This window comes from Marinobacter orientalis (genome assembly GCF_004792665.1).
Classification (GTDB): domain Bacteria; phylum Pseudomonadota; class Gammaproteobacteria; order Pseudomonadales; family Oleiphilaceae; genus Marinobacter; species Marinobacter orientalis.
In genome coordinates this window covers 173,015-287,930 of record NZ_SRZX01000004.1, presented here as the reverse complement: position 1 = coordinate 287,930, position 114,916 = coordinate 173,015, and the positions used below count along the sequence as shown (strand labels likewise).

Sequence of the window (114,916 nt, the reverse complement as noted above, 5' to 3'; positions counted from 1 at the left end):
GTCAGCTGGTGGAAAGTGGTTCTCGCTTTTGTGGTCGCGGTCTTCGTGGGCTCGGTGCTTGGTAGCCTTGTCCAGACCCAGTTCAACCTTCAGGCGCTGGAAGCGCTGGGGGTCAGGATCAGCATGGGAACCCGGCTGGAAACCAGTATTCATGACCTGGTCAATTTTGCCCCGCTTTACGCCATCCTGTTCGGGGTTGGCTTCCTGTTTTCCGTAGGTATTGCTTCGCTGGTGGTCAGGCTGGCAGGTAACTCCGGCCGCGTGTGGTTGTACCCGCTTGCTGCGGCGGCGGGGCTGTGGGCGACGCTGCGGATTGTCGATGCACTCGCGCCCATGCCCACGCTTATTGCGGCCACGCGGGATAGCGGAGGTTTGATGGCGATGCTTGCGACTGCAGCCATTTCCGGCTGGCTGTTTGCGATGCTGGTCAGCGGCCAAACCGGCCGCGTTAGTGGCCGTTCCGTGCCGCTCGTGGCGCTTATGCTGGCTGGTGGCCTGGCGCTGCCGGCGCCGGATGCTGCTGCCGAGGAAGGGTCTGGCTATGAAATAGAGACAGTCGCTCAGGGCCTGGAACACCCCTGGTCGCTGGCCTTTCTGTCTGATGGGCGCATGCTTGTTACCGAACGGCCTGGCAGGTTACGAATGCTGACGGCCGAAGGCGAACTGCTACCGGACCCACTGGAAGGTGTGCCAGAGGTATTTGCCTCTGCCCAGGCCGGATTGTTTGATGTGCTTCCTGCCAGGGACTTCGAGCAGAGCAGGATGATCTATCTCAGCTACGCCTGTGGCACGCCTGAGGCCAATCATACCTGCCTGGCCAGGGCGGAGCTCGGCGACCACCGCCTGGAAAATGTCACCGAGATATTCCGGGCGCAGCCGGCCAAGGAGGGTAATGCCCATTACGGCGGCCGCCTGGCGTGGTTGCCCGACAGCACGCTGGTGCTGACCCTGGGTGATGGTTTTGATTACCGGGAACAGGCCCAGCGAAGGGAGAATCACATTGGCAGCATTGTCCGCCTGAATCCGGACGGCAGCGTGCCAGCGGACAACCCGTTTGCCGGCAGTGACCGGTATCAGGGTGAAATCTACAGTTACGGCCATCGCAACGTGCAGGGCCTGGTCTACGATAATGAACAGGACCGGCTGATTGCCCATGAACACGGGCCCAGGGGTGGCGACGAAATCAATGTGATCCGCCCGGGTGCCAATTATGGCTGGCCTGTTACGACCCATGGGCTGGACTATACCGGTGCCCGGGTGACACCGTTCAAGGAGCGGGAAGGCATTGAGCCGCCCCTGATGCATTGGACACCCTCCATTGCGCCATCCGGCATGACCCTGTACAGCGGCGATCTGTTCCCCCAGTGGCGCGGGGATTTGCTGATAGGGGGGTTGGCGAGCAGGCAGGTTCATCGTGTCCGTCTGGACAATGGCCAGGCGCAAGAGGTTGGCGTGCACTTCGGAGAGCTGGATGAGCGTATCCGGGATGTACGGAGCGGTCCCGATGGTGCGGTCTATCTGCTAACCGACAGTGCTGATGGCCGTGTTCTGAGAGTAACACCGGAGTAGAGAAAAGGAAGCCCATGTCTGATCTGAAAGACCCGAGAGTTCTGTTTGCCGCCGAACGCACGCTGCTGGCCTGGAACCGCACCAGCCTGTCTTTTATTGCCTTCGGGTTTCTGATCGAGAGAGCGGGCCTGCTCCTGCATGTTCTGGCACCGGAAAGAGCTGCGGGAATGAATGTCAGGCTGGGATTCTGGATTGGCGTCCTCTTCATCCTGCTGGGAGCCTTCGCTGCGGTGTGGTCTTCGCGCCAGTTCCGCGCCCTGTTGCGCACTCTCAGCCCGGCAGAGTTTCCCGCCGGGTACGGATTCCGCTGGGGGCTGGCGGTCAACATGTTTGTGGCGTTTCTGGGGCTTTTACTGGTAGGTGCGCTGTTTATTGGCCGCGGGTAACAGGTTACCCGCGGCCGTGTTCTCCTGTGCTGTTGCGCTATCGCGGCCTGCGGTCACCTTCCATGATCTTTGCCACAAACACCGATTTGCCGTACTCCTCGAATGACCACTTCATGGTATCCGAGAGCACCTTCATCACCTCATCATACTCACCGAACATTTCTGTGCTCATGCGGCCGGGGTGGATTTCCAGGCCACTCTTCTCCAGCCGCTCAACAACCGCGCGGATGGCTGGTTTGTAGTCATCGGCGAAGGGGTAACAACTTAATTGTACGGATAAAAACATAAAAACCTCCCGGGGCTTTGTGTCCCTTTAGTATCCCATGGCTGACGACGTACTGCGGCGGGGATCCGCCCCGCCATACAGAGTTCCGTCGCTGTCGATCAGTATGCTCTGGATCGCGCCCATAGCGCTACCGGTTACCACTTTGTGGCCCTTGTTCTCCAGTAGTCGCACGGTATCCGGGCTGATGCCCTGTTCAATGCGGATTTCATCCGGCAGCCACTGATGGTGAATCCTCGGCGCACTGACCGCAGACTGCATGTTCATATTATGATCAACCACATTGAGCACCACCTGCAAGGTGGTAGTGATAATCCGTGAGCCGCCGGGGCTACCGGTAACCAGATAGTTGCGGCCATCGCGTCTGACAATGGTCGGCGACATGGAGCTAAGCATGCGCTTGCCGGGTTCCACCTTATTGGCTTCTCCGCCGATCAGTCCATAGGCGTTGGGTTCACCCGGTTTGGCGCTGAAATCGTCCATTTCGTTGTTCAGCAGGAAGCCGGCCCCGGCAACGGTAATACCGGAGCCGTAGCTGAAGTTGATGGTGTAGGTATTGGAAACGGCATTCCCCCAGCGGTCGACAATGGAGAAGTGCGTGGTTTCCGGGCTTTCATGGGCACCCGGATTACCAGCCTGGATGTCGGATGACGGGTGGGCCCTGTCCGGATCAATGGTCTTGCGCAAAGCCTCGCCGTAAGCCTTGCTGGTCAGGCCCTCCACAGGCACATCCACAAAGTCGGTATCTCCCAGATACCTCGCCCGGTCTGCATAGGCCAGTTTCATGGCTTCGGCCATGTGGTGAATGCTGGCAGCGGAATTGTGGCCAAAACCGGCAAGGGGATAACCCTCGAGAATATTGAGAATCTGCACAATATGGGTGCCGCCGGAGGAGGGCGGCGACATGGAATAGATGTCGTGGCCCCGATAGGTGCCATGAACCGGCTGGCGGATTTTCGGCTGGTAGTTTTTCAGGTCATCCAGAGTGATAAGGCCGTCGTGGCGCTCCATCTCCTCTACGATAAGCGCCGCGGTTTCACCTTCATAAAAGCCTTTAGCGCCCTGGTCGGCAATACGCTGGAGCGTGTCTGCCAGTTCCGGTTGGCGGAAGCGTTCACCGGGCTGCCACGGGGAACCGTCTTCTTTATAGAAGGTATCGAGAGTGGCCGGCCAGCGCTGGAGCCGGTCCCGGGCCTGCTCCAGGCCTTCGGTGAATCGGTCGGGTACTGTGAAGCCATCTCGTGCCAGTTTGATTGCGGGCGCCAGCGCCCGTTCCAGGGAAAGGGTGCCGTGCCGTTCCAGCGCCATGGCAAGGCCGGCCACGGTGCCCGGTACCCCGGCTGCCTTGTGGGTGAAGCGACTGCGATTCGGCACCACGTTGCCGTCCTGGTCCTGAAACATCGTTTCCGTGGCAGCGGCCGGCGCTTTTTCGCGGTAGTCGATGGCTTCGACGGCCTCGCCGTTGCCGGGCGCATAGAGCATGAATCCGCCCCCGCCGATATTGCCGGAACGCGGCTGGGTGACAGCCAGGGCAAAACCGGCCGTTACCGCCGCATCCATCGCATTACCACCGTTTTCAAGAACCTCCAACGCCACTTCGGTTGCCAGCGTATGGCTGGTCGCCACCATCCCGTTCACCCCTTTGACCGGATGGTGCCGTTGCCCCTCAAGAATGGCATCGGCCACAGCCGGCTGCAGGGGTAGAAGCAATGTAAGGGTAATGATCAGTTTCGCAGCCAGTGAGCGGCCCGATACGGCTTTTCCGATGTCTACCTGTAGGGGGTGTCTGTCCATGTCAGTGCGCCTCGTTTCTGATGCTCAGATAGGCTATCATAGCCGGTCATTTTTAGGGGTGTGAACCCGCGCGCCCGCTTTCCCGGATCAGATTAAGGAAAGGCTTCCATGGAGCATACCTATCGTCTTGTGATTTCCTGCCCGGACCGGGTGGGGATCGTGGCAAAGGTCAGTAACTTTCTGTCGACCTATAATGGCTGGATTACCGAGGCCAGCCACCACTCGGATTCCCAGGCAGGCTGGTTTTTCATGCGGCACGAAATCAAGGCCGAGTCGATTCCATTCGGGCTTGAGCAGTTCCGGATTGCCTTTGAGCCCATTGCCCGCGAGTTCGACATGAACTGGCACATCGCTGATTCCGCACAGCCCAAGAAAGTGATCCTCATGTGCAGCAAGGAATCCCATTGCGTGGCCGATCTTCTGCACCGCTGGCACAGCAAGGAAATCAATGCCGAGATTGTCGCCGTCATTTCCAACCATGAGGATCTGAGGCGCATGGTGGAATGGCACGAGATACCCTACCACTATATTCCTGTGGACAGGAGCAGCCGGGATGAAGCCTTCGGTGAAGTGGACGGCCTGATCGAAGGGTACGAGGCCGATGTGGTTGTTCTGGCCCGGTACATGCAGGTATTGCCTGCCAGCCTGTGTGAAAAATATTCAGGCAAGGTGATCAATATCCATCACAGTTTCCTGCCGTCCTTCGCCGGCGCCCGCCCATACCATCAGGCGTACAGCCGGGGTGTGAAGCTTATTGGTGCCACCTGCCACTACGTGACGCAGGATCTGGATGAAGGCCCCATTATCGAGCAGGATGTGCTTCGTATCAGCCACAGCGACTCCATTGAAGATATGGTGCGCCTCGGCAAGGACGTGGAAAAAAATGCCCTTTCCCGGGGATTGCGGGCGCACATCGAAGACCGCGTGATCACCTACGAAAACAAGACCGTGGTTTTTGACTGACGGCAGCTGCCCATGCTCCGCCAAGGGGTTGAATGTGGTAGTATTGCCCGCTTGTTAAAGAATAACTATGGGGCGCTCTGAAGGGCCCTGAAACGACTTCCAGAAAATGCAAAGGAACCTTTCTCGATGGGTGAGTTAGCCAAAGAGATCCTGCCGGTAAATATTGAAGACGAGCTCAAGCAGTCCTACCTCGATTACGCCATGAGCGTTATCATCGGGCGGGCGCTTCCGGACGTGCGGGACGGCCTCAAGCCGGTGCATCGCCGTGTATTGTTCGCCATGTCCGAGCTGAACAATGACTGGAACAAAGCCTACAAGAAATCCGCCCGTGTGGTGGGTGACGTTATCGGTAAATACCACCCTCATGGTGATTCGGCTGTTTACGACACCATCGTGCGTATGGCCCAGCCTTTTTCCCTGCGGTATCCGCTGGTGGACGGCCAGGGCAACTTCGGTTCTATCGACGGTGACAACGCAGCAGCCATGCGTTACACCGAGATCCGCATGGAGAAGATTGCCCATTCCCTGCTGGCCGATCTGGAAAAGGAAACGGTGGACTTCGTCCCCAACTACGACGGCACCGAGCAGATCCCGGAAGTGCTGCCCACGCGGGTTCCAAATCTGCTGGTCAATGGCTCCTCCGGTATCGCCGTGGGCATGGCAACCAACATTCCCCCCCATAACCTCACGGAAATCGTGAATGGCTGTCTGGCGCTGATCGACAATCCGGACATGACCGTTGATGATCTCATGGAGCATATTCCGGGGCCGGACTTCCCTACCCAGGGCATTATCAATGGCCGCGCCGGTATTGTTGAGGCTTATCGCACCGGTCGTGGGCGTATCTACATCCGTGCCCGCCATGAAATCGAGCATGACAACAAGACCAACCGCGACGCCGTCATTATTACCGAGCTGCCTTACCAGCTGAACAAGGCGCGGCTGATCGAGAAGATTGCAGAGCTGGTTAAAGAGAAGCGGCTGGAAGGTATTACCGAGCTGCGGGACGAATCCAACAAGGAAGGCATCCGCGTAGTGATTGAGCTGCGTCGCGGTGAAAACCCGGATGTGATCGTCAACAACCTGTTTACCCATACCCAGCTGCAGACGGTATTCGGTATCAACATGGTCGCCCTTATTAATGGCGAGCCGAAGATTCTCAACCTGAAGCAGATGCTGGATGCGTTTGTTCGCCACCGTCGGGAAGTGGTTACCCGCCGGACAATTTTTGAACTGCGCAAGGCCCGTGAACGCGGCCACATCCTCGAAGGTCTGACAGTAGCGCTGGCGAATATTGATGAAATCATCGCGCTGATCAAGGCATCGCCGGGCGCGGCGGAGGCGAAGGAAAAACTGATGGCCCAGGGCTGGGCTCCGGGCGATGTTCTGGGCATGCTGGAACGGGCGGGTGAAGATGCCTGTCGTCCGGACGACCTGCCGGAAATATTTGGCCTTCGCAATGGCCTGTATCATCTGTCGCCGGAGCAGGCCCAGGCAATCCTGGATCTGCGTCTGCACCGCCTGACCGGTCTCGAGACCGAGAAGCTGCAGAACGAGTACAAGGACATCCTCGAAAAGATCGCCGGTCTGCTGGAGATTCTGGGCGATCCGGACCGTCTGATGCAGGTAATCCGGGAAGAGCTGGAGGCTATCGTCAACGAGTTTGGTGACAAGCGTCTTACCGAGATTACCAGCTCCAAGCGTGACCTGACCATTGCTGACTTGATCGACGAGGAAGATCTGGTGGTGACCATTTCTCACGGTGGTTACGCCAAGACCCAGGCAGTTGAAGACTATCAGGCCCAGCGCCGTGGTGGCCGTGGCAAGGCTGCAACTTCCATGAAAGACGAGGATTTTGTCGAGAAGCTGCTGGTTGCCAACTCCCACGACACCATCCTGTGCTTCTCCAACCGGGGCAAGGTGTACTGGTTGCGGGTGTTCGAAATTCCACGTGCCAGCCGCGCATCCCGCGGTCGTCCGATGGTGAATATCCTGCCGCTGGATGAAGGTGAGCGTATAACCACCTTCCTGCCGGTCCGTGACTACCCCGAAGACCAGTATGTGCTGATGGCAACATCGGCCGGTGTGGTCAAGAAAACACCACTGCCGAACTTCTCGCGCCCACGCAGCAGTGGTCTGATCGCTTTGTCGCTGGACGAAGGTGACACTCTGATTGGTGCGGCCATAACCAAGGGTGATGCGGAAGTCATGCTGTTCTCCACCGCTGGCAAGGCGGTTCGGTTTAATGAGGAAGCGGTACGTCCGATGAGCCGGACGGCTCGCGGCGTTCGTGGCATCAAGATGCCGGGCGGACATCATGTGGTGTCGCTGATCATTCCCGAGGAAGGTGCGGTGCTGTTGACAGCCAGTGAAAACGGCTACGGCAAGCGCACAACCTTTGACGAGTTCCCGACGTACAGTCGGGGCAGTCAGGGCGTTATTGCCATGCAGTGTTCCGAGCGTAACGGTAACCTGGTTACGGCATTGCAGCTGTTCGAAGGTGACGAAATCATGCTGATCTCGGACAAGGGTACGCTGGTACGTACCCGCACTGACGAGGTATCGATTCTGAGCCGCAATACCCAGGGTGTCCGCCTGATCAAGCTGAGCCAGGAAGATGAGCGTCTTGTGGGCGTTGAGCGTATAGCTGAAACCGATGCGGAAGAGGTCGACGGTGAGGACGATGAGCAGGGCGTATAATTTTTGTGCAGGCCCGGCGACCCTGCCGGAGCCGGTGCTGCAACAGGCACGGGAAGAGATGCTGGACTGGCGCGGCACCGGCATGTCGGTGATGGAAATGAGCCATCGCGGTGACGAGTTCGTGGAAATCGCTGAAACTGCCGAGAAAGACCTTCGGAAATTGGCAGGTATATCAGATGATTACGCTGTACTCTTCATGCAGGGTGGTGCTTCCAGCCAGTTTGCGACGATACCGCTGAACCTGCTGGGCGACAAGACCTCTGCGGACTACGTCAACACCGGCATCTGGTCGAAGAAGGCCATAGCCGAGGCTGGCCGTTATGCACAGGTTAACGTGGTGGCAAGCAGCGAAGCGGAGGGCTTCACCAGCATTCCCGACCAGGAGAGCTGGGACGCCAGTGCCGATGCGGCTTACCTTCACTATACGCCCAACGAAACCATAGGTGGTCTGGAATTCGATTTCGTACCCGAAACCGGTTCCGTGCCCCTGGTTGCGGATATGTCGTCCACCCTGCTGTCACGTCCGCTGGATGTGTCGAGGTTCGGCCTGATCTACGCCGGGGCACAGAAAAACATTGGCCCGTCCGGCCTGGTGGTGGTCATCATTCACAGGGATCTGCTGGGCAAGGCCCGCAAGATCACGCCAACGATGATGAATTACCAGGTATTTGCTGATAACGACTCCATGTTCAACACCCCGGCTACCTATTCCTGGTACCTCGCCGGCCTGGTGTTCAAGTGGCTGAAAGGGCAGGGCGGCGTTGAGGTTATGGGCGAAATCAATCGTCGCAAGGCCAGCAAGTTATACGGCTTTATTGACCAGAATGATTTCTACGCCAATCCTATCTCCCCACGCTTCCGCTCCTGGATGAATGTGCCCTTCACCCTGGCAGACGATGCCCTCAACAATGCTTTCCTTGAAGGGGCGAACGAGCGTGGCCTGTTGAATCTTAAAGGTCACCGGTCCGTGGGTGGCATGCGCGCCAGCATCTACAACGCGATGCCAGAGGCCGGCGTCGACGCGCTGATCGATTACATGACCGTGTTTGCGAAGGAGCGGGGCTGATCATGAGCGATGAGCAGGCCCGCCTCGGGCAATTGAGGGACGAGATTGACCGGCTGGACCGGGAGATTATGGACCTGATCAGCCGGCGGGCCGAATGTGCCCAGGAAGTGGCCCGGGTCAAGATGGAAGCCCATCCGGGTGAGGATGTGTTCTTTTATCGCCCGGAGCGCGAAGCCCGGGTGCTGAGGCGGATCAAGGAAAGCAATCCCGGCCCTTTGTCCGGTGAAGAGATGGCGCGGTTGTTCCGTGAAATCATGTCCGCCTGTCTTGCGCTGGAAAAACCCATGCACATTGCTTTCCTGGGGCCCATTGGCACCTTTACCCAGGCCGCGGCGCTAAAGCACTTTGGGCATTCGGTGATCAGCGTGCCACTGCCGGCCATCGATGCGGTTTTCCGTGAGGTGGAATCCGGCGCGGCCCACTACGGTGTGGTTCCGGTTGAGAACTCCACCGAGGGTATGATCAACCACACCCTGGACATGTTCATGTCCTCGCCGCTGAAAATCTGTGGTGAGGTACAGTTGCGTATCCATCATCACCTGATGGTGTCGCCAGAGCACAAGGGCGAGGAAATCGTTCGCATATACTCCCATCAACAGTCGTTTGCCCAGTGTCGGCAATGGCTGGATGCCCACCGCTATGGCATTGAGCGGGTCACCGTCAGCAGTAACGCGGAAGCGGCAAGGCGCGCAGCGGAGGAGCCGGGTACGGCCGCCATTGCCGGCGATATGGCAGCGGAGCTCTACGGGCTGGAAGTGCTGGCTACCAGCATTGAAGACCGGCCGGACAATACCACCCGCTTCCTGATCATCGGCCGCGAGGAAGTGCCGGCCAGTGGCAATGACAAGTCTTCTATCCTCGTCTCCATGCGCAACAAACCAGGGGCGCTTTACCAGTTGCTGGAGCCGTTCCACAAGCATGGCCTGAGCCTGACCCGTATCGAAACCCGGCCGTCGCCAAGCGGTACCTGGGCCTATGTATTCTACATTGATTTCGAGGGTCACGTGGATGACGAGCAGGTCAGTAAAGTGCTGTCCGAGATTGATGAGGAAGCGGTGGAACTGAAGCGCCTCGGTTCCTACCCGATCGGGGTTCTGTAACCAAACACGAATAGCTGAGGAAGGGTTGAATGTCGATTGATTACCAAAGTCTGGCGGTCAAGGGTGTGCAGGCGTTATCTCCCTACCAGCCCGGCAAACCGATTGACGAGCTGGCGCGGGAACTGGGTCTCAACCCTGACAACATCATCAAGCTCGCCAGCAATGAGAACCCGCTGGGGCCCAGCCCGAAAGCACTGGCAGCGGTCCGGGCAGGGCTGGATGAACTTTGTCGCTATCCCGACGGTAACGGGTTTGAGCTCAAGCAGGCGTTAGCCGCCCGATTCGGCGTGGAAGCCTCTCAGATTACCCTTGGTAACGGCTCCAACGATGTCCTGGAAGTCATTACCCGGTGTTTTGCGGACCAGGAGTCCGAGGTGGTGTTTTCCCAGTACGCCTTTGCGGTTTATCCACTGGTAACCCAGGCGATTGCTGCTACCGGTGTGTCGGTTCCTGCCAGAGGCTATGGCCATGATCTGGATGCAATGGCGGCAGCGATAACAGATCGTACAAAACTGGTGTTCGTCGCCAACCCGAACAACCCTACCGGAACGGTCCATGGTGCCGAAGCTGTCGAGGCGTTTCTTGAGCGGATTCCGGCGCGGGTGCTGGTGGTTCTGGATGAAGCCTACTGTGAATACCTGCAGGGTGATGGCTACGTGGATGGTGTGGCGCTGCTTGAGCATTATCCCAATCTGATTGTCACCCGGACCTTTTCCAAGGCCTGGGGGCTGGCGTCCCTTCGCGTTGGCTACAGTATAAGTTCCGCCGAAATTGCTAATGTACTCAACCGTGTACGGCAGCCTTTTAATGTGAATAATCTGGCACTGACAGCGGCGGCCGCGGTGCTTGACGATGAAGCGTATCTGCAGCGTTCCCGTGATGTGAATGCCGAGGGTATGAAGCAGCTGGAAACCGCCTTTGACGAAATGGGGCTGTCCTACATTCCATCTGCCGGAAATTTTATTGCGGTGGACGTTGGTGAGCAGGCCCTCGACATCAACCAGTCCCTGCTGGAGCAGGGGGTAATCGTGCGACCCATTGCCGGCTATGGCATGCCCCGGCATCTGCGGGTTTCCATAGGTCTGCCGGAAGAGAATGACCGTTTTATCGAGTCCCTGGCTCGTGCCCTGGATAAACGTCAGTCCTCCGAATCCGGTCAAGGAGCTTAAAGTGTCTGTGGGCCAGCCACTATTCCAGCGTATTGCAGTTATTGGCCTTGGCCTGATAGGCGGTTCGCTGGCGAGGGCGATCCGTGAAAATGCTCTGGCGGTGACAGTCGTTGGAGCAGACAAGCGGGCGGATGAGCTGGCGCTTGGCAAAGAACTGGGCATTATTGATGAGGCTGCGGGTTCGGTCGCCGAGGCGGTGGCCGGCAGTGATCTGGTGGTTTTGGCGGTGCCTGTGAAGGCGACGAGGGCCGTGCTCGAGGAAATCCGGCCACATCTCGGAAATAACGCCGTGTTGACGGATGTTGGCAGTACCAAAACCAGTTTTGTCAGTGACGTGGTTCAGGTGTTTGGCGAACTGCCGGCAAAGGTGATACCGGGCCACCCCATTGCCGGTTCCGAGAAAAGCGGTATCCGGGCTGCCAACCCCGAGCTGTTCGCCGGGCACAAGGTCATCCTGACACCTGCGGATAACGTCAGCCAACCGGATCTGGAGAAGCTCAAAGCGCTCTGGGAAAGTTGCGGCGCCAAAGTGCTTACGATGTCGGTGGCCTACCACGACGAAGTGCTCGCGGCTACAAGCCACCTGCCGCACCTGATTGCCTTCTCGCTGGTAGACACCCTCGCCGGCGAGGACGAGAATCTGGACATATTCCGGTATGCAGCGGGCGGTTTCCGTGACTTTACCCGGATCGCGGCCAGCGACCCGGTGATGTGGCACGATATATTTCTCTCCAACCGCGATGCGGTGCTGCGGGTGATTGACCATTTCACTCACGATCTGGACCAGCTCCGCACCGCGATTGCCGATCAGGACAGTGCAACCCTGCTGCGGGTTTTCAGTCGCGCCAAAGCGGCGCGGGAACATTTTTCGAAAATGCTTTCAGGACAGGCTTACGTGACAAAAAACAGTCAGAAACAGGTAATGTTCCGTCTTCAGCCCGGTGGCCGGATTTCCGGAGAAATCCGCGTGCCGGGCGACAAGTCCATCTCCCATCGCTCCATCATGCTGGGCGCTCTTGCCGATGGCATAACCGAGGTTAAAGGTTTCCTCGAAGGGGAAGACAGCCTTGCCACACTGCAGGCTTTCCGCGATATGGGTGTGACCATTGAGGGTCCGGACGAGGGATTTGTCCGCATTCACGGGGTCGGTATCGATGGCCTGCAGGCACCGCGTGGTCCGCTTTATCTGGGCAATTCCGGAACTGCCATGCGCCTGTTTTCGGGGCTGCTTGCAGCCCAGTCCTTCGACTCCGAGCTGACCGGCGACGAGAGTCTGTCAAAACGCCCCATGGGCCGTGTGGCAGACCCGTTGCGGGCCATGGGTGCGGTAATCGATACGGCTGAGGGTGGCCGACCACCACTGAAGATCCGCGGCGGCCATACGCTGACTGGCATCCACTATGACATGCCGGTGGCCAGCGCCCAGGTGAAGTCGTGCCTGTTGCTTGCGGGGATCTATGCTGAAGGTGTTACCTCTGTGACCGAGCCGGCGCCAACCCGCGATCATACTGAACGGATGCTGGAAGGCTTCGGCTATCATGTCCACCGGGATATGGCGACAGCCAGCGTCACCGGCGGCGGGCGCCTGACCGCAACTGCGATTGATGTACCTGCGGATATTTCTTCGGCAGCGTTTTTCCTGGTTGCGGCCAGTATTGCGCCGGATTCGGAGTTGACCATCCGCCATGTAGGGATGAACCCGACTCGTGTTGGGGTCATCAATATTCTGCGCATGATGGGGGCCAATATTGAGGTCCTTGAAGAGCGGGTGATCGGTGGTGAGCCGGTTGCAGATCTCTGTGTCCGTTCTGCTGACCTCAAGGGGATCGACATTCCGGAGGACCAGGTGCCCCTGGCGATTGACGAATTCCCGGTGCTGTTCATCGCTGCCGTCTGCGCGGAGGGCAGAACCGTGTTGCGCGGAGCGGAGGAGCTTCGCGTCAAGGAAAGCGACCGAATCCAGGTGATGGCCGACGGCCTGACTGCTCTGGGCGTGGAAACCACCGTCACACCCGACGGCATTATCATTGACGGCGGGCAGACCCTGGGCGGTGGCACCGTTAACAGTCACGGCGACCACCGGATTGCGATGGCGTTTTCAGTAGCTTCGCTGCGGGCCAGCGGCAACATTGAAGTGAAAGACTGTGCCAACGTCGCCACCTCGTTCCCGGATTTTGTGGAGCTGGCAAAGCGCACCGGGATCAGGGTTTCGACCGAGGGAGCTGAATAATGGTTGAAAGCAGGGCTCCCGTTATCACGGTGGATGGCCCGGGTGGGTCGGGTAAGGGCACCATCACGCAGATGCTGGCCAGCAGGCTTGGCTGGCATCTGCTTGATAGCGGTGCGCTATATCGTGTCACCGCTCTGGCTGCCGAGTGGCAGGGTGTGTCACTGGACGATGAGCCTGCACTGGTGGAACTTGCAGCAAACCTGGATGTGGCATTCGAACCGACCCCGCCGGGCGAACCTGCAAAGGTGTTAATGGGTGGCACCGATGTGACCGCAGATATACGTACCGAAATCTGTGGCGATAATGCCTCGAAAGTAGCCGTAATGCAGCCTGTCCGCGATGCACTGCTGCAGCGCCAGCGTGACTTCCGCAAGCCTCCGGGGCTGGTGGCAGACGGCCGTGACATGGGTACAGTAGTGTTTCCGGAGGCACCGGTGAAGATCTTTTTGACCGCCAGTGCCGAAGAGCGTGCGCAAAGACGTCACAGCCAGTTGAAGGAGGCGGGGGTCGATGTTAATATTGATTCCCTTTTAGAGGAAATACGGGTGCGCGATGAGCGGGACATGAACCGCGCCGCCGCCCCGCTCAAGCCTGCGGATGATGCGCAAGTCATTGATTCGACAGGTTTGAGTATAGAAGAGGTGCTAGTCAGGGTTATGGCCGCAGCAGGTCAGGCCTGACTACACCTTTTTGTCGTTGAAATTCCGGATTCGGCGTTATCGGCCAGCCACTGGCTGGATCCGGACTGAAACTAACAGACCGTGTTGCTGGTAGCACGGAGTAAACTTGCGTTGATCACATAGGACACATAATGAGCGAGAGCTTTGCGGATCTTTTTGAAGAAAGCCTAAAAGACATTGACATGCAACCGGGTTCCATCGTCCAGGGGACCGTAGTTGACGTCGATAATGACTGGGTCACCGTTAACGCCGGGCTGAAGTCCGAAGGCGTTATCCCCGCCTCCCAGTTCCTTAACGAAAAAGGCGAGTTGGAAGTTGCTATTGGCGACGTTGTTGACGTAGCTCTCGACGCTGTTGAAGACGGCTTCGGCGAAACCCGTCTGTCGCGCGAGAAAGCCAAGCGTGCAGAAGCCTGGAAGGTACTCGAGAAGTCCTTCGAAGCGGAAGAAGTGGTTAAAGGTGTTATCAACGGCAAGGTCAAGGGCGGTTTCACCGTCGATCTGGCTGGCATCCGCGCCTTCCTGCCTGGCTCTCTGGTAGATGTTCGTCCGGTTCGCGATACCGCGCACCTGGAGAACAAGGAACTCGAATTCAAGGTTATCAAGCTGGACCAGAAGCGTAACAACGTGGTTGTTTCCCGCCGCGCCGTTCTGGAAGCTGAAAACAGTGCGGAGCGTGAAGCTCTGCTGGAAACCCTGACCGAGGGTATGGAAATCAAGGGTATCGTCAAGAACCTGACCGACTACGGCGCGTTCGTGGATCTGGGTGGTGTTGACGGCCTGTTGCACATTACCGATATGGCCTGGAAGCGCATCAAGCATCCGAGCGAAATCGTCAATGTGGGCGATGAGATCACTGTCAAGGTACTGAAGTTCGACCGTGAGCGTAACCGTGTATCTCTGGGTCTGAAGCAGCTGGGTGAAGATCCCTGGGTCGATATCAAGGGCCGTTATCCGGAAGGCACCAAGGTTACTGCACGCGTAACCAATCTGACAGACTACGGCTGTTTTGCCGAGCTGGAGGAAGGTGTTGAAGGTCTGGTTCACGTGTCTGAAATGGACTGGACCAACAAGAACATCCATCCATCGAAAGTCGTTCAGGTGGGCGACGAAGTGGAAGTGATGATTCTGGATATCGACGAAGAGCGCCGTCGTATTTCCCTGGGTATCAAGCAGTGTGTGTCCAATCCCTGGGAAGACTTCTCCAGCAGGTTCAACAAGGGCGACCGTATTTCCGGCAAGATCAAGTCGATCACCGACTTTGGCATCTTCATCGGTCTGGACGGTGGCATTGATGGCCTGGTTCACCTGTCAGACATCAGCTGGAACGAGACCGGCGAAGAAGCCGTCCGTGAATACAAGAAGGGCGATGAAGTTGAAACCGTCATCCTGTCTGTTGATCCCGAGCGTGAGCGTATCTCTCTGGGCATCAAGCAGCTCGAAAGCGATCCGTTCGCCGAGTTTGTACAGCTGAATGACAAGGGCTCCATTGTCAAGGGCACGGTGTCCGCTGTTGATGCCAAAGCAGCTACCGTTACCCTGAACGACGAAGTTGAAGCTGTTCTGAAAGCCTCTGAAATAAGCCGCGACCGTGTTGAAGACGCACGCAATGCGTTGAACGAAGGCGATGAAGTAGAAGCGAAGATCATCAGCATTGACCGCAAAAACCGCGTCATCAACCTGTCCGTGAAGTCCAAGGACGTTGAAGACGACAAGCAGGCGCTGGAAGGCGTCCGCGCGAAGACAGCTGAATCTTCCTCTGGTGCGACCACCATCGGTGACCTCATCAAGGAACAGATGCAGCAGCAAAACGCCAACAAGGAATAGTTTTCCGGTTGGTATGAAAAAAACGGGCTCTAAGAGCCCGTTTTTTTTGTGTTTTTTTCTGGTTTGGCTAAACTGGTGACGAGGAGCTGGTAATCGGCTATCCAATAATAATGTGAAGAGGGATGAGCCCAATGACGAAATCTGAACTGGTAGAGCTGATTGCGTCCAAGCAGACGCAGCTTTCAGTGAAGGATGTGGAACTGGCTGTGAAAACCATCATAGAGCATATGTCCCAATCACTGGCGGATGGCCAGCGAATCGAAATCCGTGGTTTTGGCAGTTTTTCACTGCACCATCGGGCAGCCAGAACCGGGCGGAATCCCAAAACCGGTGAAGCTGTGCAGTTACCCGCTAAGTTTGTTCCGCACTTCAAGCCAGGGAAGGAATTGCGGGAACAGGTTAACGATAGCCTGAAAAAGGGTTTTTGATTACCCTTACAGGGAAAGATTTTAACCAGGTCCTGACTGAAACAGTCAGGACCACCAGGAGTGTTGCGACTATGGCCGGATTACAGAAGATCCTTATCATTCTGCTGGTGTTGTTTCTGGTTCTGGTGGCACTCGTTTTCTCCCTTAATAATCAAATGGCCGTGTCCCTCAATTTCCTGCTTTTCGAGACTCAGCCCCACGGTGTTGCCGTATGGATTATTATGTCCTTTGTGATCGGCGCTCTGATCGGCGTTCTGATTACCATGCTTGCCACCGTTCGCACATCAGTTTCCCGCCGTAACCTCGAGAAACGACTTGCTCGAACAGAGCAGGCATTGGAGAAATGCAGGGCCCAGAACGACCGGACGCTTTAATGGATATAGTGCTTCAGTGGCTGTTGTTGACAGTTGCGGTAGCTGCAGGCTGGTTTGTCGGGCGGATGAGCAACAAGGGAGAGGGGTCCAAAACACCCATCTCGGATGAAGAATCGGTCAAAGACCGCATGCAATTCCTGTTCACCAACTATTCCGACCAGGCGGTAGAGAACTTTGTGCAATCCCTGGCCGTCAACAAGGAAACGGTTGGTTTGCATCTGTCTATTGGTGCCCATTTCCGCCACAAGGGTGAGACCGATCGCGCCATCCTGATTCACCAGAACCTGCTGGCTCGTCCGGAACTGCCACCTCGTTACTCCCAGCAGGTGACCTACGAACTCGCCATCGATTATATGTATGCGGGCCTGCTGGACCGGGCCGAAGCCTTGTTCCAGCAACTGATGGGCGACAGGGAATACGGCCGTAAGGCGTCACTGCAGCTGATTGAGCTGTACCAGCAGGAAAAGGAGTGGGGCAAGGCCGCCCAGGTAGCCCAGACTTTGACGGCCGGCGATCACGACCCGGCCATGTTCAAGATGCTGGCCTACATCACCTGTGAGCTGGCTGAGGATGCCCTTAAGCAGGACGATCGCTGGACGGCTCAGAAGCTGGCCAGGGAAGCGCTCGAGTACGACAGTTCCTGTGTCAGGGCGACATTTATCATGATGAAGCTTCTTGTCCGTCAGGGGAGTTACAAGGATGCGGCCAATCAGAGCCTGAAAGTCTTTGATCAGAATCCCGAGTTTGGCTCTGAGGCGGTGGACCGATTAATGAAGCTTGAGCGGGAACACGGTGATGTCGGGCGCCTCGCCAAAAAGCTCGGGAAATTCTACGAAACCTGGCCCAGCACCAGCCTTCTGCTGGCGCTGGTGGAGTCTGTTGAACGCACTTCGGGCAGAATGGCCGCCATCGAGCTGCTGCGTCGCGAGCTGGAGGTCCGTCCCAGTGTGCGGGGCTTGCTGCGGCTGGTGGAACTGGCAGGCTACGAAAAAGGCATGACCACCGATGAAGGCCGCCTGGTCAGCCGCATTGGCCATCTGATACTGGCGAATCGGCCCGTTTACCGCTGCGTGAACTGTGGCTTCTCCGGGCAGCAGCTGCACTGGTTGTGCCCCAGTTGCAAGCAGTGGGAAACCGTTCGCCCGATACAGGGTGTGGAAGCTGAATAATCCGATGACACGACATTCTGCAGGAAACTGACTGTGCAAAGCCCCGATAACCCCCAAATCATTGTTGCCCTCGATTTTCCGTCAGACCAGCCTGCGCTGGCACTGGTCGACCAGCTTGATCCGGCTAAATGCCGCCTGAAAGTGGGCAAGGAACTCTTCACCCTCTCTGGTCCCGGACTGGTCAGGGAACTTCACGGCCGCGGTTTCGAGGTGTTTCTGGATCTGAAGTTCCATGACATTCCCAATACCACATCTGCTGCGGTTGCCGCGGCTGCTGACCTGGGGGTATGGATGGTCAATGTGCATGCTTCCGGTGGCGAAAAAATGATGACCGCCTGTCGCGATCGCCTGGAGAGTTTCGGCAAGGACCGGCCGTTGCTGATTGCGGTCACAGTGCTGACCAGTATGGACTCAAAAGAGCTCGCCGGTATCGGCATCACGGACTCCCCCGAAGCCCAGGTCTCCCGCCTGGCAACCCTGACCCGTAGCTGCGGCCTGGACGGTGTTGTCTGCTCGGCGCAGGAGGCTCCAACGTTAAAAATGGAGCAGGGTGGTGATTTCAGGCTGGTCACCCCTGGTATCCGCCCCTTGTCTGCCGACAAAGACGACCAGCAGCGCATCATGACCCCCACCGATGCCATCAAAGCCGGTTCAGACTATCTGGTTATCGGCCGCCCCATTACCCAGGCTGCTGATCCTCTGGCGGCGTTGGAGGCTATTCATGATGAGGTGTTATCCATCAGGTAACACCAAATGTAGGTCGGATTAGCGCAGCGTAATCCGACAGCATACCTGAAGCTCCGCCGCCAGCCTTCCAATGTGCTGCTACGGCGCGGCGCCCCTTCCCTCCCAAAAAACGCTACAAGCACATCCATGTGCGCTTGAGCTCCGCCATCCATGGCTCCGCACATTTTTGGGAGGGAAGGTGCGCCGCGCCTGTTTGGTCAGCGTTGATATCGCAACAATTGTCGGATTACGCTGCGCTAATCCGACCTACTGGTGTTGCAGGCGGATGAAGAGGTTGAGCTGAAACGAAAAAAGCCGCCAATCCAGAGGACTAGCGGCTTTTCGGAATAGTGGCTCCCCGAGCTGGGCTCGAACCAGCGACAAACGGATTAACAGTCCGTTGCTCTACCAACTGAGCTATCGGGGAACGTCGTCATGTGACGAGGCGCGTATATTAAGGTTACCCCAACGCCTCGTCAACCCCTTACCGGAAATTTTAGCCGAGGGCCTTCTTGAGGCGCTCAATGGCCTGCTTCAGGGTATCCAGACCGGTGGCAAAACTCAGGCGCATATGTCCCGGTGCGCCGAAGGCGGAACCTGGAACCAGGGCAACGCCGGCCTCCTTCAACAGCTTTTCGGCAAACTCCACATCGTTGCTGACATCAGCGTCTGTATCGATGGCACCCTGGAAGCTCGGGAACACGTAGAAAGTGCCGTCGCCCCGCAGGCACTCGACGCCGGGCAGAGCATTCAGGGCCTCCACCAGGTAGTCGTGGCGTTCCTTGAAGGCGGTAACCATCTCCTGCACGCAATCCTGGGGGCCGTCCAGGGCTGCCGCTGCGGCCGCCTGGGAAATGGATGCCGGATTGGAGGTGCTCTGGGACTGTATCTTCTTCATGGCACCGATGATTTCTGCCGGGCCCGCGGCATAGCCGATGCGCCAGCCAGTCATGGAGTAGGCTTTGGAAACGCCGTTCAATACGAAAGTGCGGTCATACAGCTCCGGTGTGGCGTTCAGGATGTTGCAGAACGGCTGACCAGTCCACAGGATAGGCTCGTACATGTCGTCGGTGGCGATCATGATCTGCGGATACTTTTTCAGCACTTCGCCGATCGCCTTCAGTTCGTCCAGGCTGTAGGCCATGCCGCTGGGGTTGGACGGACTGTTGATCACAAACAGGCGTGTGCGCTCGGTGATGGCGTTTTCCAGTTGTTCCGGAGTGATCTTGAAACGGGTTTCGGCGGTAGTTTCGATGATTACCGGTTTACCTTCAGCCACCAGAACCATATCGGGGTAGGAGACCCAGTAGGGAGCCGGGATAATGGCTTCGTCGCCTTTGTTCAGGGTAGCCAGGGCAAGGTTGAAAAAGCTCTGTTTGCCACCACTTGATACCAGGATCTGGTTGGCTTCGTAATCCAGCCCGTTGTCCCGTTTGAACTTCGCTATGATCGCCTTCTTGAGGGCGGGCGTACCATCAACGGAGGTGTATTTGGTCTGGCCATTATTGATGGCTTCAATAGCCGCCTGCTTGATGTGATCCGGCGTGTCGAAGTCCGGCTCGCCGGCACCAAGGCCAATGATATCCTGGCCGGCAGCGCGTAATTCTGCTGCCTTGTTGGTAACTGCGAGGGTGGGAGAGGGCTTGATTGCCTGTACTCGGCTGGAAAGTTGAAGGTCCAAACTTGCGCTCCTTAAAGCTGCATCTGATAGGGCTACGGCGCCTGAGAGGTAGTGGATTACACCATGTTCAGGCCGCGTTGAATGGTACAGATGGTACCATGAAGCCTGCGTAACGATAAGTTTCTCTGCAGTTTGCAGGTTCTGACATTTACTGAGCAGCCCGCTTTGTAACCCAAATCTGATTGAACGGAGGATGTCTCCCGACCATGGCCACTTCAGTAACCGGCGCGCTGATGAAAGACGGTGCTTTCAAGGTGGATTCCCCATTTCAGCCAGCGGGTGATCAGCCCAAAGCCATTGCAGGACTTGTGGATGGTATCCACTCAGGTCTGGCGCACCAGACACTTCTTGGTGTGACCGGCTCGGGCAAGACATTCACTATTGCCAACGTGATCCAGCAGGTGCAGCGGCCAACCATTATCATGGCTCATAACAAGACCCTGGCAGCCCAGTTGTACGGGGAGTTCCGGGAATTCTTTCCGGACAATGCTGTTGAGTACTTCGTTTCCTATTACGATTATTACCAGCCGGAAGCCTATGTGCCGTCGTCCGACACGTTCATCGAAAAAGACGCGTCCATCAACGAACACATAGAGCAGATGCGCCTGTCCGCCACGAAAGCTCTGCTGGAACGGCCGGACGCCATTATCGTGGCAACGGTATCGTCTATTTATGGCCTGGGTGATCCCCAGTCCTACCTCAAGATGATGCTGCACCTGGACCGTGGTGACCAGATCGACCAGCGCTACATCCTGCGGCGGCTGGCTGAACTGCAATACACGCGCAATGACATCGAATTCCACCGTGCCAACTACCGGGTGCGTGGTGATGTGATCGACGTGTTCCCGGCGGAATCTGAAAAAGAAGCCATCCGTATCGAACTGTTCGATGACGAAGTGGAGAACCTCAGTTACTTTGACCCCCTGACCGGCGAGGTTCTGCGTCGGGTACCACGGGTAACCATCTATCCCAAGTCCCACTATGTTACGCCGAGACAGACGGTGCTGGATGCGGTGGAACATATCAAGGTGGAGCTGGACGTGCGTCTGCAACAACTGCGTGACAACAATCGTCTGGTGGAAGCCCAGCGGCTGGAAGAACGTACCCGCTACGACATCGAGATGATGCTGGAGCTGGGTTACTGCAATGGCATCGAAAATTACTCGCGCTACCTCTCAGGTCGCCGGCCGGGTGAGGCGCCGCCAACGCTGTTTGATTACCTGCCACCCAACGCACTGCTGGTGGTGGATGAATCCCATGCCACCATTCCCCAGATCGGTGCCATGTACAAGGGCGACCGCTCCCGCAAGGAAACCCTGGTGGAGTACGGCTTCCGGCTGCCCTCGGCACTGGATAACCGGCCCATGCGGTTTGATGAGTGGGAGCGGATTGCGCCGCAGATGCTGTTCGTATCCGCCACGCCCGGCAACTATGAAGCCGAGCATTCGGGGCAGGTGGTTGAACAGGTGGTCCGCCCGACCGGTCTGCTGGATCCGGAAATCGAGGTCCGCCCCGCGTCTACCCAGGTGGACGACCTGCTCTCGGAAATCCGCCTGCGCTCCAATGTCAACGAACGGGTGCTGGTGACCACGCTCACCAAGCGCATGGCCGAGGATCTCACCGACTTCCTGATGGAACACGACATCCGCGTGCGTTATTTGCACTCGGACATCGACACCGTGGAGCGCGTGGAAATCATCCGCGACCTGCGCCGGGGCGAGTTCGACGTGCTGGTGGGTATCAACCTGCTGCGCGAAGGCCTGGATATGCCGGAAGTGTCACTGGTTACTATCCTCGATGCCGACAAGGAAGGTTTCCTGCGTTCCGAGCGCTCCCTGATCCAGACCATAGGCCGCGCCGCCCGTAACCTTCACGGCAAGGCGATTCTCTATGGCGACCGGATCACCGGTTCCATGCAGCGGGCCATCGATGAAACCGAACGCCGCCGCGCGAAGCAGGCAGCCCACAATGAGGCCCATGGCATTACACCCCAGGGCCTGAACAAGAAGATTGCGGACATCATGGAAGGTGCCGGTGGCGGCAGTGGGCGCGGTCGGCACAAGGCTGAACGTCCCGGTGAGAAGGCTGCCGAGGAGGCGGAAAGATACCGGGCGAAGACTGGTAACCGCTCTCCGGAGGAGATCCTCAAGGAGATCACCCGCCTGGAAGACGACATGTACAAGGCCGCTGCCGATCTGGATTTCGAGACGGCTGCGCGCTTGCGGGATGATATTTCCGAGCTGAAAGAGGCGGCTTTGCGGACTGGCTAGTGATTTGTCGGATTAGCGCAGCGTAATCCGACAACCAGTGCTCAGCCCCCACGCTTCGGCCCAATAATAACAGCAGCCTGCAAAGGCTGGTTCTTGCCATAGCGGGACATGCGGTCGAACACGCGACGGTCTACCGGCAGGTACTGTTTGTCGGAGACGGTTTCGCCGATGTCCGTGTCGATCTCGGGATCATGCAGGTACACAAACTGGTCATCAATGGCACATACGGTTACCCAGTGGGGAACGCGGCTGCGGTTCAGCTGCCAGGTGCTGATCAGGATCACCGGAATCCGGCCGTCGTGGAGGGCGGCCTGCATGCCGTCCAGGGTGAGTGGATCATGGTGAAGCTCGATGCCGGTCTGGCCGATGTCGTGGATGAACCCTTCATGCACCAGTTCCAGCACCCGCTTTTTGTCGTCGTTGCGGACCGTATCCTTGAACAGTGCCCCTTCCTTGCTGATATAGGCACTGGCATGAAACCCCCGATGCCAGGCAGCCAATGCCAGGCCGTGGGGGCCGCAGCCGCCGTGGCCGGCGAGCATGAAGATGGTGGTGGCTTCCCGCCACAGCTTCAGCTCTTCCAGGGTAGTCATCGGCTGCTGTTCGTCGAGTGCCGCCATAGCCATGATCAGCGCTGCCGGACCGCAGGAGAACTCCGTGGTCTGGGGATAATAGGGCACTGCCGGAAATTCCTGCGAAGGCGCGTAGAACAGGATGCGGCGTTCGAAGCGCAGCGCGGTGCCGTGGTCTTCGTAGTAGTCGCGATAGGTACCGAACTGACGATAGCCCAGGCGACGGTAGAGGCGGATAGCGGGCGTGTTGTCTTCCCGTACTTCCAGTCTCATCACGATCCGGCCGGCTTCCACCGCAGCGGCTTCGGCTTCGCGAACCAGTTGCTCACCGATGTTGCGGCCACGTTCATCGGGCGACACCGCAATGGAATAGATTCGCGCCAGCCTGGTGGCGGCACTCATCAGCACCAGGCAGTAGCCCACCAGCATCTCGCCGTCCACGGCGACAATCAACCGGTCTCTGGGCACGTCCAGAAAACGGCGAAAGCTACGACGGGAAATCCGGTCATCGCTGAAGCAACGGTTTTCCAGTTTTACCAGAGCGTCCAGGTCATCGCCGGTGGCGTGACGAAATTGCAGTGAGGTCATAGTGTCAGGGCTCTGGATAACGCAAAAGTAAGGGCCGGGTCGGCTCCGGCTTCGGCGGCTATTATGAGTGAGAGCCGACATTGCCGGTAGCGCGCAATTATGCGTAAAAGCACGCATTTCCCGCCAATTGTAGGCCAACACTTTCCGGCGTATTGTTGCGCCATTGTACAGGCCCCGGCTGATACGTGGTTGCCCTGTGTACCTTCCGCTATCCGGCACTGCCCTCATGGAGGAATGCCTCTGATGTCACGTTTGTTGATTGTCGTCGATCGGGCCAGGGACTGGGCGCCGTATTATCCCAGTGAAGACGTGCTCACCTTCGACCAGTATTTGCAGTTCACGACGCCTGGGTCCAGCCGGGTGCGGGTGATTAACCTGTGCCAGAGTGCCCGCTATCTCAGCCGCGGCTATTACTGCTCGCTACTGGCGGAAGCCCGTGGCCACCATGTGGTGCCGTCGGTGATGACCCTGAACGATCTCAGCCGCAAGGGGCTGTTCTCCCTGCAGCTGGATGAGCTGGATGCCAGTGTTATTAACTGGCTCGAGGCGTCAGGGTCTGAAATTGATCCGGTGGCTGACGAAAAGCACGCGACCCATGAAGTGCGCATCCGCACCTATTTTGGCCAGGCTGAACATGCGGACCTCAAACCGGTCGCACGTGCGCTGTTCGACCGCTTTCCATGCCCGATCCTGGAAGTGATTTTCCGCCGCGGAAAAACCTGGCAGATTGCATCCATGAAGCCGGGTTGTCCGGCTGACCTCAGAGGCAAGGAGCAGGACGACTTCGCGGCAGCGCTTGATCGCTTCAGCAGTATGGTCTGGCGCAAACCCCGTACACGCCGCCGGTACCGGTTTGATCTGGCGATGCTGGTCAACCCCGAAGAGGAAATGCCGCCCAGTGACAGGGAGGCACTGAATAAATTCGAGAAGGCCGGCCGCAAACTGGGTATCAACGTCGAACAGATCAGCCGCCGGGACTACATGCGGCTGCCGGAATACGATGGTCTGTTTATTCGCGAGACCACGGCCATCGATCACCATACCTACCGCTTCGCCCGAAAGGCCGAAGCCGAGGGTATGGTGGTAATTGATGATCCGGTGTCTATTCTTCGCTGCACCAACAAGGTCTATCTGGCGGATCTGTTGAAAAACAACAGGATTCCGACGCCGAAAACGCTGATCCTGTCGAAGGACCAGAAAGACAGCGCAGAGCAGGTCATGGGTGAACTGGGCTTTCCTGCGGTTATCAAGATTCCGGACGGCGCTTTCTCCAGAGGCGTCACCAAACCAGAGGATGAAAAGTCCCTGCGGTCCGGGCTGAAGGAGCTTTTCAGGCAGTCTGCCCTGGTGTTGGCCCAGGAATATCTGTATACCGATTACGACTGGCGCATCGGCGTTCTCGGCGGCAGGGCTATCTATGCCTGCAAATACTTTATGGTGCAGGGCCACTGGCAGATCTATCAGCATGGCGGTACAGAGGTGGACAGCGGCGGTTTCGAAACCATGCCCACCTACGAGGTACCAAGGAACGTCATCCAGGCTGCACTGAACGCAACCCGGCTGATCGGTAACGGGCTTTACGGCGTGGACATAAAACAGTCCGGCAACCGGGTGGCAGTCATCGAGGTGAATGACAACCCCAGCATCGACGCCGGGGTGGAAGACCGTTTCCTGGGGGGCGAGCTGTACACACTGATCATGCAGGAATTCCTGTCCCGCATGGAGGATAATCGCCGCCGTTAGACCGCTGGCTCGTTATCCGTGTGGGCGTGCCAGATTCGCAGGCTGCCAAACCAGGGATAATGTGCCAGCTCGCGGCTGATTTTCTGGGCATCCGGAAGCGGTTCGGATTCGGGAATCTCCATGAACAGTTCCATGTGAACCCTGTTGCGCAGGTAATGGAGCCTGAGCCTGCTGTTTGGCGGCAGTCTGTCAATATGCCCGTTTAACTTCTCACGGATTTCCTCGCGGCTGGGAAGTTGTTCCGAGGTCTGGGGCTGGTCTTCATCGTTCTCGGCATCAATATGGAAATTGATATCGATGATATTGTCCAGTTGCTCACGCATTGCAGAAACTACCTGCATGCCGAGCTGATGCCCCTCGGAAACGCTGATCTCAGGCCGCACCACCAGGTGTATATCCAGCATTATGTCGTGACCCATGCGGCGGCTACGGAGCTCGTGAACGTTACGCACACCGTCGATGTCCATGGCCACCTGCTTCAGCAGATCGGTGTCCTCCGGAGACAGCCCCGTATCCACCAGTTCCTTGACACTGTCCCAGGTAAATCTCCAGCCAATGTGAATAATGATGACGGAAATGACGACAGCCGCCAGGATGTCCAGCCAGACGTAGCCGAGCATGGCGCCGACAGTGGAGAACAGCACGATCACTGAAGAAAATGCGTCGGTACGGCTGTGCCAGGCATTGGCAATGATCAGGTCGGAGCGAATCCGGATGCCTACATGGCGGGTGTAGCGGTAAATCCATTCCTTACTGCCAACAGATATGGCGGCGGCAACAAGAACCGGCCACTCCGGCAGGTCAACGGCGCCTTCTCCCAGAAGTCTGAGGGTGTTGTCCCACGCCAGGACGGCGCCGACCGCAATCAGGAAGCTGCCCAGCACCATGGTGCCCATGGTTTCAATACGCTGATGGCCATAGGGATGGTCGGCATCAGGACCCTGGCGGGATACACGCATGACCCCCAGAACTACCACGTCCGATGCGACATCAGTGAATGAGTGAATGCCATCCACCAACAGGGCCTGAGAATGGAACAGCGTACCACCAATCACCTTGATAACGCCCAGGAAGGCATCCAGCAGCATGCCGATTACTGTGACTCTGGAAGCCGCCCTGCGCTCTTCAGGCAGGTTTTGCCGAGGCTGTACGGACGGTTTCTGGTGGTCTTTCATTATTTTGCTCCGGAGGCTGGGAAAGCCAGTATAACGGTTTTTCGGGCGAGCTCAGGAAAATGCCATCCGGGCCGCAACCTGGATGATTTATGCACATGGACGAGGAATAGCTTCAAGCCTACATCTCCTGTCTTCTGTGCTTTCTTCCAAGATAAAAATCAGTTTAAGTAATTGATATGTAAGCATAAATAAACTGATCAAAAATTGATCAATCTGTAGACTGGCGCGGATTACAAGGGTTCAACGGCGTTGCCCCGCGATTTTCAACAGGGTTATCCACAGATTCCGTGGAAAAGGTCACAACACCTTAACGCTACAGACATTTAACTGTCATGTGGGTGGTGTAAGCGATGCTGTGGAAAAGTTGCGGTATACTCCGCGTCATTCTCGACCTGGGAGATTCTTTATGTACGGCATTATGCGCAAATTGCTGTTCCGGCTGCCCCCGGAGACTGCCCATGATCTGGCTCTGACCGGTCTCGATATGGCTGGAAAACTCGGATTGCTGAAGGCTTTTGTCACCGAGCCGGACCCGTTACCCGTGCGGGTAATGGGCCTTGATTTTCCCAATCCGGTTGGCCTTGCCGCTGGCCTCGACAAGAATGCTGATCATCTGGATGCCCTGGGTGCGCTGGGTTTCGGGTTTATCGAAGTGGGTACGGTGACGCCACTTGCACAACCAGGCAACCCCAGGCCGCGCATGTTCCGGTTATCCGGGCATCAAGCCATTATCAACCGGATGGGCTTCAATAACCACGGCCTTGAACATTTGCTGGACCGTGTTGACCGGCGACGTTATCCCGGTGTGCTGGGCATCAATGTTGGCAAGAACAAGGTAACACCCAACGAGGAATCCGAATCGGATTATCGCAAGGGCATTGCAGCTGTCTACTCCCGCGCCGATTACATCACCGTGAATGTGTCGTCGCCAAACACGCCGGGGTTGCGCGATCTTCAGTTCGGTGACTCGCTAAAAGGCCTGATGCAGGCCATCAAGGATGAGCAGGCCCGCGGTGAAAAAGAGCACGGTCGCTATGTGCCACTGGCGGTCAAAATTGCCCCGGATATGGACGAGGCCGGTATCCGGTTTGTTGCGACAGCATTAAAAGAGTCGGGACTTGACGGAGTGATTGCAACGAACACGACCATCAGCCGTGACGCTGTTGCAGGTCATCGGCATGCCGGCGAAGCAGGCGGTCTAAGCGGTCGACCCGTGCGGGAGCCATCCACACGGGTGATTCAGGCGCTTTATGCGGAGCTGGGCGATACGTTGCCCATTATCGGGGTAGGTGGCATAACCGACGGTGACAGTGCGGCTGAAAAGATTCGGGCCGGGGCAAAGCTGGTCCAGATTTACACAGGATTTATCTATCGCGGGCCGGCGCTGATACGGGAGTCCGTTGAGGCGATTCGTCAACTGGGGTGAGGGCTTTGGAACACGGCGGTGTCAGAAATAAAATGGGCCCGCTTAGCGGGCCCGTGCGGGGAACGAACCCCGTGGCGCTTCATCGCATGGTCCGGGTCGGGAGGACCCGTTTGGGTTGCTCTGAGTACTGCGTCAAATTGTGTATTGTTGAAAGATCAGATTAAAGATTCGGAGCTTTGGCAAATGGCGTCATGCTGTTGTTACGTTTGCCAGTTTGTGGATGCCGGATACGCCGGTCATGCCCTCCCATTGATCTGTGCGGCCCTCTCGCCACCCGTTGAGCCATTCCTGGCGCACTTCCGGTTGTTCCAGCGGGCAGCTGTCTTTTGCTTTACCGGACACGCCGGCCAAGTAGCCCCGTTTGAATGCACGAGCGTACATATCTCTTTTCTGTCTTTTCATGCCGTTCCTCACTAATGGATTAACAGAACAAGCGTGTACACATCTGCAGTGGCCGTGACCAGGGCAACCCTTCCGAGGTAACCCACTATTGTCAGGTATGGCCAGAGCAGTCAGGATCCTGTTAACAGAGAACCTTTATCAGGCTCCCCGGAACGACGCGTCACTTACAAGGTAGGACTAAACCAGCGCTCTTGTACACTATTTATTTAATCTATATGAAGCTTTTTTTATAGTTTTGTGACATAAAAATCCGGGAAGCTGTGGGAATGCGCTATTCCTGCGACCTGACCTAGCTCACAGAAACGACTCAGGAGTCGAACGTGTCAGATCTTAACTATTTCGTAACCTGCCCGAAGGGCCTGGAATATCTGCTGGAGGACGAACTGCGTACCTTTGGCATGGATCCGGTCCGTAATGCGCCGGCAGGTGTGTGGGCCAATGGCAGCCTTGAGAGCGGCTATCGCGCCTGTCTGTGGTCGAGGCTGGCAAACCGGGTCATTCTTCACCTGGCAGATGTGGATGCCACCTCCGACGACCAGATGCTTGGCGGGGTAACAGATCTGGCGTGGCAGGACCATATTCCCGTCGACGGCAGTTTCCGGGTCAATTTTGTAGGCCAGAACGAGGCCATTCGCAATACTCAATATGGTGCCCAGCGTGTAAAGGACGGCATCGTGGACCGCTTGCGCAGCGCCAGCGGCCAACGGCCTTCCGTGGATGCAAAGAGTCCCGACGTGACCGTTTCTGCCCGTCTGAATCGCGGCAAATTGTCGGTAGGCATTGAGCTCAGCGGCGATAGCCTGCACAAGCGGGGTTATCGCACCGAGAAGGGCGCGGCGCCTCTGAAAGAAAACCTGGCAGCTGCCTTGCTGGTCCGATGCGGCTGGCCGGAGATCGCCAAAGCCGGAGGCGACTTTATCGATCCCATGTGCGGCTCTGGCACGCTGGTGATCGAGGCCGCGATGATGGCTCTGGATCTGGCTCCGGGCCGCAAGCGTGAGCGATTCGGGTTTGAACGCTGGCTGGGGCATCAGCCAGACCTCTGGCTGGCGCTCCGCCAGGAGGCGGAGAAGCGTGCTTATGAAGGCAAGCAGGGTATCGCGGGACGTATGCCGTTGTTCGTGGGTTTTGATCAGGACCGGGGTGTGATCCAGACCGCCAGAAATAACCTGCAGCGCGCGGGACTTGAGAGCATTGTAAAGGTTGAGCAGCGGGCCATTGATGACTTCGCCCGGGATGAAGACTGGGCCGGGACTGGCCTGGTACTGGTGAATCCTCCCTACGGCGAGCGGCTGAGCGAACGCAAGAAACTGGGCAAGCTGTATCGCAGTCTTGGTGAGGCTGTTAAAACGGCGTTACCTGGCTGGCGGCTTGGCGTGTTCACCGGTGCACCGGAATACGGGAAATCCATCGGCCTGCGCAGCTACAAACAGTATCGCCTGTTTAACGGCAAGTTGCCGGCACAGTTGCTGCTGTTCAATGTGGATGATGTCAGCTCAATGACCCCGAGGGAGCCGGATGTGCCCGGCGAGGTGTCGCCGCGCATTGCCAATGAAGAGCGCGCGGCGATGCTGCGCAACCGCCTGAAGAAGAACCTGAAGACCGTGGGCCAGTGGGCCCGCAAGCAGGGTATTGATTGCTACCGACTGTACGACGCCGATATGCCGGAGTTTGCGCTGGCTATTGATATCTATGACGGCCGGGTTCACGTGCAGGAGTATGCGGCGCCCAAGACGGTGGATGAGCGTTCCGCCCGCGAGCGTCTGGCAGAAGCCCTGGCGGTCATTCCCGAGGCGATCGGTGTCGATCGGGAAGATATGGTCTGTAAGCAACGCCAGCGACAGACTGGCACCAGCCAATATGAGAAGCAGGCGGCCAGCGGAGAGTTTTTCAATGTTCACGAGCATGGTTGCGTGCTGAAGGTGAACCTCAGGGATTACCTGGATACCGGTTTGTTCCTGGACCACCGCCCTGTGCGGCACTGGATTCAGCAGCATGCGGCAGGCAAGCGGTTCCTCAACCTGTTCTGCTATACCGGCGCCGCTACGGTTCATGCGGCTGTGGGCGGCGCGACCCGTTCACTGAGTCTGGACATGTCGAAAACGTACGTGAACTGGGCTGAGGAGAATCTGGCGCTCAATGGCGCCGACGCATCGTATCATCGGGTAGAGCAGGCAGATTGCCTGGCATGGTTGGCTGCCAGGCCGTCCACTGACCAGCGGTTTGATCTGATCTTCATGGATCCGCCGACGTTCTCGAACTCAGCCCGTATGGCCGGGGTGCTGGATATCCAGAAGGATCATGGACGGCTGATACAGCAGGCGATGCAGCGTCTGACGTCTGAGGGATTATTGATCTTCTCGACCAATTTCCGGCGCTTCAGGCTGGACGAGAGCCTGGAGGCGGAGTTTGCCGTTGAGGAAGTGACTCGCGACACACTTGACCGGGATTTTGAGCGTAACGCGCGGATTCACCGGTGCTGGCATATTCGCCACAACCTCTGAGGTCACGTCAGAACGCAGACCCGCCTGTTCAGGTTATTCAAACAGGCCTTCTTCCCGGGCAATCAGCAGCAGCGCATAAACCCCGTTTTCCGGTAGCCGGGGTTCAAGGCCTTCATCTGACAGCAACTGGCGGCGGCGGTCGTCCAGCTCTTCGCGGGGCATGGTGGTAATGAGTTCTTCAATACCGGCGATTTCGAAAGGCGCATCCATACTGACCGCCGTAAAAATAAGGTCCACAAGGACTTCATCCGGATCCATGCCGTCCACGTAAACGGTCTGGTCCGGCAGGTCCTGATGGAGTTCCTGGGCCAGCTCGATCAGCGGTACGCCCTGTTCTTCCAGATAAAGCAGGTCAATGTCGCCCAGGTCGGCGTCTTCCGGTATCCATTCGTCTGCCGGGGCAATGACGACGGTTTTCATCTGTCCGTCTTCCAGCGACCAGGCCATGGCGACGGGAAACAGAACATCGTCGGTCTGGCAGTATTCGATATCGAGAAAACGTGGTGCGGGCAAGGTACACTCTCCGGGTAGCCGGGCTGCACTCGGGCAGCTGTATTGTACGGATATGACGTCGGGCGCCATCATGCCATACTGGCGCCGCAATTATCAGTTTATCAGGAACATCATGGAACACGCTGAATTTAACAACGATCTGCTCGAATTTCTCAACGTTTCACCCACACCCTGGCACGCAGTTGCCGCCATGAAACAGCGGCTGGATGAAGCAGGTTTCCTCGCCCTGGACGAAAAAGAGGACTGGGACCTGGACGCCGGCCAGGGGTATTACGTGATCCGTAATGGCTCCTCCATTATAGCGTTCCGCACTGGCCGCCGCGACGTGGCGGAAGCTGGCATCCGTATGGTGGGTGCGCACACCGACAGCCCGTGCCTGAAGGTGAAACCGAACCCGGAACTGCGCCGCAAGGGCTTTTTCCAGCTGGGTGTGGAAGTGTACGGCGGCGTGTTGCTGAACCCCTGGTTTGACCGCGACCTGTCCCTGGCTGGGAGGGTCACTTATGCGGATGAATCCGGCCGTGTGAAAGACGCCCTGGTGGACTTCCGTAAACCTGTCGCCTACATTCCCAGCCTGGCCATTCATCTGGACCGGGAGGCCAACAGCAATCGCACGGTGAACCCGCAAACAGATCTGCCGCCTGTGCTGATGCAGGTGCCGGAAGAAGACACCACGCGCTTTGCCGATCTGCTGACCCAACAGCTTGTCCAGCAGCAGCCCGATCTCCGTGTGGGCAAGATTCTGGGTTATGAGCTGGGCTTCTACGATGCCCAGCCAGCATCGTTGGTGGGGCTGCGCGAGGATTTTATTGCCTCTGCCCGGCTGGACAACCTGTTGAGTTGCTTCATCGGCCTGCAGGCGCTGATCGCGTCTTCAGGAGACGAACCGGCACTGCTTGTCTGCAATGATCATGAGGAAGTGGGAAGCATGTCCGCAGAGGGCGCCCAGGGGCCATTCCTGTCAGCGGTTCTGGACCGGTGGTGCGGTAAGGGCAGAGCACGAGCAATCGCGCGCTCCATGATGATATCGGCGGACAATGCCCACGGCATCCATCCCAACTTCCTCGACCGGCACGATGAGAACCATGGCCCGTTACTGAATCAGGGGCCGGTGATCAAGGTGAATCACAATCAGCGCTATGCCACCAATAGCCGATCAGCTGCACTGTATCGTCACATCAGTGATGAACTGGACCTGCCTTATCAGACCTTTGTGGTGCGCAGTGATATGGGATGTGGTAGCACGATTGGGCCGCTGACAGCCGGTAATCTGGGTGTGACAACACTGGATATCGGCGTACCGCAATTTGGCATGCATTCGATCAGGGAAATGGCTGGCACGAGGGACGGCGTAACGCTTTTCCGCGTCCTGCGGGAATTCATGCAGCGGGGGGAAGTGCTGTAAGTGGCTCCCCGAGCTGGGCTCGAACCAGCGACAAACGGATTAACAGTCCGTTGCTCTACCAACTGAGCTATCGGGGAACAAAGTCGGAATGGCGAGCATGTTAGGGGCTTTCCCCGGTGGCGTCAACCCCATGAATCGAAAGGCTAAATTTTGTACTACCAAGTTCCTGACTACAAACCGCCGCTCTGGTTGCGCAACGGCCATGTCCAGTCGATCTGGCCGACGCTGTTCCGCAAGGTAAATCTTGAGGGTCCGGAGCGGGAAGTGTTGCCCACCGATGACAACGACCAACTGCACCTGGACTGGTACCGTCAGGGCAGTGACCGGCTGGCGGTGTTGTCTCATGGCCTTGAGGGGAATAGCCAGCGCCCTTATATGCAGGGACTGGCGCGCGCGTTACTGAGCGACGGCTGGGATGTGCTGGCCTGGAATTTCCGCTCCTGTGGCGGAGTGATGAACAATCAGCCCCGCTTCTACCACAGTGGTGCGACCGGCGACCTGGACCGGGTGGTGCAGCATGGGCTTGGACAGGGGTATAAAGCGGTGTTTCTCTCGGGCTTCAGTATGGGCGGCAATCTCACCCTGCTGTATCTTGGGCAGCAGTCCGAGCAAGTGGACAGTCGCATCTGCGGCGCTATTACCTACTCCGTACCCTGTGATCTGGCCGGCAGCGCCGATACCCTGGCCCTGCCCAGTCGGCGTATCTACATGCAGCGTTTCCTGCGGGACCTGCAGGTGAAGATGGAGGAGAAATCAAAGCGGTTTCCCGATCTCATTAATACCGAAGGCTTTGGGAATATTCGCAGTTTCCATGAATTTGATGACCGCTATACTGCTCCGTTGCACGGCTTCCGGGATGCACAGGATTATTGGGCGAGTTGTTCGGCACTGTGGAAGCTGAAAGATATCCGTGTGCCGTCGCTGATCGTCAATGCGGCCGATGATCCGTTTCTGTCGCGGCGATGCTTTCCCGAATCCCGCGAGGAACTGGGGACACATGTGCGGCTGGAGTCGCCTCGCTGGGGTGGGCATGTGGGCTTTGTCGAACACGCCCGGGATGGCTATTACTGGTCGGAGCGTCGTGCCGTGGCGCATGCCCGGTCGCTATTGGCATGAATCAGGGCGGTCACTGGCGCAGCATGGGCTCCAGCACCGGCCAGACATTATCCAGTAACTGGTGCTGGGCCTCGGCAGTAGGGTGGACGTCGTCATCCTGCATCATGTCTTCCTGGTCATAGATGCCATCCAGAAAGAAAGGTACCAGTTCCGTGTCCTGTTGCTCGGCCAGTTCCGGGTAGATTTCTGCGAACGCACGGGTATAACGTTCGCCGTAATTGGGAGGAATCTGCATGCCCACGAGCAAGGCCCGGGCGCCGGCTTCATTGACCTGCTCAATCATGCCGGACAGATTGCTGCGGATGACATCGGGGGGGAAACCCCGCAGGCCGTCATTGCCCCCCAGTTCGATAATGACAATGTCCGGCTCGTTTTCATCCAGCAGCCTGGGCAGGCGCCGCAGACCGCCGTCGGTGGTTTCACCGCTGATGCTGGCATTGACTACCTGCCAGTGATCGAGGCCTTCTTCATCGAGGCGCTCTTTCAACAGGGCGACCCAGGCTTCTTCGGTCTGCACGCCATAGGCCGCACTGAGACTGTCACCAAAAATCATCAGTGTGTTCTGGCCGGCCTGTGCTTGCGTACCGACACAAATTAAAGCCAGGAAAACTATTGATCTCAGGCGTAAAAATACCGTATGCATAGAGACTTGTTTCCAATAAAACCGTTTTCAATAAAATCGTTGTGGAGAACCTGTGAGCGACCCGAGTGAGCACAAACCGGAAAGTCAGCGTCCCATGCTGAAAGTCAGCAACCTGACCCACAAGGTTAGCCTGGAGACTGATACGTTAACGATCTTGCAGGGGGTCAGTCTGGAAATCAACCGCGGTGAGTCGGTGGCGATTGTCGGGCGCTCAGGTTCTGGCAAGACTACCCTGCTGGGACTGTTGGCCGGGCTGGATACCCCTTCGGAGGGTTCGGTTGAACTTGATGGTTCGGTGATCAGCCAGCTCAGCGAGGACGATCGCGCAAAGCTCCGCTCCCGTCGGGTCGGTTTCGTGTTCCAGTCGTTTCAGCTGTTGCCGGCACTGACGGCGCTGGAGAACGTCATGTTGCCACTGGAGCTCGGCGGGTTTGACAGCCCTCAGGCCAAGGCGCGGGAATTGCTGGAGCGGGTCGGGCTTGGTGAGCGACTCTACCATACGCCCCGGCAGCTTTCAGGCGGGGAGCAACAGCGTGTTGCCATTGCCCGGGCCTTTGCCTCGGAGCCCTCCATCCTGTTTGCGGATGAGCCCACTGGCAACCTGGATAACCGTACCGGCGCAGACGTGTCAGATCTGTTAATGACGCTGAACCGGGAGCAGGGCACCACGCTGGTTATGGTCACTCACGACGAGCAGCTTGCCGCTCGCTGTAGCCGCCATTTCAATATTGAAGCCGGCATCCTTACCGAACCCTCAACGTCAGAACAGTCGGAAGCGGTGAACTGATGGCGGCGTCGAAGAAGCTGATGTCAGTCAAACGCGACTGGCGCGAGAGAGACGTACGCGTTGTTCTGTCAGCGCTGGTCATTGCTGTTGCTACCGTGGCGACCATTGCCCTGTTTGCGAGCCAGTTACAGCGCACACTGGTTTCCTCGGCCAGTTCCTTCCTTGCCGCCGACCGCCAACTGGAAGCGGAAAACGGGCGGCCAGTTCCGCAAGCCTGGATGCAGGAAGCCGAACAGCGCGGCCTTGAAACTGCCCGCATGGTTGAGTTTTCCACCATGGTTTACGGCGCTGACAATTTCCAGCTGGTGTCGGTCAAAGCGGTCAATAACGAATACCCGCTGCGCGGCCAGGTGGAGTATCAGGTAGGTGCGGATGCCGCCAGGCAGACAGTCTCCCACGGGCCCCCGCCGGGAGAAGTGTGGATAAATCCGCGCCTGTTGCGATTACTGGAACTTGGGATCGGGGACAGCCTGGAAGTCGGTAATCACGAGCTGACTATCTCCGGTCTGCTGGTTCGCGAGCCGGATGGTGGCTTCAACATGTCATCACTGGCACCCCGGGTAATGATGCACGTGGACGATGTGGAACCCACCGGGGTGATCAAGGAAGGCAGCCGGGTAGAGTACGTTTACCTGTTTGCCGGCGAAGAGTCTGCCCTCAACGACTATTACAGCTGGCTGCAGCCGCAGCTGGAGCCCAGTCATGAATGGGAAGGCGTACGCGATGGTGAAACTTTCTCCCGGTCACTGGAGCGGGCCGAGCGTTTTCTCCTGCTGGGGGGCAGTCTGGCGGTAATGCTGGCGGCCGTTGCCGTGGCGGTAGCCAGCCGACAGTATGCGCTGTCCCAGAGAGATACTGTAGCCTTGCTGAAAACTCTGGGGGTGAGCAGTAAAGGGATTGGCCGGTTGTACATTCGCCGGCTGGCCCTCTGGGGCATTGTCGGTGCCATCGGCGGGCTTCTGGTGGCTCTGCCCCTGTATTGGCTTATGTCCAGTGTGCTGGGGGACGTGCTGGAGCAGCAGATTGATTATCAGCTGGATCCCAATGCCTTGGCGCCGGCACTTCTGACGGCCCTGGTATCCCTGTTTGCCTTTGCCTATCCACCGATTCGAAGATTGCGCAACGTGCCGGCCATGCGGGTGTTGCGCAGCCAGCCTGGTGAGTCCGGCCGTGAAGCTGTTCCCGATCTGATTATTGCGGCAGTGGCAATATTTGGACTGGTATGGATGTATGCCCGCGAGATTTCACTGGTTCTGTCTTTGCTGGGCGGCCTCGCATTTTTGCTGGGGACGCTGGGGTTGCTGGGATGGTTACTGGTGAGCACCCTGCGCAAGATCAGCGGTGGTGGCAATGCCTGGAGGCTTGCACTGGTCGGGCTGTACCGCCATCGTCGCGCCAGTCTGTCGCAGATTGCCGTGTTTGCAATGACACTGATGCTGGCGGCGACACTGATTCTGGTCAGAACGTCTTTGCTCGATGACTGGCAGGCGCAGTTGCCGGAAGATGCACCCAACCACTTCCTGATCAATATCTCACCGCAGGCAGTGGATGAGGTGGACGAGTTCTGGTCAGAGCGCGGGCATCCGCTTGAACAATTGTATCCCATGGTCCGTGGCCGGCTTACAGAACTGAACGGGCAGCCCGTCAAGGAGGCTGTGACCAAGGAGGAGCGGGTCGGGGCCCTGAATCGCGAGCTGAACCTGACCTGGATGGAAGAGTTGCCAGAAGATAACGAGGTCGTGGCAGGAGAGTGGTTCGAAGAGGGGCAGACCGATGGCGTGTCGATCGAGGCGGAGCTGGCCGGTAAACTCGGGGTCAGTGTAGGTGATGAGCTCGGCTTCACCATTGGTTCCGATAAGGTCACCGAAACGGTTACCAGCATCCGGACTGTCCAGTGGGACAGCATGAAACCCAACTTCTACATGGCGTTCCCACCCGGTGGCGGGCTTGAGGATATGCCTGCAACATGGATTACTGCCTTTTTCCTGCCGGCGGATATGAAGGGGGAGCTTAATGACTTTTCGCGACGGTTCCCGACAGTGTCCGTGCTGGAAATAGACCATGTGATTGAACGCATCCAGGCAATCGTGCGTCAGGTAACCCAGGCCATCGAGGCGATACTGGCGTTGATTCTGGCGGCGGCGCTGGTGGTGATGGCTGCCGTGGTCAGTGCCACCATGCAGGACCGGCAACGGGAAGGGGCCTTGCTACGAACCCTGGGAGGGCGCCAGTCGCTGCTGGTGAGAAGCACCATGCTGGAGTTTGCCCTGCTGGGATTCTTTGCCGGCATCCTTGGGGTGGTTGCTGCGGAGGGCGCTGTCTGGGCTCTGCAATTCAGGATGTTTGAAGGGGAGTTTCGCTGGCACTGGCAGGCCGTTCTACCGATTCCGCTGCTCAGCGCCCTGGTATTGGCTCTGTTTGGTCGCTGGCAACTGAAGCCTGTATTGAGCGTCTCACCCATGCTACTGCTCAGGCGTCTGGAATAGGGCAGCCAGGCTGTGTGGGCAAGGGGGGCTAACGGTAGCCGGCGAGAATGTCGTCCAGCTCGCCGTTCTCCCGCATGGCTGCAAGTTCGCGGTTGAAGGCTTCGGCAAAATCAGCCCAGTCCTTGCGGAGCATTAATCGGAAACCATACTCACTCAGTGTTCTTGATGAGGTGCGGAACTCGTTCTGCATGCCTTCGTTTCGCAAAATCCACCTGCCGACCAGCCGGTCCGCAATCGCAGCATCCATGTCCTCCCCGTGGAGTACGTAGGTGAACATGTCCTTGTCACGGGAAACGTCAAAACGTTTGATCCTGCCAGACTGGAAATGGGGCTCAAGGACAGGGTGGCGGTAGCCCAGGTGGGTTACCAGTGTGAGCGAGAACAGGTCTTTTGGTGCTTCAAATTCCAGGTCCGAATCTTTGGGTATAAACAGCACTTCCTCGATACTTACCACCGGTTTGGTGAAGGCAAACTGCTCAGGGTTGTCCGTCCACTCTTTTGCCCGGGTCGTGCCGTCGATGTAGCCCTCGGATAGCAACTGGTCAACACGTTTGCGGGGTATCGCTTCGGGAATAACCCGGTAGCCCAGGCGACCTGAAATTACTTTGACCACGTCCCACATGATGCCGGAGTGTTTTCCGTTTTCGTTGATCAGATAGGGAGGGTAGCCATTGGGAGAGACGTTAAACCGGAAAACCCGTTCATCCTCCTGCTGGATGGACTGCCCGGCGGCGAGTGCAAAAGGCCCTGACAGTAATGAGAATGCCAGTGCCAGTGAGACAGTGACTGTCGGCAGGCGCCGGCTGGATGCTGGGTTTCGCATAGGTCAGATGCTCTTATCCGTCAGGCCCAGGCCCGCCTGAGAACTGCTCGGGCGTCTTCCAGCGTCACTTCTTTCGGGTTGAACATCACGGAGCCGTCATCCATGGCCATTTCGGCGATGGTGTCCAGTTGATGTTCCTCTACGCTGCCGGTTTCTTTCAGCGTGCGCGGCAACCTGCAACGCTTGAAAAGCTCATCCCGCAGCTTGCGAATGGCAGAAATACTGGCCTCTGCGCGGCGGCTGGCAGGTGTGGCGGCATAGACTTCCGGGCCTTCAAGATAGAGCAGGAGTTCGCCCAATGGAGCCCGGATCGTCTCCAGGTTGTATTCCAGCACGTAAGGCAGATACAGGCTCATACACATGCCATGGGGCAGATGGCAGATGGCACCGGTAGCATGACCGAGGGCATGAACCAGGCCTACCATGGAATTGGAGAAGGCGATGCCGGCCATGGTCGAGGCTTGCGCCAGTTCCAGCCGGTTGTCGCTGTCTTTCGGATTATCCATGACCTCCAGCAGGGAAGTACTGATTTTCTTGATGGCCGCGGTTGCATAGGCATCGCTGAGCGGATTTTTCGCCATACAGGTGAATGCTTCCGTGGCATGGGTCATGGCGTCCATGGCGGTGGCTGCTGTGATGTGCGGTGGCAGTGTCAGGGTCATCCTCGGGTCGATTACCGCTGCGTTGGGAAGCAGGAACGAGGACGAGAATGGCAGTTTGACTGACTTGGCGGTGTCGGTTATTACCGCAACGGAGGTGACCTCAGAGCCGGTGCCTGCCGTAGTCGGAACCACCAGGAACGGTTTCAGCGGGTGTTTGATGGTCCCCGCGCCACTGTATTCGGCGATGTTGTCACCGCCCTCGGACACCAGGACATTCACGGCCTTGGCCGTATCAATCGCAGACCCGCCGCCGACTGCGATGAGAGAATCGCACTTTTCACGGCGGTAGATGCCGGCAATGTCCTTTACCACGCCGGTCGAAGAGTCCGGCGGGACGTCATCGTAGATACTGATGATTTCCAGGCCGCTCTCTTCACAGGCGGCAATCACGGGGTCAAGCAGGCCGGCGGCGCGAACGCCCTTATCGGTCACAATCATCGGACGTCCGGCACCGAGGCCGGTCAGCTCGTAGGGAATGTGTTCCAGGGCCGCTTTACCGGCAATTACCTTAACCGGGCAGAAAAACTCATAGTATTGATTGGTCATTATGCTCTTACCGTCTCGATAAAATTGGAGGCTACCTTGAGGTATATACGGGCCGCACTGAGGAGCTTCTCGGGCAGGCGCAGATTTGAGGGGTACTCCTTGACCGCACGCTCTGCCACCACCCTGGGCAGGATAAAGGATTCAAGGCGATTCAGGATTCGGGTCATGCGAACGGCGTAGCCGATATCCCCATCCACCAGCATGCGATCGTTAGCAAAAGCGACCGAGGTTTTTTCCTGGAAAGACATTACCAGAAAGGCATGGGCAATATGCTTGAACCGGATGGACAGATCCACTGGCCGGGGCGCGGAATTGCCGTGATAGTGAAAGCGGCCGTCGCCGACGTGCTCCACAATGAGGCGCGAGCCATCCGGCATCACCATCATTTCAAAAAGGAAGCCTTCGGGCAGGCCGCGGGCTTCCCTCCGGGCAGAAGCATCAACTTCGCTGATGGCCTGAAGGGCACGCCCCATGACCTGGAACATCAGTTCCACATAAAGCCGACGAGCCTGAAAGGCCATCGGCTGGATACGTTTCGCGAGCATGGCAATCGTCCGGTTATGGTCTCGATACACTGATTTTTAGAGTTATTGCTCTAAAAGTCAATGCGGACGACGACTTTAGTTCCCCGTCAACTGGACCAGCTTCTGTTGTGCTTCCTGTGCAATCTCTCCTTCAGCCTCGGCAGCGGTACTGTAATACCGGATCGCGTCGTCCCGGCGATTCTGTTTGACTGCAATGTCACCCAGGCGCAGAAAGGCAATGGAGGTGGGAACGGTTTCGTTGGCCTTGTTCAGCCGTTCTTTTGCCTTGTCCAGTTTGTTCAGCTCCAGCGCGTTCAGACCACTGTGCAACTGATAGGCAAACATTTCGGGGTACAGGGACGTGGCTTTATCGAAGTCTGCCTCTGCTTTTTCCGGATTGTCCTTCGCCCTGTAAATGCGACCGCGCAGAGAATAGAAGGCGGCTTCTTCCGGTTCTATGCTGATTGCCTCGTTCACTCTGGCAAGTGCCTGGTCAAGCTTGTCGTTGCTTGCCAGCTTCATGGCTTCCTCGTGAGCCTCATAAGCGGGCTGTCGATCCCGCAAGAACGACAGTTTTTCCTGGTACACGTCCCTGCCGCGGTAACCACCCGCACCTATCTTGTCGACCAGTTCCTGGTTTTCCCGCACGCGCTTCTGTGAAGGGGGGTGGGTGGCGAACATGCCCTCTATAAAGCTGGTTTCGCGGCCTTCGGAAAGGCGGACGAAGAGTTCCTGCAATTCCACCGCCGCCTGCGGGTCATAGCCGGCTTCTTTCATGTAGCGGATACCGTAATGGTCGGACTCGAGCTCGTCCGCCTGGCTGTACTGGGCCAGTGCCAACTGGGCGCCCATGGCTGCGCCCCCCATGATCAGTCCGGCCCACTCGTTATCCGACAGGGCAAAGCCCAGGCCTGCCACGCCCAAACTGATAAGTGTGCCCTGCTGCATGCGCTGGACACTGTGTCGGGCCGCAGCATGAACAATCTCATGGCCCAGAATCGAGGCAAGCTGGGCTTCGTCTTTCAGTTCCGTCAGTAATCCACGATTAATGGCAATCTTGCCGCCCGGTAGTGCCCAGGCGTTAGGAACACTGCTGTTCAGTACCACGAATTCGTAGGGCAGGTCGGGGCGGTCACTGACTTTTGCCAGTTTCTGGCCTACTTCGCTGACGTAACGGTTCAGTTCCGGGTCAAGGTAAAACTGACCGCCCTGGGTCTGCTGGGTGGGTTTGTATTGTTCGCTACCAATGGAAAGCTCCTGGCTTTCGGAGATCAGCGAGAGCTGTTTTTCACCGGTGACCGGGTTAACAGAGCACCCGGATACAAAAGCCAGCACAACAATAACGGTGAGATATCGTAATCCAGCGTGGATGTTCACGGATAAGACTCCTTGGTTGATGTCCCTGGGCAAGTCTGCCGGTTGACGACGTCGCCTTTTATACAGTTTTGCCACGTTTATACCATATCCGCGCTGTCAGCTGTGTGCCTGCAGCTAAAGACCTGTTGTCTGGAGGCTTTCCCGGGGTTGCGTTATCATTGCGAATTACTCCTTCTCACTTGTAATGGTCCTTATGAACGACGCCACTAGAATGGACCGGGTTCGCCGTTTTATAGCAACCCTCAACCAGGGCCGCGAACTGGGTCTGACCGTAACATCGGCAAAAGAGGGCCAGTTGATCCTGTGCCTGCCATACAGCGATCGTATTATCGGCAATCCCGATACCGGCGTGATACACGGCGGTGCCATTACCACTCTGATGGATACGGCCTCCGGCTCGGTGATCATGTGCGCCCTGGAAGAGTTCGAATTATGCCCGACGCTGGATCTGCGAGTGGATTACATGCGTCCGGCTGAACCCCACAAGCCGGTTTACGCCCGGGCCGAAACCTACAGGGTTACCCGCAATATCATCTTTACCCGCTGCGAAGCCTTCCAGGACCCTGGTGATACCGTTGCCAACTGTGTCGCCACGTTCATGAGGATAGGCAAAGAGGCAATGCCCAAGTCTTTCCGTAAACTGATCGACGGAGGCAAAGCATGACCAGCCCGGAAATCCTTCGCTACACCCAGGAAACCGGTGATTTTTCCCGCATGCTGGAAAGCATTCCCTACGCCCGCTTCATCGGCCTGGCATGCGACCGCTTCGGCGACGACCTGATTTTCCGCCTCCCCAGAAAAAAGGAGAACCTGGGCAATCCGATACTGCCGGCCATTCACGGCGGTGTCATCGGTGGTTTCATGGAGTTGTCTGCGGTCATCTACCTGATGATGTCCCAGGAAACCCTGCGCATGCCCCGGATTGTCGATTTCTCCCTCGATTATCTGCGCGCAGGCCTCAACCGCGAAACCTTCGCAGAGTGCCAGCTCACCCGCCAGGGCAACCGCGTGGCCAACGTGATGATCACCGCCTGGCAGAAATCCCGCTCCCAGCCCATTGCCACAGCCCGGGCGCACTTCCTGCTGGATGATTGACTTCATCTTATCGGGGTTGAAATACCCCGGATGAACCCCATTTCCAAGTTCAGCATATTAGGGATTGATGCAGGCGAGCAGTTGAGGACGGGTTTACGAAACACGCCTCGAGACGTCCATGTGCGGCTCGGGCTCCGCCATCCATGGCTCCGCACCCGCGCCGATCCTCCAAACCCAAACAGCAGGAGAAAAAACAAGCCATGACGGTTGAATCGCAAAAAGAGACCCTTGGTTTTCAGACTGAGGTCAAGCAGCTACTTAACCTGATGATTCATTCCCTGTATTCCAACAAGGAAATCTTCCTGCGTGAGCTGATTTCCAATGCCTCGGATGCAGAAGACAAGCTGCGCTTTGCTGCGCTGAAAGATGACAGCCTTTTCGAGAACGATCCTGAGCTGAAAATTCGTCTGGATTATGATGCGGAGAAGAACACCGTCACTCTCTCTGATAACGGCATCGGAATGACCCGTGATGACGTCGTCCAGAACCTCGGCACAATCGCCCGGTCCGGTACCGCAGAATTCCTGCAGCAGCTTTCCGGTGACGAGAAGAAAGACAGCAAGCTGATCGGTCAGTTTGGTGTCGGTTTCTATTCCTCCTTTATCGTTGCGGACGCGGTGGAAGTCTATACCCGTCGCGCCGGTGCACCTGTTGAGGAAGGCGTCCACTGGGAGTCCAAAGGCGATGGTGAGTTCACCATCGAGAATGTGGATCTTGACGAGCGTGGCACCACAATCGTTCTGCACCTTAAAGACGACGCCAGGGAATTTGCCGACGGTTCCCGCCTGCGCAACCTGGTGAAAAAGTATTCCGACCACATCTCGTTCCCGGTGATGATGAAATCTGAATCCGGGGAAGAGGGCGAGAAGGGCGAGTATGAAACCGTCAACGATGCCACTGCTCTGTGGACGCTGTCCCGCAGCGAGATCAAGGACGAAGAGTACAAGGAATTCTACAAGCACATCTCCCATGACTTTGAAGATCCGCTGACCTGGTCCCACAACAAGGTCGAAGGCAAGCTGGATTACACCAGCCTGCTGTACATTCCAGGACGTGCGCCGTTTGATCTCTATAACCGCGAAGCGCCCCGTGGCCTGAAACTCTATGTGCAGCGCGTGTTCATCATGGACGACGCCGAACAGTTCCTGCCGCTTTACCTGCGCTTTACCAAGGGCGTGATTGACTCCAACGATCTGTCACTGAACGTTTCCCGGGAGATCCTTCAGAACGACAGCACCGTGGACAGCATCCGTACCGCCGTCACCAAGCGGGTTCTCGACATGCTCTCCAAGCTGGCAAAGAAGGAACCGGAGAAATACCAGCAGTTCTGGAACGAGTTTGGCACGGTGATGAAGGAAGGGCCCGCGGAAGACTTCAGCAATCGCGAGAAGATCGGCGGCCTGTTGCGGTTTGCATCCACCCATACCGGCGACGAGGCACAAACAGTGTCGCTGGATGACTACATCGGTCGGATGAAAGAAGGTCAGAGCAAGATCTACTACATCACCGCTGACAATTTCATGGCCGCCAAGAGTAGCCCGCACCTGGAAGTATTCCGCAAGAAGGGCGTCGAGGTGCTGATCCTCTCTGACCGGATTGACGAGTGGATGATGGGCTACCTCAACGAATACGACGGCAAGCAGTTCCAGGACGTTGCCCGCGGCGAGCTTGATCTGGGCGACGTGGAAACCGAGGAAGACAAGAAACACCAGGAAGAAGCCACCAAGGAACACAAGGATCTGCTGGAGCGCATCAAGAACGCTCTGTCCGATCGCGTTCAGGACGTGCGTGTTACCAATCGCCTGACCGACTCACCGGCCTGCCTGGTCGTTGGCGACTTCGACATGGGCGCCCAGATGAAGAAGATCATGGAAGCCGCTGGCCAGAAAGTGCCGGACAGCAAGCCGATTTTCGAAATCAACGTGGACCATCCGCTGGTTCAGCGCCTGGAAAGTGAACAAGGTGAAGAGCGCTTCAAGGAACTGTCCGCAGTACTGCTGGACCAGGCTACGCTGGCCAGCGGCGAGCAGTTGGAAGATCCGGGAGCCTACGTCAGCCGCCTGAACCGCCTGTTGCTGGAACTGGCAAACTAAAGCCTGAAACCGCAGGTCGGATTAGGCGCAGCCGTAATCCGACAGCGGACCGGGCATACAGACCGTAGGTCGGATTAGGCGCAGCCGTAATCCGACAACAGGCCCGACTATGCCAAACAGATATGTGGGATTAAGGCTTTGCCTAATCCGACCTACCATTCCAGGATGCCATGCAGCAGATCATTGTGGACGTCGAAATCAGCCCTGATGAGTGGATAAAGCTCTATCAGGGCATCGCCACCGATGTCCGCACCACGGCCCGGGACGGGCGCTCTGTCCGCTTCCCGGCCCGCATCCTTTCCCGCTTTTACCTCAGCGATGGCGTTCGTGGGAGCTTCCGGATTCTTTTTGACGATGCCGGGAAGTTTATGTCCATTGAAAGGCTCTGATCTCCGACTGCCGCCCATCATTGTCAAAAACTTTCACAAGCTTGTTTTTAATTAATTGTATTAAATGCTTGTGTCGCGTTAAGTTGGATGTTCTCGCCAGAGGGGTAACGCCTTGGCAGACTGCGGGAAAATCTGATAGGCATTCGCTATCCCGTACATAATTAATACTCAGAGCAGAGCACTTTTTTTGTCCTATAGTTAGAGTTGCTTACGTAAAAGCAGTGTCGTTTTGCCAAACCGAATCAGGAGAGAGAAATGACAGAGAACAACAGCTCAGGCGGAAAATGCCCGGTAATGCACGGGTCTAACACGCAGGAGAACGCCGATGTGGTGGCCTGGTGGCCGGAAAACCTGAACCTGGACATCCTGCATCAGCACGATTACAAGACCAATCCGATGGGTGAGGATTTCGACTATCGGGAAGAAGTCAAAAAGCTCGATTACGAAGCACTTGAAAAAGACATGCACGAGCTGATGACCAGCAGCCAGGAATGGTGGCCTGCGGACTGGGGCCATTATGGTGGCCTGATGATTCGCCTGGCATGGCACGCTGCCGGTACTTATCGCCTGGCGGATGGCCGTGGTGGCGCCGGAACCGGTAACCAGCGCTTCGCGCCGATCAACTCCTGGCCGGATAACGGCAACCTGGACAAGGCCCGTCGTTTGCTGTGGCCGCTCAAGAAAAAATACGGCAACAAAGTGAGCTGGGCCGACCTCTTCATCCTGGCCGGCAATGTTGCTTACGAATCCTTTGGCTTCAAAACCTTCGGCTTTTCCTATGGCCGTGAGGACATCTGGCATCCGGAGAAAGATATTTACTGGGGTGCAGAGAAAGAGTGGCTGGCCCCCTCTGATAGCCGGTATGAAAACGTAGAAAACCCTGACACCATGGAAAACCCCCTCGCCGCTGTTCAGATGGGTCTGATTTATGTGAACCCTGAAGGTGTAAACGGCGTGTCGGATCCTCAGAAGAGTGCCGAGCAGGTCCGCGTTACCTTCGCACGTATGGCGATGAACGACGAAGAGACCGCTGCACTGACTGCGGGCGGCCACACCGTTGGCAAAACCCACGGTAATGGCGATGCGGAAGCGCTTGGGCCCGAGCCTGAAGGCGCTGATGTTCACGAACAGGGTCTCGGCTGGCACAACCCGAACCTGAAAGGCAAGGCGACCAATGCCATTACTTCGGGCCTTGAAGGTGCCTGGACCACCAATCCTACCCAGTTCGATATGGGTTACTTCGACCTGCTGTTCGGCTATGAATGGGAACTGACCAAGAGCCCGGCTGGCGCGAACCAGTGGGAGCCCATCGATATCAGGGAAGAGGACAAGCCGGTGGATTCTACCGACCCGTCCGTTCGCCGCAATCCGATGATGACCGATGCGGATATGGCGATGAAAGTGGATCCGAAGTACCGCGCGATCTGTGAGAAATTCATGGCCGACCCGGAGTACTTCAAGGATTGCTTCGCCCGTGCCTGGTTCAAGCTGACTCACCGGGATATGGGGCCAAAAGCCCGGTATATCGGCCCGGACGTACCAACGGAAGATCTGATCTGGCAGGATCCCTGCCCGCAGGGTGAGACCAACTACATCGAAGAAGTGGTCAAAGAGAGGATCGCCGAAGCCAACCTGAGCCTCAATGAACTGATTTCCACCGCCTGGGATAGTGCCCGCACCTTCCGTGGTTCCGATATGCGCGGTGGTGCCAATGGTGCTCGCATTCGTCTGGCCCCCCAGAAAGACTGGGAAGGCAACGAACCGGATCGCCTGGCCAAGGTGCTGAAGGTCTACGAGAAGATCTCTGCGGACACTGGCGCCAGCATTGCAGACGTGATCGTTCTGGGTGGCAACCTGGGCATCGAGATGGCAGCGAAGGCGGCGGGACACGACGTTCATGTGCCGTTCCTCAAGGGCCGTGGTGACGCAACGGACGAGATGACCGACGCTGAATCTTTCGAGCCGCTGGAGCCGCTGGCCGATGGCTTCCGCAACTGGCAGAAGAAGGATTACGTGGTCAAGCCGGAAGAAATGCTTCTGGACCGCGCCCAGCTGATGGGCCTGACTGCGCCGGAAATGACCGTTCTGATGGGGGGTATGCGCGTTCTGGGCACCAACCATGGAGGTACCAGTCACGGCGTGTTCACTGATCGGGTTGGCCAGCTGACCAATGACTTTTTCGTGAACCTGACGGACATGTCCAACACCTGGGAGCCCACTGGCAAGAACTCGTACAACATCGTGGATCGTAAGAACGGCAACACCAAGTTCACCGCGACCCGTGTTGATCTCGTGTTCGGTTCCAACTCCATCCTGCGTGCCTATGCCGAGGTTTATGCCCAGGATGACAGCGAAGAGAAGTTCGTGAACGACTTCGTCGCTGCCTGGACCAAGGTCATGAACGCCGATCGTTTCGACGTCAAATAAAATCTGCCGATGAATGGGCACTCCGGTAAGGGGTGCCCATTAACGAGCCCATCAAAGGGCCTGTCAAAGTGTCCACCTACCAACTTCCCGCCAGATTCCTTACAATCCTTGCCGCCTGATTCCTGATCAGTCTCAATCTGACCACACCTGTTTTTCTGCTGGAGCACACATGCGAATCATCCTCGCCCCGATGGAAGGGCTGGTCGATGCACCCATCCGTGAAACACTGACCAGGGTCGGTGGGATTGACCGGTGTGTGACGGAATTCATTCGCGTAACCCGTGGCATGCTGCCGGCAAGAGTGTTCTACAAATACGCTCCGGAACTGCACAACCAGTCACTGACTGAAGCGGGTACACCGGTGGCGGTTCAGCTACTCGGCTCAGACCCGTACCAGATGGCCTGTCATGGCGCAAAAGCCGCCGAACTGGGGGCAACCCAGGTGGATATCAATTTCGGTTGTCCGGCCAAAACCGTCAACAAGCATAAGGGTGGCTGCGTGCTGATGCGCGAGCCGGAACTGATGCACCAGATTGTGGCTGCCGTGCGCCAGGCTGTGCCCGCTAATGTGCCGGTAACCGCAAAAATGCGACTGGGTTATGACGACCGCTCCATGGGCGTCGCTTGTGCGCAGGCACTGGAAGCTGCCGGCGCTGAAGAGATTGTCATCCACGCCCGTAGCAAAGTAGACGGCTACCGTCCGCCTGCGTACTGGGAGGAAATTGCCCGGGCAAGGGAAGCGGTAAATACCCACATCATCGCGAATGGGGAAATCTGGACTGTGGCGGACTACTGGCGATGCCGGGAAGTGTCCGGCTGTGACGATGTAATGATCGGCCGAGGCCTGATTGCGCGGCCGGATCTGGCCCGGCAGATCAGGGCAAGCCAGCAGGGTGTGGCGGTAACGGATATGACCTGGGCTGAAGCCGTGGGCCTGGTTCGCGAATACGCCACCGTTCTTCAGGGCTGGCTGGAGGATCGCTACGTGACCGGCCGCATCAAACAATGGCTCAATTTCCTGCGACAGGGCTTTGCCGAGGCTGAAGCAATCTGGCCCGAGGCCCGTAAAATCCGTCAGGTGGCCCCCATGATGGCCTGTCTGGATTCAGGGATTGCATACTCGGGGACTGCTTTGGCAGGCTGAACCACAATTCCGGATCGTGGCGCTCGGGAATTTGATCTGCGCTAAGGCAAAAATGGATGCCATGATTTAGTCTGTAAAAGACAACAACAAGCAAAGGGAATGTCTGAATATGAAAACCGTTGTCAGTATCAGCCATGGATCCAGCGAATACGACTACGACCTTGAAACCGGGTTCCTGGGCCAGCCCTTCCGTATTATCCGTATTGGTACCGACGGTGACCTTGACAGGGCAGAAGCGGCTCTTGAATCAGTCCATTCCCAGGCAGATGCCATCGGCCTGAGCATGATTGATGACCATTACGAAGTAGGCCGGGAACGGCTTGAGCATCCCGACACCGCACGGCTGGAGGCCTGCGTTCCGGACAAGCCGGTCACCACCGGCGCAGGTCTGCGTGCCATCCTTCAGGAATGGGCGGTGCGCCATACGCAAACGGAACTGGGACATTTCTTCGACAACGCCCGGGTTCTGTTCATGAATGGCAAGGCAGGCTATCGCATTGCAAAGGCGCTTTCCGAACATACCGATAACCTGTTTTTTGCCGACCCATACACCGATTTTGGTGTGCCCAGGCTGCTGACATCCCTGAAACAGCTGGAAACCTTCACAGCACTCACAGCGCCTGTCATGTTCCGGCCCGCAGCGGTGAAAACTGTCGAGACCCTGCTGCGGACTCCGCTGTACCGGCTTGGCGAGGGTCTGGTAAAAGGGGCTCTGCACCATGCCGTTTCCGAGTCTCACGTTATTGTCGGGGCCATTGCAGATCTGGAGAATTTCACCCATAAGGAGTTGGACGGCAAAACGGTAATCACTTCCCGCGTAACCGATTCCGCCCTCGACTGGATGCGCTCCCGGCACGTTGCCATGGTGGTGGACTACAGTCCCTGGCTGGAAGGCCGGCCAGTCGGTGTTAATGTGATGGAAGCGATGATCAGCGCAGCGCTGTCCCGGACGCCGGGGCAACTGGGGCCGGACGACTATCTGGATGTCATCCAGAGCCTTGGCATCGAACCCCGGATTCTTTATCCGAACGGCTATCGTCGGGTGAACCGGTTTGCATTCGTGATTCATCCGCTTTCGCAGCAATATCTCACCAAAACGCCACCCCTGGACTGGATTGCCAATGTGTCACCGCCGATGGTGATGAACCTGGTTGAAAAGGCCGTGGCGTATACGCCGCCTTTTATCTATTCAAAGGTTTCCGGCATCGAGTCACCCACGGGCGATGAGGTCGAGGGTTGGCTGATAACCGTTGGAGGCACTCCGCGGGAAATCATGGCACACGATCCGGAGTTCACATACGCCAGACTGTTACAGGCTGCGGAACTGGCGAAAAAGCTGGGGGCCCAGATTATGGGGCTTGGCGCCTTCACCAAAGTGGTTGGCGATGCCGGCGTCACGGTGGCAAAGCGGGCGCCACTGCCTATCACCACCGGCAACAGCTACAGTGCCTCTGGTGCTCTCTGGGCTGCTCACGACGCGATGAAAAAAATAGGGCGGGTCGACATTGGCCCTAGCGGAAAAGCCGCCGGCAAGGCCATGGTGGTTGGAGCCACCGGTGCCATTGGTTCAGTTTGCGCGCGCCTGCTTGCCAAGGCGGTGGATGAAATCTATCTGGCCGCGCCTGAACCCGCAAAACTTCTGGCTCTCAAGGAAAGCATCGAACAGGAAACGCCCGGAGCCATTGTGCACGTTGCCGGCTCCGCAGACCGGGATCTGGCCGAGATGGATATGATCGTTACCGCCACTTCGGGCGCCGGCAAGCGCATCCTGGACATCATGAAAGTGAAGCCTGGCTGCGTGATCACGGATGTTGCCAGACCACTGGACATTCCCGCAACAGACGTGGCCAAACGCCCGGATGTTCTGGTAATCGAATCCGGCGAGATCCAGTTGCCCGGCGAGGTACATATGAAAGATATCGGCCTGCCGAAAGGGATTGTTTATGCCTGCCTGGCGGAAACCATTGTGCTTGGCCTGGAAGGGCGGTTCGAGAACTTTACGCTTGGCCGCAATATCGAGTGGGAAAAAGTACGGGAAATTTACAAGCTGGGTCTGAAACATGGCATGAAGCTGGCCGCCATCTCCGGTGTGAACGGGGCATTCACTGAGGAGGATTTCGAGCGTGTTCGAGTACTGGCGGCCAGAGAAGATGATCAGGCCGAGGGATCGACCATGCCAGCGTAACGTACCCCACTGAGCAGCGCCATTTCCCGGTGCCAGGTCGCCAGGTCCTCTTTGCTGAATTTACTGAGGCTGTCGTGGCCGCAGGCTCTGGCCATTACCTGCATCAGCGATACCGAGGCCTCGAGGAAATTCTTCAGTTGCCTGGACGACGTCTCGACATTGAGCCTTTGTCGCAAGTCTTTTCTCTGGGTCGCAACGCCCGAGGGGCAGTTGTTGGTATTGCAGATTCTCGCGGCAACGCACCCAATGGCCTGGATGGCGCTATTGGCAACCGCAATGCCGTCAGCGCCCAGTGCCATTGCCTTGACGAAGTCAATAGGCAACCGCAAACCGCCCGTCACAATCAGCGTAACCCGGCCACTCGCTCCCTGGTCATCCAGGTAGCGACGGGCGCGGGCGAGGGCGGGGATAGTGGGGACACTGATGTGGTCTCTGAAAATCTCGGGCGCGGCACCGGTGCCGCCACCGCGGCCATCCAGGATGATGTAGTCGGCGCCGGCATCCAGAGCGAACTGCACATCACGTTCAATGTGGTTGGCGCTGAGCTTGAAACCTACCGGAATACCACCGGAGACCTCACGCACCCGGCTGGCAAATTGCTGGAAGTCCTCCACTGACCGCAGATCCTCGAAGGTAGGGGGCGATGTAAACGGCTCTCCCTCCCTGATGCCACGCACCTCGGAAATCCTGCCGGTGTTCTTGTTGCCGGGAAGATGGCCGCCGGTGCCCGTCTTTGCGCCCTGTCCGCCCTTGAAGTGAAACGCCTGAACCTGCTTCAGAAGCTTTTCGTCATAGCCAAACTTCGCGCTGGCCAGCTCATAGAAATATCTGGTGTTCTCCTGCTGCTCTTCCGGCAACATGCCACCTTCGCCTGAGCAGATACCGGTGCCGGCCATCTCCGCACCCCGCGCCAGCGCGATCTTGGCTTCTTCGGATAGTGCCCCGAAGCTCATGTCGGACACAAACAGCGGCATGCTCAGAGTCAGGGGCTTTTTTGCTTCGGGACCTATGACCAGCTCAGTGGCGACTTCCGCGTCTTCCATCAACGGTTTGCTGGCCAGTTGCGCCACCATGAGCTGCAGGTCATCCCAGTGGGGCAGGGTATGGCGGGGAACGCCCATCGCAGTGGTGGGACCGTGTTGCCCCATATTGCTCAGGCCTTCGCGGGCTAGCTGGTGGATGAACTCCACGGTTGGCTCGTCCTTTGTGGCCTTTGCTTCCGGAGCCTCGTCGGAATCTCCGTTTTCCCCGCCAGGCCCCTCCTTGCCCACCTGATCCTTGCTGAACCGGGCATGAGTGCCATCGCAGAAGGGCGCATCGCCGGTGTGTTTACACTGGCAAAGCACGGCTTGCCCGTCCTTCTCGGCAACAAAGCTTTTGGGGGTGAAATCGGTATCGGCGTGAGAGCCATCGCAAAAGGGTTGGTCATCGGAGCGGCCGCACGTGCAGAACAGGTACTCCTCGCCTTTTTTCAACGTGACTTTTCTGGGTTTGTTGTCCGCGATTACAGGATTGGTCATAGGTCCGGCTCCTTGATCATTTAGAGGAGTTACGGTGGTGCCTTAAATGCGGATTGGCCAATAAAGGCCTCACCTCATTGTCCAAACACCTTAAAGCCCCTGGGCGCCTCGGCGCAGCCAGTCATGTACAAAAGCAAGTTTGTGGCGTGCGAAATCTGACAATACAAACGGATACAGATCCGACAGGCCCATGGACCTGTTGACGTGGTTTACGCCCACTGCGATCGACGCCGCAATCTGGATCAGCCGTTGGGGATCCGGCTCGGAATATGGGTCCCAATTGGGGCCAGGCACGTCTGGCGAGGTGAGGCCACCGGCCACAAAGCTGTCGGTCAGGTCCGTCAGGTGAAGCAGATGGGCAGCGGTCTCGGCCCAGTCTTCGTGGGGATGGGCTGACGCATAGCTGGTCAGGTAGTACTGTTTCCAGTCTGCTGGTGGACCATTCTCATAGTGGTGCTGCAGTGCCCCGGGATAGCTGATGCGTTCATCGCCAAACATCGCACGGAAGGCATCGAGGAAGTCTTCACGCAGGCTCAGGCGCCACCAGAGCATGTGGGAAATCTCATGGCGCATGTGTCCAATCATGGTGCGATAGGGCTCTTCCAGCGCCTCACGGCGAGTCATGCGCAACACCGGCTCGGCCTCGGCCACGCTGATGGTAACCACGCCCTGGGCGTGGCCCATGGGCACCGGGGTGGGGCCTTCGGCGAGCATATGGAAGACGGGCCGTGCGCCGGGATCTTCCGGCCGGAACCAGTGCCAGCGGCCGAGATTGTCCAGTGCCCAGCGCTTGGCTGCCTCGGTTTGCGCCCAGTTGGGCATGGCATTGGGAATGGAGGGGTCCGGTGCCAGCGCTGTCATGGCACATGAACGGCAGAAAGCACCCTGCTCGGGCGCAATCCAGTTGCAGCCGATTACATTCCGATTGGCACAGAAGGGGGGCATGGGCAGGAAAGCTCGCGCCTGAGGGTCGTAGGCGACGGGCGTTCCGTCCGCTGTAGCGAGATTATCAAACCAGAGAGAGCCGGAACCGACCGGGTTGGCGAAAACGCGCATAAATAAGGTCTTTCAGCTGAATGAACCTGGAGTATAGGAACCTTCAGCACCCAGTGTCCAATTCTCACCCGACCGATTTTCGCGATCGCCAGAAGCGGGCAATCGCGGGCTTTACGCTCACGCCGTGGACGAGGATCGACAGGGTGACCACCACAAGCGTCAGGTGAATCAGTTCCAGTGCAATATCTTCCGGTAGCCCGTGCTGTATCGCGTACATCAGGTAGTAAAGTGAGCCGATGCCGCGTACACCGAACCAGCCTGCAAGGTTGCGCAGGCGCATGGGAGCATTGGTCCCGAGTAATCCAAGATGGACGCTGATGGGGCGTGCGACAAAGAACAGGAATGCGGCAAACCCGATTGCGCGCCAGCTCCAGGAGTCCCAGAAAAGCGATCCGCCAATCATTAGCACCAATACGATTTCGGCCAGCCTTTCCAGATGTTCGTTGAATACCAGTGAGCTCTGGTGCACATGGGCGATAGACTGTGGTGCGTCGCCTGGCTGTGTTTCTCCGGATGTCGGGTCCGAGTACTGTTGCCTGAGGCCGGTCAGTTTCAACTCCGTATGACGTAATGCCACCGCCGCACTGAAAACCGCCAGAAAGCCCCAGGCATTTACCAACAGGCTGATGCCATAGGCTGATGCAATCAGTCCCAGGCCCAGAAAGCTCTCAAGAAACCCGGAGCCGGTAAACGTGGTCCGCAGTCTCTGTACCAGCCAGCCAACGGCATAGCCGGCCACGATGCCAATGGCAATCCCCGCAGCGGTTGCCCAGACCACATCAACCACCAGCCAGCGAAAACCGTCATCGCCAAGATCATGCAGGCCCAGCAGGCCCAACCCCAGCATGACAAAGGGAAAGGCGCTGCCGTCGTTTATTCCGGCTTCGCAGGTCAGGGCAAACCTCAGGCGGTCAGGGTCGTCGGCATGGCGGACCTGTACCTCAGTGGCAAGTACCGGGTCTGTGGGTGCAACCACCGCGCCGAGCAGAACAGCGGCGCCGAGAGGCAGAGCAAGCCAGTAGTATCCAAAGAGCGCTACCAGGCCAACGGTCAGCGTCATTGAAATGACAGCCAGTTGCAGAGGATTACGCCAGCGTTTGAAGGTCACCGGTGCGGGCATCTTCACTCCGGCACAATACAGGGAGATCAATACCGCGATTTCGGTCAGCAACTCCAACAGTGCCGACTCTTTCAGTGGATTGAAGTGGAACAGGTCAAAGCCCATGGGGCCGAGGACCAGTCCGATAAAGAGGTAGACCATGGCGGACGTGGCAGGCACGGTCTTGATGTAGGAAGCGGTAAAGCCCACTACCAGCAATAGTGAGCCAAGTAATATAAACCAGGTTGCAGTGGTCATGGCCAGCTCATCGCAGAGAATTGGTGTGCCGGTAGCCTTGCAGGACCATTCCCGGCACTATATCGCAGCACACCGTGCACTCTTCAATGAGCTATTGCGACCCTGGCCGTATTAAACATCGGTTAAGTAACGCTCGTTGGCGGGTGCCGCCTCCATCAGTCGTTCCGACCAGAGCGCAGCGGATTCCGCATCGCCAGCCGCATCGGCTGCCCGGGCTGCACCTTCCAGTGTGTTCAGGCGCTGTGGCCAGATTCGATTGGAATTTTCGTAAGCTACCAGTGCTTCTGCCGGGCGATCAAGCGCAAGTAGCAGGTCGCCGAGCGACTCATAGGGTGGTAGCAGGGCCCCAGGCGTAACCGGGTGTTTCTCGACAGTGGCTTCAAGTTCACCAGCGGAGCGCATCAGTTCAGTGGCCTGGTCTGGATCACCTTCCGCTTGAGCTATCCAGCCGGCCAGAATGCGGCGATCCACTTCAATGTACGTGGTGAAGCGCCCGTCAGCGGCAGTCCTGGCAGATTCCACCAGTGCTGCCATCCGTTGCTCTGCCTCGCGGGCAGTGTCCAGATCCCTGGTATGTACTGCGCCCAGGCCGCGTGCAAACCAGCTCAGGCTATCGGGCCAGGCAAATTTATCCCAGCTGATATAGTCAGGGGTGCGGGGCGAAATGGACGCTGCCGCCTCCCAGTCCCGTGCTTCAACAGCCAGCCTTGCGGGGATCGAAGCCAGGTGATAGGCGCCGGGAAAGTTGCCCTGGTGCGGACCGTTGGCCTGAGCCGTTTCCCAGACACTCCGTGCAGCACTGTTTTCACCGCGCTGGAGATGGCCGTAAACCAGGTAGTCGACGGCATGTATGTAGTGGAATGACGTGGCACCCTCCACCTTGTGATCCACTGCAACTTCGGCGGACTGCTGGTTCCAGTCGATCATGCTGGGCCAGTCGCCAAGCCGTACATAGATGTGGGAAGGCATGTGCAAGGCATGAGGAACGTTGGGCGCGATCTGTGTATAGGAATCCACGATCTCCGTGGCATTGCTTCCGCGCCCATCGGCATCGGTGGCGTGAATGGTGTAGTGGACCGCCCCGGGGTGGGTGGGTTCGGTTTTCCAGGCAGCACGCAGAACCCGTTCCGCCTCGTCATGTAGCGCTTTCCGGTCTTCCGCGGACCGGGCTTTTGCGAGAAGCGACAACGCATATAATGTGGCGATATCGACATCGTCCGGGAATGCCCGATAAGCGGAGTCCATACCATCAATCCACCCGGCAAGACGCTCCTCAACCTGATCTGTTTCGGTATCGAAGAATGCGGCGGTAGCATCGATGAGAAGCTGTTCCCTTGTATTTCCTGCGGCGTTGCGCGCTTCCCGGATCGCCTGACGGCCGCGGGTGATATCGGCAGCACTCGGAGTTGTACTCCACAGCGGTTGAAACAGGGAAGTTGCGACGCCCCAGTGCGCCATGGCACAGCCTGGCTCGGCCTCGGTAATGGCTTCGAATTCTGCCTGCGCTTGTGTGTACATCATGTGATGCATCATGCCCAGCGCATGATCAACATCGGCACGCATATGTTCTGAACAGTCGGCGCGGAAGTTTATGGTGCCAACGGCATCGTCGGCACTGGTCGGAGAGCCGTTGTTTGCTGGTTCCTCATGGCCCGCTGCCGGGAGGGAAATGCTCAGGGTAGCGGTAAGTATGGCAGTACGTAATGTGGCGTTCATGACAAGACTCCGTGTAACCATGTTGGTGTGGAGCCGGCATGTCATACACCGGTCAGGGACTGAATATATACTGCCAGTACTTGGCCCTGCATGCACAGCTGACCACTTTGACGTTACTCCTATTCTGTCTGTCTCGCCAGCAATACCCACGGCATGCTATTTCTCTGTAAAGCTGCCGTGGGAGCGCTTGCGCCGCAAACGCCATCTTGTGTGTCTGGCTGGTCGGGCGTGCATGGCCTTACCGCCATCATTCTACAGTGATAGTGATCTTTTCCGACATGATCGGAGGCTCGTGCGGCACATGCATGTGGTCACCCAGCAGCAGTTGCAGGGTATGTTCACCGGGTTCAAGTTCCACTTCGGTACTGGTCTGGCCCCCGCCAAAGTGAATTATTTGCTCGGTGGAGGGCAGCGGCGCGTCCATGGGCGGCAGCGTATCCACATCAACCAGCAGGTGATGGTGTCCGGTGCCCTCGCGGTCGGTACCCGCTTCGGCAACTTCCATGCCTTCCAGCGCGAATTCCACAGCCACCGGACTGGTTACGGTGGTCCCATCCTCCGGGCTCACGATGGTAACTTCGGCATCTACCGGCGCGCTCGTGCGGTCGCTGGAAGTGGTTTCAGTTGCGCCTTCTCTTTCCTCCATGTCCGCCTCGTTCTGCGCCACGGGTTCTTCTTCCTCAGTGCCATCGGAACATCCCTGCAGCAAAATGCCGGCAGTAAACAGAACGCTTATCAGCGAAACCTTTAAGGGAGTATGCATGGCGAAATCCTCCTTGTGCCATTGATGGGGCTGGAAAAGCCAGCCACGCGCTTTACTGCGATTGGTTGTGGTTCAGTCTCACCCTTTAAAGTAACAAAAAGCTAGAGCTGTAAAACTGTCTATAACGACGTCATGTTCGCCTCGTCGGTGTCGCAATCCACTGTCCCCGGGGAGCGCCTGCACATCGCATTCTTCGACGGGTTATCGCAGTGGCAGCAACAGTAACGAGCCCAGGCGCTGGTCCCGGACCTCTGAAAATTCCTCGAGGCCAAAGGATGCGGGCGCCGGGCAACTCCCGGGGCAGGTATAGGTACCAAACATCCGGTCCCAGACCGTCAACACCTCTCCGAAGTTGGAATCGGTCTGGGGTTGATGTCTGGAGTGATGAAACTGATGAGTGCCCGGCGTGACAAAGAGAAGGTTAATCAAAGCCTCGGCGCGGGCATTCAGGCGGATATTCGAGTGCGCCAGAAGCTGAGCTGCCCTGACCGCAACCATATACGGGATAACCTGGGCTGGTGTCAGTGCCAGAGTTGCCATCACAAGATAAATAACCAGCAAACTGATGATGACTTCACCCGGGTGGTGGCGAAACGTGGTTGAAAAATCCAGCTCGAGCTCACAGTGGTGCACGCGATGCAGGCGCCAGGTCGCACGGAAATGGTGGTATGCGCGATGGAGCCAGTACCCGGCCAGATCCAGAACCAGAAAAGCGACCAAAGCGGCCAGTAACGGGTGCAGGGTGGAAGAGTGTGATTCTGGTAGCAGCAACAGGGGAATCATTACCGGGGAAGCCAAAAGAACGGCTTCGTTAATAAAGCCCAGGCTCAGATTGCTAAACCAGCGGTCGTAGCGATCCTGGAACAGCTTATTCCTGGCGAAACGGTACTCGGCTGCAATAATCAGCGGAATGCCGATCAGATAAAGTATCTGGTAGGTAGCCATAGCACTCTATTCAGGTGGTTCTGGAACTGCAGCGTCCATGCTTCCTGATCCCTGCTCTTTTCCATGGAACGGTATTATTTACGGAATTTTTTGGCAATAAAGAGTGCTGCCACACTAGCTGCAAACAAACCCAGCATTCCGGGTTCGGGAACCGATACAGTTGGAGGCGCAGTAGCGCCCGCCATTGCAGCGGTTGAAAGCATTGAGATTGTCAGTCCGGTGATTAGGTACTTCATAGCGACTCTTCCTTATTATGGATTCAGTATAACAAGTGCATTTTTCAGGCCAGGGATTCTCGGGCGCCTGGAATCAAGGACATAGATTTCCGCAAAAACCAGAGGTGTAAAAGAATCCGGCACCTGAGTGGTCTGATCGGGTGGTGGCTCACCAGTCTGACAGCGCCTGTTCAACTGCCTGTGCTGCGTGAATCCCGGTTGTATCGTAAAGCGGAGTACCAGTATCAGCCTGCCGGATCAGAAGGCCAATTTCGGTACACCCCAGGATAACGGCCTGCGCGCCTTGCTCCGCAAGGGAGGTAACAACATTGAGCAGTCCCGGCGCAACCTCGGGTGCTTTAGCGCCGAGTCGAGCCGGCGCGGCTAGGGAAGGCCGCTATGATCCGTTGGTTTTTCGGCGGCGGGCCGATTGCTCGGCCGCCTGCGCATCGATCGGGCGTTGCTGGTCCTGAATGTATTGCGCGACCAACTCCAGCGGCGCACCGCCACAACTGACCACGCAGTATGACGGTGACCAGAACTGGTTGCCCCACAACTTATTCTGAATCTCGGGCCAGAATTCATTGCGTAGCACGTACGCGCTTTTGCCCTTCAGTTTCCCGATAAAATTCGACAGCGCCGTTTTCGGCGGGCAACTGGCCAACAGGTGAACGTGGTCACCCTCGCCGTTGAACTCAAATAATTCCCCATCCATCTGTTCGCAGGTTTCCCGGAGCACGGCTTCCAGTCGTGTCAGCATGGCGTCGGTAAAGACCGAACGGCGGTATTTCGGGGTAAAGACTAAATGATAGTGAAGTTTGTACCGACAGGTTCTGCCGGTTCTCCAGTCGTATTCACTGCCCATAGACTTGATCTCCTTCGTTGTCCTTACTATAGTCAGGTCAGTCGTTAAAGGAAACCGTTTATGCTCACCGGCATTCGCTATAAGGCTACGCCCACTGATCACCAGGCCCGTACTCTGGCCCAGTGGATCGGGTGTGCCCGAATGATCTGGAATGCCAAGTGTGATGAAGATCGGTACCTTCGGGCCTTCGCCCGAAAATTTCTGCCGGTGGGTACGTATCCGAAGCCGGATAAAGCGTATAGCCAGTACAAGACGGAACTGACGCCGTGGCTCAAGAAATGCCCCTCCCAAATTCTGCGCAACAGTGCAACCATCTGGGCGCAGACCTATCAGGACTTTTTCAAGGGCCGCTGCGGGCGCCCGCAGCCGAAAAATCGCATCCGCGGCAATTACATCTGGCTGACTCGTGAGCTGTTCCAGCTCGTGAAGGAAGACGGGCGCTGGGTACTGCGAATTGGCACCAAGAAAAATGACCTCGGGGAGCTCAAGGTCAAATGGCACCGCAAACCCCGGGCGGATCGATTGCCGAACTCGATCTGGATTCGCGTGGAGCATGGCCGGTGGTCGGTGTCGTTTTCCTACGATGACGGCAAGTTGGACGACAATCATCTGACCAACGTCGAACATTTGCGCTGGCTTCGCCGCTGTTCAGTCGATCAACTGGAAAGCCTGATCACGCCGCTGGATCGGGGCGTGGCGCGACCGGTTCAGACCCATGACGCCACTTATACGGTGGATACCACGGCATTACGCAAACAGCGCGGTCGGGAAAAATACCTGAAACGATGTCAGCGGAAACTGGCCCGACAGAAGAAAGGGTCAAACCGGCGCAAACAGACGTTGGCACGCGTCGCCAGGATTCACCAGAAAACGGCCAGTGCGCGCGATGACTTTTTGCATAAAACCAGTCGAGCGGTGGTGGATTCAGCCAAGGTGATTGTGCTGGAAGATCTGAAGCTGGCCAACATGACCAAACGCGCTGCGCCAGTACCCGGGATAGCGCCGGGGTGCTGGCTGGCCAATGGCGCCCGTGCTAAATCCGGCCTCAACAAAGCCTTGCTGGGTGTGGGGTTGAACCGACTGGAAACCTACATTGACTACAAGGCTTATCGCCAGAACAAACCGGTGTTCAAGGTGAATCCTGTGAACACCAGCCGCGAGTGTGCCGCCTGCGGCCACACTCACCCGGAGAATCGCCGAACTCAGGCGACCTTTCGGTGCTTATACTGCGGCCATGCGGACAATGCGGATCGAAACGCCGCGTTGGTGATCCGTCAGCGGGCAATTTGTTTAATTTTACACTCTGGAACGGAGTTGGCCGGCAGCAAGAAAAACGTGCTGCGACCAGGGGCGAACGCTAACCCACGTAAGACGCCTGCGGCTCAAGCCGCAAGCGCGACGGGTGGTTCGTCAAAAAAGAAAGCAGCCTGACACCATATCGGCTGCCGAAGCTCGGAGCCTTTAGGCCCGAGTAGTTCACATAGGCCCGAGCGGATTCCGGATTGATTTCGCCCTGGCACAACTCCTCATAGATGACTCTGTGAACCAGATTTCGCTGGGCCTGATCCGGCGTCAGCACTTCAATGCCTGCCTCTTCCAGGCGGATACGATAAAAATCCTGCTCCATGGTAAATCGCGTACCAAGCAGCCCCACGCGATCAATACCATCCCCGACCAGCACCTTTGCTGTTGCATCAGCAATGTGTAGCAGCGGAATACGAAGGCTCCGTTCTATCTCCGGGGCCACTTTGTGCATGGTGTTGGTGCCTATCACCAGGAAATCCGCGCCGGCTCTCTGCAGGGAAACAGCCGCATCAGACAGAATCCGCGCGGTCGCTGCCCAATCGCCCTGGTGCTGAAGCGCTTCAATCTCGGCAAAGTCTACGCTGCAGATCAACATCTTTGCAGAATGCAGCCCGCCCAGACGGGCTTTCACGCCTTCGTTGATCAGCCGGTAATAGGTTTGCGTGGATTCCCAGCTCATGCCACCGAGAAGGCCAATGGTTTTCATGGGGCGGTCCTTGTTCCTGGTTAATCAGAACGCTTCTCCGGGCTGTGCCGCTAATTTCGACGCCTTGCCCGCCATGAAGAGCGAACCGGGAGGGCTTTCAACATGTCAAAATAGTGTAAATCCTGGTGGGATACAGAGATTTGGTAAAACTCCCCAGCCAACAAAATGGTATCTTGAGCCCTGACGCAACTCTGGCCACATGACTGAATCCGGCTCTCCATGACTGACGCAATAATCAAATCCTATCTGCGGCTTTTCCCGCTGGTCGCCGTACTTTTTCTCACTGCCTGCGCTACGCGTCAGGAAGCTCCCCGGGCTCCGGTGGAACTGCCGGGTGAATTCACCCGCGCTGGCCAACGTGATGTGCCTGACACCTGGTGGAAGTCGTTTGATGACAGGCAGCTGGACAGACTCGTTGCGCAGGCCCTGGAGGATAACCTGAGCCTCCGCGCCAGCTATCAGAGATTGCGCCAGGCGAGGGCCGTGGCAGACAGGCAGGGTGCCGCCCTGTTTCCTTCACTGGACGCCACCGCCACAGCGGAGCGGCAGCAAACCGACACCACGGATACCGACATCTTCAGTGCCGGCCTGAGTGCCAGTTATGAGGTAGACCTCTGGGGACGCGTGCAATCCCTTAGCGAGGCGGAATCACTGCGCGCCTCTGCAACCCTGGCAGATTTCCAGGCTGCGGCAATTTCCCTGAGCGGGGAAATTGCCAATACCTGGTTTCAGCTGGTGGAGCAACGGGCTCAGCTCGCCCTGGCAGAGAGCCAGCTGGAAACCAATGAAAACGTGCTGACGGTGATTGAGTCGCGGTTTGCGATGGGGCAGAACAACAGTGCGGATGTGCTTCGCCAGCGCCAGCTGGTCAGTGCTTCCCGGGAACGCCTGAGCAACATTGAAGGCGAAACCGGTGTGCTGCAGCATCAGCTGGCGGTTCTGCTGGGGCGGTCTCCGGGGCAGGGCGACCTTCCAGAAGACGATACCCTGCCGGCGCTACCGCCGCTGCCGGAAACCGGTGTGCCTGCAGAACTGGTTCAGCGCCGGCCGGATCTGCAGCAGGCCTGGAGAGTGGTGCAGGCGGCTGACCGGGACCTGGCTGCCGCCATCAGCAACCGGTTCCCGAGATTTTCCATCGAGGCGTCCATCAGCTCACAGGCGAACGATGCCGGAAATCTGTTCGACAACTGGCTGGCGACACTGGCCGGCAATCTGGTGGTTCCACTGGTGGACGGGGGTGAGCGTCGTGCCGAGGTTCGCCGCTCCGAGGCCGTGCTCGAAGAACTCGTTCAGGAATACGGGCAGGCCGTTCTTGTTGCCATCCGGGAAGTTGAAGATGCGCTGGTCCGGGAACAGCAACAGCGCCGGCGCCTGCAGAGCCTCAATGATCAGAGCCGGCTGGCTGATACAACCTATCGACAACTGCGTAACCAGTATCTGAACGGTGCGGTCAGTTACATCGATGTGTTGACCGCGCTGCAGGAAAAACAAGACCTTCAGCGTACGATCCTTAGCACCCGCCAACAGTTGCTGACCACCCGTGTGGCACTGTACCGGGCCCTGGCCGGGAGTATCGATTCCGTGAAAACACCGGAGAACGACGAGACATGAGCCACCCCATTGATGAGAATGCAGTCCGTCCCGAGAGAGGCAAAGCCGGTCCACTGAAAACCGTGTTGGTGTCGCTGATGATTGTTCTGGTCGGGATTGCCCTGATCTGGCTGATCTTCAAGACAGAACCCACTGCCACCCGCAAAGATACCGCCCGCGAGACGGCCATGCTGGTGGATGTCCAGAGTGTCAGCCGCGGGCGCTTCACGCCTACTGTGGAAGTGATGGGGCAGGTGGTTCCGTCCAGGCAAATCACGCTGGGCTCCCGGGTAAGCGGTGAAGTAGTCCACCAGGCCGACGCTTTTACGCCAGGCAGGCGCGTCGAAGAGGGAGCAGAACTGCTCCGGATCGATCCGGCGGATTTTGAAGCCACGCTGCAACAGAGACGCAGTGAGCTGCAGCAGGCAAAGGCAGATCTTGAGCTCGAACAGGGACAGCAAGCGGTTGCCCGGCAGGAGTTTGAGTTGCTGGGCGAAGACATCGAGGCGGTTAATGACGCCCTGATACTCCGCGAGCCGCAGCTGAAACAGGCCAAAGCCCGAGTGGCCGCCGCTGAGGCTGCGGTGAAGCAGGCCGAGCTTGATCTTGCCCGCACGCGGATCCGCGCACCGTTTCCTGCCCAGGTGCTCAGCCGGGAGGTGACCTTGGGCTCGCAGATCAGCACCGGCCAGTCTCTTGGCCGGTTGGCGGGAACCGGTCAATACTGGATAGAGGCGACGGTTCCACTCTCCAAACTCCACTGGCTGGCTTTCAGTGTCGCCCCGGATGCACCCGGAGCGCCCGTTATACTGCACCACGACACCGTCTGGCCAGGCGGCCAGACTCGCGAGGGCCGGCTGACACAACTGGTTGGCGAACTGGACGATAACGCCCGCATGGCCCGGGTTCTGATCACTGTTGAAGACCCACTGGCGCTGGATCAGGCCGAAGGCAAACCGGCAATGATCCTCGGTAGTTTTGTGCGAGCGGAAATAGAAGGGCGGCCATTGGACGACGTGGTACGTATCGAGCGGGATCTGGTTCGCCGTAACAATACCGTGTGGATCATGGAAGAGCGGAAACTGGCCATTCGCGACGTTGAAATCGCCTTCCGTGACGATGATTACGCCTACATAAAGGCAGGATTGGAAAACGGTGATCGGGTCATCACCAACGATCTCTCCTCCGTGGTCAGTGGTGCCAGGCTGAGGCTCGAGGGTGACGGCAATGAGTGATTCCCCCAAAGGCCGGGGCTGGGTCGGGCCCATCGAATGGATGGCTCGCAACTCCATCGCCGCCAATCTGATGATGATCCTGTTGCTGGCTGGCGGTTTCTGGATGGCCACGCAGGTGCAAAAGGAGGTATTCCCGGAATTCCAGCTTGACCTTGTTCAGATCACGGTCAGTTATCCCGGCGCAGCGCCCGAAGAAGTGGAGCAGGGTATACTCCTGCCCGTCGAAGAGGCGGTCCAGGGTATCCAGAGCATCGAGGAAATGAGCTCCACTGCCCGCGAAGGCAGCGGCAACATCCGGCTCGAACTGGTTTCCGGCAGCAACCGCATGCAGGCCCTGCAGGACATAGAGCAGGCCGTGGACCGTATTCGCACCTTCCCGGAACAGGCCGAGGAGCCGGAAATCCGGCTGGTGACGCCAACCCGTGATGTCATGGAACTGACCCTTTACGGCGACGTGGACATCTGGACGCTGCGCCAGCTCGGTGAGCAGGTGCGCAACCGTTTGCTCTCCGAAGACGCGATCACCCAGGCCGTTATAGACGACGTGCCGGCCTACCTGACCAGTGTGGAAATTCCCCAGGATACGTTACGCAAATACAACCTGACCCTGTCGGAGGTCGCCAACCGCATCGAGCAGTCCAGCGAGGACATACCGGCCGGCTCCATGGCAACGGACAACGGCGACATACTGCTGAGGCTCAAGGAACGTAAACAGTGGGCGGATGCCTTTGAAAGCATTGTGATTCTCAATGCGGCTTCCGGCGGTTCCGTTACCCTGGGTGATATCGCGACCGTTCATGATGGTTTTGAAGAGGGTGGATTTCACTCCCGCTTCAATAGTCTGCCGTCGGTGGAAATCGAAATTTTCCGTACCGGGGATCAGTCGCCCCTGGATATTGCAGAGTCCGTTGAGCAGGTGATGGCAGAGCTGGAAGTGACTCTGCCCGATGCGGTCAGGCTGCGCATCGACAGTAACCGCGCCGCACACTTCGAAGACCGCATGGACATGCTGCTCGAGAACGGCATCATGGCGATGGTGATTGTACTGGTAATCCTCAGCCTGTTCCTGGAGTACCGGCTGGCGTTCTGGATCATGATGGGTATGACCATTTCCTTTGTGGGCAGTGTGCTGTTCCTTCCGGTGATGGACGTCAGCATCAACATGATTTCCATGTTCGGCTTCCTGATGGTGCTGGGGATAGTGGTGGATGACGCCATAGTGGTGGGGGAGAACATCTACGAATACCGGGAACAGGGCATGGGGTTCATGGAGGCAGCCATTCAGGGTGCCAAGGACATTGCCGGGCCGGTCACCTTCAGCATCCTGACCAACATAGTTGCCTTTCTGCCGCTGCTGTTCATTCCCGGTGTCACCGGTAAATTCTGGTGGCCGCTGGGCGTGGTGGTGATCCTTGTACTGGCGATTTCACTGATCGAGGCCCTGTTCATTCTGCCCGCACATCTGGCTCATAGCGGCCGGGGCAGTGTCACCGTTTATGGCCATTGGATGCACGGCATACAGAGGGTGTTTTCCCGCGGATTCCAGGCAGTAGTGGACCGTGGTTACCGGCCGCTGCTGGATCTGGCCCTGCGTTTCCGTTACATCACCCTCTCCGCAGCGCTCACCGTCATGGTGGTGTGCGGGGCCTATGCAGTCAGCGACCACATGGGCATGATCATGATGCCCGAAGCGCCGGCGGATGAAATCGAGGCGGGGCTCAGGCTGCCCGTTGGCACCACCGCCCGCCGTGCCAGTGAAATGGCGATGGCGATAACCGAGGATACCCAGCGGCTGTTCGAGGAAAATAACCTGTCCCGCAACGTGGAGGGCATTAAAACCAACGTCCGGGGCGAGCGGTCTATCGATGTCGAGCTTGTGCTTCTCCCGGCGGACGAGCGTGATATGACCGTTAACGAGATTATTGACCTCTGGCGTACGGAGCTCGGTGATTTCAAAGGTGTCGACCAGATCACGTTCGAGGCAGAGCAGGGCCCCGGTAGCTGGCGTGATGATATCAGCGTGGACCTGAGCCACACCGATATCGACATTCTCGCCCGCGCCAGCCAGCGTTTCGTTGAAGAGCTGAAGCAGCTCGGACAGACCCGTGGCGTCAATGACAACTACTCCACCGGCAAACCCCAGTTCGACATCAGTCTCACCGACGAGGGCAGGGCCCTCGGTCTGACCGGCGCCTACGTGGGCCGGCAACTGCGGGATGCCTTCTACGGCAGCATTGCCCTGCGCCAGCTACGGGGCATCAATGAAAACGAAATACGGGTACGGCTGCCGGAATACCAGCGGCAGGATCTGCATTACCTGGACAACTTTGTCATCCGCACCGAAGACGGGCAGGAAGTCCCCCTGATGGACGTGGCCGAGGTAACGATCAGCGAATCCCTCCGCTCCATTGACCGGCGCGACGGCAGGCGGGTCATTACCGTTGGCACCGATGTGCAACCCAAATCCGCAATCAGTCAGGTACTGGAACTGATCCAGACTGAAATACTGCCGCAACTGCGCGCTGACTTCCCGGGCCTGACCTGGACTTTCCAGGGCAGCCAGGCGGATCTGAGAGAGTCTACAACCGCTTTGTGGGGCGGTTTCGGCCTGGCCATGGGTGGCATATTTGCGTTGCTGGCGGTGGCATTCGGCAGTTACCTGCAGCCGCTGGTGGTCATGCTGGCGATACCCTTTGGCGCCGTGGGCGCCATCATCGGCCATATGATTCTGGGAATGGAGCTGTCGCTGGTCAGTATCATGGGTATTGTTGCCCTGTCGGGCGTGGTAGTGAACGACTCGCTGATCATGGTGTCTTACGCCAACCGGCAACGTGAGCGGCTGGGCCCGGCCCAGGCCATTTATGAGGCAGGTCTGCGGCGCTTCCGGCCCATTGTTCTGACTACTCTCACCACCTTCGGTGGCCTGACGCCGATTATTACCGAAACCTCCCTGCAGGCTACCTACCTGATTCCAATGGCGGTCTCCCTGGGCTTCGGTATCGTATTCGCCACAGCGCTGATTCTGTTCCTGGTGCCTTGTCTCTATCTGGTGCTTGAGGATATGAAAGCGTGTTTCGAAAGCAGAAGATTATGTTCTCCAGAAGGGTGAGCATAAGGGATTAAGTAAACTTGGACATCAGGGAAGCACTGCGCCCAAGGCTTTGTTGAGATGGAGAAGCGACTTTGTCATAGTAAGAGGCGCAGGGGTGACTGCGCCAGGCGGGTGATAAACATTTTGTCGTAGTCTCAGCAATCATTCGGGTGAACCGTATTTTAATGAAAGATTTGCGCTTATTTTCTCGACTCAAGAAAAACTGGATATCGTTTTGTAGTGACCGGCCGGCACGGGAGTTCATTTCCGCCTGTGAGAACTATCGGCTGCATGACTTCCTTCGTGGCGGTGGTGACTGATGGAAAAAGAGATCCTGCATGTCTCCGAGCAAATCCCGCTTATTCTCATTCTGGGTGCCCTTCTGCTTACTGGTTGGTTTGCCCATGTCGCGGGAGAAAAAACCGGCATTCCCCGGGTTACCGTTCTTCTGATCATCGGTGTCCTGGCGGGGCCTGACATACTTGATCTTGTTCCTGACAACGTATCCGACTGGTTTGACCAAGTGACCCATCTCGCTCTTGCAATGGTCGGCTTTCTGTTGGGTGAGCGCTTCCTAGGGCGGGAACTGAAGCGCTCCGGGCGCAAGGTATTGATAATCTCCGTAGGTGAAGTAGTGGCGGCGGCCGCCACTGTCTTTCTGGCAACCCAACTTATTGGTCTTGATCCTGTCATGGGCCTGTTGTTGGCGGCCATGGCGCCAGCCTCGGCACCGGCCGCTACCCTCGACGTCATAGAGGAAAAGGGTGCCAGCGGCCCGCTCAGTCGCACGGTGCTTGGTATCGTTGCCATCGACGACGCGTGGGGCGTCATACTTTTCAGCCTCTTACTGGTTGCCGCCCAGGCCCTGAGCAGTGACGCTGCTCCCTTGAGCTGGATGGCTTCTGCTGCGTGGGAAGTGGTCGGTGGTCTCGCCCTGGGCATCATTCTTGGCATCCCCATGGCGTGGATGACCGGGCGCCTGCGAGAGGGTGAGCCTACTTTGTTAGAGGCATCGGGTTTTGTTCTGCTTTGTGGCGGACTGGCTTTATGGCTGAACGTTTCCTACCTGCTGGCCTGCATGGCGCTGGGAGCCACCGTGGCGAATCGGGCCAAGCACTACCAGCGGCCTTTCAGTGATATCAAGGGTGCCAAAGAGCCCTTTATGGTGATGTTTTTTCTTTTGGCAGGTTTCAAGATGGATATCGACATGCTGCCAGCACTCGGAATGATCGGGCTGGTATACATTCTATCCCGGTCTATTGGCCTTATCGGAGGTGGCGCGCTGGCAGCCTCCGTGGCTCGAGCCGATCCGGTTGTGCGGAATAACGTGGGTTGGTGTCTCTTATCACAGGCCGGTGTAGCGCTTGGTCTTGCCTTGTTGGTGGAAGAGCGGTTTCCGGAGGTAGGCAGCAAAATCCTCCCTCTTGTGATTGGCTCCACCATCATATTTGAACTGCTTGGTCCGGTATTTGTGCGCTGGCGGCTGGGAAAGGCGGGCGAGCTACCATAATGTTCCGCCTGGTGCCCACCCAGGAAAATATTTCGCTGGATGTGAGTTAACGCAGCACACGTTTTACAAGAACTGGCCCGGTCAACTCAAAAACAATAGTGGAGGCAACCACCACCGGAAGAATTGAGTCGCGGAAATCCGGGAATCGCTCCGCGGCCAGCAATGCCATTCCGATTGCCACACCCGCTTGCGGGGTCAGCGCAAGGCCGATATCCCTGGGCAGTGCCTCGCGCTTTGCCGGGGTGAATCTTACTGCCAAATAGCCTCCCACTACCCGCCCCGCCAAACGCAGGACGATATAGGCGAGAGTCAGCAGTATGGCATCATCCGCCTTGTACAGATCAATGCTTGCTCCGGAGAGCATGAAGAAGAACACCAGAAAAGGCCATTCAATGTGCTCAATTTCCCGGAATGACCGGGTATGGTGGTAGGCGAAATTGGCGACCAGGCTTCCGGCAATCATGGACGCCAACAGGGCAGAAACCCCCAGTAACGACGAGAGCCCCGCGAGTAGCAAGATGATTGCGATTGCTTCAACTTGCGTTGGTTCTCCGGGCTTGAGCCGACCCGTGAGCCACGCGGCTGGCAGGCCGATCGCCACACCTATCAGAATGGCACCGCCCAGCTCCCACAGGGCATGGAGCAAAGCCAGGGTGGCATCACTGCCAATCACCCAGCCGAGAACCGACATGCTCAGCCCAAAAACCACAATGCCCCAGGCATCATCAATTGCAACGATCGCCAGCAAAATTCTGGATACCAGGCCGGAGCTTCTGCTGTCCCGGATAGACTCGCTAACAGCGGCCGGATCGGTTGCCACCGAAATGGCAGCCAGAGATACCGCAACCACAAGGGGAAACCCAAGAGCCATCAGCCCGGCACCTACGAAAACCCCACCTCCGATAATGACGAAAAGGGAAATAATCAGAATCAGCGGGCCGGTATTGCGCAATCGACGGAACTCCAGCTCGCTACCCAGCACAAAAGCCACCATCACGAGTGCTAACTGGATCATTGGCTCGCTGAGGCCACCTAGTACGTCACTACTTTCAGCACCTATCCACACCTGTTGAACGAAGGCGATGCCAATGCCTACCAGCATCAGAATGGAAATTCGCGGAATTTTCGTGCGATGGGCAAGAGCGTCAGCAAAAATGCTGGCGGAAAGAATGGCGCCTAACAGGATCATGTTCACGGTGGCCTGAGACGTCCCAATGGGCAGCCAGTGGGGAACGTTCTCACTCATGTGTATGTTTCACCATTTCACGCACCATTGACGATAAAACCGGTCTGTTAAAGATGAGGTTAAGTCTGCCACTTTGTCGACTCCCGTAAACAATACTTTATTAAAGGGCCGCGCTGAATAGGCCAGATTGTGTCCCTTCCATTCTGCGATAGAAGCTGTGTGCCCTGATGCCGCCGCCAGGCAAGGCCAAGGTGTGATTTTCAGTTATTAGAGTTACGATAATCATTTGGTTACTGTCGAAAGTGATTTCCGAGCCACTGCAACCGTAGATAGAGAACCGTAATGGGGACAACCAGGACGACCCCGGATCGCCGCGATGGCATCATACTCCTTGCCCGTGCAGGTTACGGTGCCCGTGGTATTGTCTATCTGCTGGTGGGTGGGCTGGCGGCTCTGGCTGTGTTTGGTCCGGATGGCCAGACCACGGGTAGCCAAGGCGCCCTGTTGCGGATCCTGGTAGCACCCTGGGGTCATTTCATGATTGGCGTTATGATAGTCGCTCTTTTGGGGTTTGCCCTGTGGCGCTCCATCCAGGCACTCAAGGATACCGATCACCACGGCACCACTGCCAGGGGTATTCTGATCCGCTCCGGCCTTTTCGTAAGCGCCATATCCCATATCATGCTAGCAATCTTTGCAGGCGGCCTGATATTCACCCTGGGTGGTTCCTCCGGTCTGTTTGCGTTTGGCATCTATAACTGGCTGGAAGCGGTATATCGCCGCATCGAACCGTAGGCTGGAGCGCACATCTATGGTATTCCGTTCCAGGCGCGCCCAGCGTTGGTTTCAACGCATCAACGGTTCCAACCACATGCTGTGGTTTCTGGCGGCGGTGTCTTTCCTTGAAACCATCATCGTTCCCATCCCGATTGAACTGGTGCTGATCCCGCTGATGGCCCTCAACTGTGATCGCATCTGGCGGTTGGCCGCGGTGACCACTCTTGGCTGCCTGGTGGCGGCTCTGGTCGGCTATGGAGTAGGTATGGTCCTGTATCAGTCTGTGGGCATATGGTTCATCGAAACCATGGGAATGCAAAGCGGCTACCAGTCCTACCAGGCATTCTTCGATCAGTACGGCTTTGTGGCCATACTTGCGCTCGGCATATTACCTGTTCCCTTTCAGATCGCGATGATTACTGCCGGCGTATCCGGCTACCCGATTTACCTGTTCGTGCTGGCAGCTCTGCTTGCCCGCGGTATTCGCTATTACGGGCTGGCATGGCTGATACTGCGGTTTGGCAGGCGGGCGGAAGAGTTATGGCGGCGCCATGCGGTGACCGCCAGTCTCGCAGTGGCCGCGGTCGTGATTGCCGTCTCGCTGGCACTGCAGGTCCTGGCGAACCGGATACTGTAGGGAGATATAACAGCGCTCGCTCGATAACAGAGGCTTTTGCGACTTGTATAGGCATACTGCCATCCCCAGCATTATCTTATACGTTTGTTTAAGAGGGGGAGAAGCCAGACTCCATGAAACCTGTTACCAAGAAACCCTGCATTGACATCTGTGAGTTCAACAAGAAAGACATCTGCAAAGCCTGCGGCAGAACCAGGCAGGAGAAAAAGGAGTGGAAGAAGCTGTCTGCTGACGAGAAGCAGGCTATCTGGGCGCGTATCCTCGAATCGCACGGTTCAGGGAAGGGCAAAAAGCCAAGGGCGCTGCGGGAGCTTTACGAAAAGGCCAGGCGTAAACAGCGCGAAAAGGCCTGACAACCCTGCCGTGGATTCCCGGTTACTTATGCTTGCGCGCGTAAAGCCTGAGAATCCCACGAACCGTTACATCCAGTTGACTGCCGGTGGTGTAATCACCCTGCACGACATAGCTCGCCCGTTCCTCGGAAATCAGCTTCTCGATCTTTTCCTGGGTTCTCTTCTCGCCCCACTTCTCACCGTCGAACACCGCAATACTGCATCCGCCCTGAGCCTTGACCATCTTCATCGCCGGAATATCCGTATCACCGTCACCAAAATAGATAACGCGGTCGAACGGAAAGGGGCGGTCCCCGGGCTCGATGTATTCATTGATTTTTACATTATCCCAGCTGTTCTCAATACCCTTGTTAATGCGAAACAGGTACTGGGTCTTGGTGGTGTAGTCGATAGCAACAGCCGGCCACTTGGCGACTCCGCTCTGCGCATCGTAGTGGTAACGGCATCCGAAGATCTTTTTGAAGTGTCTCGCCACTTTTGTTCCGCGAATCATTTCTTCAAGTCCGCTTGAGACAACGTAATGGCTCAAGGCAATCCCATGATCGCCGGCAAAGCGGTTAATGCTATCAAACCAGTTTTCTACACCGGGGAACAGGGGGATGGACTGCCCATGAATTCGGAGCCTGTCAGGGGTCAACTCAGCCTGCCTGTCTACATCGCGGGCGCGCTTGGCCAGTTCGCCGAGGTAGGTGAGTATCTCGTCACCATCCCGGTCAAAGTTCTTCCGGTGCACTTCGGGCCAGAAGTCCTCCTTGTCATCCAGGCCCAGTGCCGGCATCAGCCCGTGTTCGGCGCAATTGCCTTTCGCGAGGGTGCCATCAAAGTCATAAACCAGAGCGCATTGCATCATTTCTCGATGGCAGTGCTGCCAATTACCTCAAAGATGCGATCCAGCTCCTCAGCAACCGCCCTGAGCTCAGCGCCACCACTGTCAAGGTAAGGAGCGAAAACATGACTTGGCTTTTTCCATGACAATGTGGCGGTGCCATCTTCATCCTCAGTGACGTAAAAGCGGATTGGCGCTTCGATCATGGCCGGTACACTGGCGCGAACGGCACGCACAGCGAAGTCATTGCGGAATACGCCAAGCACCCTGTTACCGGGAATGGTTTCGCCCCGCTGGGCTGCGGCTTCTGTCGGGCCGACATCCGTTACCACCGCCATATCTTCTTCTGTGACCGACCGGCGCACAGAGTCAAGCAGCGCAGAATAGCTCTGCTCTGTCTGGATGACGCGCCATCCTTCGCGCGGTGTTACGGATTCTGCCGAAACCGGCAGCGCTATCAACATTGTCAGCACCAGAGTGATGGTGGAACGCATCATGGTTATGCTCCTGTAGGACCGTTGGCCGGATGCCGTCCACCGACCATATAACCAGAGTATCGCCGAAAAGGTGTACACGCCACCATAAGCCGCCTGGCCAACAGTTTACGAGTTTGTTGGATAGTGTGCAGAACCCGATTGTCAGTTTTATGAACGGGAATCACTGATCGGCGGTTCCAGATAGAACGCATCGAACCCCGCCACTGCTTCAAGGCCCCTGATATCCAGTAGCTCCAGATGTGAGTTGCCTGTCTTTAACAGTCCTTCCCGTCGGAATTCCTGGAATGTGCGGCTCACATGCACGGCGCTGAGCCCGAGTGCATCCCCCAGCACACTCTGACTCAGGGGCAGGGACAGGTGGTCTTCCACACGAGCATTGGTACGTTGCAGACGGTACGAAATTTCCACCAGAAAGTGGGCAAGCTTCTCCCGGGCCGAGCGCCGGCCGAGATTCACAAGCCTCTCCAGCAAAATCGCCTGGTCCCTTGAGGTAATCATGAACATGATGTTGCAAAGCATCAGTGAACTGGAAAAAATATGGTCCAGGTGGTGCCTCGGGAACGCGCAAAGTTCGGCATCATTGAGCATGATGACGCTGGTGATGCGCTTCTGGAACGAAAATTCCCGCAGGCCGACAATATCGCCGGGCACGTAGATATCCAGCACCTGCCGCGTTCCGTCTTTCAGCTCACGGAAAGAGCAGGCCCAGCCTTTGCTCAGAGTATAGAAACAGTCGGATTGATCATTCTGGTGCCAGAGAATGGTGTTTTTGGGCCACGCCCGTGGTCCCTCTTCCAGTGACAGTAAAAGTTGTTGATCTTTCTCGTCGAGAGTCGCATAGGATTTGAAGTGCTTGACGATACAACTATTGTCAACATCGTTATCCATTTTATTTCCTTATTAAAATAAGCTCTATCGCCATGACCGGAGGGGCAGTGTGAATGCTTCCGTACCACGCCCCTATAACCTAGGTTATCTCTTGTCGAAAATCCTCATGCTACCGTTAGCAAGCGATTTAACGTAACAATATCAGTGAGGATTAAAAAGCAATGTTACAGACAACGGACCTCTATCCGACCCGGGAGCGCTATACAGAAGGGCGCATCCCCAGGAATGAGCCGGTCATTCACGCAGACACTGTGCAACGCGCCGAAGGACCGCTGAGCGAAAACGAACTGGAAAAATACCAACGAGACGGATTCCTTTCCCTGGAAGGTTACTTTTCGCCGCAGGCGGTTGCACCCTTCTTTGATGAACTGGATCAGATCGAAAAGGATCCTGTCATCTGCCGGAGTGACCAGGTGATCATGGACCCGAACCAGCAAAAGATCCGCTCGGTCTTCGATATGCATAACCTCTCCAGCGCCTTCGACCGGATGACCCGCCATCCTCATCTGCTGGCCATGGTGCAGCAGCTGCTTGGCAGTGACGTGTATATCCACCAGTCCCGAATCAACGACAAGGCCGGCTTCTGTGGTAATGGCTTTGAATGGCATTCGGATTTCGAGACCTGGCACAGCGAAGACGGTATGCCGGCCATGAGGGCGGTTAGTGTCTCCATCATGCTGACCGACAACAATGCTTTTAACGGGCCCCTGATGTTAATCCCGGGCTCTCACCAATCGTTCGTTCCATGCCCTGGCGAGACCCCGGACAACAACTGGAATCAGTCCCTCAGGAGCCAGACTGTCGGCGTGCCCTCCCGTGGGGCTGTCGCCGACCTGGCTAACGCCGGGGGCATCGAGCAGCCTCTCGGTCCGGCCGGCTCGCTGCTGTTGTTCGAGTGCAATACCCTGCACGCCTCCAATGCCAATATGTCGCCATGGCCGCGGTCGAATCTGTTCTTTGTCTACAACAGCGTCGATAACCGCCTGGAACAGCCATTTTCCGGGAAAACGCCACGGCCGGAATTCCTGGGTGCACGGAACAATACCCGACCCCTGACGGCTGTAAGTCCCTGACCGGGAAAACGACTGTGAAAGCAGTAACATCCTCATGCCACCTGCCCGGCGCAGGTGGCTGAAATTAATCTGTTCCGGTTTTGATATTAAGTAATGCTCTCATCGCACCTGTAACCATGCAAATCAAGCCCCTCTCGCAGGTAGTCGGCCAGAAGAGGGTGATCTATGAGGTATTGCGCAGTTTCGGGTGACCATTGTTCCTTTGCCTGCTGCACAATGCTATCCCATTCTTCCAGCGCGTAATCGCCACGACCCAGCCAGAGCAGGGCAACCACCTCATGTTGCTGATCGGGCTCCAGATCCTTGATGATGGATTCAAACTCCTCATAGCTGGTGTTGTCCTTGTGGTCCGCCAGCATTTGCTGCGACCAGTCGTCCACCGCGTTGTTACCTTCATCGGGAATACTGACCGGTTCCCGCACATGATAGGACTGCGCCAGCTCTATCAGCCTGCAAACGGTGTCTGGATTAACATTCAACATATTGTTCCTCCCAAGATCTGAGTTCTGATTCCCTGTCTGTTTATGCTTGGTCCGACCGCAGGTAATTTCAATAGCTCGGTCGCAATCTCCGGTTGTAGTTGAAATCAGAACATCTGACCTCAGAGTCTTTTTTACAGGATTTGATTACCTACTGTTGAGGAGGAGCTCATGCAATCCAGTATTGATATCGTCGATCACAACATCAAAACCATCAACACCTGGCTGAAGGATATCTCGGAAGAGCTTGATCTCATTGGTGAGGAAGAGGCCTGGTTGCGCCTGAAAGCGGTTCTGCAAACACTGAGGGATCGTATAACGGTGGACGAGGCAGCCGATTTTGCCGCGCAACTGCCGATTATTGTCCGTGGGCTCTATTTCGAGGGATGGCATCCCGCGGAAACGCCGCATAAGTGGCGGGACAGAGCTGAATACATGGAGGCGTTTAGCCGCAAGCTGAAAGATGAAGGCGATGGCGAGAGAACTCTGAAAGCCGTCCTCCGTGTTCTTGACCGCCATCTGGACAGTAACGAGCTTAACCGGGTCAAGGAGATGCATCCCAAAGAGCTTTGGGATCTCTGGCCCGGATAATCAGGCAATTTCCCGCCGGCGTCGCGATGAAGGAAAATTGCTTTTTAATGTATTGGGTTTTCTAAATTTTTTCGGATTTTTCAGCTTGACAATGGGGGCACGTAAAGAAGTAACGTAAAACCAGCATATTTTGAAGTTATGCTTTATTTCAATTCATTCCTGAATATTGCATGGGGAGAAAAATATGGACTTTATAACCAACAACACAAACTTGCTGAAAGCAATAAGCGCCATAGGTGCTGCCGCCGCCATCACTTTACCGGCACCGGTTGCAGCACAAGACGTTGAGGAAAAGCCGGATGGGAGTTGGGTGTCACTGAGTGGCAAAGTGGCCTCACACACCCCCGAGGCTTTTACGTTAGATTATGGTGAAGGAACAATTACAGTCGAAACTGACGACTGGGACACTATCGGTGATGGCTGGGCGATAAGTGAAGGCGACAAGGTTACGGTTTACGGCCGAGTCGACGACGGACTTTACCAGGACAGGAAAATAGAAGCCGGTAGTGTATACATCGAAGATCTGAACACCATGGTTACTGCTCCGTCACCGGCTGATGAAGAAGATCCGTTGCCCCTGAACTACACTTATCTCAGTGTGCCTGCTGACTATGATATACAGGTCGTAGGGACCGTTACGTCTGTTTCAGGCCGGGAATTCACGATCGATACAGGAGAAAGGCAAGTCTCGGTTGATACTCTACAAATGGGTTTCAACCCTTTAGATGATGTCGGATTTGTGCAAGTCGAAGAGGGCGATTTTGTCAGCGTCTCAGGTGATCTGGACATGAGTGTCTTTGATGAAACTGAGATTTCTGCTGAAACTATCGTCAAGTACTACTAGACCTTAACTGGCGGTAACTGGTTCCGGAGTGGGTGTTTGCGGTCCGGAAACAGTGCCCCAGCCCGCCGCCCATGCGACGGGTAAAGCTTCTCGCAATGCTTATCCTCTCCCTCCTCTTTATTTCTCTTGCGCCAGGCGCATGGTGTCTACTCCAGGTCCAGGCGGTGATCAGCCACGAAGTGATGTGCATGTATTCCAGAGTCTGTCTATCGCCAAATGCGACCATTTGGAGGATGAAATTCAATATGGTGACTATAGTATAAAGGCCCCTGCCTAAAAGCAGGTTACGGATGAAAGGGCTCCAGATACGCGTAGTGCTGCACTGATTACTTGAATCCAGGAAAGGAGGAAAGTTATGGATATGCCCACGTTCGATGAGCTCAGGGAACTGGCTCAGCGTGATCCGGAAGGCTTTGAGATCTTGCGCGCAGAGTTGATTGAAGACTGTATTTGCCGCAGCTCAGAGTGCAATCAGCGCAGGCTGCGCGGCCTTCAGTTTGTGATTGAGGCCAGGCGCCGGGTAGCCAGCAATCCCATGAAGGCACTACTCGATATTCAGGCCATGATGCACGACTCGTTTCTCAGTCTGCAACAGGCTCTGTTTGCCCAGCAGTGTCCTTCTGAACCACCGGCGCCGGCACGAGCGCAGGTCCTCCGCTTTCGACGGTCAGGGTCAGTCGTGGAATAGTAATTCCCGGCTGCCCCGTAACCTGGTCATAGGCGTTTGGCTCTGCTGGCAAGCGCTATCATCCAGATGCCGGTGAAAATAAAATCAATACCCAATAGCAGGCCCAGAATCCAGGGATAGGCTTCGGCAAGCTGGAACAGGATCAGCAGCCCGAGCGCCAAAGACAACAGCCCCCCGGTAAGCAGCAGGCCCCATCCAATGGCGGGCTTCACCTGAAGCGCAAAGGCCGTTTTAAAGGTGCCGGCAATCAGAAAGAATGCCGCGACCAGGCCAGTCAGGGTTATGACGCCCGCAAGAGGGTAGAACAGCATAAGCAAACCGATAATCAGTGCCAGTGCGGCAAGCCCCAGGCTCAGGAAAAAGCCTCCCCAGCGCGGCACGGAAAAGGACTGAACCGCCTGCGCCACGCCCGCAATGACAAACAGGATGCCTATGGCGATCTCCAGGGACAGGGTGGCAACAAAGGGAAAGGCAATCGCGGCAATACCGAGCACCAGAAAGACGATGCCCAGCCCTTTGAACCATCGGGTATGATGCTTGATATCGTTGATCAGATTGCTCTCGACGCTCACCTCGTAATGTCTGGTTTCCACGAAAAACTCCTTTCAGGTTAAGGAAAAAGGGGCGACCGAAGAGTCCGGCCGTTACAATCTGTAATGGCTTCGATTATGGCTATTTCAACCGCGTAAGTTGTTGGGGAAATTCTATTTCCGGCGACTGTCTGAGGCGGGTGGGCCACCTGCCTGTGCGGCGGAGCAGGTGGCCAGCATCACACTATTCCTGACGACCGAATAGGCCAGCACCGGCTGCGGCTGCGAGGCCGAGAAGAGAGGCGATGAAAAGCCACAGCGCAGCCGAAGAGACAGCGCTCTGGATATCATTTACCACGGCTGCAAAACGATTCTGCAAGTCGGAAGCAGTCTGGCGAAGGGTCTCTACCGCTGAATCAAATGAACTCTGCACCTCATCGACTATTTGTTGCGTTTCGGTATCGGTGATGCCCAGACGCCTCTGCAAAGTATTCTTTGCTTCGGACAGGTCCTCCTCGTTAATGACAGCATTCTCTCCTTCAAGGAGCTGGTCCAGCATACGGTCTATCTCTTCACGGAACGAGAGTGGTTGCTCGACGATATCGGATAACGTTGAAGTGAGGAGCGACCGCGCCCGTTTCATCTCCTGCTCGCTAATCACATTGCGGAAAGCTTCACGGGTTTCGGCACGTAATTGCGAGGGGGTCACGCCAGCATCCTCGAGTACTTGCTGAAGCTCAGGCGGCAGATCCGCCATCGAAATTGACCCGGCGATCTCTGCAATGTCCGGGAGCGAAATATCATCGGGGGCGACAGCTTCGACAGTGTCGGCCGCAGTTTGCGCAGTCTGAGCGACAAGAGTTGTGGAGGAACTAATTGCCGATGTTCCAGCGTTGACCCCTCCGAAAGCCACTGTGAGCGTGGTCAAAGCCCAGACTGCCGCGCCCGCCAGTGCTGCGACGCTGGTATCGGCCGGAGACATGAACCGGGCCGCGGCAAATCCTCCGGCGGCCAGCGAAATGATCTGTGTTACGACAATATAGAGTGCCGCGCCGAATCCAAGACCCTGTCCGATCGCTTCAAGACTTGCAACACCGATGGCAAGACCGAGAAGGGTGAACAACACCATCAGACCCAGTGCCACGATTGTACCGGCAATAATAGCGGTCAGAGTGGGCCGGTTCGCATCGTACGGTCCGGCGTGAAGGTTAGTGTCTGTCATGTGAAACCTCATTAGCAGTGGGATTGGAAAAAACAGGCGATGCGGAATCACGGAAGCGATTGTTCCGTGGAGGGATGTGCCGGCAGCGGTCATCAGGATAAAGGTTCAGGGTCTGACCAACGTTGTCCATAGGCACTCCTTTGCCGGTTCTGGTTCCGCCACCAGTGCGTTACAACGATTGGCGTGAAAAAAGTATAGACACCTGATTCCGCGAATTCCAACATGATCCGCGCCAGACGCGGATTTGGCGCCATTTGAAACCATAGGCTGAGCGGATTCACTGCTGGCTGGTCTACCACTGATAATATGGGTACGATCTTTCATTTCTGCAGAAAGAGAATTTGATGACGTTTAAGAGTCGCTTGCACCGTTATGCCCGGTCCCTTCGCAGGGGGCTCCATGTCCTGGCGGCCCCTGTAAAGGGCGATAATGGTCGGGGCGGACTGTTTATCCAGTGTTACCGGGGATACGGCTCCCGCAATCGAGTGTGCCTGATAGGAAGGGTATTCCGACAACCGCACTTCGGGGCATCCTGGCGGGAGGATCGGCTGCGCCGGGACCTCATTGACCTGACCCGCAGAGTGCTGCGCAAGCCTGTCGTCGGAGCCCGCGTACGGATACGGTACAAGGACACCAACACAATCGTTCAGACCGACCGTCATGGTTACTTTCAGGTCGATATGGAACTGGGCACCATGCCATCTGATGTTGCCTGGCATGAGATGGAACTGTCTCTGGACAGTCCCGTAGATGAGCGTGCCACCACCACTGGCGAATTTGTCACTCCTCTGGCGAGCGCCCGTTACGGCGTGATCAGCGACATTGATGACACCGTCGTCTACACCGGTGTCGCCAATACCGCGATGATGATGTATCGCCTGTTTGCCCAGGGTGCCGAAAGTCGTGTGGTTTTTCCCGGTGTGCCGGCCCTGTATCGGGCGTTCCATGCCGGTCGCGATGAGGATGAACGAAATCCCATGTTCTATGTTTCCCGGGCGCCCTGGAGCATCTATCAGGTGCTGGTGGAGGTGTTTCGCCGCAACCGGCTGCCCCATGGGTCGGTGCTGATCCTGCGGGAGTGGGGAATGAAGCGTGGCAGCCTGCTACCGCGAAGGGCCAGGGATCATAAACAGGACGCGATTCGCCATATCCTTGAGGTATACCCTGATATGCGGTTTATTCTGGTCGGTGATTCCGGACAGCGTGACCCCGAGGTCTACAACCGCATTCTGCGGGAACATCCCGGCCGTATATTGGGTATATACATCCGCGACGTCAGCAACACGCGGGAGCGTTCCGAAGCCATCGACAAGCTCGCCCGGGAAACTCGTGAGGCGGGCTGTGACCTGATACTGGCGGCGGACAATGTAGCGATGGCAGAGCATGCGGCCAGTGAGGGGCTTATTGCCGACCACGCTGTGAATGCGGTACGGGAAGAGCAGGAGCGCGCCGAACAGAGCGAAGACTGATTCTGTTACCGTCCGGCTCTCCATTTATGAATATGATTTCCTGATGGAACACGGCTGTATCGCCGTCCGTCGAGCGGTGTGAATGCTTTCCCCCCTTAACCCATGTTATCTCTTGTTGAAAACTCTCCGTGTTAGCGTCTTTGAAAGATTAAACGTAACTGCATTATGGAGGATTGAAAAGGAATGTTACAGGCAAAGATCTCTCATCCCTGAGTAAAAGCGACGCTGTCGCGATTTCTGCAGTCTTGACAAAAGAGGAGGTGAATATGTTGGGATAAAAGGCAGCATTTGAAATTCGTATTCTGTTTCAATTCATATTATGAATATTACGTGAGGAGAAAAATATGAAATTCATGCGCAAAAACAGAAACCTGCTGCAAGCAATGAGTGTCGTCGGCGCGGCTGCGGCTATTACGTTACCCGCACCGGTCGTGGCACAGATTGAAGACAAGCCTGATGGTAGCTGGGTGTCATTGAGCGGCCAAGTGGCATCACATACCCCGAACGAATTTACGCTGGATTATGGGGAAGGCACGATAACGGTCGAAACTGATGACTGGGACAGTCTCGGCGATGGCTGGGCCATAAGCGAAGGCGACAGGGTCACGGTTTATGGTCGGGTTGACGACGGATTTTACCAGGACCGGAGAATAGAAGCGGGCAGTGTGTATATCGAGGATCTGGATACCGTGATTACCGCTCCGTCAGCGGCTGATGAAGAAGAAGTATTACCTTTAACCTACACCTATCTCAGCATGCCTGCTGACTACGATTTCCAGGTTACCGGTACCGTTACCTCGATCTCCGGTCGTGAATTTACCATCGATACAGGCGACAGAGAGGTTTCGGTTGATACCATGCAAATGGGCTACAACCCACTGGACGATGCTGGCTTAGTGCAAATCGAGGAAGGTGATTTTGTCAGCGTTTCCGGTGATCTGGACTTGGGAGTCTTCGATGAAAACGAGATTTCCGCTGAGACGATCGTCTCCTACAACTAAAAGATAACTGGCCGTCCGCTGGTTCCGGAGCGCGACATCTTCGCTCTCCGGGGCCAGCCAGGTCCTCCGCTACTAACAGAACAGCCTTCAGCCTTCATTGTCGTCAGATTCATCTTTGCCTACCGGGTTGTCGTTGATGGACTCAAAAGAGCGGCTTGCCAGTCCGTCGCAGTATGGAAGTTCGTCACCCGTACCGAGGTCGAGCAGGGGCAGCAGGGCAGCAACGGGGGTGGCCACAGCAGCCAGAACAGCACTGCTGGCTATCTGCATTGTGAGATTTTCGCCCTGCAGCCCGGGTTCCGGATTATTGAAGGTGCCGCCGAGATGAAGCGGAGAGCTCGCCGACAGACCGCTGACATCCTTGGGATGAGCAAAAATGGTAATGTCGAGACGCTCGTTGTCGAGATTCACGGTCCCTGTGCCGGTAAAGCTGGTATCCGTGGTATCGACAGCCAGGGTGTCGATCCTGACGACACCGTCCCGGGTCTGCAGATCCGCGTAGGCGCAATCGATCGGGACGGAGCCCCCGCCATCCAGCCAGGCCACGAAGGACTCGGCAGCATCCAGTCCGGCGAGTTCGACCAGCAAGGCATCCAGCTTGCCCCGCGTCATCAGCATCACCATGCCGCCGTCGGCAGACCCGAACAGATCTGCAATGGAGTCGCCGGTCACCCAGAACTTGCCCTGACCACCGACAGTACCCACGCTGTCATTGGCAACCGCCCAGGTGCCAAGCGCCTTGCTGAGATTGACCGCCTGCACTTCAAGCTGCAATGTCCCCTCCGGAGGTGTCAGCGTGGAGTCGATATCAAGATTGAAGTCCACCTGACCATCTCCCACTCCGAAACGCACCGGCTCGAACCGGGCGCGGCCTTCGGCAAGTGCGACATCGATCACCACATTGCTCAGGGGAATGTCAGCCGCCCGCACGGATTTTCCCCGGTAACGGATGTCTGCGGACACATCCTGCCACGCAGGTGTGATCAGAGGCTGGTCAGGTAGCACAAACCGGTTGCTATCGCCCGCTTTTGCGTCCTGTTCAGGCGAGGCCGGTTGGGCACCGACCAGTACGCCAAGATCCTCCAGATCGAGGGAGTCAGAATGTAGTTTTCCTGTCAGGTGCGGGGGGCGGGAATTGATGTCCAGGGCGATTTGTCCGCCCAGGTCACTGTCACCGACTTCCCCCTCAATACCGTTGAATCGCCACAATTGATCCTTGAGGGACAGGTCGCCGGACAGGGAGTAGGGCGGCAGATCTGGCAGAGGTATGCCCAGCAGGCGGCTCAGGCGGTTCGGGTTCGGGCCCTCCAGGCCAAGCACCAGATCCAGGCCCTGCAGCGACAATGGACGCAGAATGGTGCCATTGACCTGGATGCGGCTAGCGACCACATCGCTGGTGAGCTCAAGGGCGTAGGGGCGGTCCGGATCCCGGGCCGCTAACAGGGGATCTCCGCGGAAACGTAACGAAAAGGGTGAGCCGTCATACTCACCCTCACCATCGATATGAAAGGCCTGCTCACCAGCTTCCAGCCCCCGGGTCTGAAGGCTGAGGGTCATGTCCGTATCAACTTCCGGATCTGTAAACGTCAGTTGCGAGGATTCGAAAACCAGGCGGCCAACAAAAGGCAGTATCAGATCTTCTTTCTGATCCACCGCAAGGGACTCGGTAATGCCCAGGTGAAGTTTCCCGGACAGCTTGCCCAGACGATCCTCCAGTGGCGTGAAGGTGTCTCCCAACTGGCTCAGTGCGATGCCTTTGAACTTGGCCTCAATGGTACCCGACGCAGGCCCGCTGGTGGCGTCCAGGGCCAGCTCGCTGCCGAGGCTGCCTCCGGCGATATTGAAGTCCAGTGGTTCGACCCGGAGCCTGCCTGAATCCAGGCTGGCGGACAGCTCCAGGTCCGTGAGCTCCGGTGTCTCCGGTAGCACCAGCGATTCCGCCCGCAGATCCAGCTGGCCATCGAATCCGCGCAAGGCCGCCAGGGGTGAAGGAGCATCGTCCCGCTTCGCTCTATCGGCTGGTGACGGGTCTTGATGTGAGCTTTCGGCCGTAAACTGGGCAAGTTCAATGCGATCCGCGTCGAGGTCAACATTCACCACCGGCCGGCCCGCATTGCGGAAGTGGACCTCGCCGCCCAGATTGCTGACCCCGATGTGCCCTTCGAGGGAGGTGACAGACCATAGCTCTCCGTCACGGGTCAGCCGCCCGGACAATCGGAACTCCGGCAGGGTGGGCAAGGGGGCTCCGATCCAGGCTTGCAGATCCTGACCACCATCGCCCTGAAGGACGAGGTTGCCGGCAAAGCTCACGGGCTCCAGTAGCGCGTCCAGCTGGGTATCCGCCCAGGCGAGCAGTTCACCGCTTTGTGCCTGTGCCTGCAGCCGATAGCTGGTGGGGCTTTGCGCCAGCTCCGGCAGGGGCGAGCCCTCAATGGTCATGTCCAGGGGCTTGCCCTGGAACCTGCCGGTTACCGAGAGCACCGGTGCTCGGGGTTCTCCGGTCTGCTCCAGGTCAAGGACCAGATCACTGCCCGCCGCCGCGTCCGGATTCGTGGTCTGATAGGATGCCGTGGCGTTCTCAATGTCGAGGTGCTCCAGAAGAGTCCCCGGAGCCAGGGAAGGAGCCCGCTGCATTCGGCTCAGACCGAGCTCGAGCTCGGCTCCCAGGATTGTTTTTGACCCGGTGTCCAGGCCAAGGGTCTGCAGCTCCACCTGTTGCAGGTCGAGCCTGGCTTCTGCGGTGATGAACTCGGCATTACTGACCAGGTGGGCACTCGCTTGGCCCCGGCCCTCGCCCGCTTCAAAACCCAGGGTCTCCAGTGCCAGCTCGTGCTGGCCCGGGCGCAGTCTTGCTTCAACATTGTTAAACGTTGTCGGCTCCAGGATGAGCTGGTCGACAGCGAGGCGGATGTCCCCCTGCAGGTTTGGCAGCACTGGTATCGAAACCGCCAGGGGCTCATTGGTTGCCCGGGATTCAGGCAGTGCCGCGAGAACCTCGGTAACGTTGATGGAGGGTGAGTGTAGTTCTCCGGATATCGTCAGCGGGCTGGAGCCGGTGTCCACGCTGATGTTGCCGTCGATGCGGACCTCGCCCGCCCGGGCCTGAATATCAGATAACCGCCACTGGTTATCGGCAAATCCCGGATCTGCGGCGGCCGAAAGTTCGACGGGCAGAACGAGATGCTCATCTTCCAGCGGAATTCCGGCTTCGCCGTTCAGCGACAACCTGTCATCGGCCAGCGCCAGTGAAGTGAGCGATAAAACCTGGGGGCGTTTCGCTCCGGGTGTGAAGTAGCGGATCTCCGCATCACGAATATTGAGTTGTCGGACAGCGAGCGGCGGGCCGGAGCTGTTGTTCGTCTCGCCTGAATCCGTCATTGCGGGCAGAACCCAGTTGCCCAGCTCCCCCTCGCGGCTTTCGAGGTTGAGGGTGGGTTCCGTTATCGTCACCTTTTTCAGTGTCGGTTCGCCCTTGAAGAGACTGCTGACGGAAGGTTCAAGCTCAACACCCCCAACGGTAAGCATGTCCGCGGCCCGCGCCCAGCCGGCGTTGGCCAGCGTCATTTTGCCCACCTCAAGTTGAGGGTGGGGCAGAAGACTCACCGAAATATCACCGGTGATCTCCATGTCGCGACCAGTCATGGCTTCAACGCGATCGGTAATCGGTCCCTTCAGGAAATTCCATGATATCAATTCAATGGCGAGAACCGCGATCACCAGCAACGCGAAGAAAACGGCCAGTGTCCACCGCAGAACTCTGAACAGGTTTTTTAACGGGGTGCGGTTCATCATATCCATGACCGGCTCGGGCTCGACGAATGGGCGAAAATCCGGAGCGGATTGCGATTATGTTTCCTTCACCATAGTCGAAGTTTGCGGGTGCCGTGGCGCCTTGCCGAGTTAACCCGATAATCGCGTTCCTGAAAACGGTAGTCCGGGTGGTGAGCCACGGGTATGGCCATGCCATTTTCCGGCCTGATTTCCGCCTGGCGAAAGCCAGTGCCAACGGGCTGAACCGGGCTTGCGGGCCTATACTTCATTCCTCACTATAAAGGTCAGTGACTATTAGCTCTGGAGGAGCCATGACGCATTCGGGAACTCAGCGAAGCATGGAAAAGGACATGGCAGACGCCGTCTCGGAAACCATGGCCGAGGCGATGCCGGAAAACCGGGAGCGGCAACCCGCGGTGACCATGAGCAGCAGGCTCGACAGCGATCTGGGCCTGGACAGCCTGACCCGCGCTGAATTGCTGGTAACGGTGGAACGGAAATTCGGGGTTCAGCTGCCGGAACAGCTCCTCAGCGAGGCGGACACGCCCGGTGACATTCTTGATGAGGTCATGCGTCTCAGAGGCGGGCAACCAGAACAGAAACAAGAGAGTGGCAGGGAGGAAGGCGAAGAGACCGAAGCCGTTCTCGACCCCGGGGAGGAAAACCGTGAGCATTTCTCCGTCCCCGATTTTGCAACCCTGCAGGAAGCACTGGGCTGGCATGCACAGGAGCACCCTGACCGCACCTACCTCCATTGGGTAAAGGATTACAAGGATGTCAGATCCCTGACCTTCGGGGATCTCCACAAAGGCGCTCTGAGGGTCGCCAATGGTCTGTTCCAGCACGACATCGAGGCGCGGGACACAATAGCCCTCATGCTTCCCACCAGCCACGATTACTTCTACGGCTTTTTTGGTGCCCTCTATGCCAACGCTATACCTGTTCCCCTGTATCCGCCGATGAGGGCCTCCCAGATCGAAGAGCACCTGAAAAGACAGGCCACGATTCTCAACAATGCAAAGGCCCGGGTAATGATTACCGTGCCGGAAGCCAAAAAGCTCGCCGCCGTGGTCAAAGGCATGGTGCCGTCTCTTGAGCATGTACTGACGCTGGATGAAGTCTGGGCGAAACCCCTGGGCCAGCCTGTAACCGGGGCCAAAGGCGAGGACATTGCCATTCTGCAGTACACCTCGGGCAGCACAGGGAACCCCAAAGGTGTAAGCCTCAGTCACGCAAATCTTTTCGCCAATATAGGCGCCGGAAACGAGGTGCTCCAGGTGGATCAGGATGACGTGTTCGTAAGCTGGCTGCCTCTGTATCACGATATGGGCCTGATCGGCACCTGCCTTTCCAGCCTCTGGTATGGCATGCATCTGGTCATCATGTCGCCACTGCTTTTTCTCACCAGGCCCCAATACTGGCTATGGGCCATTGACCGGTTTGGTGGCACTCTCTCGCCGTCGCCCAATTTTGGTTACGAGCTCTGCCTGAAACGAATCGACGATGAAGACATGGAAGGGCTGGACCTGAGCTCCTGGCGCGTGGCTTTCAACGGCGCCGAGGCGGTCAGCCCGGACACCGTGGTGCGTTTTATCGAACGCTTCAGCAAGTGGGGATTCAGGACCGAGTCCATGGCACCTGTCTACGGCCTGGCCGAGAACTGTGTGGCGCTGACCTTTCCCGAGGAGCCCCGGGAGCCGGTCATCGACTACGTTGACCGGGAAAGCTTCCAGAAAGACGGGGAGGCAAAACCGGTTTCCCCGGATGACGAGTCCGCGCTCAGATTCGTGTCCTGCGGCAAGGTGATTCCAAACCATGACATCCGCATTGTGGATGATGACGGCAACGAACTGGACGAACGCCAGGAGGGCAACCTGCAGTTCACCGGTCCCTCGGCAACCAGGGGATACTACCGTAATGAAGACAAGACGAAAGAGCTCTTTGACGGCAAATGGCTGAATACGGGAGACAGGGGCTATATCGCCGACGACAACCTCTACCTGAGTGGCCGCAACAAGGACCTGATTGTGCGGGCCGGCCGCAATATCTATCCCGGGGAAATCGAGGAGGTGGTGGGCGAGCTTGACCTGGTCCGGGCCGGCTGCGTCGCGGCTTTTGCGTCGGGAATGGGAGAAAGTGAAGGGGAAAGACTGATAGTGGTCGCCGAGACCGGCGAAAAGGACGAGAAGAAACTTGACCAGGTCAAAGAAAAAATCCGCCGCATCGCTATGGACTCCCTGGACATCGAGGTGGATGAGGTGCTCATGGTTGGTCCCCACACAGTGCCAAAGACTTCCAGTGGCAAACTCCGGCGCAATGACTGCCGGCTCCGGTATGAGCGGGGTGAACTCGAGCGTAAAAAAGAGCCCGTGTGGCGGCAGCTGGCGAGGCTGGCTGGTGCTACCTGGCGACAGCAGGGCCAGCGCAGCCTGCGAAGCGCTGCCCGCTGGCTATACTCAGCCTGGGCCTGGGCGGCGATGGGGCTGGTTTCGGTACCGGTCTGGGTTCTGGTCAATATCCTTCCTGGTGTCCCGCTGCGTTGGCAGGTAGTCCATTGGGGTAGCAGGTTGTTGGCCCTGCTCACCGGAACGGGGCTCAGGACAGCGGCCGCGGCCAGGCTCAGAAATCTCCCGGACGGCTGTATCATCGTTTCCAACCACTCCAGCTATCTTGACGCACTGGTGTTGGCCGCACTGATTCCCGTGCCGGTGAGCTTCATCGCCAAAGCGGAACTGATGAAGGTTCGCGGCCTGAAGCGTTTTCTGACGCGCCTTGAGATTGAACCCGTAGAGCGTGCCGACGTTCAGAACAGTGTCGGTGATTCAAGGCGGATTGCGGAGAGCGCCGGGGGCCGCCGGCTGGTATTTTTCCCGGAGGGAAGTTTTGATGCCGCACCAGGCCTGCGCCCCTTTCAGATGGGTGCATTCATGACCGCGGCTGTGCTGGCGGAAAAAGTCATACCCGTTGCCATCACGGGCACCCGGCGCAAGCTTCCCGCTGACCGCTGGAATCCGAGGCCCGGGCCGGTGAGCGTGGTCATTGGTGAACGGATCGAACCTGAAGGCGATGACTGGAAATCAGCGGTCCAGCTGCGGGACCGCGCGCGGAAAACCATACTTGAGATGAGCGGCGAGCCAGACCGGTTATTGCGCTAGCAGCGTCCCCGGCCCGGCGCCTGCTACGACTCGGCAGCCAGGGCCTCCACCAACCTGCTGCAGAACGCATCCAGGTCATCAGGCTTACGGCTTGTGATCAGACCACCCTCGTGGCAAAGCTCCCGATCAACCCAGTGACCGCCCGCATTGTTGATATCGGTTTGCAGGCTGGGGAAGGACGTCAGGGTTTTTCCCCGGACTACATCCGCTTCCACCAATAACCAGGGGGCATGGCAGATGGCAGCCACTGGCTTGCCTTCTTCCACGAACCTGGCGACCAAGGCGACGGCGTCCCTATCCAGGCGCATTGCATCGGGGTTCGCGACCCCGCCCGGCAATACCAGTCCATCGTAATCTTCGACAGCTGCCTGGCGGACTGTTTTGTCCACATCGAAACTGTCAGCTCTATCCAGATGGTTGTAACCATCAATGCTGCCGGATTTGATCGAAATCAGCTCTACCTTCGCCCCTGCTGACTCCAGCTCTTCCCGGGGACGGGTTAATTCGATCTGCTCTACACCGTCAGTTGCCAGAATGGCAACGGTCTTTCCTTCAAGCTGGTTGCTCATACCTCTTCCTCCATGTTGATCTCGTATTATGCTTGAGAACCTGTAATTCTAATGTAGCACGTGTGCGGAGCCCGCCAAAAGTTATAAGGCAGGAGCCTTTCCGGCTAACGCGGTCGGGCAAAAACCTGTGTCCAGAAAGGGGAATATTGCGACTCCGGCGCCTCGACCCTCGCAGCACCCATTTCGGTGAAATTGGTACTCATTATATTGGCGCAGTGTCCCGGGCTTGAAAGCCATCCATCAACGACGTCATCGACTGAGTTCTGGCCCATTGCGATATTTTCACCCACCGCCGACCAGCTGTAGCCTCTGTCACTCACCCGCTTGCCGGTCTGAACACCTCCAGGGCCTGTATGGCTAAAGAATTCCATTTCTATCATATCTCTGGAATGGGCCCGTGCGGCATCCTCGAGCTTGCAGTTCCAGGACAGCGGTTCCGCTGCATCAAAGTCCTGATCGCCGCATTGCCGGGGTTCGCTGCGAGCCTCATTGACGCGATTCAGCATAGCCCGATCGGTTGCGTCCATCTCGCAGTCGCCGGCCACAAGAATCCCGGGAAATGCGAGAAAAACCACCAGGGGAAGGGCGCTTGATGGGCGGGAAAACGGGAAAGTGATAGTACGCATAAGTTCACCAGAATCCGGGAAAGATCCATTTTTTGATTCAGGCCCTGCGGCTCAGCTTTGCGGCTAAAAACGGCGCACAAGCCGTCACCACAAGTACAAGTGGCCAGAGGTTTCCGTCTTTGAAGGTGTAGGCCTCAAGCATTACCGACCACGACTTGCCCTGTGCAAGCCCGAAGGAAAACTCGAAAACAAGCGTCAGGGCGAGCCATTCAAGCCCCACCAGCCATAGTGCAACAGATCTGCGCAGACGCAGCCAGGGAAGCGACAACCATGCTACACCCACAATCAGGGCCGCGAGGAGCAATCCGCTCATTACAAGTGCTGCCGGGGTACCGAATGCAGGCAGAAACACGGCCTCCCGCAACAAGCCATTAGTGACAGCCAGAGCGAGGATGCAGAGCCAGATAATTAGTGCTTTTAGAGCCACTTTCATAGCTATCCGTTTCAATTTAAAAAAACAGATTTGTTCCGGTTATCGAAGGATATCCCGGGTTTTGATGAAAAAAAACGGCCTGCGCGGGGAGCGAGGCCGGTGCAAAAAGGCGTTGCGGGTCCATAGCCATACTGCTAAACAGGGGCCTTCGATAGCCCCAATCCTGAGTTCTGATCGCGCCTCATCCTTGCGGCGCATGATGTAACGTCCTTTTTAGGCGGTTCCATCGCCTCATCTGAATCCATAATAGGCTATTGGCTCTCTCCGGTCTGTTCGCTGTCGCACCGAGCGTGAAAAGATGAAAGTCAGCTGCACTTTCTCCTTGTTCTCGATAATTATGAAGCCTTGTGATCCGAAAACCGGTTTTCACAAACCAGAGCCACCGCGATGGCCCGGTAGCCCCGGTCATTGGGATGATAGCCATCGCTGGCCAGCAACGAAGTGTCGGCAATCGCCGAGTAACTCCGGTACCGGAAATCATCGGGTGCTTCCCTGGCCAGTTGCTCGTACACCCGGTTCAGCTGCCTGGCTCGCCACCCCATGATTTGCCGCAGTGGGGTGGGCAACGCAGTAAACAGGTGCATGGGCGGCACGCTCAGCAGGTATAGCGGCCCCGGGTAACGTGTGACGAGTGTGTCGCGAAGCGCCAGCAATTGCCGGCGGAACCGATGCCGGGGCGTGAATCCGGTGGTGTCGTTGACGCCCATGCTCAGCAGCACCACATCGGCTTCCGGTAGCTCCAGGCTCGCCAGTTCCCGGTGGAGCTGGCGCAGACGGATACCGTTGACGCCAAAGGTGTGCCAGGAAACGGTTCGACCCGTCCGCTCGTGCAGTAGCAGAGCCAACTGGCTCGCCAGTCCCTGCTCATGGCTGGCAACACCCACACCAGCCGCTGTGGATTCACCGATGACCAGCAGGCGTAGGTCCGGTTTGCCGTCACCGTGCTGGCCAGCAGGAGAGCCCTGGGCTTCAGGTAACCGGGGCGTAACCCTTCGGGCGCGTTTGCCCTGGTACAGAAGGAGCGGCAGTAGCAGGGCAGTGGTTAGCCAGAAAGGTAGGTGCACGGTAGTCTCCTGGTCTTTTCCGGATGCAAAGTTACACAGGGGGAGAAATTACCCACAGTCTAGAGCCAGCGTCGAACCTGTTGCTCATAGGCGCGGAATTGATCACCGAACAGCGCCCGCAGGGCCCGCTCCTCAGGAGCAATCTGGAAGTGATTCATATACAGCACAAAAAACACCACGCCGAGTAGCTCCCAGCCAGATCCCAAATACACACCCCAGGCCAGCAACCAGAACGCGAATCCCACATACATCGGGTTGCGGGAATACCGGTAAATACCGGAGCAGACCAGAGCTGAACTGGCCTCGGGCGTGCGAGGGTCTACCGTGGTTCTGGCGCGCCGGAAGGCCACCACGCCCGCCATGGGAAACAGGGTGCCAGCAACAAATATCACGCCGGCGGCAACAGTGCGGAGGGTGTCATCCAGCGGTACCGGTGAAGTCAGGGTAGAAATGCCCCACATGGCCGCACCGACCATCAGCACCAGAAGCAGGGGAGGTATGCGTTTTTCAAGCATGGCAAGATGCCTATGAATCGGATTCATAACTGATCAGATCCACCTCCGCTGCCTGGGTACGAAGAGGCACCAGTTCCTGATAGGCGGCGGAATTGTGCCATTTGAGCGCGGATTCCGGGTCCGGGAAGCGAATAACAACGGTATCCGTGTGGGGGTGTTTCCCGCTAAGCACTTTTGCTCGCGTGCCACGAAGTACAAGTTCGGCACCCCAGGGAGCCAGTGTGCCGGGAACCCTGCTCCGGTATTCTTCCCATTTGGCCGGGTCTTTTACCGTGATCTGTCCGATTACGTATGCTGTCATATTTTTCCTGTCAGACTCATTCAGAGCATTGCAGTAATTTGTTGTTTTGAAGCGGTGGAAAGGTTGTCCGGTGCCAACTGCTTTCAGATTGAATACCGTCAAGATGTCGGGAAAGCAAAACATAAACCTGTCCCCGTTTTTGTCGGGGTGTCAGTTCCTGTTCTTCAGAACCTTATAAATCCGGAATACCGCCGCGTCCTGCTTCCGGCTTTCCACTACGTCCTCGAGCAGCTCCAGAACCCGTTTCTCATCGTTGCTGCGAAGACCGGGCCAATAAACATAGGGCACCAGATCCGGGTTCCTGATGAAGAAGAGGGCGGTCTCTTCCGGCTCGTTTTCGATGTCTCCGCGCAGGCCCACGGTGAAGCGATCGCCCTCGCTATCTCTCAGCGTCACTAACAGGGAATTGTCCTGTTCTATGAACCGGGTTGCCTCAACGGAAACAGGCTCCGCAAGGTCAGGCACCGATGTTATGTAGTACTGAAAGCCGAGAAACGCCAGCAGCATAACAAGCAGTGCCGCCAGGGCAATGGACTTGAGCATCAGGAGAATTCCGAATCCGTCAAAAAGAGGGCGTATAGTAAGGTCTTTGCGGGCCCAAGAGAAAAAATAATTCTGTCCCGGTTTTCCTGCATAAAGTTTGGAGCCTGCTCTCGTCGTCTTTGCGATTAATAAAATCTGTGACTACGCTATTGTTGCTGATTCACTTTTTAACGTAATCTAGACTAACGCATTGGCGTTCTTCTGATCCGTGCCATTTGGGTGAGAGAACAAAGGCAACTCATGCTTTTTGGACTTTGGCTTTCGTAATGAACTACGGCGTGGAATTTCAGAATCCGGCGGACGCAAAGACTCATGCCCGGCGATATGTTTTAAACTCTCTGTTCTTTATATTCACATTCTGGGCTCTCAATCAGGTGGCTTACCTGTTTACAGTGACCGAGGGCGTGAGTCTGTTCTACCCTCCTTCTGCCTATGCGATGTTTTTAATTTTTCTTTTGGGAGGAAAATATCTACCTGTTCATTTTCTGGCGATATATCTGGGTGGCCTGCCGTATCGAGATGTTTTCAATTACAACCTTGAGATGTTCATTCCGGATTTAAGGCAGTTTGTCATTTATGGTTTAGCCGGTCTGATACTTAGAAAAATAAACTCACCACAAAAGATTATAAACGCGAAGTTCTTTTTATCGGTAATGGTTGCCTCCGTGTTAACGGCACTCATATCGACGGTTATATTTGTGGGTGGCATAGGTTCAAATACGCTCTCCTTTTTTTCACTGATTGATAGATCATCCTCGTTCTTTGTCGGCAACCTCACGGGTGCTGTCACTGCAATTCCCATTTTTTTGCTATTCTATCAATTCTGGAAGCTTGGCTGGCGGGAATTAATCTCATCGCTTTTGCGGAATATGTTAAAGCCGCAAAAAGTAGTCGCATTACTAATAATTATTATATTGACGGCCCTGGTCATTCAGCTAGGGAAAATGGACGAGCAGTTTTCAAGATATTACTATCTGATTTTAATTCCGGTTGTCTGGAGTACGGTTAAATGGGGACTTGGCAATGGATTGGTCTTCGCGTTTATAGGTAATCTTTTTGCGCTGTCGCTATTCATCTTCTCGGGCTATTCGCACTACGGCATTTTCGAAGTGCAGATCATGTTTGTCATTTCCATAGTCTCGGTGATATTGATTGGTCTTGTGCAGGATGAAAGGGATCTTTTCTACCATCGAGCTATGTACGATGAATTGACGGGTCTAGCGAATATGAGACTATTTAGGGAGGTCTGCTTTACTTCAATCGCAAGAGCAAACAGAAAGGGGCACGAAAGCTCCATCCTATTCATTGATGTTGACGGGTTTAAGTCAGTAAATGATACGTTGGGTCACAAATTCGGCGACGAAATACTGCAAAAGCTGAGCCAGGAACTTAAATACTGTGTACGGGGTTCAGATATTGTTGCTCGTTTTGGTGGCGACGAATTCGTAGTCTTTCTCGATGAGACTTCTGATGAAGAGGCCGCTGGGGTTTCTGAAAAAATAATCAAACAACTAGCTACTCTCTTCCGGATTCATACTGATGCAGTTGAACTTGGTGTCAGCATTGGTATTTCACTATATCCTCGAGATGGAGCTGACATCGACACTTTGATACGGAAATCTGATGAAGCGATGTACCTTGCAAAAAAAGAAGGTAAGAATACATATCGCATCTACGGTGATCATCACAGATAACAAGAAGGATGAGTCCACTAACGCCTTGAGGACCAGATATCCACACGGTGAGAAATTATCCGCACTCAGAAAAATAAATCTGTCCGGGTTTCTGAAAGAACTCGCGCGCAGGTGTTGATGATCACGGTTTTGATAATCACAGTGTTAGCAACAGAATCAACAGGGCCAGACTGGAGAGCCCGGCCAGGCCGTAGGTCAGGGTGCGCGCCAGAGGGCCGGTCGATACGCCTACATCATGCAGCCCGTGAAAGATACGATGGGCGCAGTGCCAGAGGCTGAGCGCGACAATAACCAATATAGCGCCTTTTACCCATAGGTTCTGAGCCAATGCGTGCAGGCTTTCATAGTTGTATGCCGCTTCAGGCAATAAGTGCAAGGGCAGCAGAAAGCCTGTCAGCAATACCATGACCGGCACGCAAAAAGCACTGATCACGCCACCTGCGCCAAACAGAGACCAGAAAAAAGGTTCATGGTGTTTCCAGCGCATGTTCAGGCCCCCCAGTAAACGGCAACAAGCAGAAACAGACTCACCAGTCCGAAGACCAGCCAGTGTCCGATCACGACCTGCTGATGAACAACAGCCTTGCCGGCGATAAATTTCGGCATGGCCTTGGGTGCGATCGCAAACCAGGTAGTGGTATGCACCATGGCCATGATGAGTGTCAGGCCGCTGAAGGTCAGCATCAGTGGATGCTGTTGCCATGTCAGCCAGGCAGTCCATGCCGCTTCCCCCCGACTCAGTTGCAGGATGCCGAGGATAAGATTCAGCATCCAAAGCCCAATGAAGACACTGGTTGCCTCTCGCACCATGTATCGGCGATAGACGGATCGTCGCATGTACCAGAAGGGATCACGGGGACGATGATAGGGTGATTGGCGCATCAGCGGGCTCCTTTTGGCAAGAGCCATGAAAGTGCCCAGTCTGTTGCACCCCGGACTTTTTCCTGTTGTATGGCGGATGCCGGATCAACAGATTTCGGGCAGACTTCGGAGCAGTATCCGACAAATGTACAGGACCAGACGCCGTCTTCTTCGTTGAGTGCAGGCGCGCGATCCGCGTTGCCCTGATCCCGATTATCCTGATTATAACGATGGGCCAGTGAGATCGCCGCAGGTCCGAGAAACGCCGGGTTCAGTCCGAACTGCGGGCAGGCGCTGTAGCACAGCAGGCAGTTAATGCACATGCTGTACTGGTCGAACAGGGCCAGTTCTTTCGGCGTCTGTCTGTTCTCGCCCGCCTGTATGGTTTCCCTTTCATGACCCGCAGGCGCTCCCGGTTTTCCGGAAGGGGCATTGGCCATGGCATCAATAATGTAAGGTTTGACGCTTTCCAGCTTTTCCAGAAAGGGCTCCTGATCGATCACAAGATCCCGTTCAATGCCAAAATTTTCCAGTGGTTCAACGCGAATCGGCCGGGGATAGTAGTCCCGCAGGAAGGTTTCGCAGGCCAGCTTGGGTACGCCGTCAAACATCATGCCGCAGGAGCCACAGACAGCCATACGACAGGACCACCGGTAGGACAGGCTTGAATCCAGCTCATCCTTGATATAGCCCAGCGCATCGAGCATGGACCAGTCTTCAACGTAGGGGATTTCAAAACGTTGAAATGTGGGTTCTGAATGCGTTCCCGGAATATAGCGCAGGATTTCGAGCGTTATTCCGGCTTCGCTTTTTGAGGGTGCGGTTTCTGATGTATTGTCTGTTGCAGGGATTGTCATGATCCGCCCTCCTGCTTGTTTTGCTGTTCCCCCGCTGCGCCGTAGGCACGCTCTTTTGGCTGGGAGCGGGTGATGTTAACGGCCTCATAGTCCAGTATGGGCTTGCCGTCCGGCGAATAGCGCATCAGGGTGTGCCTGAGGTACTTCTCATCGTCACGGGTTTTATAGTCATCGAGCCGCTGATGGGCGCCACGGCTTTCTTTTCGTTGCAGCGCCGATGTGGCCATCACCTGAGCCAGTTCCAGGCAGGACCCCAGTTCCAGCGTTGTCAGAAATTCAGTATTGAAAACCCGGCTTTGATCTTCAACATTGACCTGTTTGTAGCGGGCCCTGAGTTCGTTGATCGTATCCAGACCCGTTTGCATTTCATCGCCGAGTCGATAGATACCAAAGGCCTTTTCCATGGCTGCCGCCATTTCATGACGCAAACGGCTGGCTTTTTCCGTTCCTTTTTGCTCTCTCAGGGCTGTCAGTTCCGCCACTTTATCTTTGGCAAAGCTGAGCAGTGTGTCGTTGTTGCAGGGCGGCTGCCTGGAAGCGTGATCGGCTGCCTGTTCACCTGCCACCTTGCCAAAGACCAGCAGTTCAGCCAGCGAATTCGAGCCAAGTCGATTGGCGCCATGCAGACCGATACTGGAGCATTCTCCTGCGGCATAGAGCCCGGCTATTTCCGTTTGTGTGTGGATGTCTGTGCGGATGCCACCCATGGTGTAATGGACGGCGGGTCGGACGGGAATCGGTTCCTTGGCCGGATCAATCCCGACATAGTGTCGGGCCAGCGAACAGATCATCGGAAGACGTTGGAGCAATTTGGCTTCTCCCAGATGGGTCAGGTCGAGCATCACCGCATCGCCCAGCGGCGTGGGGACAGTATTACCCTTGCGCTGTTCATGCCAGAAGGCCTGGCTCAGTTTGTCCCTCGGCCCAAGCTCCATGTACTTGTTTTCCGGCTTGCCGATTGGTGTCTCGGGTCCCAGGCCATAGTCCTGCAGATATCGGTAGCCATGGCGGTTCAGCAGGATACCGCCTTCACCCCGACAGCCTTCGGTAATCAGAACGCCGGAGCCGGGCAGGCCGGTCGGGTGGTATTGCACGAACTCCATATCCCGCAATACGGCACCGGCGCGATAGGCCATACTCATGCCGTCACCGGTGACGATGGCGCCATTGGTGTTGAAGCGGAAGACCCGACCGGCACCGCCGGTGGCCAGTACAATGGCCTTGCCGAGAAAGACCTTGATGTCACCGGTTTTTATCTCGATCGCAATAACCCCCTGACAGCGTCCGTCATCAACGATCAGATCGGTGCAGAAGAACTCATCGAAACGATGGATGTTGGGATATTGCAGCGAGGTCTGAAACAGGGTGTGCAGAATATGGAAGCCGGTTTTGTCTGCGGCGTACCAGGTACGCTCGATTTTCATGCCACCAAAACGTCGTACCGCCGCGCTGCCATCTTCCTTGCGCGACCACGGGCAGCCCCAGTGTTCCAGCTGTACCATCTCCTCGGTGGCGTGGTGCGTGAAGTAGTCCACCACATCCTGATCACATAACCAGTCGCCACCGGATACGGTGTCGTTAAAATGGTTTTCAAGGGAGTCATGCGCTTGAACGACGCCGGCGGCGCCACCTTCGGCGCATACCGTGTGGCTACGCATCGGATAGACTTTGGAGATCAGGGCGACCTTTGCGGCGGGGTTGGCTTGCGCTGCGGCAATGGCGGAACGCAATCCGGCACCCCCGGCACCGATGACAATGACATCGGCATGAACGGTCTCGAATGCTTCGGACATAAGTGCGTTCCATCTTTGGATATTGTTATTTTGAGTACAGCATTAACCGCGTTATGTTGTGATTGACCCTGGGTTCCAGTCATCAGTGTAGCACCACTCGTTTTCACCGCTCCCCTGATCCTCCCCGGACTGCACTGAACCATCCGCCGTAAAGACTTCTTGTGCCCTGGGCACATGTATCATTGCAAAGACAGCTTCTGGTGGATAATCCAGAGCATCAACCAACTCTACCTCATGTTCGGCATATCGACTTTTGAGACATTCGAGAACCGCTTCTGTGACCCGAACCCCCAGGCGGGCCGGCTTCGGAGGAGTACTATCCCGCACGGTGCCCAAGAAAACCAAGAATCTCATTTGGAACTCCATCTGATAGCAATGCTGCATGACGCGCTGCGAAGCGGCGGCCCGACAGGGGACGCCTGTCTTTCCCGGTCAGGGCTCGATACTACCTCCATCCAGCGACTGACCCATACAAAATAATTCTGTCCCGGTTTTTCAACGCAGCTGGCTGTCTTTGCTCCCACGGCGATTGATGCCACCTGATCGGGTTTTCTGTTTTTCGAAAGCGGACTGGCACTCGACACAAAGCCGGACACCCGGAATCGCTTTGCGGCGGGCCTCCGGAATAGGGCGGCCACACTCTTCGCATTCCGTGGCGCTCTCCCCCTGGTTCAGCTGGCTGCGGGCTCGCTGAACCTCATCCTCAACGCTTGCATCAATCTGATCCTGAACCGCACCATCACGCGACCATCCACCTGCCATAGCGCCCTCCGATATTTGCCTAACCGATGTCTGGATGACTGGTTCCATAAAAAGGTATCATTTGAGCTCTTATGCTCAAACGTTGCCTGCTACTTACCGGGGAAACATCATGCCGTATGACAGCCAATATACACCTGAAACCATAACTCCGGAGGCGTTAGCCCATAGCCAGGGCCCCTTGTTGATAGAGTTCGGCACAAACTGGTGTGGCTTCTGCAAGGCAGCGCAGCCGCACATCAGGGCCGCCATGGAGGCTTATCCCGGGGTTGAACACGTAAAGGTAGAGGATGGAAAAGGGCGCCGGCTGGGCCGGACACTTGGGGTGAAGTTATGGCCGACACTAATCTTCCTGAAGGATGGACAGGAAATCACCCGCCTTGTACGCCCTGACAACCGCGAGGACATCGATACCGCACTGGCGGAGATTCAGGATCGCTGACGACTAGTCGACAGGGCCTTTAGTGATAGTGGATAAAGGAATATTCACATCGAAGATCTGTCCCCGAACCTCATTGATTCCCATCTCTTTCAAGCGGGCTGAATGCATTTTAAAGTAAGCATTAGCACTTTCTTCATCTTCAAACAGGTAAATTCCTCCAGCCAGCTGATCTTTTCGACTTTCAGTCCAGATTTTCCAGATGAAACCGGGCTCACTGTTGATTGACTCAGCCAGGCCCGCCAATTTTTCCGCCATTTCTTCGCCAAATGGGCCAGTAAAATCGAAATCCACTTGTAATAATTTCACGATCTTTCTCCCTTTATTTCGATACTGATTCGGATTAAATAGATCTGTCCCGGTTTTGCCCTAAACCAACGCCCCATTAACAATAGCCCGCAATTCCTGACGGACCGGGTAGGTCGATGAGGGGATCAGTTGCGTCATGAAGATCACCACCAGCTCCTCCACAGGATCGATAAAAAAGTTGGTACTCGCCAGGCCACCCCAACCATACTCGCCGACCGATCCGTTGATCTGGGATTTGGCAACGTCAGTCTTTACCGAAAAGCCCAGACCGAAGCCACTCCCGGCATAAGGTGTTTCACTGAACGCGCCGGCAGAGAGGCCAGGCAGGTCCTGATTGTCGGGTAGATGATTGCGACGCATGAATTCCAGAGTCTTTCGGCCAATGATCCGTCGCCCGCCAAACTCGCCGCCCTGACAGAGTGCCTGGGCAAAGTGGAAATAATCGTCAATGGTGGAAACCAGCCCGCCGCCGCCAGACAGAAACTTGCTTTTTTCCCGGAAAGGGGAGGTCTGCGGATCGTCCTGCAGCTTGAACTGATCGACAGGATCGTACTGATAGCAGGCGGCGAAACGGTCAAGCTGATCGTCACGAATATCGAAGCCGGTGTCGGGCATGGCCAATGGTTCAAAGATATGCTCGCGCAGATACTCATCAAACGGCTTATCAGCCAGCAACTGCACCAGATACCCCAGCACATCCGTGCTGACCGAATAGTTCCAGGCGGTACCCGGTGAGAACTCCAGCGGCAGTTCTGCCAGATGACCGACGAACGCTTCCAGTGTCATATTCCGGTTGCCATCCAGCTTCAGCTCCCGGTAGGCGGCGTCAACGTTGGTGCGGTTCATGAACCCGTAGGTCAGGCCCGACATATGGGTAAACAGGTCGCGAATGGTCATAGTGCTGGTTGCAGGTGCGGTCAGGAAGTCGGGATAGACACCGCTTTTGTAAACCCGCAGGTTCTTCCAGGCCGGAATATACTTGTGTACGGGATCATCCAGCAAAAACCGCCCCTGCTCATAGAGCTGCATCATGGCGACAGACGTAATCGGCTTGGTCATGGAATAAATGCGGAAAACCGTATCCCGGCAGAGCGGCTTGTTGCGCTCCACATCCATCAGCCCCTGAGCTTTCAGATAGGCAATTTCCCCACGCCGGGCCACCAGTGTCAGCGTGCCGGGCAATTTCCCCGGCTGGATATAGCGGCGGTCAAGATGGTCTTCAATGTGAAGAAGGCGCTCTGGCGAAAGGCCGGTAACCTGTTCGGATTCCGTCATAGTGATTGCAACTCCAGCACAAGATTTCTGCCACCAAGAAAAAGCACCCAAACCGTTACCGCAGCCCAGTGAATGATTACTTTGGTTATGCTCGGGGCCCGGTTCCGGATACAGCACTCCACGGACGAATATTCTTGAGCTGGTCCTCAAGGGCATCTTCCGCAATCTCAGTGTCGTAGGCTGCCTGAGCTCGCAACCAGTAGCCATTGGACAAGCCAAAGAAGCGACAAAGTCGCAGGTCCGTGTCTGCGGTTATCGAACGCTTTCCAGCAATAATCTGGCCGATCCTCTGAGCAGGCACCCCTATCTCTTTAGCCAAGCGGTATTGAGAAATGCCCATCGGCTCAAGGAACTCTTCCTTCAGTAACTCGCCTGGCGTTACGGCTTCAATGTTGCGCATGAGCTACCTCCTAATGGTAATCAACAATTTCGACATCTTCCGCACCAGCCTTTGTCCAGCGGAAGCAAACCCGGAACTGCCTGTTGATTCGAATGCTGTGTTGACCTTGGCGGTCACCATGCAATGGCTCCAACATATTACCGGGCGGTACTTTAAGATCATCCAGCTGGCTTGCAGCCTGGAGTTGCCTGATTTTCCGCAAGGCAACACGCTCAAAGTTGACAAAGCGCCTGACGCGACGACCATTTGCCAGCTTCTCGGTATCCTTGCAGCTGAACGATATGATCATAAATAAATGATGACGCAGGGCGTCAATAACGTCAAGCGTTATTATGCGGCGAATCAGGCGGAGAGAGAGGCATGACGCCGTTGTTCAGCGCTCTGTACAGGGCGTTCGGTGGAGGCCAACGGCCGGAACGAACTTGATCGACTTATTAGCGCAGCAAGATCTCAGCACCGACCATCGCAACCCCAAAAAATAAATCTGTCCCGGTTTTCCCCACTGGCTCTCAGGATACGAGCCTGATGGGTTTTGTAGGATCGAAGTCAAGCCAGTGACTGTCCTCAATTTTGCCGTCTGCTTCCTCGACGTCCTTGCCTCCGTGATCGCGAATCAGCTCCACTACCTTATCCTTTTGCTCACGATTGAGCTCTGCGGCGACGTGCAGTCCGGATTTTCGGTCAGTCACCGGCCCTTCTTCTTTGGCGGTATCTGCGTCGGATTCCGGCTTATCGTCTGTTTTGGTAACGGCCCCGGTTAACGATCCGGTATACGCGCCGACCCCAGCGCCGATAACGGAACCGACCGGCCCGCCGGTGGATCCGATGGCAGCTCCCGCCGCCGCACCCGCGCCGGCACCGATCAACGCGCCTTTGCCTGCTTCTGACGCGCCGGGAGAGTGATTCTCATCGCCGCCGAAAGGCAGAATGTGGTGCTGTCCTTCAGGATTGACAAAAAAGAGCGAAACCTTCCTTTTTGAAATCCCGGCGTGCTGGAGCGCTTGAGTGAGCTCCTCAGCTTTGTCCTGGTCCTCTAAACGACCAGCAATTATAAGAGCCATAAGCAATCCTCGGTTTTCCCAGTATCAATATTGACTAATTTGTCACCATTAAAGGTAGCAGACGGGACACTAGTCGTGGCCTTTTCAAGGATGTCTAGAGCCTTTTGCGATCAATATGGCGGTAGATCATGCTTTATAAGCCAGGCCCGAAAAGGCGCCGCCGAGTTCTCGAGTTCGATCTGGGTCAATCCCAATTGTTCGGGCCTGGCGGGGTGAGTCTGGCCGTAGAGTTGCTCTGCAATATTGCCGTCGGCAAAGCCGGCACGATTTGCAGTTTCTTGAGGTGCGGCAAACACAGTACGGGGAATACGAGCCCAGTGAGTGGCGGCCAGACACATGGGGCAGGGCTCGCAGCTTGCGTACAAGGTAGCTTGCGGCATATGCGAGTTCCCCAGCATCCTGCCTGCCATGCGTATTGCGGCTACCTCAGCGTGGGCGGTAGGGTCGCAATCTAGCTTTGCCCGGTTACCGGCCCTCGCAATAACCTTGCCATCGTGAACAACCATAGCGCCAAAAGGGGCTCCACCTTCGTCGACCGATTCCATGGCCAGTTGAACAGCTTGCTGGAGAAAGGCTTTGTCAGTGTCGTCGGTTGGGGGATAGCTCACGTTCGGCCTCTCCTCATTGTTGGATCTTGCTTGCGGACGGTCATCACGAAGTAAAACTGTTCGTGGTTTCAATCAATCGTCCTCATAGCCGCGTCTTATTACTTTAGCCATGGGAGTGCTGCCTGGAAAATTAGATCCGTCCGGGTGTATCATCGCTTCACGAGTGAAGCCCCAAGGGGACAGACCCGATCTGTCCCCTTTTTCTGCTCACGGGCTTTGTGAACCCGGTTGTGCCTACCGTATGACGTCCCGCAAAGACTGCTCAATCTGACCACCACAGTAGGCGTTACCCAATTCCCGCCGCTGATTGTCCAGAAAAGCACCTATAGAGGGGCGGCTTTCCATACGTTCGCAGAGGTTCGCCACCGTGGGGGCGTGGTGTTCCAAATCCCTGGCGAGTTCCGGAAAGCTGTGGACCAGGGAACCGAACAGTGCAGCAGTCGCAATATCGGCCACCGTGAGCCTGGTGCCCAGCAGATAGCCCGTGTCCGGCTTGAGGGAATGCGCCTGACCTGTCTTTTCAAAGATGGTCATCCAGTCGGCCAGACGATGGGCCCGGAACTCCTGCCATGTGCCCTCCTCCCACATCACCATGCCATTGTGGTTGGTGATTTCCATGAGGACATCGTTGCAGTCCAGAATCACCTTCAGGGCCAGGGTGTGTTGCTCAGCTTCGTCGGGAAGAAAATGGTACGCCTTCGCCAGATGCATGAGAATTGCCGGCATCTGGGCGAACCAGAGCTGGGCCCTGCAGTCGTAAAGATACGGTGGTGCCATCCCGGGGTAATGGAGGCTCAGGTTGCTGTCAGGATAGACCTCGCTGGCATCCAGCTTCCGATAATCCGCCTGAACCTCCTCCAGCAAAAGCTGGATAAAATTGCCGCGAAAGGGCAGGTCCCAATAATAGAGTTCGTAGTCCGGCATAGTCGTCCTCCCGTAATGGTAGTAGAAGGGTGAACTGCTGCCTGGAGTGTAGCGCACAGGAGAGCGGATGCGTGGTTACATGCCTGGAGGTGTCTCCTTGGCCGTTAGCCTGATCCTGGCAAACCGGAGCTGAGATATCGGGGTTTTTCTTCAGCCTCAATGCCAACAGCACGCGCGGCTGCAGAATGGAGGCGAAGCCGCAATGTAGTAGACGTCGCCGTGACTGTTCTTGTTAGGCACTGGACTCATAACTCCCATTCAAGCGAGCTCTGCTCTTTAAGGCTATTGGGCGTGTGAAAATGATCTACATATGGGCCAGATCTGATGTGATTCATCAAGCGCCAAAACCATTGTTTAGCAATCTCCTGAGTGATCCCATCTGGATAATCGAACCGATAGGACAATCCATCATTTCCGGGTTTGTACGAAACTGCAAACAAGGGCTCCAAGTATCTCTGAATACCCCAGCGCACCTCGTTTAACAATTCCGCCATCCAGCTTGCATAATAGATGAAATAGTTTTGTTCCAGATGCTCCTGAAAATCCTCTAAAGCGAGAGGAATCAACTCAATAGGAACATCGTAGCCGTGCTCAGAGAGAATTCTATGAATGCCTTTGGAAACACCAGTTAATCTTGAAATATTGTGCTTTGAGCTGTTTCCGGAAATTTTTAAAAACTCAATTCTTGATACTTCTATTTCTGCATTCACATCCAGTGTGGGCAACCAAAGTCTTACAGGGGCCTTTTGATTTAACGAATCTTTCAATTCCTGAACCGCATCTTCGAGTTTGCAACCGCTGCCATCAATACCAAGGTACTTATTGGTGCAAACCGTATCGAGAATATCAACACAAGATCCAGAAACGCCGGTCAATCGACTGTCTCCAGCTTCTTTGGCGAAATCAAGGAATCGAATAATGAACAACGACCGATGAACAATATCCTTGAAATAAACAAGCGCTTCGCCAGCGGATCTCGAGCTTTTTCTGACGTCAAGCAAGGCATGATTAACTATCTCGTTAACCGCCTCTGTGCAGATGCATAACCCTATGGCTTCTCGCTCGGTACTGGTCAGATCCATACTCAATTCCGTTGCCTAACAACGAATTCAACGACAAATGACTTCTATCCCAACGCGCATATTTCCTTGCTTTCTGGAGGTCACCCATATTTTTTAGTCGGTTATCAGAAAGCTACCGTCATTCAGAAAATGGCTGTCTCGGCAATAAACGTCAACTGTCGTATATCTCCGAAGGTTGTCAGCCCCAACAACAAAAAAGGCCCAAAGTTCTCACTCCAGGCCTCCTCATCACTAATCACGGTCAATCACCTCAACCGCACTTACTATCGCCACAAGCCAGACAAGTCGCACACCCGTCCATCACGATCACTGCCTTGGTGCTGCACTTGCCGCACATGGTGGCGTTGGGCGGGAAGTCGGTGGCCTTGTCGTCGTTGGTGGCCGTGCTGTGGCTGGCTTCGAACTCGGCGCGCTTTTCGGCGAGGATGCGCTTGGTGGTTTCGCTCATTTCCTCGCTTTCCATCAGGCCGATGGCCTTCAGGTGTTTCTCGATCACGGCGCCGATTTCAGCCACCAGGGAGGGCATGAATACGCCGCCTTTCTTGAAGTAGCCGCCGTTGGGGTCATACACGCTGCGCAGTTCTTCCACCAGGAAGGTCACGTCGCCACCCTTGCGGAATACTGCGGAGATAACGCGGGTGAGGGCAATAACCCACTGGAAGTGTTCCATCGATTTGGAGTTGATGAATACTTCGTAGGGCTGCCGGCTTTCGTGGTCGGTGCCTTCGTTGAGCAGGATGTCATTGATGGTGATGTACATCGCGTGCTCGGCGATCGGCGGCTTGATCTTGTAAGTCGTGCCCAGCAGGAAGTCGGGCCGTTCGATGTATTCATTCATCTGCACGGGCTTGGTTTCCGCCTGCACCGGTGGCTGGTGCTCGGTGGCTTCCGGTTCGGCTTTCTTGACGCGGTAGCCGACGATTTTGTTGCTGATTTTAACTGTCATGATGTCTTGTCCTGTGTCGGTTATCGCAGATCAGTACTTACCGTAAGTGCCTTCTTTAAGCGCATCGAAGAGATTGGCGGCATTGTGGATTTCACCGTCATATTCCACTTCTTCATTGCCTTTGAGGGTCACTTTGCTGCCGTCGTCCAGGGTGAACTCGTAGAGAGTGTTTTCCAGGTCTTTTTCCTGGACCAGTACGCCCTGGAAGGCTTCGGGGTTGAAGCGGAAGGTGGTGCAACCCTTCAGGCCCTTGTCGTAGGCGTACATGTAGATATCTTTGAAGTCCGGGTACGCAAAGTCCTGGGGTACGTTGGCAGTCTTGGAAATGGAGGAGTCCACCCACAACTGTGCAGCGGCCTGGATGTCCACGTGCTGCGCCGGCGTCACGTCTTCGGAGGTGGTGAAGTAGTGGGGCAGGCGCTTCTCTTCTTCTTCAGAGAAAGGCATGGCACCAGGGTTGACCAGGTGGCGGTAGGCCAGCAGTTCGAAAGAGAATACATCGACTTTTTCCTTGGTCTTGCGCCCTTCGCGGATGATGTTGCGCGCGTAGTGGTGGGAGAAGCTCGGCTCGATGCCGTTACTGGCGTTGTTGGCCAGTGACAGGCTGATGGTGCCGGTGGGTGCGATGGATGTGTGGTGGGTGAAGCGGCCACCTTTCTCGGCCAGTTTCTCTATCAGCTCAGGCTCCACGCCGGCAATCTGCTGCATGTAACGGCTGTACCTGGCATGCAGTACCCTGCCTTTGAGCTTGTCGCCCAGCTTGTAGCCGTCTTCGGACAGCTGCGGGCACTTGGTCAGCATCTTTGGTGTTACTTCAAACTCGTCGTCCATGATCGGCGCCGGGCCTTTCTCTTCGGCCAGGGCGAGGGACTGGCGCCAGCCTTCCACGGCCATTTCACGCACAACGTCTTCGGTGAACTGCACGGACTCCGGCGAGCCGTAAGGCATGCGCATCATGGCGAGGGTGGAACCCAGGCCGAGGATGCCCATGCCGTGGCGACGCTTGTAGGTGATTTCGTGGCGCTGCTCTTCCAGCGGCAGGCCGTTGATTTCCACCACGTTGTCCAGCATGCGGGTGAAGATGGCCACGACCTTGCGGTATTTCTCATAGTTGAAGCTGGCCTTGTCGGTGAACGGGTAGTCCACGAACATGGTCAGGTTCACCGAACCCAGCAGGCAGCTGCCGTAAGGAGGCAGGGGCTGCTCGCCGCAGGGGTTGGTGGCGCGGATATCTTCGCAGAACCAGTTGTTGTTCATCTGGTTGACCTTGTCGATCAGGATGAAACCCGGCTCGGCGTAGTCGTAGGTGCTGGTCATGATGGTGTCCCAAATGAACTGGGCTTTGAGGGTGCGGTAGATCTTGCACGCCACCTTGCCTTCATCGTTGACCACGTAGCCGTTCTGTACCGGGAAGTCACGGTAGACGAACTGGCTGCTGTCGTTAAGATTCAGGCCTTCGTCGGCGGCTTCTTTCCCGGTTACGGGGAAAGACAGGTGCCAGTCGTCGTTGTTGCGCACGGCTTCGATAAAGTCTTCGGTGATCAGCAGCGACAAATTGAACTGGCGCAGGCGGCCGTCTTCACGCTTGGCCTGGATGAAGTCGATCACGTCCGGGTGATGCACGTCGAAGGTGGCCATCTGGGCACCACGGCGGCCACCGGCGGAGGACACGGTGAAACACATGCGGTCGAAAATATCCATGAACGACAGCGGGCCGGAAGTGGTCGCACCGGCGCCGGCTACATAGGCACCTTTCGGGCGCAGAGTGGAGAACTCGTAACCGATGCCGCAACCTGCCTTGAGCGTGAGGCCGGCTTCGTGGTTTTTCTCCAGGATGTCGTTCATGGAGTCCCGGACAGTGCCGGACACGGTGCAGTTAATGGTGGAGGTAGCCGGTTTGTGAGCTTCCGCGCCGGCGTTGGAGGTGATGCGGCCAGCGGGGATCGCGCCGTGGCGAAGAGCCCAGGCAAAATCCTTCATGTGTTTTGCGCGGTCGGCCTTGTTTTCCACTTGGGAGAGGGCAGTGGCAACACGCTTGTAGGTCTCGTCGATGTCCCTGTCAACCGGCTCGCCGGTCTTGGTTTTGAGTTGGTACTTGCTGTTCCAGATGTCCAGCGAAGCTTCCTGCATTGGAATTGTTGTTACCACCGCCTGTGCTTTAGCGTTCATTACTGCCCTCGAATGTCCGTTGTATCTTTCGATGACCGCTGCAAACCGCACACGGCCATACCCCGTTGCTTCGTCAAACTGCACCAGCCCGGAAGGCTGTTGTGCTTCAGATCCGGTTAAACACTAGATCTGGTGTTCATCCTGCCAGCCGTAACGCCCGTAAAGGCCCTGGGGTCAGGTTTCAGTGAAAGCGGCTTGCCCTGTGTTTTACCGGCTTGCTCCCGGTGTTCCACATAGCGGCGGGTGGGCCGGAAAACCCTATATATGGGTGAATATTGGATGAGTATAACAGGATATAGTGGTCTGTGAATAAGAAGACAACTATAGACAGCGTCCGAAAGCGCAAGAAAATCAATGAAGGAATACTTGAAAATTAGGAAACTGCCGCAGAAACGCCGTCTTGAGCGGCATTACCAGAAACCACTAGATGTTGTGGTCAAAAACTGTGCAGGCAGAAATCGGAAAAAGTTGTCCGGCAGGGGAAGGTTCCGGCCATTCCCCGCCGGTGCAGCCTTAACCCAGCAGCAGACTGTCGTCGGTGATTTCCAGCCCGCGCTGTTTCTCGAACAGTTCCAGCAGGTCCTTCACCTCCAGACCTTCCCGGTCCTTGCCGGCAATATCGAATACCACCTGGCCCTGATGCAGCATCACCGTCCGGTCACCGACTTCCAGCGCCTGTTTCATGCTGTGGGTGACCATCAGTGCAGTGAGCTTCTGTTGCTCAATGATCTGCGTGGTCAGCGCCAGCACGAAGGACGCCGTTTTCGGGTCCAGTGCGGCGGTATGTTCGTCCAGCAGCAGGATGGCCGAGGGTGTCAGGCTGGCCATCAGCAGGCTGACGGCCTGGCGCTGGCCGCCCGAGAGCAGGCCCATCTTGTCGCCCAGGCGATTTTCCAGGCCCAGGTTGAGCGAGGCCAGGCTGGTTCTGAACTGCTCCAGGTAGCGGCCCTTGACCGCTGCGCTCAGCCCGCGGCGCTGGCCACGTTTGATGGCCAGCGACAGGTTTTCTTCGATGGTGAGGCCTTCGCAGGTGCCGGCCAGGGGGTCCTGAAAGACCCGCGCCACACTGCCCGCGCGCTTGTAGGTGGGCAACTTGGTGACGTCCTGGTTATCGACAATGATCTTGCCACTGTCCACCATCACCTCTCCGGCGAGGGCGTTGAGGAAAGTGGATTTACCAGCGCCGTTACTGCCGATAACCGTGACAAATTCCCCCTGGTTAACGGTCAGGCTCATGCCGCGCAGGGCCGGGTTTTCCAGGGGCGTACCCTTGCCGAAGGTCAGTGTCAGATCGGTTGCTGTAATCATGTGTCCTCCTTCAGGCTTTGTTGCGGGTCAGCCGCGCGACAACGGACGAGCGAACACCGGGCAGTACGATGGCCAGGGTGACCAGCACCGCGGTGATCAGGTTCAGATCCTGCGCCTGCAGGCCCAGGAAGTCCGCGTTCAGCGCCAGGGCAATGGCCAGCCGGTAGATGATGGCGCCGATCACACAGGCAGTCAGGGCCCGCACCACCGAAGAGGGTGTCAGCACGGCCTCGCCGCCAATCAGCGAAGCCAGGCCAATGACGATCACGCCCACGCCCATGGTGACGTCTGCCGCCCCCTGGCTCTGGGCGAACAGTGCGCCTGCCAGGCCTACCAGGCCGTTGGACAGGGCAACTCCGAGAACAATCATGGCGCCGGTGGCTATACCCTGGGCCCGTGCCATTCTCGGGTTGGCACCGGTGGCGCGCATGGCCAGGCCGGTTTCCGATTTCATGAAGCGCCACAGCAGTACCAGACCCGCCAGTACTACCAGGGTAAACAGCAATACCGGCACCTGGTGGAATTCCAGATCCAGGTTGTACCAGGGTGTGAGCACGGTTTCCTCGGTTAACAATGCAATGTTGGGGCGGCCCATAATCCGCAGGTTCACCGAGTAGAGCGCAATCATGGTGAGGATTGAGGCCAGCAGGTTGAGGATATTGAGCTTGACGTTAAGCAGTGCCGTCACGGCACCGGCACCCATGCCGGCAATCACGGCGGCGCCGGTCGCCAGCCAGGGATTGACGCCGTCGATAATCAGCACGGCGGCAACGGCGGCGCCCAGCGGAAAACTGCCGTCTACCGTCAGGTCCGGGAAATCGAGTACGCGAAAGGAGATATAGATACCAAAGGCAACCAGGCCGTAGATGAGGCCGGTTTCTATGGCGCCGTAGAAGGCAATATTGCTAAGCATGGGGCAGGTTCACCGTAAATGAAAACGGGCCGCCCTTGTGAGGCAGCCCGTGAACAGTGTGTTATTGGTCGCTGTTTATGACTTCTTCCGCTTCGCTGATCAGATCGTCGGACAGGGTAATGCCCATGCGTTCTGCGGCAGCGGGGTTCACGAACAGTTCCAGAGTGTCGACGGACTCTACATCCATGTCAGCCGGGTTGGCGCCTTCCAGGATGCGGGCGACCATGGCGCCGGTCTGGCGGCCGTGGTCGTAGTAGTCGAAGCCGAGCGCGGCCACGGCGCCGCGGCTGACGGTGGCGGTGTCAGCCGCGAATACCGGAATGCCGGCACGCTCCCCGACGGAGATCACCGCCTCCACCGCACTGATGACGGTGTTGTCTGTGGTCAGGTAGATGGCGTCTGCCTTGCCTGCCAGGGAGCGGGCGGCGCCAAGCACTTCGGATGTCTTGGTGGCGGCAGCTTTCACCAGTTCCATGCCGCGGGCTTCCAGACTCTCTTCGATCATTTCCACCAAGGCAACCGCATTGGCTTCACCGGGGTTGTAAACGGTACCAATGCGCCTGGCATCGGGTACCACCCGCTCAAGCAGATCCAGGTGTCTCTCGATGGGCAGCATGTCGGTAACACCGGTAATGTTGGCGCCGGGCGCCTTCAGGCTTTTGACAAGCCGGGCAGCCACCGGGTCGGTAACGGCGGAGAACACCACGGGCGTTTTGCGCGCGGCCGCAGCGATGGTCTGGGCGGACGGAGTGGCGATGGCGACAATTACGTCCGGGCCTTCGCCCACGAACTTACGGGCGATCTGCGAGGCGATGGCAGAGTTGCCCTGAGCGCTTTCATGCATGATGCGAAGGTTGTCGCCATCGTTGTATCCCCGTTCTTCCAGTTCGTCCCTGATTCCCTGGTACACCGCATCCAGTGCCGGATGCTCCACGATCTGGGTAATCGCGACCACCCGCTGGTCATCACCCTGAGCAATAGCAGCCATTGCCAGCAGGGCAGTGCCCAGCAGCGTGCGCAGAATTCTCTTGGCCATAAGCCGGTCTCCGGAGTCAGTTGAGAATGTGCGGCGCGGCCAGAGTGCAGTCTGCAATCTGAGTGCCGAACGCCTGTTTGATAGCGGGGCAGGAGTTTATCACAGGCTACTGGTTTGCGGGGTAGGGGAAGAGGCCTTATTCATCAATTTCACAGGGCACTGCCGGCAGTGAACCGACGTAAGTCGCATAGGGAAAGCACTGAAACGGGCATAAACTGACGTCATGTTCAGGAGGGAATATGACTCAGTTAGCCCGTTTTCAGAAACGCATTCAAAGCATGATTCCGCTCTCGGAAGCGTTGGGGGTGGAATTACTGTCCTACGATGGCCACGCACTGCTGGTCAGTGCTCCCCTGGAGCCCAACCATAACCATCAGGGCACCGGTTTTGGGGGCAGCGTCTATTCGGTAGCGGTGATTTCAGCCTGGGGTCTGGTTGAGCTGGTTTTGTCCGACCTGGGTCTGGCCGGTAATGTGGTGATACAGGTTGGTGAAATTGAGTATATCGAACCGGTCGAGAGTGACTTCTATGCCCTGTGCCGTCTACCCGGCGGTGAAATTCCCGCCAGGTTCCGCAAGAGTCTGGCCCGCCATGGCAAAGGGCGGTTGTCGTTGATTGCAGAAGTCTACTGTGGCGAGCCCTCGACGGAACCGGTTAGCGAGCCGGTGGCGGTTTTTCAGGGACGCTTTGTGGTGCAGGGCGCCCATTCCAGGCCGGTTATCTGACAGAGTCTGTGATCTTGCCCGTGGCATCAACTGATGGAGCGGGTGCCGGAAATGGACTTGCTCATCAGGATAATCGGTATGATGCCGGCCAGCACAATAATCAGCGCGGGCAGTGCACTGCGTGCCAGCTGTTCATCCGAGGCAAACTGATACACGTAGGTGGCCAGAGTCTCGAAGTTGAACGGTCTCAGGATCAAGGTGGCAGGCAATTCTTTCATTACATCCACGAACACCACCAGAGCTGCAGTAATCAGGGTGCCCCGGAGCATCGGCAGATGCACTTTGACCAGGGTCTGGCCGGGTGTATGCCCCAGCGACCTGGAAGCCATGTCCATGCTCGGGGTAATTTTCTGCAGCGCGCTTTCCACACTTCCGGCCGATACCGCCAGGAAGCGTACGGTGTAGGCAAAGATCAGGGCGAAGGCCGAACCGCTGAGCAGTAATCCGCTGCTGATGCCAAAGGTATCCCTCATGATACTGTCTACCCGGTTGTCGAACGCCGCCAGCGGCACTATCACGCCCACCGCAAGCACGGCACCGGGCATGGCATAGCCCAGGCTGGAGAGCCGCATCATGATCTGCATGCCGCGGCTATTGTGAAGGCGGCGACTGTAGGCCAGTGTCACCCCGATAATCAGCGTGGTCAGGGCAGCGGTGCCGGACAGGAACAGGCTGTTGAGGGTGTTGCGGATGAAGTCTGTGTTCCAGCTTTCATCGAAGTATTCCCACGCGTACTGGCCCAGAGTAATGGCTGGTAACAGGAAGCCGAATATGACTGGCAGTGCGCAGACGGCTACGCAGATCATCTGGCGCGGAAATGACATGGTGAAGCGGCGAATGGGGTCGCGATTGTCTCGCGCCGCAAACTGCTGCTGTTTGCGCCGTGAATATCGTTCAAGGGTGACCAGAATCACCACAAAGGCCAGCATGGTGGTGGCAATCTGTGCAGCACCGCCGAGGTTGCCCAGATTCATCCAGGTATCGAACAGGCCCGCAGTGAGAGTCTGGACGGCAAAGAAGTCGACGGTGCCGAAATCGTTCAGTGTTTCCATCAGTACCAGCGACAGGCCGACGGCAACGGCCGGGCGTGCTATCGGCAGCACCACCCTGAAAAAGGTGCTCAGTGCCGAGTGGCCCAGGCTGCGGCTGACGGCAAATAATGACGGCGACTGCTCGAGAAAGGCAGCCCTTGCCAGCAGATAGACGTAGGGATAGAGCACCAGGCCGATCATCAGCGTGGCGCCTTCGAGGCTGCGAATTTCCGGGAACCAGTAATCAGTGGCATTACGCCAGCCGAACCATTCCCGCAGGGTGGTCTGAACGGGCCCGGCGTAATCCAGGAGGCTGGTGTATACATAGGCGATCACGTAAGCCGGCACCGCAAACGGCAACAGCATGGCCCACTCGAAAAACCTGCGGCCGGGGAACTCGCACATGGTGACCGCCCATGCGGTGGCCAGGCCAATGAAAAGGGTGATTATGGCAACACCGACCATCAGTTTAAGGGTTGTGATCAGGTAGCGGGGAAGGGTGGTGTCCAGCAGGTGAGGCCAGATGTTTTCTTCGGGAAACAGGGCGAGGATAATCACAGACAGGACCGGCATCACCACAATGGCTGTAGTGAGTGCTGCAGTAATCAACCAGCGTTTCGAGGTCCGCCTGGCCAGCAGGGGATGGTCAGCTCCGGTCTGGTCTGCGGTGATGGCCTCGGTCATAGGTTCCCTTGGGGTTCATGAAAAGCTCAGGGCCGGGATTGTACAAAAAAGCCGGGACCAACGTCCCGGCTTTTTTGGGTAAAGCGCCTGAATCAGTTGTCGTAATCGACGCGATCGACCATACGTACTGCCGCATTGCGATGTTCGGCAATTTCCTGCAGGGACAGGTCATCGGGATTGATTTCGCCCCACTCGGCTACAATGCCGGACGGCTCGACCTCCGGGTTGGCCGGATATTCGGTATTGGCCTCGGCATAGATCTTCTGCGCCTGTGGTGTGGACAGGAACTCCATCAGGCGAATGGCGTTGTCGCGGTTGGGGGCACTGTTGGTCAGTGCGACACCGCTGATGTTGATGTGGGTGCCCCGGCCATCGGCATTGGGGAAAATCAGGCGCACGGCTTCTGCCTGTTCACGCTGGTTCTCGTCGTTCAGCATGTTGCCATAGTAGTAGCTGTTGCCAATGGCAATATCACATTCGCCGGCGTGAATGGCTTTGATCTGGTCCCGGTCGCCACCCTGGGGCTTGCGCGCCAGGTTGTCTTTCAGGCCTTCCAGCCACTCTTCGGCTGCTTCTTCGCCGTGGTGGGCAATCATTGATGAGAACAGGGCAATGTTGTACGGATGCTTGCCACTGCGGGTGCAGATGCGGTCTTCCCACTTGTCGTCGGCCAGGTCTTCGTAGGTCGTGATCTCACCTTCTTCAACGCGCTCTTTGGAAGCGAAGATCAGGCGGGCACGGGTTGTCAGTGCAAACCACTTTCCGTCGGGGTGGCGCAGGTGTTCCGGGATGTTCTGCTCCAGCGTGTCGTTGTCGACGCTTTGCACCAGTCCCCGCTCAACCAGCTCGTTAAGGCGGGAGATGTCCACGGTCATCACCAGGTCAGCCGGGCTGTTGCGACCTTCCCGCTCCAGACGCTCTGCCAGACCTTTCTTGGCGAAAACCACATTGGTTTCAATACCGGTTTCTTCTTCAAAGGCATTCAGAAGAGGTTCCAGCAGATAGGCCTGACGGTAGGAATAGATGTTGACCTCTCCGTCGGCGCTGGCCTGAATTGGCAGGGCGCAGGCTGCGGCAAGGGCGGTAGCGGC

General features: G+C 56.8%; 104 protein-coding genes, 2 tRNA genes and 1 pseudogene (2 of these 107 cut by a window edge). 47 read left to right on the top strand and 60 right to left on the bottom strand.

All coding sequences use genetic code 11. The features are described 5' to 3' along the window. Both DIT72_RS13345 and DIT72_RS13340 read left to right on the top strand, forming a co-directional pair. On the top strand, positions 1-1,569 hold the 3' portion of the coding sequence (locus DIT72_RS13345; RefSeq protein WP_135955734.1) for a PQQ-dependent sugar dehydrogenase. The gene continues 12 nt to the left of window position 1, outside the view; the window shows 1,569 of its 1,581 coding nt (coding positions 13-1,581); its start codon lies beyond the left edge, outside the window; the stop codon is at positions 1,567-1,569. A gap of 14 nt (positions 1,570-1,583) precedes the next feature. After that, complete coding sequence (locus DIT72_RS13340) at positions 1,584-1,955, top strand: YidH family protein (protein WP_135955733.1); 372 nt, start codon at positions 1,584-1,586, stop codon at positions 1,953-1,955. 37 nt (positions 1,956-1,992) lie between these two features. Here DIT72_RS13340 and DIT72_RS13335 read toward each other — a convergent pair whose 3' ends face one another. Together DIT72_RS13335 and ggt are read right to left on the bottom strand one after the other, a co-directional pair. Beyond that, on the bottom strand, positions 1,993-2,241 hold the full coding sequence (locus DIT72_RS13335; protein WP_135955732.1) for a thiamine-binding protein: 249 nt from the start codon (positions 2,239-2,241) through the stop codon (positions 1,993-1,995). A gap of 27 nt (positions 2,242-2,268) precedes the next feature. Beyond that, positions 2,269-4,032, bottom strand: a complete 1,764-nt coding sequence (gene ggt / locus DIT72_RS13330) for a gamma-glutamyltransferase (protein ID WP_228260814.1) — start codon at positions 4,030-4,032, stop codon at positions 2,269-2,271. 108 nt (positions 4,033-4,140) lie between these two features. Here ggt and purU point away from each other — a divergent pair, with 108 nt between their 5' ends. The 12 genes from purU to pyrF all read left to right on the top strand — a co-directional run bounded on the left by purU (position 4,141) and on the right by pyrF (position 18,484). Further along, positions 4,141-4,995, top strand: a complete 855-nt coding sequence (purU, locus tag DIT72_RS13325) for a formyltetrahydrofolate deformylase (protein WP_135955731.1) — start codon at positions 4,141-4,143, stop codon at positions 4,993-4,995. A gap of 126 nt (positions 4,996-5,121) precedes the next feature. Then, positions 5,122-7,695 (top strand): DNA gyrase subunit A, encoded by a 2,574-nt coding sequence (gyrA, locus tag DIT72_RS13320; protein ID WP_135955730.1) that lies wholly within the window; start codon positions 5,122-5,124, stop codon positions 7,693-7,695. Continuing rightward, positions 7,679-8,761 carry a 3-phosphoserine/phosphohydroxythreonine transaminase gene (serC, locus tag DIT72_RS13315; RefSeq protein ID WP_135955729.1) on the top strand — a complete coding sequence of 361 codons (1,083 nt, stop codon included), beginning with the start codon at positions 7,679-7,681 and terminating at the stop codon, positions 8,759-8,761. Before gyrA ends, serC begins: the two co-directional genes overlap by 17 nt. Before the next feature lie 2 nt (positions 8,762-8,763). Beyond that, complete coding sequence (pheA, locus tag DIT72_RS13310) at positions 8,764-9,861, top strand: prephenate dehydratase (RefSeq protein WP_135955728.1); 1,098 nt, start codon at positions 8,764-8,766, stop codon at positions 9,859-9,861. A 29-nt stretch (positions 9,862-9,890) separates the two neighbouring features. Continuing rightward, positions 9,891-11,030, top strand: a complete 1,140-nt coding sequence (gene hisC / locus DIT72_RS13305) for a histidinol-phosphate transaminase (protein WP_135955727.1) — start codon at positions 9,891-9,893, stop codon at positions 11,028-11,030. Position 11,031: 1 nt separating this feature from the next. Further along, positions 11,032-13,260, top strand: coding sequence for a bifunctional prephenate dehydrogenase/3-phosphoshikimate 1-carboxyvinyltransferase (locus tag DIT72_RS13300; protein WP_135955726.1), 2,229 nt, complete (start codon positions 11,032-11,034; stop codon positions 13,258-13,260). Continuing rightward, a complete protein-coding gene (gene cmk, locus DIT72_RS13295; RefSeq protein WP_135955725.1) occupies positions 13,260-13,940 on the top strand; it encodes a (d)CMP kinase in 681 nt (226 codons plus the stop codon). The genes DIT72_RS13300 and cmk overlap by 1 nt, the downstream gene beginning before the upstream one ends. Before the next feature lie 131 nt (positions 13,941-14,071). Further along, positions 14,072-15,766: a 30S ribosomal protein S1 gene (gene rpsA / locus DIT72_RS13290; protein ID WP_135955724.1), complete on the top strand. Its 1,695-nt coding sequence runs from the start codon at positions 14,072-14,074 to the stop codon at positions 15,764-15,766. A 131-nt stretch (positions 15,767-15,897) separates the two neighbouring features. After that, positions 15,898-16,194 carry an integration host factor subunit beta gene (locus DIT72_RS13285; protein ID WP_007154691.1) on the top strand — a complete coding sequence of 99 codons (297 nt, stop codon included), beginning with the start codon at positions 15,898-15,900 and terminating at the stop codon, positions 16,192-16,194. 71 nt (positions 16,195-16,265) lie between these two features. Next, positions 16,266-16,568 carry a LapA family protein gene (locus DIT72_RS13280; RefSeq protein ID WP_135955723.1) on the top strand — a complete coding sequence of 101 codons (303 nt, stop codon included), beginning with the start codon at positions 16,266-16,268 and terminating at the stop codon, positions 16,566-16,568. Continuing rightward, positions 16,568-17,737, top strand: coding sequence for a lipopolysaccharide assembly protein LapB (gene lapB / locus DIT72_RS13275; protein WP_135955722.1), 1,170 nt, complete (start codon positions 16,568-16,570; stop codon positions 17,735-17,737). Before DIT72_RS13280 ends, lapB begins: the two co-directional genes overlap by 1 nt. Before the next feature lie 33 nt (positions 17,738-17,770). Continuing rightward, a complete protein-coding gene (gene pyrF, locus DIT72_RS13270; protein ID WP_135955721.1) occupies positions 17,771-18,484 on the top strand; it encodes an orotidine-5'-phosphate decarboxylase in 714 nt (237 codons plus the stop codon). Between the two features lie 330 nt (positions 18,485-18,814). On the opposite strand, the gene DIT72_RS13265 is transcribed toward pyrF, so the two are convergent. Together DIT72_RS13265 and DIT72_RS13260 are read right to left on the bottom strand one after the other, a co-directional pair. Further along, positions 18,815-18,890: transfer RNA gene (locus DIT72_RS13265), tRNA-Asn, on the bottom strand. Between the two features lie 69 nt (positions 18,891-18,959). Further along, on the bottom strand, positions 18,960-20,144 hold the full coding sequence (locus tag DIT72_RS13260) for a pyridoxal phosphate-dependent aminotransferase (RefSeq protein ID WP_135955720.1): 1,185 nt from the start codon (positions 20,142-20,144) through the stop codon (positions 18,960-18,962). Between the two features lie 233 nt (positions 20,145-20,377). Between DIT72_RS13260 and uvrB the strand changes: the two genes are divergently transcribed. Further along, entirely contained in the window at positions 20,378-22,414 is a 2,037-nt protein-coding gene (uvrB, locus tag DIT72_RS13255) for an excinuclease ABC subunit UvrB (RefSeq protein WP_228260819.1), read from the top strand. 41 nt (positions 22,415-22,455) lie between these two features. Here uvrB and DIT72_RS13250 read toward each other — a convergent pair whose 3' ends face one another. Beyond that, positions 22,456-23,574 carry a GNAT family N-acetyltransferase/peptidase C39 family protein gene (locus DIT72_RS13250; protein WP_135955718.1) on the bottom strand — a complete coding sequence of 373 codons (1,119 nt, stop codon included), beginning with the start codon at positions 23,572-23,574 and terminating at the stop codon, positions 22,456-22,458. A gap of 243 nt (positions 23,575-23,817) precedes the next feature. Here DIT72_RS13250 and DIT72_RS13245 point away from each other — a divergent pair, with 243 nt between their 5' ends. Continuing rightward, entirely contained in the window at positions 23,818-25,317 is a 1,500-nt protein-coding gene (locus tag DIT72_RS13245) for a RimK family protein (protein ID WP_135955717.1), read from the top strand. Here the strand turns inward: DIT72_RS13245 and DIT72_RS13240 are convergent. Next, entirely contained in the window at positions 25,314-26,492 is a 1,179-nt protein-coding gene (locus DIT72_RS13240; RefSeq protein WP_135955716.1) for a cation diffusion facilitator family transporter, read from the bottom strand. The two genes, DIT72_RS13245 and DIT72_RS13240, sit on opposite strands and share 4 nt — an antisense overlap. Before the next feature lie 406 nt (positions 26,493-26,898). Here DIT72_RS13240 and DIT72_RS13235 point away from each other — a divergent pair, with 406 nt between their 5' ends. Beyond that, positions 26,899-27,918, top strand: coding sequence for a quinone-dependent dihydroorotate dehydrogenase (locus DIT72_RS13235; RefSeq protein WP_135955715.1), 1,020 nt, complete (start codon positions 26,899-26,901; stop codon positions 27,916-27,918). Between the two features lie 189 nt (positions 27,919-28,107). Here the strand turns inward: DIT72_RS13235 and rmf are convergent, their stop codons facing one another. Continuing rightward, on the bottom strand, positions 28,108-28,320 hold the full coding sequence (gene rmf / locus DIT72_RS13230) for a ribosome modulation factor (protein WP_114612471.1): 213 nt from the start codon (positions 28,318-28,320) through the stop codon (positions 28,108-28,110). Positions 28,321-28,640: 320 nt separating this feature from the next. On the opposite strand from rmf, the gene rlmKL reads away from it, so the two are divergent. Next, positions 28,641-30,824, top strand: coding sequence for a bifunctional 23S rRNA (guanine(2069)-N(7))-methyltransferase RlmK/23S rRNA (guanine(2445)-N(2))-methyltransferase RlmL (rlmKL, locus tag DIT72_RS13225; RefSeq protein ID WP_135955714.1), 2,184 nt, complete (start codon positions 28,641-28,643; stop codon positions 30,822-30,824). Positions 30,825-30,857: 33 nt separating this feature from the next. Here rlmKL and DIT72_RS13220 read toward each other — a convergent pair whose 3' ends face one another. After that, positions 30,858-31,337 (bottom strand): hypothetical protein, encoded by a 480-nt coding sequence (locus tag DIT72_RS13220; protein ID WP_135955713.1) that lies wholly within the window; start codon positions 31,335-31,337, stop codon positions 30,858-30,860. Between the two features lie 112 nt (positions 31,338-31,449). Here DIT72_RS13220 and DIT72_RS13215 point away from each other — a divergent pair, with 112 nt between their 5' ends. Beyond that, positions 31,450-32,742, top strand: a complete 1,293-nt coding sequence (locus DIT72_RS13215) for a M18 family aminopeptidase (RefSeq protein ID WP_135955712.1) — start codon at positions 31,450-31,452, stop codon at positions 32,740-32,742. Position 32,743: 1 nt separating this feature from the next. On the opposite strand, the gene DIT72_RS13210 is transcribed toward DIT72_RS13215, so the two are convergent. After that, positions 32,744-32,819 (bottom strand) — tRNA-Asn (locus DIT72_RS13210). Positions 32,820-32,892: 73 nt separating this feature from the next. Here DIT72_RS13210 and DIT72_RS13205 point away from each other — a divergent pair. Then, positions 32,893-33,858, top strand: coding sequence for a YheT family hydrolase (locus DIT72_RS13205; RefSeq protein WP_228260813.1), 966 nt, complete (start codon positions 32,893-32,895; stop codon positions 33,856-33,858). A gap of 10 nt (positions 33,859-33,868) precedes the next feature. Here the strand turns inward: DIT72_RS13205 and DIT72_RS13200 are convergent, their stop codons facing one another. Beyond that, entirely contained in the window at positions 33,869-34,501 is a 633-nt protein-coding gene (locus DIT72_RS13200; RefSeq protein WP_135955711.1) for an arylesterase, read from the bottom strand. Positions 34,502-34,595: 94 nt separating this feature from the next. Here DIT72_RS13200 and DIT72_RS13195 point away from each other — a divergent pair, with 94 nt between their 5' ends. Both DIT72_RS13195 and DIT72_RS13190 read left to right on the top strand, forming a co-directional pair. After that, positions 34,596-35,288 carry an ABC transporter ATP-binding protein gene (locus DIT72_RS13195; protein ID WP_135955779.1) on the top strand — a complete coding sequence of 231 codons (693 nt, stop codon included), beginning with the start codon at positions 34,596-34,598 and terminating at the stop codon, positions 35,286-35,288. Continuing rightward, positions 35,288-37,774 carry an ABC transporter permease gene (locus tag DIT72_RS13190; protein ID WP_135955710.1) on the top strand — a complete coding sequence of 829 codons (2,487 nt, stop codon included), beginning with the start codon at positions 35,288-35,290 and terminating at the stop codon, positions 37,772-37,774. The genes DIT72_RS13195 and DIT72_RS13190 overlap by 1 nt, the downstream gene beginning before the upstream one ends. A 28-nt stretch (positions 37,775-37,802) precedes the next feature. Here DIT72_RS13190 and DIT72_RS13185 read toward each other — a convergent pair whose 3' ends face one another. The 4 genes from DIT72_RS13185 to DIT72_RS13170 form a co-directional block, all read right to left on the bottom strand. Next, a complete protein-coding gene (locus tag DIT72_RS13185; protein ID WP_135955709.1) occupies positions 37,803-38,597 on the bottom strand; it encodes a substrate-binding periplasmic protein in 795 nt (264 codons plus the stop codon). Positions 38,598-38,617: 20 nt separating this feature from the next. Continuing rightward, positions 38,618-39,805 (bottom strand): iron-containing alcohol dehydrogenase, encoded by a 1,188-nt coding sequence (locus DIT72_RS13180; protein ID WP_135955708.1) that lies wholly within the window; start codon positions 39,803-39,805, stop codon positions 38,618-38,620. Then, the gene (locus tag DIT72_RS13175) at positions 39,805-40,350 is read right to left on the bottom strand and encodes a hypothetical protein (RefSeq protein ID WP_135955707.1); all 546 of its coding nucleotides are present in this window, start codon (positions 40,348-40,350) and stop codon (positions 39,805-39,807) included. The genes DIT72_RS13180 and DIT72_RS13175 overlap by 1 nt, the downstream gene beginning before the upstream one ends. 75 nt (positions 40,351-40,425) lie before the next feature. Next, complete coding sequence (locus tag DIT72_RS13170) at positions 40,426-41,706, bottom strand: M48 family metalloprotease (protein WP_135955706.1); 1,281 nt, start codon at positions 41,704-41,706, stop codon at positions 40,426-40,428. A gap of 193 nt (positions 41,707-41,899) precedes the next feature. On the opposite strand from DIT72_RS13170, the gene DIT72_RS13165 reads away from it, so the two are divergent. The 7 genes from DIT72_RS13165 (at position 41,900) to DIT72_RS13135 (ending at position 51,039) form a co-directional block, all read left to right on the top strand. Next, entirely contained in the window at positions 41,900-42,370 is a 471-nt protein-coding gene (locus DIT72_RS13165; protein ID WP_135955705.1) for a PaaI family thioesterase, read from the top strand. After that, positions 42,367-42,801 (top strand): PaaI family thioesterase, encoded by a 435-nt coding sequence (locus tag DIT72_RS13160; RefSeq protein ID WP_135955704.1) that lies wholly within the window; start codon positions 42,367-42,369, stop codon positions 42,799-42,801. Before DIT72_RS13165 ends, DIT72_RS13160 begins: the two co-directional genes overlap by 4 nt. 200 nt (positions 42,802-43,001) lie before the next feature. Beyond that, the gene (gene htpG / locus DIT72_RS13155) at positions 43,002-44,894 is read left to right on the top strand and encodes a molecular chaperone HtpG (RefSeq protein ID WP_135955703.1); all 1,893 of its coding nucleotides are present in this window, start codon (positions 43,002-43,004) and stop codon (positions 44,892-44,894) included. A gap of 170 nt (positions 44,895-45,064) precedes the next feature. Next, positions 45,065-45,283, top strand: coding sequence for a DUF2835 domain-containing protein (locus DIT72_RS13150; RefSeq protein ID WP_135955702.1), 219 nt, complete (start codon positions 45,065-45,067; stop codon positions 45,281-45,283). A gap of 255 nt (positions 45,284-45,538) precedes the next feature. Further along, complete coding sequence (gene katG, locus DIT72_RS13145) at positions 45,539-47,710, top strand: catalase/peroxidase HPI (protein ID WP_135955701.1); 2,172 nt, start codon at positions 45,539-45,541, stop codon at positions 47,708-47,710. A gap of 169 nt (positions 47,711-47,879) precedes the next feature. After that, positions 47,880-48,854, top strand: coding sequence for a tRNA dihydrouridine synthase (locus DIT72_RS13140; protein ID WP_135955700.1), 975 nt, complete (start codon positions 47,880-47,882; stop codon positions 48,852-48,854). A 109-nt stretch (positions 48,855-48,963) separates the two neighbouring features. Beyond that, positions 48,964-51,039: a dehydrogenase gene (locus DIT72_RS13135; RefSeq protein ID WP_135955699.1), complete on the top strand. Its 2,076-nt coding sequence runs from the start codon at positions 48,964-48,966 to the stop codon at positions 51,037-51,039. On the opposite strand, the gene DIT72_RS13130 is transcribed toward DIT72_RS13135, so the two are convergent. The 9 genes and pseudogenes from DIT72_RS13130 to tnpA form a co-directional block, all read right to left on the bottom strand. Next, positions 51,009-52,559 carry a glutamate synthase-related protein gene (locus DIT72_RS13130; protein WP_135955698.1) on the bottom strand — a complete coding sequence of 517 codons (1,551 nt, stop codon included), beginning with the start codon at positions 52,557-52,559 and terminating at the stop codon, positions 51,009-51,011. The two genes, DIT72_RS13135 and DIT72_RS13130, sit on opposite strands and share 31 nt — an antisense overlap. 90 nt (positions 52,560-52,649) lie before the next feature. After that, a complete protein-coding gene (locus DIT72_RS13125; RefSeq protein ID WP_135955697.1) occupies positions 52,650-53,615 on the bottom strand; it encodes a zinc-binding metallopeptidase family protein in 966 nt (321 codons plus the stop codon). A gap of 64 nt (positions 53,616-53,679) precedes the next feature. Then, the gene (locus DIT72_RS13120; protein ID WP_135955696.1) at positions 53,680-54,972 is read right to left on the bottom strand and encodes a cation:proton antiporter; all 1,293 of its coding nucleotides are present in this window, start codon (positions 54,970-54,972) and stop codon (positions 53,680-53,682) included. A gap of 111 nt (positions 54,973-55,083) precedes the next feature. Further along, positions 55,084-56,688 (bottom strand): tetratricopeptide repeat protein, encoded by a 1,605-nt coding sequence (locus DIT72_RS13115; RefSeq protein ID WP_135955695.1) that lies wholly within the window; start codon positions 56,686-56,688, stop codon positions 55,084-55,086. A gap of 247 nt (positions 56,689-56,935) precedes the next feature. Then, complete coding sequence (locus DIT72_RS13110; protein ID WP_206081108.1) at positions 56,936-57,334, bottom strand: DUF4399 domain-containing protein; 399 nt, start codon at positions 57,332-57,334, stop codon at positions 56,936-56,938. Positions 57,335-57,652: 318 nt separating this feature from the next. Next, positions 57,653-58,396, bottom strand: a complete 744-nt coding sequence (locus DIT72_RS13105; protein WP_135955693.1) for a sterol desaturase family protein — start codon at positions 58,394-58,396, stop codon at positions 57,653-57,655. Positions 58,397-58,470: 74 nt separating this feature from the next. Continuing rightward, positions 58,471-58,632 (bottom strand): PEP-CTERM sorting domain-containing protein, encoded by a 162-nt coding sequence (locus tag DIT72_RS13100; RefSeq protein ID WP_135955692.1) that lies wholly within the window; start codon positions 58,630-58,632, stop codon positions 58,471-58,473. 148 nt (positions 58,633-58,780) lie between these two features. After that, positions 58,781-58,978: pseudogene (locus tag DIT72_RS13095) on the bottom strand (aspartate/glutamate racemase family protein); the annotation flags it as partial. A 30-nt stretch (positions 58,979-59,008) separates the two neighbouring features. Beyond that, positions 59,009-59,476, bottom strand: coding sequence for an IS200/IS605 family transposase (tnpA, locus tag DIT72_RS13090; RefSeq protein ID WP_135955691.1), 468 nt, complete (start codon positions 59,474-59,476; stop codon positions 59,009-59,011). A 60-nt stretch (positions 59,477-59,536) separates the two neighbouring features. On the opposite strand from tnpA, the gene DIT72_RS13085 reads away from it, so the two are divergent. Then, complete coding sequence (locus tag DIT72_RS13085) at positions 59,537-60,907, top strand: RNA-guided endonuclease InsQ/TnpB family protein (protein ID WP_135955690.1); 1,371 nt, start codon at positions 59,537-59,539, stop codon at positions 60,905-60,907. Here the strand turns inward: DIT72_RS13085 and DIT72_RS13080 are convergent. Further along, on the bottom strand, positions 60,834-61,487 hold the full coding sequence (locus DIT72_RS13080; RefSeq protein ID WP_135955689.1) for an aspartate/glutamate racemase family protein: 654 nt from the start codon (positions 61,485-61,487) through the stop codon (positions 60,834-60,836). The two genes, DIT72_RS13085 and DIT72_RS13080, sit on opposite strands and share 74 nt — an antisense overlap. Before the next feature lie 219 nt (positions 61,488-61,706). Between DIT72_RS13080 and DIT72_RS13075 the strand changes: the two genes are divergently transcribed. From DIT72_RS13075 to DIT72_RS13060, 4 genes are all read left to right on the top strand, one after another. Continuing rightward, the gene (locus DIT72_RS13075; protein ID WP_135955688.1) at positions 61,707-63,098 is read left to right on the top strand and encodes an efflux transporter outer membrane subunit; all 1,392 of its coding nucleotides are present in this window, start codon (positions 61,707-61,709) and stop codon (positions 63,096-63,098) included. Continuing rightward, the gene (locus DIT72_RS13070) at positions 63,095-64,312 is read left to right on the top strand and encodes an efflux RND transporter periplasmic adaptor subunit (protein WP_135955687.1); all 1,218 of its coding nucleotides are present in this window, start codon (positions 63,095-63,097) and stop codon (positions 64,310-64,312) included. Before DIT72_RS13075 ends, DIT72_RS13070 begins: the two co-directional genes overlap by 4 nt. Beyond that, positions 64,305-67,421 (top strand): efflux RND transporter permease subunit, encoded by a 3,117-nt coding sequence (locus tag DIT72_RS13065; RefSeq protein ID WP_169450032.1) that lies wholly within the window; start codon positions 64,305-64,307, stop codon positions 67,419-67,421. Before DIT72_RS13070 ends, DIT72_RS13065 begins: the two co-directional genes overlap by 8 nt. A gap of 301 nt (positions 67,422-67,722) precedes the next feature. Further along, complete coding sequence (locus tag DIT72_RS13060) at positions 67,723-68,913, top strand: cation:proton antiporter (RefSeq protein ID WP_135955685.1); 1,191 nt, start codon at positions 67,723-67,725, stop codon at positions 68,911-68,913. Between the two features lie 46 nt (positions 68,914-68,959). Here the strand turns inward: DIT72_RS13060 and DIT72_RS13055 are convergent, their stop codons facing one another. Next, the gene (locus DIT72_RS13055; RefSeq protein ID WP_206081104.1) at positions 68,960-70,159 is read right to left on the bottom strand and encodes a cation:proton antiporter; all 1,200 of its coding nucleotides are present in this window, start codon (positions 70,157-70,159) and stop codon (positions 68,960-68,962) included. A 282-nt stretch (positions 70,160-70,441) separates the two neighbouring features. Between DIT72_RS13055 and DIT72_RS13050 the strand changes: the two genes are divergently transcribed. The 3 genes from DIT72_RS13050 (at position 70,442) to DIT72_RS13040 (ending at position 71,866) form a co-directional block, all read left to right on the top strand. Next, positions 70,442-70,894 (top strand): DUF1206 domain-containing protein, encoded by a 453-nt coding sequence (locus DIT72_RS13050; protein ID WP_135955684.1) that lies wholly within the window; start codon positions 70,442-70,444, stop codon positions 70,892-70,894. 16 nt (positions 70,895-70,910) lie between these two features. Continuing rightward, complete coding sequence (locus DIT72_RS13045) at positions 70,911-71,513, top strand: YqaA family protein (RefSeq protein WP_135955683.1); 603 nt, start codon at positions 70,911-70,913, stop codon at positions 71,511-71,513. Positions 71,514-71,626: 113 nt separating this feature from the next. After that, positions 71,627-71,866 (top strand): DUF1289 domain-containing protein, encoded by a 240-nt coding sequence (locus tag DIT72_RS13040; RefSeq protein WP_135955682.1) that lies wholly within the window; start codon positions 71,627-71,629, stop codon positions 71,864-71,866. Between the two features lie 22 nt (positions 71,867-71,888). On the opposite strand, the gene DIT72_RS13035 is transcribed toward DIT72_RS13040, so the two are convergent. From DIT72_RS13035 to DIT72_RS13025, 3 genes are all read right to left on the bottom strand, one after another. Continuing rightward, the gene (locus DIT72_RS13035; RefSeq protein ID WP_228260812.1) at positions 71,889-72,716 is read right to left on the bottom strand and encodes an HAD family hydrolase; all 828 of its coding nucleotides are present in this window, start codon (positions 72,714-72,716) and stop codon (positions 71,889-71,891) included. Further along, positions 72,713-73,189, bottom strand: coding sequence for a DUF302 domain-containing protein (locus DIT72_RS13030; RefSeq protein WP_135955681.1), 477 nt, complete (start codon positions 73,187-73,189; stop codon positions 72,713-72,715). Before DIT72_RS13030 ends, DIT72_RS13035 begins: the two co-directional genes overlap by 4 nt. A 147-nt stretch (positions 73,190-73,336) precedes the next feature. Further along, positions 73,337-74,077 carry a Crp/Fnr family transcriptional regulator gene (locus DIT72_RS13025; RefSeq protein WP_135955680.1) on the bottom strand — a complete coding sequence of 247 codons (741 nt, stop codon included), beginning with the start codon at positions 74,075-74,077 and terminating at the stop codon, positions 73,337-73,339. A gap of 161 nt (positions 74,078-74,238) precedes the next feature. Between DIT72_RS13025 and thpD the strand changes: the two genes are divergently transcribed. Continuing rightward, positions 74,239-75,150: an ectoine hydroxylase gene (gene thpD / locus DIT72_RS13020; RefSeq protein WP_135955679.1), complete on the top strand. Its 912-nt coding sequence runs from the start codon at positions 74,239-74,241 to the stop codon at positions 75,148-75,150. 86 nt (positions 75,151-75,236) lie between these two features. On the opposite strand, the gene DIT72_RS13015 is transcribed toward thpD, so the two are convergent. Next, positions 75,237-75,632: a DUF3775 domain-containing protein gene (locus tag DIT72_RS13015; RefSeq protein ID WP_135955678.1), complete on the bottom strand. Its 396-nt coding sequence runs from the start codon at positions 75,630-75,632 to the stop codon at positions 75,237-75,239. 168 nt (positions 75,633-75,800) lie between these two features. On the opposite strand from DIT72_RS13015, the gene DIT72_RS13010 reads away from it, so the two are divergent. The 3 genes from DIT72_RS13010 to DIT72_RS13000 all read left to right on the top strand — a co-directional run bounded on the left by DIT72_RS13010 (position 75,801) and on the right by DIT72_RS13000 (position 77,752). After that, positions 75,801-76,220 (top strand): DUF2267 domain-containing protein, encoded by a 420-nt coding sequence (locus tag DIT72_RS13010; protein ID WP_135955677.1) that lies wholly within the window; start codon positions 75,801-75,803, stop codon positions 76,218-76,220. A gap of 184 nt (positions 76,221-76,404) precedes the next feature. Continuing rightward, complete coding sequence (locus DIT72_RS13005; protein ID WP_135955676.1) at positions 76,405-77,064, top strand: NirD/YgiW/YdeI family stress tolerance protein; 660 nt, start codon at positions 76,405-76,407, stop codon at positions 77,062-77,064. Between the two features lie 355 nt (positions 77,065-77,419). Further along, positions 77,420-77,752, top strand: coding sequence for a DUF3135 domain-containing protein (locus DIT72_RS13000; protein ID WP_135955675.1), 333 nt, complete (start codon positions 77,420-77,422; stop codon positions 77,750-77,752). Positions 77,753-77,778: 26 nt separating this feature from the next. Here DIT72_RS13000 and DIT72_RS12995 read toward each other — a convergent pair whose 3' ends face one another. Together DIT72_RS12995 and DIT72_RS12990 are read right to left on the bottom strand one after the other, a co-directional pair. Then, on the bottom strand, positions 77,779-78,345 hold the full coding sequence (locus DIT72_RS12995; protein WP_135955674.1) for an HdeD family acid-resistance protein: 567 nt from the start codon (positions 78,343-78,345) through the stop codon (positions 77,779-77,781). 181 nt (positions 78,346-78,526) lie between these two features. Beyond that, positions 78,527-79,504, bottom strand: a complete 978-nt coding sequence (locus DIT72_RS12990) for a hypothetical protein (RefSeq protein WP_135955673.1) — start codon at positions 79,502-79,504, stop codon at positions 78,527-78,529. 344 nt (positions 79,505-79,848) lie between these two features. Here DIT72_RS12990 and DIT72_RS12985 point away from each other — a divergent pair, with 344 nt between their 5' ends. Both DIT72_RS12985 and DIT72_RS12980 read left to right on the top strand, forming a co-directional pair. Beyond that, positions 79,849-80,973 (top strand): App1 family protein, encoded by a 1,125-nt coding sequence (locus tag DIT72_RS12985; protein WP_135955672.1) that lies wholly within the window; start codon positions 79,849-79,851, stop codon positions 80,971-80,973. 344 nt (positions 80,974-81,317) lie between these two features. Beyond that, the gene (locus tag DIT72_RS12980; protein ID WP_135955671.1) at positions 81,318-81,974 is read left to right on the top strand and encodes a NirD/YgiW/YdeI family stress tolerance protein; all 657 of its coding nucleotides are present in this window, start codon (positions 81,318-81,320) and stop codon (positions 81,972-81,974) included. Positions 81,975-82,061: 87 nt separating this feature from the next. On the opposite strand, the gene DIT72_RS12975 is transcribed toward DIT72_RS12980, so the two are convergent. Both DIT72_RS12975 and DIT72_RS12970 read right to left on the bottom strand, forming a co-directional pair. Beyond that, positions 82,062-85,772 carry an AsmA family protein gene (locus DIT72_RS12975; RefSeq protein WP_135955670.1) on the bottom strand — a complete coding sequence of 1,237 codons (3,711 nt, stop codon included), beginning with the start codon at positions 85,770-85,772 and terminating at the stop codon, positions 82,062-82,064. Between the two features lie 59 nt (positions 85,773-85,831). Beyond that, entirely contained in the window at positions 85,832-86,014 is a 183-nt protein-coding gene (locus DIT72_RS12970) for a hypothetical protein (RefSeq protein ID WP_135955669.1), read from the bottom strand. A 42-nt stretch (positions 86,015-86,056) separates the two neighbouring features. Between DIT72_RS12970 and DIT72_RS12965 the strand changes: the two genes are divergently transcribed. After that, positions 86,057-88,900, top strand: coding sequence for an AMP-binding protein (locus tag DIT72_RS12965; RefSeq protein WP_135955668.1), 2,844 nt, complete (start codon positions 86,057-86,059; stop codon positions 88,898-88,900). 23 nt (positions 88,901-88,923) lie between these two features. Here the strand turns inward: DIT72_RS12965 and DIT72_RS12960 are convergent, their stop codons facing one another. The 7 genes from DIT72_RS12960 to DIT72_RS12930 all read right to left on the bottom strand — a co-directional run bounded on the left by DIT72_RS12960 (position 88,924) and on the right by DIT72_RS12930 (position 92,951). Further along, a complete protein-coding gene (locus DIT72_RS12960) occupies positions 88,924-89,469 on the bottom strand; it encodes a type 1 glutamine amidotransferase domain-containing protein (protein ID WP_135955667.1) in 546 nt (181 codons plus the stop codon). Positions 89,470-89,573: 104 nt separating this feature from the next. Then, entirely contained in the window at positions 89,574-90,095 is a 522-nt protein-coding gene (locus DIT72_RS12955; protein ID WP_135955666.1) for a CAP domain-containing protein, read from the bottom strand. A gap of 37 nt (positions 90,096-90,132) precedes the next feature. Next, complete coding sequence (locus tag DIT72_RS12950) at positions 90,133-90,528, bottom strand: hypothetical protein (protein ID WP_135955665.1); 396 nt, start codon at positions 90,526-90,528, stop codon at positions 90,133-90,135. 335 nt (positions 90,529-90,863) lie between these two features. After that, positions 90,864-91,592, bottom strand: coding sequence for an SGNH/GDSL hydrolase family protein (locus DIT72_RS12945; RefSeq protein ID WP_135955664.1), 729 nt, complete (start codon positions 91,590-91,592; stop codon positions 90,864-90,866). Between the two features lie 59 nt (positions 91,593-91,651). Further along, complete coding sequence (locus DIT72_RS12940; RefSeq protein WP_168355058.1) at positions 91,652-92,134, bottom strand: methyltransferase family protein; 483 nt, start codon at positions 92,132-92,134, stop codon at positions 91,652-91,654. Then, entirely contained in the window at positions 92,118-92,408 is a 291-nt protein-coding gene (locus DIT72_RS12935) for a DUF1330 domain-containing protein (RefSeq protein ID WP_135955663.1), read from the bottom strand. The genes DIT72_RS12940 and DIT72_RS12935 overlap by 17 nt, the downstream gene beginning before the upstream one ends. 150 nt (positions 92,409-92,558) lie before the next feature. Next, positions 92,559-92,951 carry a hypothetical protein gene (locus DIT72_RS12930; protein WP_135955662.1) on the bottom strand — a complete coding sequence of 131 codons (393 nt, stop codon included), beginning with the start codon at positions 92,949-92,951 and terminating at the stop codon, positions 92,559-92,561. 266 nt (positions 92,952-93,217) lie between these two features. Here DIT72_RS12930 and DIT72_RS12925 point away from each other — a divergent pair, with 266 nt between their 5' ends. Further along, the gene (locus DIT72_RS12925) at positions 93,218-94,645 is read left to right on the top strand and encodes a sensor domain-containing diguanylate cyclase (protein WP_135955661.1); all 1,428 of its coding nucleotides are present in this window, start codon (positions 93,218-93,220) and stop codon (positions 94,643-94,645) included. A gap of 136 nt (positions 94,646-94,781) precedes the next feature. Here DIT72_RS12925 and frdD read toward each other — a convergent pair whose 3' ends face one another. From frdD to DIT72_RS12895, 5 genes are all read right to left on the bottom strand, one after another. Continuing rightward, complete coding sequence (frdD, locus tag DIT72_RS12920; RefSeq protein WP_135955660.1) at positions 94,782-95,132, bottom strand: fumarate reductase subunit FrdD; 351 nt, start codon at positions 95,130-95,132, stop codon at positions 94,782-94,784. A gap of 2 nt (positions 95,133-95,134) precedes the next feature. Continuing rightward, positions 95,135-95,527, bottom strand: coding sequence for a hypothetical protein (locus DIT72_RS12915; RefSeq protein ID WP_168355057.1), 393 nt, complete (start codon positions 95,525-95,527; stop codon positions 95,135-95,137). Beyond that, positions 95,527-96,363 carry a succinate dehydrogenase/fumarate reductase iron-sulfur subunit gene (locus DIT72_RS12910; protein ID WP_135955658.1) on the bottom strand — a complete coding sequence of 279 codons (837 nt, stop codon included), beginning with the start codon at positions 96,361-96,363 and terminating at the stop codon, positions 95,527-95,529. The genes DIT72_RS12915 and DIT72_RS12910 overlap by 1 nt, the downstream gene beginning before the upstream one ends. Then, on the bottom strand, positions 96,360-98,156 hold the full coding sequence (frdA, locus tag DIT72_RS12905; RefSeq protein WP_135955657.1) for a fumarate reductase (quinol) flavoprotein subunit: 1,797 nt from the start codon (positions 98,154-98,156) through the stop codon (positions 96,360-96,362). The genes DIT72_RS12910 and frdA overlap by 4 nt, the downstream gene beginning before the upstream one ends. 495 nt (positions 98,157-98,651) lie before the next feature. After that, positions 98,652-98,918: a DksA/TraR family C4-type zinc finger protein gene (locus tag DIT72_RS12895; RefSeq protein WP_135955656.1), complete on the bottom strand. Its 267-nt coding sequence runs from the start codon at positions 98,916-98,918 to the stop codon at positions 98,652-98,654. A gap of 109 nt (positions 98,919-99,027) precedes the next feature. On the opposite strand from DIT72_RS12895, the gene DIT72_RS12890 reads away from it, so the two are divergent. Beyond that, positions 99,028-99,357 (top strand): thioredoxin family protein, encoded by a 330-nt coding sequence (locus DIT72_RS12890; RefSeq protein WP_135955655.1) that lies wholly within the window; start codon positions 99,028-99,030, stop codon positions 99,355-99,357. Positions 99,358-99,360: 3 nt separating this feature from the next. On the opposite strand, the gene DIT72_RS12885 is transcribed toward DIT72_RS12890, so the two are convergent. The 13 genes from DIT72_RS12885 to DIT72_RS12825 all read right to left on the bottom strand — a co-directional run bounded on the left by DIT72_RS12885 (position 99,361) and on the right by DIT72_RS12825 (position 111,385). After that, complete coding sequence (locus DIT72_RS12885; RefSeq protein WP_228260811.1) at positions 99,361-99,663, bottom strand: monooxygenase; 303 nt, start codon at positions 99,661-99,663, stop codon at positions 99,361-99,363. Between the two features lie 60 nt (positions 99,664-99,723). Then, positions 99,724-100,938 (bottom strand): serine hydrolase domain-containing protein, encoded by a 1,215-nt coding sequence (locus DIT72_RS12880; RefSeq protein WP_135955653.1) that lies wholly within the window; start codon positions 100,936-100,938, stop codon positions 99,724-99,726. 85 nt (positions 100,939-101,023) lie between these two features. Next, positions 101,024-101,338: a HigA family addiction module antitoxin gene (locus DIT72_RS12875; RefSeq protein ID WP_135955652.1), complete on the bottom strand. Its 315-nt coding sequence runs from the start codon at positions 101,336-101,338 to the stop codon at positions 101,024-101,026. A gap of 10 nt (positions 101,339-101,348) precedes the next feature. Continuing rightward, positions 101,349-101,627, bottom strand: a complete 279-nt coding sequence (locus DIT72_RS12870) for a type II toxin-antitoxin system RelE/ParE family toxin (protein ID WP_135955651.1) — start codon at positions 101,625-101,627, stop codon at positions 101,349-101,351. Between the two features lie 220 nt (positions 101,628-101,847). Beyond that, complete coding sequence (locus DIT72_RS12865) at positions 101,848-102,399, bottom strand: YMGG-like glycine zipper-containing protein (protein WP_135955650.1); 552 nt, start codon at positions 102,397-102,399, stop codon at positions 101,848-101,850. A gap of 110 nt (positions 102,400-102,509) precedes the next feature. Beyond that, complete coding sequence (locus tag DIT72_RS12860) at positions 102,510-103,007, bottom strand: nucleoside deaminase (protein WP_206081103.1); 498 nt, start codon at positions 103,005-103,007, stop codon at positions 102,510-102,512. 234 nt (positions 103,008-103,241) lie between these two features. Then, positions 103,242-103,931: a glutathione S-transferase gene (locus DIT72_RS12855; protein WP_135955649.1), complete on the bottom strand. Its 690-nt coding sequence runs from the start codon at positions 103,929-103,931 to the stop codon at positions 103,242-103,244. Positions 103,932-104,176: 245 nt separating this feature from the next. Further along, on the bottom strand, positions 104,177-105,013 hold the full coding sequence (locus DIT72_RS12850; RefSeq protein WP_135955648.1) for a hypothetical protein: 837 nt from the start codon (positions 105,011-105,013) through the stop codon (positions 104,177-104,179). Between the two features lie 250 nt (positions 105,014-105,263). Next, entirely contained in the window at positions 105,264-105,959 is a 696-nt protein-coding gene (locus tag DIT72_RS12845; protein ID WP_135955647.1) for a TSCPD domain-containing protein, read from the bottom strand. 30 nt (positions 105,960-105,989) lie between these two features. Further along, on the bottom strand, positions 105,990-108,128 hold the full coding sequence (locus tag DIT72_RS12840; protein WP_135955646.1) for an adenosylcobalamin-dependent ribonucleoside-diphosphate reductase: 2,139 nt from the start codon (positions 108,126-108,128) through the stop codon (positions 105,990-105,992). A 513-nt stretch (positions 108,129-108,641) separates the two neighbouring features. Further along, positions 108,642-109,436, bottom strand: coding sequence for an ABC transporter ATP-binding protein (locus DIT72_RS12835; protein WP_135955645.1), 795 nt, complete (start codon positions 109,434-109,436; stop codon positions 108,642-108,644). A gap of 10 nt (positions 109,437-109,446) precedes the next feature. Continuing rightward, the gene (locus DIT72_RS12830) at positions 109,447-110,349 is read right to left on the bottom strand and encodes an ABC transporter permease (RefSeq protein WP_135955644.1); all 903 of its coding nucleotides are present in this window, start codon (positions 110,347-110,349) and stop codon (positions 109,447-109,449) included. Between the two features lie 61 nt (positions 110,350-110,410). Continuing rightward, positions 110,411-111,385, bottom strand: a complete 975-nt coding sequence (locus tag DIT72_RS12825) for an ABC transporter substrate-binding protein (RefSeq protein ID WP_135955643.1) — start codon at positions 111,383-111,385, stop codon at positions 110,411-110,413. A gap of 239 nt (positions 111,386-111,624) precedes the next feature. Between DIT72_RS12825 and DIT72_RS12820 the strand changes: the two genes are divergently transcribed. Beyond that, the gene (locus DIT72_RS12820) at positions 111,625-112,110 is read left to right on the top strand and encodes a thioesterase domain-containing protein (protein ID WP_135955642.1); all 486 of its coding nucleotides are present in this window, start codon (positions 111,625-111,627) and stop codon (positions 112,108-112,110) included. 26 nt (positions 112,111-112,136) lie between these two features. Here DIT72_RS12820 and DIT72_RS12815 read toward each other — a convergent pair whose 3' ends face one another. Beyond that, complete coding sequence (locus tag DIT72_RS12815; protein WP_135955641.1) at positions 112,137-113,825, bottom strand: ABC transporter permease; 1,689 nt, start codon at positions 113,823-113,825, stop codon at positions 112,137-112,139. Positions 113,826-113,917: 92 nt separating this feature from the next. Then, positions 113,918-114,916, bottom strand: the 3' portion of a protein-coding gene (locus tag DIT72_RS12810; RefSeq protein ID WP_135955640.1) for a Fe(3+) ABC transporter substrate-binding protein. Its footprint extends 15 nt past the window's final position; 999 of the gene's 1,014 nt are visible here — the last part of the coding sequence; its start codon lies beyond the right edge, outside the window; its stop codon occupies positions 113,918-113,920.

Bases quoted from the DNA above. Each gene is read 5' to 3' on its own strand.
- DIT72_RS13340 (WP_135955733.1), top strand. From the start codon at position 1,584: ATGTCTGATCTGAAAGACCCGAGAGTTCTGTTTGCCGCCGAACGCACG.
- DIT72_RS13335 (WP_135955732.1), bottom strand. From the start codon at position 2,241: ATGTTTTTATCCGTACAATTAAGTTGTTACCCCTTCGCCGATGACTAC.
- ggt (WP_228260814.1), bottom strand. From the start codon at position 4,032: ATGGACAGACACCCCCTACAGGTAGACATCGGAAAAGCCGTATCGGGC.
- purU (WP_135955731.1), top strand. From the start codon at position 4,141: ATGGAGCATACCTATCGTCTTGTGATTTCCTGCCCGGACCGGGTGGGG.
- gyrA (WP_135955730.1), top strand. From the start codon at position 5,122: ATGGGTGAGTTAGCCAAAGAGATCCTGCCGGTAAATATTGAAGACGAG.
- serC (WP_135955729.1), top strand. From the start codon at position 7,679: ATGAGCAGGGCGTATAATTTTTGTGCAGGCCCGGCGACCCTGCCGGAG.
- pheA (WP_135955728.1), top strand. From the start codon at position 8,764: ATGAGCGATGAGCAGGCCCGCCTCGGGCAATTGAGGGACGAGATTGAC.
- hisC (WP_135955727.1), top strand. From the start codon at position 9,891: ATGTCGATTGATTACCAAAGTCTGGCGGTCAAGGGTGTGCAGGCGTTA.
- cmk (WP_135955725.1), top strand. From the start codon at position 13,260: ATGGTTGAAAGCAGGGCTCCCGTTATCACGGTGGATGGCCCGGGTGGG.
- rpsA (WP_135955724.1), top strand. From the start codon at position 14,072: ATGAGCGAGAGCTTTGCGGATCTTTTTGAAGAAAGCCTAAAAGACATT.
- DIT72_RS13285 (WP_007154691.1), top strand. From the start codon at position 15,898: ATGACGAAATCTGAACTGGTAGAGCTGATTGCGTCCAAGCAGACGCAG.
- DIT72_RS13280 (WP_135955723.1), top strand. From the start codon at position 16,266: ATGGCCGGATTACAGAAGATCCTTATCATTCTGCTGGTGTTGTTTCTG.
- lapB (WP_135955722.1), top strand. From the start codon at position 16,568: ATGGATATAGTGCTTCAGTGGCTGTTGTTGACAGTTGCGGTAGCTGCA.
- uvrB (WP_228260819.1), top strand. From the start codon at position 20,378: ATGAAAGACGGTGCTTTCAAGGTGGATTCCCCATTTCAGCCAGCGGGT.
- DIT72_RS13250 (WP_135955718.1), bottom strand. From the start codon at position 23,574: ATGACCTCACTGCAATTTCGTCACGCCACCGGCGATGACCTGGACGCT.
- DIT72_RS13245 (WP_135955717.1), top strand. From the start codon at position 23,818: ATGTCACGTTTGTTGATTGTCGTCGATCGGGCCAGGGACTGGGCGCCG.
- DIT72_RS13240 (WP_135955716.1), bottom strand. From the start codon at position 26,492: ATGAAAGACCACCAGAAACCGTCCGTACAGCCTCGGCAAAACCTGCCT.
- DIT72_RS13235 (WP_135955715.1), top strand. From the start codon at position 26,899: ATGTACGGCATTATGCGCAAATTGCTGTTCCGGCTGCCCCCGGAGACT.
- rmf (WP_114612471.1), bottom strand. From the start codon at position 28,320: ATGAAAAGACAGAAAAGAGATATGTACGCTCGTGCATTCAAACGGGGC.
- DIT72_RS13215 (WP_135955712.1), top strand. From the start codon at position 31,450: ATGGAACACGCTGAATTTAACAACGATCTGCTCGAATTTCTCAACGTT.
- DIT72_RS13200 (WP_135955711.1), bottom strand. From the start codon at position 34,501: ATGCATACGGTATTTTTACGCCTGAGATCAATAGTTTTCCTGGCTTTA.
- DIT72_RS13195 (WP_135955779.1), top strand. From the start codon at position 34,596: ATGCTGAAAGTCAGCAACCTGACCCACAAGGTTAGCCTGGAGACTGAT.
- DIT72_RS13190 (WP_135955710.1), top strand. From the start codon at position 35,288: ATGGCGGCGTCGAAGAAGCTGATGTCAGTCAAACGCGACTGGCGCGAG.
- DIT72_RS13185 (WP_135955709.1), bottom strand. From the start codon at position 38,597: ATGCGAAACCCAGCATCCAGCCGGCGCCTGCCGACAGTCACTGTCTCA.
- DIT72_RS13180 (WP_135955708.1), bottom strand. From the start codon at position 39,805: ATGACCAATCAATACTATGAGTTTTTCTGCCCGGTTAAGGTAATTGCC.
- DIT72_RS13175 (WP_135955707.1), bottom strand. From the start codon at position 40,350: ATGCTCGCGAAACGTATCCAGCCGATGGCCTTTCAGGCTCGTCGGCTT.
- DIT72_RS13165 (WP_135955705.1), top strand. From the start codon at position 41,900: ATGAACGACGCCACTAGAATGGACCGGGTTCGCCGTTTTATAGCAACC.
- DIT72_RS13160 (WP_135955704.1), top strand. From the start codon at position 42,367: ATGACCAGCCCGGAAATCCTTCGCTACACCCAGGAAACCGGTGATTTT.
- htpG (WP_135955703.1), top strand. From the start codon at position 43,002: ATGACGGTTGAATCGCAAAAAGAGACCCTTGGTTTTCAGACTGAGGTC.
- DIT72_RS13150 (WP_135955702.1), top strand. From the start codon at position 45,065: ATGCAGCAGATCATTGTGGACGTCGAAATCAGCCCTGATGAGTGGATA.
- katG (WP_135955701.1), top strand. From the start codon at position 45,539: ATGACAGAGAACAACAGCTCAGGCGGAAAATGCCCGGTAATGCACGGG.
- DIT72_RS13140 (WP_135955700.1), top strand. From the start codon at position 47,880: ATGCGAATCATCCTCGCCCCGATGGAAGGGCTGGTCGATGCACCCATC.
- DIT72_RS13135 (WP_135955699.1), top strand. From the start codon at position 48,964: ATGAAAACCGTTGTCAGTATCAGCCATGGATCCAGCGAATACGACTAC.
- DIT72_RS13130 (WP_135955698.1), bottom strand. From the start codon at position 52,559: ATGACCAATCCTGTAATCGCGGACAACAAACCCAGAAAAGTCACGTTG.
- DIT72_RS13125 (WP_135955697.1), bottom strand. From the start codon at position 53,615: ATGCGCGTTTTCGCCAACCCGGTCGGTTCCGGCTCTCTCTGGTTTGAT.
- DIT72_RS13120 (WP_135955696.1), bottom strand. From the start codon at position 54,972: ATGACCACTGCAACCTGGTTTATATTACTTGGCTCACTATTGCTGGTA.
- DIT72_RS13115 (WP_135955695.1), bottom strand. From the start codon at position 56,688: ATGAACGCCACATTACGTACTGCCATACTTACCGCTACCCTGAGCATT.
- DIT72_RS13110 (WP_206081108.1), bottom strand. From the start codon at position 57,334: ATGGAGGAAAGAGAAGGCGCAACTGAAACCACTTCCAGCGACCGCACG.
- DIT72_RS13105 (WP_135955693.1), bottom strand. From the start codon at position 58,396: ATGGCTACCTACCAGATACTTTATCTGATCGGCATTCCGCTGATTATT.
- DIT72_RS13100 (WP_135955692.1), bottom strand. From the start codon at position 58,632: ATGAAGTACCTAATCACCGGACTGACAATCTCAATGCTTTCAACCGCT.
- tnpA (WP_135955691.1), bottom strand. From the start codon at position 59,476: ATGGGCAGTGAATACGACTGGAGAACCGGCAGAACCTGTCGGTACAAA.
- DIT72_RS13085 (WP_135955690.1), top strand. From the start codon at position 59,537: ATGCTCACCGGCATTCGCTATAAGGCTACGCCCACTGATCACCAGGCC.
- DIT72_RS13080 (WP_135955689.1), bottom strand. From the start codon at position 61,487: ATGAAAACCATTGGCCTTCTCGGTGGCATGAGCTGGGAATCCACGCAA.
- DIT72_RS13075 (WP_135955688.1), top strand. From the start codon at position 61,707: ATGACTGACGCAATAATCAAATCCTATCTGCGGCTTTTCCCGCTGGTC.
- DIT72_RS13070 (WP_135955687.1), top strand. From the start codon at position 63,095: ATGAGCCACCCCATTGATGAGAATGCAGTCCGTCCCGAGAGAGGCAAA.
- DIT72_RS13065 (WP_169450032.1), top strand. From the start codon at position 64,305: ATGAGTGATTCCCCCAAAGGCCGGGGCTGGGTCGGGCCCATCGAATGG.
- DIT72_RS13060 (WP_135955685.1), top strand. From the start codon at position 67,723: ATGGAAAAAGAGATCCTGCATGTCTCCGAGCAAATCCCGCTTATTCTC.
- DIT72_RS13055 (WP_206081104.1), bottom strand. From the start codon at position 70,159: ATGAGTGAGAACGTTCCCCACTGGCTGCCCATTGGGACGTCTCAGGCC.
- DIT72_RS13050 (WP_135955684.1), top strand. From the start codon at position 70,442: ATGGGGACAACCAGGACGACCCCGGATCGCCGCGATGGCATCATACTC.
- DIT72_RS13045 (WP_135955683.1), top strand. From the start codon at position 70,911: ATGGTATTCCGTTCCAGGCGCGCCCAGCGTTGGTTTCAACGCATCAAC.
- DIT72_RS13040 (WP_135955682.1), top strand. From the start codon at position 71,627: ATGAAACCTGTTACCAAGAAACCCTGCATTGACATCTGTGAGTTCAAC.
- DIT72_RS13035 (WP_228260812.1), bottom strand. From the start codon at position 72,716: ATGATGCAATGCGCTCTGGTTTATGACTTTGATGGCACCCTCGCGAAA.
- DIT72_RS13030 (WP_135955681.1), bottom strand. From the start codon at position 73,189: ATGATGCGTTCCACCATCACTCTGGTGCTGACAATGTTGATAGCGCTG.
- DIT72_RS13025 (WP_135955680.1), bottom strand. From the start codon at position 74,077: ATGGATAACGATGTTGACAATAGTTGTATCGTCAAGCACTTCAAATCC.
- thpD (WP_135955679.1), top strand. From the start codon at position 74,239: ATGTTACAGACAACGGACCTCTATCCGACCCGGGAGCGCTATACAGAA.
- DIT72_RS13015 (WP_135955678.1), bottom strand. From the start codon at position 75,632: ATGTTGAATGTTAATCCAGACACCGTTTGCAGGCTGATAGAGCTGGCG.
- DIT72_RS13010 (WP_135955677.1), top strand. From the start codon at position 75,801: ATGCAATCCAGTATTGATATCGTCGATCACAACATCAAAACCATCAAC.
- DIT72_RS13005 (WP_135955676.1), top strand. From the start codon at position 76,405: ATGGACTTTATAACCAACAACACAAACTTGCTGAAAGCAATAAGCGCC.
- DIT72_RS13000 (WP_135955675.1), top strand. From the start codon at position 77,420: ATGGATATGCCCACGTTCGATGAGCTCAGGGAACTGGCTCAGCGTGAT.
- DIT72_RS12990 (WP_135955673.1), bottom strand. From the start codon at position 79,504: ATGACAGACACTAACCTTCACGCCGGACCGTACGATGCGAACCGGCCC.
- DIT72_RS12985 (WP_135955672.1), top strand. From the start codon at position 79,849: ATGACGTTTAAGAGTCGCTTGCACCGTTATGCCCGGTCCCTTCGCAGG.
- DIT72_RS12980 (WP_135955671.1), top strand. From the start codon at position 81,318: ATGAAATTCATGCGCAAAAACAGAAACCTGCTGCAAGCAATGAGTGTC.
- DIT72_RS12975 (WP_135955670.1), bottom strand. From the start codon at position 85,772: ATGGATATGATGAACCGCACCCCGTTAAAAAACCTGTTCAGAGTTCTG.
- DIT72_RS12970 (WP_135955669.1), bottom strand. From the start codon at position 86,014: ATGAAGTATAGGCCCGCAAGCCCGGTTCAGCCCGTTGGCACTGGCTTT.
- DIT72_RS12965 (WP_135955668.1), top strand. From the start codon at position 86,057: ATGACGCATTCGGGAACTCAGCGAAGCATGGAAAAGGACATGGCAGAC.
- DIT72_RS12960 (WP_135955667.1), bottom strand. From the start codon at position 89,469: ATGAGCAACCAGCTTGAAGGAAAGACCGTTGCCATTCTGGCAACTGAC.
- DIT72_RS12955 (WP_135955666.1), bottom strand. From the start codon at position 90,095: ATGCGTACTATCACTTTCCCGTTTTCCCGCCCATCAAGCGCCCTTCCC.
- DIT72_RS12950 (WP_135955665.1), bottom strand. From the start codon at position 90,528: ATGAAAGTGGCTCTAAAAGCACTAATTATCTGGCTCTGCATCCTCGCT.
- DIT72_RS12940 (WP_168355058.1), bottom strand. From the start codon at position 92,134: ATGAATCCGATTCATAGGCATCTTGCCATGCTTGAAAAACGCATACCT.
- DIT72_RS12935 (WP_135955663.1), bottom strand. From the start codon at position 92,408: ATGACAGCATACGTAATCGGACAGATCACGGTAAAAGACCCGGCCAAA.
- DIT72_RS12930 (WP_135955662.1), bottom strand. From the start codon at position 92,951: ATGCTCAAGTCCATTGCCCTGGCGGCACTGCTTGTTATGCTGCTGGCG.
- DIT72_RS12925 (WP_135955661.1), top strand. From the start codon at position 93,218: ATGAACTACGGCGTGGAATTTCAGAATCCGGCGGACGCAAAGACTCAT.
- frdD (WP_135955660.1), bottom strand. From the start codon at position 95,132: ATGCGCTGGAAACACCATGAACCTTTTTTCTGGTCTCTGTTTGGCGCA.
- DIT72_RS12915 (WP_168355057.1), bottom strand. From the start codon at position 95,527: ATGCGCCAATCACCCTATCATCGTCCCCGTGATCCCTTCTGGTACATG.
- DIT72_RS12910 (WP_135955658.1), bottom strand. From the start codon at position 96,363: ATGACAATCCCTGCAACAGACAATACATCAGAAACCGCACCCTCAAAA.
- frdA (WP_135955657.1), bottom strand. From the start codon at position 98,156: ATGTCCGAAGCATTCGAGACCGTTCATGCCGATGTCATTGTCATCGGT.
- DIT72_RS12895 (WP_135955656.1), bottom strand. From the start codon at position 98,918: ATGGCAGGTGGATGGTCGCGTGATGGTGCGGTTCAGGATCAGATTGAT.
- DIT72_RS12890 (WP_135955655.1), top strand. From the start codon at position 99,028: ATGCCGTATGACAGCCAATATACACCTGAAACCATAACTCCGGAGGCG.
- DIT72_RS12880 (WP_135955653.1), bottom strand. From the start codon at position 100,938: ATGACGGAATCCGAACAGGTTACCGGCCTTTCGCCAGAGCGCCTTCTT.
- DIT72_RS12875 (WP_135955652.1), bottom strand. From the start codon at position 101,338: ATGCGCAACATTGAAGCCGTAACGCCAGGCGAGTTACTGAAGGAAGAG.
- DIT72_RS12870 (WP_135955651.1), bottom strand. From the start codon at position 101,627: ATGATCATATCGTTCAGCTGCAAGGATACCGAGAAGCTGGCAAATGGT.
- DIT72_RS12865 (WP_135955650.1), bottom strand. From the start codon at position 102,399: ATGGCTCTTATAATTGCTGGTCGTTTAGAGGACCAGGACAAAGCTGAG.
- DIT72_RS12855 (WP_135955649.1), bottom strand. From the start codon at position 103,931: ATGCCGGACTACGAACTCTATTATTGGGACCTGCCCTTTCGCGGCAAT.
- DIT72_RS12850 (WP_135955648.1), bottom strand. From the start codon at position 105,013: ATGGATCTGACCAGTACCGAGCGAGAAGCCATAGGGTTATGCATCTGC.
- DIT72_RS12845 (WP_135955647.1), bottom strand. From the start codon at position 105,959: ATGACAGTTAAAATCAGCAACAAAATCGTCGGCTACCGCGTCAAGAAA.
- DIT72_RS12840 (WP_135955646.1), bottom strand. From the start codon at position 108,128: ATGAACGCTAAAGCACAGGCGGTGGTAACAACAATTCCAATGCAGGAA.
- DIT72_RS12835 (WP_135955645.1), bottom strand. From the start codon at position 109,436: ATGATTACAGCAACCGATCTGACACTGACCTTCGGCAAGGGTACGCCC.
- DIT72_RS12830 (WP_135955644.1), bottom strand. From the start codon at position 110,349: ATGCTTAGCAATATTGCCTTCTACGGCGCCATAGAAACCGGCCTCATC.
- DIT72_RS12825 (WP_135955643.1), bottom strand. From the start codon at position 111,385: ATGGCCAAGAGAATTCTGCGCACGCTGCTGGGCACTGCCCTGCTGGCA.
- DIT72_RS12820 (WP_135955642.1), top strand. From the start codon at position 111,625: ATGACTCAGTTAGCCCGTTTTCAGAAACGCATTCAAAGCATGATTCCG.
- DIT72_RS12815 (WP_135955641.1), bottom strand. From the start codon at position 113,825: ATGACCGAGGCCATCACCGCAGACCAGACCGGAGCTGACCATCCCCTG.